The organism is Lysobacter sp. A286 (genome assembly GCF_054052105.1).
The window spans coordinates 1-106,432 of record NZ_JBSVRJ010000004.1 but is presented as its reverse complement, the minus strand read 5'-3'; the positions used below and the strand labels follow the sequence as shown (position 1 = coordinate 106,432).

General features: G+C 65.6%; 85 protein-coding genes and 1 pseudogene. 48 read left to right on the top strand and 38 right to left on the bottom strand.

Translation table 11 applies throughout. The features are described 5' to 3' along the window. Nucleotides 1-88: 88 nt before the first annotated feature. From ACW7G0_RS13310 to ACW7G0_RS13300, 3 genes are all read right to left on the bottom strand, one after another. On the bottom strand, nt 89-487 hold the full coding sequence (locus ACW7G0_RS13310) for an MAPEG family protein (protein WP_456990329.1): 399 nt from the start codon (nt 485-487) through the stop codon (nt 89-91). A 49-nt stretch (nt 488-536) separates the two neighbouring features. Continuing rightward, entirely contained in the window at nt 537-2,276 is a 1,740-nt protein-coding gene (locus tag ACW7G0_RS13305; RefSeq protein WP_456990327.1) for a M28 family metallopeptidase, read from the bottom strand. A gap of 119 nt (nt 2,277-2,395) precedes the next feature. Then, a complete protein-coding gene (locus ACW7G0_RS13300; protein WP_456990341.1) occupies nt 2,396-3,052 on the bottom strand; it encodes a hypothetical protein in 657 nt (218 codons plus the stop codon). Nucleotides 3,053-3,197: 145 nt separating this feature from the next. On the opposite strand from ACW7G0_RS13300, the gene gpmI reads away from it, so the two are divergent. The 3 genes from gpmI to ACW7G0_RS13285 all read left to right on the top strand — a co-directional run bounded on the left by gpmI (nt 3,198) and on the right by ACW7G0_RS13285 (nt 7,488). Next, complete coding sequence (gene gpmI, locus ACW7G0_RS13295) at nt 3,198-4,751, top strand: 2,3-bisphosphoglycerate-independent phosphoglycerate mutase (protein WP_456990325.1); 1,554 nt, start codon at nt 3,198-3,200, stop codon at nt 4,749-4,751. Next, the gene (locus ACW7G0_RS13290) at nt 4,751-5,980 is read left to right on the top strand and encodes a murein hydrolase activator EnvC family protein (RefSeq protein ID WP_456990323.1); all 1,230 of its coding nucleotides are present in this window, start codon (nt 4,751-4,753) and stop codon (nt 5,978-5,980) included. Before gpmI ends, ACW7G0_RS13290 begins: the two co-directional genes overlap by 1 nt. A gap of 89 nt (nt 5,981-6,069) precedes the next feature. Continuing rightward, nucleotides 6,070-7,488 (top strand): S41 family peptidase, encoded by a 1,419-nt coding sequence (locus ACW7G0_RS13285; RefSeq protein ID WP_456990321.1) that lies wholly within the window; start codon nt 6,070-6,072, stop codon nt 7,486-7,488. Between the two features lie 21 nt (nt 7,489-7,509). Here the strand turns inward: ACW7G0_RS13285 and ACW7G0_RS13280 are convergent, their stop codons facing one another. Continuing rightward, entirely contained in the window at nt 7,510-8,202 is a 693-nt protein-coding gene (locus ACW7G0_RS13280) for a rhomboid family intramembrane serine protease (RefSeq protein WP_456963074.1), read from the bottom strand. Between the two features lie 227 nt (nt 8,203-8,429). On the opposite strand from ACW7G0_RS13280, the gene ACW7G0_RS13275 reads away from it, so the two are divergent. Next, nucleotides 8,430-9,779, top strand: coding sequence for an OmpP1/FadL family transporter (locus tag ACW7G0_RS13275; protein ID WP_456990319.1), 1,350 nt, complete (start codon nt 8,430-8,432; stop codon nt 9,777-9,779). A 119-nt stretch (nt 9,780-9,898) separates the two neighbouring features. On the opposite strand, the gene putA is transcribed toward ACW7G0_RS13275, so the two are convergent. Next, the gene (putA, locus tag ACW7G0_RS13270; RefSeq protein WP_456990317.1) at nt 9,899-13,126 is read right to left on the bottom strand and encodes a bifunctional proline dehydrogenase/L-glutamate gamma-semialdehyde dehydrogenase PutA; all 3,228 of its coding nucleotides are present in this window, start codon (nt 13,124-13,126) and stop codon (nt 9,899-9,901) included. A 336-nt stretch (nt 13,127-13,462) separates the two neighbouring features. Here putA and coxB point away from each other — a divergent pair, with 336 nt between their 5' ends. From coxB to ACW7G0_RS13245, 5 genes are read left to right on the top strand one after another with little or no spacing between them, the layout of a single operon-like run. Beyond that, entirely contained in the window at nt 13,463-14,359 is an 897-nt protein-coding gene (gene coxB / locus ACW7G0_RS13265; protein WP_456990315.1) for a cytochrome c oxidase subunit II, read from the top strand. A 43-nt stretch (nt 14,360-14,402) separates the two neighbouring features. Continuing rightward, nucleotides 14,403-16,019, top strand: coding sequence for a cytochrome c oxidase subunit I (gene ctaD / locus ACW7G0_RS13260; protein ID WP_456990313.1), 1,617 nt, complete (start codon nt 14,403-14,405; stop codon nt 16,017-16,019). A gap of 38 nt (nt 16,020-16,057) precedes the next feature. Beyond that, a complete protein-coding gene (locus ACW7G0_RS13255; RefSeq protein ID WP_456980404.1) occupies nt 16,058-16,192 on the top strand; it encodes a hypothetical protein in 135 nt (44 codons plus the stop codon). Beyond that, nucleotides 16,189-16,803 carry a cytochrome c oxidase assembly protein gene (locus ACW7G0_RS13250; protein ID WP_456990310.1) on the top strand — a complete coding sequence of 205 codons (615 nt, stop codon included), beginning with the start codon at nt 16,189-16,191 and terminating at the stop codon, nt 16,801-16,803. The genes ACW7G0_RS13255 and ACW7G0_RS13250 overlap by 4 nt, the downstream gene beginning before the upstream one ends. A 38-nt stretch (nt 16,804-16,841) precedes the next feature. Beyond that, entirely contained in the window at nt 16,842-17,720 is an 879-nt protein-coding gene (locus tag ACW7G0_RS13245; RefSeq protein WP_456990308.1) for a cytochrome c oxidase subunit 3, read from the top strand. 142 nt (nt 17,721-17,862) lie between these two features. On the opposite strand, the gene ACW7G0_RS13240 is transcribed toward ACW7G0_RS13245, so the two are convergent. Beyond that, nucleotides 17,863-18,069 carry a twin transmembrane helix small protein gene (locus tag ACW7G0_RS13240; RefSeq protein WP_456963082.1) on the bottom strand — a complete coding sequence of 69 codons (207 nt, stop codon included), beginning with the start codon at nt 18,067-18,069 and terminating at the stop codon, nt 17,863-17,865. Between the two features lie 81 nt (nt 18,070-18,150). On the opposite strand from ACW7G0_RS13240, the gene ACW7G0_RS13235 reads away from it, so the two are divergent. From ACW7G0_RS13235 to cyoE, 4 genes are read left to right on the top strand one after another with little or no spacing between them, the layout of a single operon-like run. After that, complete coding sequence (locus ACW7G0_RS13235) at nt 18,151-18,888, top strand: SURF1 family protein (protein ID WP_456990306.1); 738 nt, start codon at nt 18,151-18,153, stop codon at nt 18,886-18,888. Then, on the top strand, nt 18,885-19,493 hold the full coding sequence (locus tag ACW7G0_RS13230; protein WP_456990304.1) for a hypothetical protein: 609 nt from the start codon (nt 18,885-18,887) through the stop codon (nt 19,491-19,493). The genes ACW7G0_RS13235 and ACW7G0_RS13230 overlap by 4 nt, the downstream gene beginning before the upstream one ends. 52 nt (nt 19,494-19,545) lie before the next feature. Next, nucleotides 19,546-20,715, top strand: a complete 1,170-nt coding sequence (locus ACW7G0_RS13225) for a COX15/CtaA family protein (protein WP_456990302.1) — start codon at nt 19,546-19,548, stop codon at nt 20,713-20,715. A 1-nt stretch (nt 20,716) separates the two neighbouring features. After that, the gene (cyoE, locus tag ACW7G0_RS13220; protein ID WP_456990301.1) at nt 20,717-21,637 is read left to right on the top strand and encodes a heme o synthase; all 921 of its coding nucleotides are present in this window, start codon (nt 20,717-20,719) and stop codon (nt 21,635-21,637) included. Here the strand turns inward: cyoE and ACW7G0_RS13215 are convergent, their stop codons facing one another. The 6 genes from ACW7G0_RS13215 to rpsU all read right to left on the bottom strand — a co-directional run bounded on the left by ACW7G0_RS13215 (nt 21,638) and on the right by rpsU (nt 26,701). Beyond that, nucleotides 21,638-22,261 (bottom strand): hypothetical protein, encoded by a 624-nt coding sequence (locus tag ACW7G0_RS13215; protein WP_456990299.1) that lies wholly within the window; start codon nt 22,259-22,261, stop codon nt 21,638-21,640. Nucleotides 22,262-22,339: 78 nt separating this feature from the next. Next, a complete protein-coding gene (locus ACW7G0_RS13210) occupies nt 22,340-22,885 on the bottom strand; it encodes a DUF2058 domain-containing protein (RefSeq protein ID WP_456990297.1) in 546 nt (181 codons plus the stop codon). A gap of 78 nt (nt 22,886-22,963) precedes the next feature. Further along, complete coding sequence (gene dnaG, locus ACW7G0_RS13205) at nt 22,964-24,691, bottom strand: DNA primase (protein WP_456990295.1); 1,728 nt, start codon at nt 24,689-24,691, stop codon at nt 22,964-22,966. A 96-nt stretch (nt 24,692-24,787) separates the two neighbouring features. Next, a complete protein-coding gene (locus tag ACW7G0_RS13200) occupies nt 24,788-25,819 on the bottom strand; it encodes a YihY/virulence factor BrkB family protein (protein WP_456990293.1) in 1,032 nt (343 codons plus the stop codon). Between the two features lie 77 nt (nt 25,820-25,896). After that, the gene (locus tag ACW7G0_RS13195; RefSeq protein WP_456990292.1) at nt 25,897-26,343 is read right to left on the bottom strand and encodes a GatB/YqeY domain-containing protein; all 447 of its coding nucleotides are present in this window, start codon (nt 26,341-26,343) and stop codon (nt 25,897-25,899) included. A 142-nt stretch (nt 26,344-26,485) separates the two neighbouring features. Beyond that, complete coding sequence (gene rpsU / locus ACW7G0_RS13190; RefSeq protein ID WP_456963092.1) at nt 26,486-26,701, bottom strand: 30S ribosomal protein S21; 216 nt, start codon at nt 26,699-26,701, stop codon at nt 26,486-26,488. A gap of 172 nt (nt 26,702-26,873) precedes the next feature. Here rpsU and tsaD point away from each other — a divergent pair, with 172 nt between their 5' ends. From tsaD to folK, 4 genes are all read left to right on the top strand, one after another. Then, entirely contained in the window at nt 26,874-27,896 is a 1,023-nt protein-coding gene (gene tsaD / locus ACW7G0_RS13185; RefSeq protein ID WP_456990290.1) for a tRNA (adenosine(37)-N6)-threonylcarbamoyltransferase complex transferase subunit TsaD, read from the top strand. 66 nt (nt 27,897-27,962) lie between these two features. Further along, nucleotides 27,963-28,328, top strand: coding sequence for a dihydroneopterin aldolase (folB, locus tag ACW7G0_RS13180; RefSeq protein WP_456990288.1), 366 nt, complete (start codon nt 27,963-27,965; stop codon nt 28,326-28,328). Further along, entirely contained in the window at nt 28,325-29,683 is a 1,359-nt protein-coding gene (locus tag ACW7G0_RS13175; protein ID WP_456990286.1) for a mechanosensitive ion channel family protein, read from the top strand. The genes folB and ACW7G0_RS13175 overlap by 4 nt, the downstream gene beginning before the upstream one ends. Then, nucleotides 29,680-30,162, top strand: coding sequence for a 2-amino-4-hydroxy-6-hydroxymethyldihydropteridine diphosphokinase (folK, locus tag ACW7G0_RS13170; RefSeq protein ID WP_456990284.1), 483 nt, complete (start codon nt 29,680-29,682; stop codon nt 30,160-30,162). Before ACW7G0_RS13175 ends, folK begins: the two co-directional genes overlap by 4 nt. On the opposite strand, the gene ACW7G0_RS13165 is transcribed toward folK, so the two are convergent. Beyond that, on the bottom strand, nt 30,159-30,935 hold the full coding sequence (locus tag ACW7G0_RS13165) for a pteridine reductase (RefSeq protein ID WP_456990282.1): 777 nt from the start codon (nt 30,933-30,935) through the stop codon (nt 30,159-30,161). The genes folK and ACW7G0_RS13165 overlap by 4 nt on opposite strands. Before the next feature lie 84 nt (nt 30,936-31,019). Between ACW7G0_RS13165 and ACW7G0_RS13160 the strand changes: the two genes are divergently transcribed. After that, on the top strand, nt 31,020-32,204 hold the full coding sequence (locus ACW7G0_RS13160) for a class I SAM-dependent methyltransferase (protein ID WP_456990280.1): 1,185 nt from the start codon (nt 31,020-31,022) through the stop codon (nt 32,202-32,204). Further along, nucleotides 32,201-32,623: a VanZ family protein gene (locus ACW7G0_RS13155; RefSeq protein WP_456990278.1), complete on the top strand. Its 423-nt coding sequence runs from the start codon at nt 32,201-32,203 to the stop codon at nt 32,621-32,623. The genes ACW7G0_RS13160 and ACW7G0_RS13155 overlap by 4 nt, the downstream gene beginning before the upstream one ends. Nucleotides 32,624-32,653: 30 nt before the next feature. On the opposite strand, the gene ACW7G0_RS13150 is transcribed toward ACW7G0_RS13155, so the two are convergent. Together ACW7G0_RS13150 and ACW7G0_RS13145 are read right to left on the bottom strand one after the other, a co-directional pair. Then, nucleotides 32,654-33,880 (bottom strand): multifunctional CCA addition/repair protein, encoded by a 1,227-nt coding sequence (locus tag ACW7G0_RS13150; protein ID WP_456990276.1) that lies wholly within the window; start codon nt 33,878-33,880, stop codon nt 32,654-32,656. Further along, a complete protein-coding gene (locus tag ACW7G0_RS13145) occupies nt 33,880-35,919 on the bottom strand; it encodes a transglycosylase SLT domain-containing protein (RefSeq protein ID WP_456990274.1) in 2,040 nt (679 codons plus the stop codon). Before ACW7G0_RS13145 ends, ACW7G0_RS13150 begins: the two co-directional genes overlap by 1 nt. Before the next feature lie 125 nt (nt 35,920-36,044). Between ACW7G0_RS13145 and ACW7G0_RS13140 the strand changes: the two genes are divergently transcribed. Next, on the top strand, nt 36,045-36,845 hold the full coding sequence (locus ACW7G0_RS13140) for a sulfite exporter TauE/SafE family protein (protein ID WP_456990272.1): 801 nt from the start codon (nt 36,045-36,047) through the stop codon (nt 36,843-36,845). Between the two features lie 69 nt (nt 36,846-36,914). Here the strand turns inward: ACW7G0_RS13140 and ACW7G0_RS13135 are convergent, their stop codons facing one another. Then, a complete protein-coding gene (locus ACW7G0_RS13135) occupies nt 36,915-37,592 on the bottom strand; it encodes a class I SAM-dependent methyltransferase (protein WP_456990270.1) in 678 nt (225 codons plus the stop codon). A 51-nt stretch (nt 37,593-37,643) separates the two neighbouring features. Between ACW7G0_RS13135 and ACW7G0_RS13130 the strand changes: the two genes are divergently transcribed. The 7 genes from ACW7G0_RS13130 to ACW7G0_RS13100 all read left to right on the top strand — a co-directional run bounded on the left by ACW7G0_RS13130 (nt 37,644) and on the right by ACW7G0_RS13100 (nt 43,005). Beyond that, complete coding sequence (locus ACW7G0_RS13130; protein ID WP_456990268.1) at nt 37,644-38,090, top strand: Rrf2 family transcriptional regulator; 447 nt, start codon at nt 37,644-37,646, stop codon at nt 38,088-38,090. Next, nucleotides 38,087-38,980, top strand: a complete 894-nt coding sequence (locus tag ACW7G0_RS13125) for an NAD(P)/FAD-dependent oxidoreductase (RefSeq protein WP_456990266.1) — start codon at nt 38,087-38,089, stop codon at nt 38,978-38,980. The genes ACW7G0_RS13130 and ACW7G0_RS13125 overlap by 4 nt, the downstream gene beginning before the upstream one ends. A 163-nt stretch (nt 38,981-39,143) precedes the next feature. Next, nucleotides 39,144-39,992, top strand: a complete 849-nt coding sequence (locus ACW7G0_RS13120) for a UDP-2,3-diacylglucosamine diphosphatase (RefSeq protein WP_456990265.1) — start codon at nt 39,144-39,146, stop codon at nt 39,990-39,992. After that, complete coding sequence (locus tag ACW7G0_RS13115; protein ID WP_456990263.1) at nt 39,989-41,062, top strand: glycosyltransferase family 4 protein; 1,074 nt, start codon at nt 39,989-39,991, stop codon at nt 41,060-41,062. Before ACW7G0_RS13120 ends, ACW7G0_RS13115 begins: the two co-directional genes overlap by 4 nt. 29 nt (nt 41,063-41,091) lie before the next feature. After that, complete coding sequence (locus ACW7G0_RS13110; protein WP_456990261.1) at nt 41,092-41,514, top strand: diacylglycerol kinase; 423 nt, start codon at nt 41,092-41,094, stop codon at nt 41,512-41,514. 382 nt (nt 41,515-41,896) lie between these two features. Continuing rightward, a complete protein-coding gene (locus ACW7G0_RS13105) occupies nt 41,897-42,166 on the top strand; it encodes a hypothetical protein (RefSeq protein ID WP_456963108.1) in 270 nt (89 codons plus the stop codon). A gap of 158 nt (nt 42,167-42,324) precedes the next feature. Next, complete coding sequence (locus ACW7G0_RS13100) at nt 42,325-43,005, top strand: hypothetical protein (protein WP_456990339.1); 681 nt, start codon at nt 42,325-42,327, stop codon at nt 43,003-43,005. Between the two features lie 377 nt (nt 43,006-43,382). Here ACW7G0_RS13100 and ACW7G0_RS13095 read toward each other — a convergent pair whose 3' ends face one another. Continuing rightward, the gene (locus ACW7G0_RS13095; RefSeq protein WP_456990259.1) at nt 43,383-44,441 is read right to left on the bottom strand and encodes a hypothetical protein; all 1,059 of its coding nucleotides are present in this window, start codon (nt 44,439-44,441) and stop codon (nt 43,383-43,385) included. Between the two features lie 473 nt (nt 44,442-44,914). On the opposite strand from ACW7G0_RS13095, the gene ACW7G0_RS13090 reads away from it, so the two are divergent. Then, complete coding sequence (locus ACW7G0_RS13090; protein ID WP_456990257.1) at nt 44,915-47,830, top strand: TonB-dependent receptor; 2,916 nt, start codon at nt 44,915-44,917, stop codon at nt 47,828-47,830. A gap of 83 nt (nt 47,831-47,913) precedes the next feature. Here ACW7G0_RS13090 and ACW7G0_RS13085 read toward each other — a convergent pair whose 3' ends face one another. The 4 genes and pseudogenes from ACW7G0_RS13085 to ACW7G0_RS13070 form a co-directional block, all read right to left on the bottom strand. Continuing rightward, nucleotides 47,914-48,651 (bottom strand): endonuclease/exonuclease/phosphatase family protein, encoded by a 738-nt coding sequence (locus ACW7G0_RS13085; RefSeq protein ID WP_456990337.1) that lies wholly within the window; start codon nt 48,649-48,651, stop codon nt 47,914-47,916. A gap of 99 nt (nt 48,652-48,750) precedes the next feature. Next, nucleotides 48,751-49,572 (bottom strand): thiol:disulfide interchange protein DsbA/DsbL, encoded by an 822-nt coding sequence (locus ACW7G0_RS13080; RefSeq protein WP_456990255.1) that lies wholly within the window; start codon nt 49,570-49,572, stop codon nt 48,751-48,753. A gap of 168 nt (nt 49,573-49,740) precedes the next feature. Continuing rightward, the gene (locus tag ACW7G0_RS13075; RefSeq protein ID WP_456990253.1) at nt 49,741-50,451 is read right to left on the bottom strand and encodes a thiol:disulfide interchange protein DsbA/DsbL; all 711 of its coding nucleotides are present in this window, start codon (nt 50,449-50,451) and stop codon (nt 49,741-49,743) included. Nucleotides 50,452-50,779: 328 nt separating this feature from the next. After that, nucleotides 50,780-51,583, bottom strand: a pseudogene (locus tag ACW7G0_RS13070) (c-type cytochrome); the annotation flags it as partial. Nucleotides 51,584-51,790: 207 nt separating this feature from the next. Here ACW7G0_RS13070 and yihA point away from each other — a divergent pair. From yihA to fghA, 5 genes are all read left to right on the top strand, one after another. Further along, the gene (gene yihA, locus ACW7G0_RS13065; RefSeq protein ID WP_456963113.1) at nt 51,791-52,396 is read left to right on the top strand and encodes a ribosome biogenesis GTP-binding protein YihA/YsxC; all 606 of its coding nucleotides are present in this window, start codon (nt 51,791-51,793) and stop codon (nt 52,394-52,396) included. Nucleotides 52,397-52,546: 150 nt separating this feature from the next. Beyond that, a complete protein-coding gene (locus ACW7G0_RS13060; protein WP_456990335.1) occupies nt 52,547-53,911 on the top strand; it encodes a glutamate--cysteine ligase in 1,365 nt (454 codons plus the stop codon). A 72-nt stretch (nt 53,912-53,983) separates the two neighbouring features. Then, nucleotides 53,984-56,788, top strand: coding sequence for a phosphoenolpyruvate carboxylase (gene ppc, locus ACW7G0_RS13055; protein WP_456990251.1), 2,805 nt, complete (start codon nt 53,984-53,986; stop codon nt 56,786-56,788). A 48-nt stretch (nt 56,789-56,836) separates the two neighbouring features. Continuing rightward, entirely contained in the window at nt 56,837-57,946 is a 1,110-nt protein-coding gene (locus ACW7G0_RS13050) for an S-(hydroxymethyl)glutathione dehydrogenase/class III alcohol dehydrogenase (protein WP_456990249.1), read from the top strand. A gap of 45 nt (nt 57,947-57,991) precedes the next feature. Beyond that, nucleotides 57,992-58,822 (top strand): S-formylglutathione hydrolase, encoded by an 831-nt coding sequence (gene fghA, locus ACW7G0_RS13045; RefSeq protein ID WP_456990248.1) that lies wholly within the window; start codon nt 57,992-57,994, stop codon nt 58,820-58,822. Between the two features lie 11 nt (nt 58,823-58,833). Here the strand turns inward: fghA and ACW7G0_RS13040 are convergent, their stop codons facing one another. The 4 genes from ACW7G0_RS13040 to ACW7G0_RS13025 form a co-directional block, all read right to left on the bottom strand. Continuing rightward, nucleotides 58,834-59,529: a Dph6-related ATP pyrophosphatase gene (locus ACW7G0_RS13040; RefSeq protein ID WP_456990246.1), complete on the bottom strand. Its 696-nt coding sequence runs from the start codon at nt 59,527-59,529 to the stop codon at nt 58,834-58,836. Nucleotides 59,530-59,557: 28 nt separating this feature from the next. Then, nucleotides 59,558-59,902, bottom strand: coding sequence for a hypothetical protein (locus tag ACW7G0_RS13035; RefSeq protein ID WP_456990244.1), 345 nt, complete (start codon nt 59,900-59,902; stop codon nt 59,558-59,560). Between the two features lie 72 nt (nt 59,903-59,974). Continuing rightward, complete coding sequence (locus tag ACW7G0_RS13030; RefSeq protein WP_456990242.1) at nt 59,975-63,481, bottom strand: amidohydrolase family protein; 3,507 nt, start codon at nt 63,479-63,481, stop codon at nt 59,975-59,977. Nucleotides 63,482-63,615: 134 nt separating this feature from the next. Continuing rightward, the gene (locus ACW7G0_RS13025) at nt 63,616-64,560 is read right to left on the bottom strand and encodes a DegV family protein (protein ID WP_456990240.1); all 945 of its coding nucleotides are present in this window, start codon (nt 64,558-64,560) and stop codon (nt 63,616-63,618) included. A 40-nt stretch (nt 64,561-64,600) separates the two neighbouring features. On the opposite strand from ACW7G0_RS13025, the gene ACW7G0_RS13020 reads away from it, so the two are divergent. The 6 genes from ACW7G0_RS13020 (at nt 64,601) to ACW7G0_RS12995 (ending at nt 75,201) form a co-directional block, all read left to right on the top strand. Continuing rightward, a complete protein-coding gene (locus ACW7G0_RS13020; protein WP_456990238.1) occupies nt 64,601-64,774 on the top strand; it encodes a hypothetical protein in 174 nt (57 codons plus the stop codon). 169 nt (nt 64,775-64,943) lie between these two features. After that, nucleotides 64,944-67,742 (top strand): TonB-dependent receptor, encoded by a 2,799-nt coding sequence (locus ACW7G0_RS13015; protein ID WP_456990236.1) that lies wholly within the window; start codon nt 64,944-64,946, stop codon nt 67,740-67,742. Between the two features lie 28 nt (nt 67,743-67,770). Next, nucleotides 67,771-69,894: a metallophosphoesterase gene (locus ACW7G0_RS13010; protein ID WP_456990234.1), complete on the top strand. Its 2,124-nt coding sequence runs from the start codon at nt 67,771-67,773 to the stop codon at nt 69,892-69,894. A gap of 184 nt (nt 69,895-70,078) precedes the next feature. After that, a complete protein-coding gene (locus ACW7G0_RS13005; protein WP_456990232.1) occupies nt 70,079-71,941 on the top strand; it encodes a DUF885 domain-containing protein in 1,863 nt (620 codons plus the stop codon). Between the two features lie 106 nt (nt 71,942-72,047). Continuing rightward, nucleotides 72,048-74,009, top strand: a complete 1,962-nt coding sequence (locus ACW7G0_RS13000) for a DUF885 domain-containing protein (protein WP_456990230.1) — start codon at nt 72,048-72,050, stop codon at nt 74,007-74,009. A gap of 91 nt (nt 74,010-74,100) precedes the next feature. After that, nucleotides 74,101-75,201, top strand: coding sequence for a helix-turn-helix domain-containing protein (locus tag ACW7G0_RS12995; RefSeq protein ID WP_456990228.1), 1,101 nt, complete (start codon nt 74,101-74,103; stop codon nt 75,199-75,201). Here the strand turns inward: ACW7G0_RS12995 and ACW7G0_RS12990 are convergent. After that, nucleotides 75,146-75,808 (bottom strand): DUF2306 domain-containing protein, encoded by a 663-nt coding sequence (locus ACW7G0_RS12990; RefSeq protein WP_456990226.1) that lies wholly within the window; start codon nt 75,806-75,808, stop codon nt 75,146-75,148. The genes ACW7G0_RS12995 and ACW7G0_RS12990 overlap by 56 nt on opposite strands. Nucleotides 75,809-76,281: 473 nt before the next feature. Between ACW7G0_RS12990 and ACW7G0_RS12985 the strand changes: the two genes are divergently transcribed. Continuing rightward, nucleotides 76,282-79,350 (top strand): TonB-dependent receptor plug domain-containing protein, encoded by a 3,069-nt coding sequence (locus ACW7G0_RS12985; RefSeq protein ID WP_456990224.1) that lies wholly within the window; start codon nt 76,282-76,284, stop codon nt 79,348-79,350. 20 nt (nt 79,351-79,370) lie between these two features. After that, nucleotides 79,371-81,116 carry a gamma-glutamyltransferase gene (gene ggt, locus ACW7G0_RS12980; RefSeq protein ID WP_456990222.1) on the top strand — a complete coding sequence of 582 codons (1,746 nt, stop codon included), beginning with the start codon at nt 79,371-79,373 and terminating at the stop codon, nt 81,114-81,116. 85 nt (nt 81,117-81,201) lie between these two features. Here the strand turns inward: ggt and ACW7G0_RS12975 are convergent, their stop codons facing one another. Both ACW7G0_RS12975 and ACW7G0_RS12970 read right to left on the bottom strand, forming a co-directional pair. Further along, nucleotides 81,202-82,494 (bottom strand): amidohydrolase family protein, encoded by a 1,293-nt coding sequence (locus tag ACW7G0_RS12975; RefSeq protein WP_456990333.1) that lies wholly within the window; start codon nt 82,492-82,494, stop codon nt 81,202-81,204. A 35-nt stretch (nt 82,495-82,529) separates the two neighbouring features. Beyond that, nucleotides 82,530-83,978 carry an amidohydrolase gene (locus ACW7G0_RS12970; protein WP_456990221.1) on the bottom strand — a complete coding sequence of 483 codons (1,449 nt, stop codon included), beginning with the start codon at nt 83,976-83,978 and terminating at the stop codon, nt 82,530-82,532. A 173-nt stretch (nt 83,979-84,151) separates the two neighbouring features. Here ACW7G0_RS12970 and ACW7G0_RS12965 point away from each other — a divergent pair, with 173 nt between their 5' ends. Both ACW7G0_RS12965 and ACW7G0_RS12960 read left to right on the top strand, forming a co-directional pair. Further along, nucleotides 84,152-84,736 (top strand): lysozyme inhibitor LprI family protein, encoded by a 585-nt coding sequence (locus ACW7G0_RS12965; protein ID WP_456990219.1) that lies wholly within the window; start codon nt 84,152-84,154, stop codon nt 84,734-84,736. Nucleotides 84,737-84,829: 93 nt separating this feature from the next. After that, the gene (locus ACW7G0_RS12960) at nt 84,830-85,372 is read left to right on the top strand and encodes a DUF924 family protein (protein WP_456963131.1); all 543 of its coding nucleotides are present in this window, start codon (nt 84,830-84,832) and stop codon (nt 85,370-85,372) included. A 48-nt stretch (nt 85,373-85,420) separates the two neighbouring features. Here ACW7G0_RS12960 and grxD read toward each other — a convergent pair whose 3' ends face one another. Next, nucleotides 85,421-86,350, bottom strand: coding sequence for a Grx4 family monothiol glutaredoxin (grxD, locus tag ACW7G0_RS12955; RefSeq protein ID WP_456990217.1), 930 nt, complete (start codon nt 86,348-86,350; stop codon nt 85,421-85,423). Nucleotides 86,351-86,423: 73 nt separating this feature from the next. Here grxD and ACW7G0_RS12950 point away from each other — a divergent pair, with 73 nt between their 5' ends. Next, nucleotides 86,424-87,281, top strand: a complete 858-nt coding sequence (locus ACW7G0_RS12950; RefSeq protein ID WP_456990215.1) for a polysaccharide deacetylase family protein — start codon at nt 86,424-86,426, stop codon at nt 87,279-87,281. On the opposite strand, the gene ACW7G0_RS12945 is transcribed toward ACW7G0_RS12950, so the two are convergent. The 3 genes from ACW7G0_RS12945 to ACW7G0_RS12935 are packed head-to-tail and all read right to left on the bottom strand — an operon-like array spanning nt 87,244 to nt 89,904. Continuing rightward, on the bottom strand, nt 87,244-87,915 hold the full coding sequence (locus ACW7G0_RS12945) for a methyltransferase domain-containing protein (protein ID WP_456990331.1): 672 nt from the start codon (nt 87,913-87,915) through the stop codon (nt 87,244-87,246). The two genes, ACW7G0_RS12950 and ACW7G0_RS12945, sit on opposite strands and share 38 nt — an antisense overlap. 20 nt (nt 87,916-87,935) lie before the next feature. Next, on the bottom strand, nt 87,936-88,616 hold the full coding sequence (locus ACW7G0_RS12940; protein ID WP_456990213.1) for an SGNH/GDSL hydrolase family protein: 681 nt from the start codon (nt 88,614-88,616) through the stop codon (nt 87,936-87,938). 1 nt (nt 88,617) lies between these two features. Further along, the gene (locus ACW7G0_RS12935) at nt 88,618-89,904 is read right to left on the bottom strand and encodes an aminotransferase class I/II-fold pyridoxal phosphate-dependent enzyme (RefSeq protein WP_456990211.1); all 1,287 of its coding nucleotides are present in this window, start codon (nt 89,902-89,904) and stop codon (nt 88,618-88,620) included. 181 nt (nt 89,905-90,085) lie between these two features. Here ACW7G0_RS12935 and rsgA point away from each other — a divergent pair, with 181 nt between their 5' ends. Both rsgA and ACW7G0_RS12925 read left to right on the top strand, forming a co-directional pair. Beyond that, nucleotides 90,086-91,273 carry a ribosome small subunit-dependent GTPase A gene (gene rsgA / locus ACW7G0_RS12930; RefSeq protein ID WP_456990209.1) on the top strand — a complete coding sequence of 396 codons (1,188 nt, stop codon included), beginning with the start codon at nt 90,086-90,088 and terminating at the stop codon, nt 91,271-91,273. Next, a complete protein-coding gene (locus ACW7G0_RS12925) occupies nt 91,260-92,519 on the top strand; it encodes a flavohemoglobin expression-modulating QEGLA motif protein (RefSeq protein WP_456990207.1) in 1,260 nt (419 codons plus the stop codon). The genes rsgA and ACW7G0_RS12925 overlap by 14 nt, the downstream gene beginning before the upstream one ends. A 31-nt stretch (nt 92,520-92,550) precedes the next feature. Here the strand turns inward: ACW7G0_RS12925 and ACW7G0_RS12920 are convergent, their stop codons facing one another. From ACW7G0_RS12920 to ACW7G0_RS12895, 6 genes are all read right to left on the bottom strand, one after another. Further along, nucleotides 92,551-93,501 (bottom strand): LysR family transcriptional regulator, encoded by a 951-nt coding sequence (locus ACW7G0_RS12920; RefSeq protein ID WP_456990205.1) that lies wholly within the window; start codon nt 93,499-93,501, stop codon nt 92,551-92,553. A 74-nt stretch (nt 93,502-93,575) separates the two neighbouring features. Then, nucleotides 93,576-94,865, bottom strand: coding sequence for an FAD-dependent oxidoreductase (locus tag ACW7G0_RS12915; protein ID WP_456990203.1), 1,290 nt, complete (start codon nt 94,863-94,865; stop codon nt 93,576-93,578). Next, complete coding sequence (locus ACW7G0_RS12910) at nt 94,865-96,643, bottom strand: gamma-glutamyltransferase family protein (RefSeq protein WP_456990201.1); 1,779 nt, start codon at nt 96,641-96,643, stop codon at nt 94,865-94,867. Before ACW7G0_RS12910 ends, ACW7G0_RS12915 begins: the two co-directional genes overlap by 1 nt. Nucleotides 96,644-96,759: 116 nt before the next feature. Next, complete coding sequence (gene gltS, locus ACW7G0_RS12905; RefSeq protein WP_456990199.1) at nt 96,760-97,959, bottom strand: sodium/glutamate symporter; 1,200 nt, start codon at nt 97,957-97,959, stop codon at nt 96,760-96,762. Nucleotides 97,960-98,007: 48 nt separating this feature from the next. Beyond that, complete coding sequence (locus tag ACW7G0_RS12900; RefSeq protein ID WP_456990197.1) at nt 98,008-99,609, bottom strand: N-acyl-D-amino-acid deacylase family protein; 1,602 nt, start codon at nt 99,607-99,609, stop codon at nt 98,008-98,010. 149 nt (nt 99,610-99,758) lie between these two features. Then, nucleotides 99,759-101,102 (bottom strand): hypothetical protein, encoded by a 1,344-nt coding sequence (locus ACW7G0_RS12895; RefSeq protein ID WP_456990195.1) that lies wholly within the window; start codon nt 101,100-101,102, stop codon nt 99,759-99,761. A gap of 98 nt (nt 101,103-101,200) precedes the next feature. Here ACW7G0_RS12895 and ACW7G0_RS12890 point away from each other — a divergent pair, with 98 nt between their 5' ends. Then, complete coding sequence (locus ACW7G0_RS12890; protein ID WP_456963144.1) at nt 101,201-103,483, top strand: NADP-dependent malic enzyme; 2,283 nt, start codon at nt 101,201-101,203, stop codon at nt 103,481-103,483. Between the two features lie 88 nt (nt 103,484-103,571). Next, nucleotides 103,572-106,277 carry a pyruvate dehydrogenase (acetyl-transferring), homodimeric type gene (gene aceE / locus ACW7G0_RS12885; protein WP_456990193.1) on the top strand — a complete coding sequence of 902 codons (2,706 nt, stop codon included), beginning with the start codon at nt 103,572-103,574 and terminating at the stop codon, nt 106,275-106,277. The last annotated feature ends 155 nt before the right edge of the window (nt 106,278-106,432 follow it).

Genomic DNA, 106,432 nt, shown 5'->3' with positions numbered 1-106,432 from the left:
GGCCTAAGCCATGCAAGAGTAGGTCATCGCTGAGCATTTACACCGAAGGCCGGTCCCCACTAGGGGCCGGCCTTCTTCTTTTGGGGATCTAGCGGTCGATGCCCAACGCCGCTTGCGCCAGCAAGGCGATCACGCAAAGAAGCCCCACAGCCCAGACCAGACTGCGCAGCTTGTCCAGGTTGGCTATATAAAATACGCCGTGCAGGACACGTGCGATGACGAAAGCGATCGCGAGCGACGCGATGTTTTCGTGGGACACCGCAGAAAGCTGGGCCAGCACTACAGCGATCGCGAACGGCGGGAAGGCCTCAAATGCATTGAGCTGGGCGGCGTTGGCGCGGATCGATCGTGGGTTGTCTTGCCTGGCCAGCCAGCCCCGCGGATCCCGGTTATCGAATCCATCGCCGCTACCTTTGGCGACCATGGTCCAAACATACGGCAGCACGGCCGCCACCAACACGCACCAATATGCAGTTGTCAGAGTCATCTATGCGCTCCTTTTGGGGAATACTGGAGATTCTTCCAAAGGGCAATAGCTACTCGACCGTTGGCGTCATCATGTTTTCGCGGGCGCTACGGAATGCGTTGCCCTGGTACCACTCAGGCCACTGGTCACTATTGGCCAGCTGCTCACCGACGCCATACAGTGCTTTCAAATCCTGTATCACGCCGTCGAGGTTCCACGAGGGGTCGTATTCATCGGCCGGCTGGTGGTAACGCTGATCACGGTAATCCAGCTCGCTCTTTTGCCCGGCTTCCACGCCGCCGTCGATCAGGTCGGTACCGCCCTTGGCGTACAGCGCAGGAACCCCGGCCTTGGCGAAGTTGAAATGGTCGGAACGGAAGTAGAAGCCGTCCTCTGGAGTGGCCTCGGCATGCAGTACGCGGCCCTGCTTGTCGGTGACGCTGGCAAGTACATCCTCCAGCTCGGAGCTGCCGAAGCCGACAACGGTCATGTCGCGCGAAGGGCCGGAGATCGGCATCGCATCCAGATTGATGACCGCAACCGTCTTGTCCAGCGGAATACTCGGATGAGCGACGTAATACTTGGAGCCGAGCAACCCGGACTCCTCCAATGTCACCGCGAGGAACAACAGCGAGCGATCCGGTGCGGGCTCCTGGGCGGCGAACTTCTCCGCAATGCCCAGGATGCCGGCTACGCCGCTGGCGTTGTCGACCGCACCGTTGTAGATCGTGTCTTTATCTGCGCCGCTGTCGTCGTGGCCTTCGCCGCCGTGGTCACCCAGATGATCCCAATGCGCCATATAAACCACCGCTTCGTCGGGACGGGTCGCACCGGGCAACAGTGCAATCACATTGCGTGAAGATTTTTCGCGGATGGTGCTGTCCAGGTCAAGCGATAGCGAGGCATCCAGCGGGATCGCCTTGAAGCCAGTCTTGTTCGCCGCACGGTACAGATCGTCCAGGCCATGGCCGAGCTCGCCCAGCACTTCGCGGGCGACTTCGCCGGTAATCCAGCCTTGTGCCGGCAAGCGCGGCTCGGGATCGTCTGCGGGAGCAAGATCGAACTGGGCACCGGACCAGGAGTTCTTGACCACGTCCCAGCCATACGAGGCGCCGCGGGTATCGTGAATGATCAATGCGGCCACAGCACCCTGCCGCGCCGCTTCTTCATACTTGTAGGTCCAGCGACCGTAATAGGTCATCCGCTTGCCTTCGAACAAGTCCGGATCATTGGCATGGAAGCCCGGGTCGTTCACGAACATCACCACCGTTTTGCCCTTGACGTCGACTCCGGCGTAATCGTTCCAACCCAGCTCGGGCGCATTCACACCGTAACCGACGAACACCAGCTTGCTGTCCTTGATGTCGACCTCGGTCTGGCCGCTACGGGTCCCGATAACCATGTCGCTGCCGAACTGAAGGTCACGCGACTCACCGTCGATATCCAGATGGATCACGGTTGACTCGTCGGCGGTGGTCTCCACCATCGGTACAGTCTGGAAGTAGCTGTCGCCGTTGCCCGGCTGCAGCCCGAGTCGTTGGAATTCGGTCTCGAGGTAGTTGACGGTCTTCTCGCCACCGGGGCTGCCTGGTGCTCGACCGGCGAATTCATCGGAGGCCAGGATGCGGACCCGTTCGGCAAAATCGGCCGCATTGATGCTGGCGTCGGAAGTGTATGTGCTCGCGTTGCTGGCAGCGGTGGCTGCCGGCTGCGACGGCGAATCTGCCGCATCATTGGACGGATTGCAGGCGGCCAACACGAGGGCCGCGGCTACCAGCGAAGTGGCGGGCAACAAGGGAATGCGGGACATGGGTCATCCAGAAGCGGCAGTATCATCGATACTAGCGCGTGTACCAGAACTGTGCCCCACCCGCCTGCCCCCAGTGGGTATCGACCTCGCCACGCCGTTGCGCGGTATCTATATCCGGGCTAATCCTCGCGCGGTGGTGCACTGGTTCCCGAGTAGCTTGTCGCGGTGGCGCCGGTGACCGGTCCGATGCGGGCGCTGTCGTGGACCAGCAACGTCACTTCACGTTCAAACACCAGCGGACCGTCAACCCGGGCGTTCGGGCCCACCACGATCCTTGGTTTGCGATTGCTGCGGAAGCTGAACCAGCCGACGTTTGGCTTCTGGTAATGGATCCCTCCATGCACGTGCGAGCCCGCGCCGACGGTCAGGTCGCCGCCGACCATATCGATGTCGCCGGAAACATCGGTATCGACCAGGCCCACTGCGCCGTTGACGGTGCCGACGTCCCCCTGCACGCTGCTGCCCCGGCCCAGGAAAATCTCACCGTTGACCGTGTTCACGGATTCGCCGACCTGCACGTTCGTGCCGGTGCGGATATCGCCATTGACCGTCGACAGGCCTCCGACCTGCGCACCATCACCCACATCGATGCTGCCATTGACGGTCCCCGCCTCGCCGGTGCTTGCCTTGGCGCCGATGCTGATCTGCCCGTTGACCGTGTCCAGGTCGCCGGCGCGCTCACCTTGTTGAACCTGCAGCGTGCCGTTGACCTTGCTCATGTCGCCTTGGTCGGCGAATGCCGTGGCCGGGGCGAGCAGGGCGAGTGAGATTGTCATCGACAGCGCGAGGGCGATTGGGTTGCGGGTCATGGCTTGAGTCCCGGTATAAAAGGGGAAATAGAGTGTCGGTTCACTTGCGGCACGAAGCTTGGCACGGCGTTTCGCTACAATCCACCCCATCTGAGTCAGCGAGATAAACGTCATGCCGATCCTCCAAGCGCCAGCCGTCCGGCCCGTCGTGTTGCTGATCCTGGATGGGTGGGGTCATCGTGAGGAGCCCGCCGATAATGCGATTGCGCAAGCAAACCTGCCCAACTGGAAAGCGCTGCTCGCGAGCTGTCCGCATACGTTGATCCATACCGAGGGTCGCCACGTCGGTTTGCCGGACGGGCAGATGGGAAATTCCGAGGTGGGCCACATGAACCTGGGCGCCGGCCGCATCGTGTACCAGAGCCTGACCCGGATCGATGCGGCGATCGAGGACGAAAGCTTCTTCGGCAACCCGCAACTGCGCGCCGCCTGTGCCGCGGCAAAGCGTAACCACTCCACCTTGCACCTGCTCGGGCTGCTGTCGCCGGGTGGCGTGCATAGCCACGAACGGCACATCTTCGCGATGCTTGAACTGGCGCGACGCGAAGGGGTGGGAAAAGTGGCCGTGCATGCGTTCCTGGATGGGCGCGACATGCCGCCGCGTTCGGCCCGACCTAGCCTGGAAGCGTTGCAATCGGCGTGCGAGTCGGCAGGCAACGCTCGTATCGCCAGTGTCACGGGCCGCTACTACGCGATGGATCGGGACCAGCGTTGGGACCGTTTGCACCAGGCATGGGACGCAATGGTCGAAGGGCGGGCTGAACAACGCGCAGGGAATGCAGTGGCCGCGTTGGACGCGGCTTACGGCCGTGGTGAGGACGATGAATTTGTCCGGCCGACCGTGATTGGCGAGTCGCTGCCAATGGTCGATGGCGATGCCGTGGTGTTCATGAATTTCCGTGCCGACCGTGCCCGTCAGCTGGCGGCCGCGTTCGTCTCCCCGGCATTCACCGGCTTCGATACGCGTCGTCCCGCATTGTCGGATTTCGTGTGCCTGACCGAGTACGACGCCAGGTTGCCCGCCGAGGTGGCGTTCCCCCCGGATGACCTGCGCCATACCCTGGGTGAGATCTTGTCCGATAGCGGCTTGCGACAGCTGCGTATCGCCGAGACGGAAAAGTACGCCCACGTGACGTTCTTCTTCAGTGGTGGCCGCGAAGATGCCTACGCCGGCGAGACGCGAATCCTGGTGCCCAGCCCGAAAGTCGCGACGTATGACCTGCAACCAGAGATGAGTTGCCCGCAGGTGACCGAGGGCCTCACCGCCGCGCTGCGCTCCGGCGATATCGATGTCGCGATCTGCAACATCGCCAACCCGGACATGGTCGGACATAGCGGCAATCTGGTCGCGGCGGTGAAAGCCGTCGAAGCGGTGGACGTTGCGATTGGTGAGATCCTGGCCGCGGTACGGCAGGCCGGTGGTGCGATCGTGGTCACCGCCGACCATGGGAACGTGGAGATGATGCGTGATCCGGTGACCGGGCAACCGCACACCGCACATACGGTGGGGCCGGTGCCACTGGTCTACGCCGGCCCACGACCGGCTTCGTTGCGCGACGGCGGCTCGTTGCGCGATGTCGCCCCGACCCTGCTGGACCTGCTGGGATTGCCCAAGCCGGGGGAGATGACGGGCCGCAGCCTGCTGCTGGACGGGCAGTCCGGCTGATGCCAGTCACGCGCGCAAGCGTCTGGGTTGTTTTTGCCGTCGCCTACCTGATGGCTGGGCCGACGTTCGCCCAAAGCAGCAGTGACACCGAGCGCAAGCTGCAGACGATCAAGAAGGAGCTCAAATCGGTCGCGAGCGAGCGCCGCCAGATCGAATCCAAGCGCGGCGCGGCGACCCGTGAGCTGCGCCAGGCCGACGAGCAGGTCTCTGCGTCCAGCCGCCAGTTGCGCCAGACCGAGCGCGACCTGGTTGCGAGCCAGGCCAAGCTGGACGAGGTACAGGCTCAGCGGGATGCCCTGAACGAGAACCTGGACACCCGGCGCGAGGAACTCGCCCGTTTGATACGTGCGGCCTATGCGCAAGGGGATGCGGCACCGTTGAAACTGCTGCTGGCTCAGGACCGGGTGGCTGATGCCAACCGGCTGTTGACCTACCACCGTTACCTGCAGAGCGACCGCGCTGCCCGGATCCAGTCGCTGTCGGGTGAGTTGGCGCAGGTCGATGCACTGGAGCGGGAGATCGTCGCCCGTCGTACCGAGTTGGATACGACCAGGCAACGCCAACGCAGCCAACTGGCACAACTGGAAAAGGACCGCAGCGCGCGCAAGGAACTGGTGGCCGAGCTTGACCAGCGTTTCCAGGACAAGCGCAGTCGCGAGAAAGCACTGGGGCGTGATGCCCAGGGACTGGAGCAGGTACTGAAGAAGCTGCGTGCCGCGGCCGAACGTGCCGAGGCGGCCCGGCGCGCCGCAGTGGCCAAGGCCGAACGCGAAGCGCGCGAAGCGGCGAAGCGCACCGGCCAGCCCGCGCCAAGCACTCCAGCCCCAACCCCCGTCGCCGGAGGCCCCCAGGTGGGCGGCGTTGGCTGGCCTTTGACGGGCAACTTGATCGCTGGCTATGGCGCCAAGTTGCCTGACGGCCGTGAAAGCCAGGGTTTGTTGATTGGTGCCAGCGCGGGCACCGCGGTAAGTGCGGTGGCCGCAGGCACCGTGGTGTACGCCGAATGGATGAGCGGCTTCGGCCTGATCCTGATTATCGACCATGGCAATGGCTACATGAGCCTGTACGCACACAATGACGCCGTACTCCACGATGCCGGCGACACCGTCAGTCGTGGCGATCCGGTCGCGACCGTCGGCACCTCGGGTGGGCACGGCAGGCCGGCGCTGTATTTCGAATTGCGCCGTAACGGGGATCCGGTGAATCCATCTACCTGGCTGAAGCGCTGAGCGAGCCTGCCGACGGCATCGCTTTACCCGAAATTCCGGCGATGGGGCTTATTGTTGCCACCGGAGCCATCGTTCCTGGAGTTCGCCCAATGCATTTGCGTTACCTCCCGAGTGTCCTTGCTGCCGCCCTTGCCGTTGCGTTGGCGCTACCTTCCGCAGCGGTTATCGCGCAGGACCAGACTACCCCCGCCGAACCAACGCCCGCGGCCCAGCCACCTGTGGAGCTGCCACCCGACCCGGTCGACGAGGAAACACCGGCAGCGCCGGCCACTTCGGACGACACGCGTGCCGGCGACGATGCCGCCGCTGAGTCGAAGATTCCGCTGGACGAAATTCGCCGCTATGTCGCGGTGTACAAGGCCGTCAAGGCCGCCTATGTAGAGCCGGTCGATGACCATGACCTGATGCAGTCCGCGATCCAGGGCTTACTGCTCGATCTGGACCCGCACAGCGCCTATCTGAAAGGCGATGCGGCGGACAATTTCGATGAGCAATCACGTGGCAACTACGATGGCATCGGGGTGGAAATATTCCCACAGCCCGATGGCACCTTGCGGGTCATCGCCCCCATCGACGACACGCCGGCGGCGCGGGCGGGGGTCAAGGCCGGGGACCTGATTGTCGCCGTGGATGGCGTGCCGCTCAGGGCCAGCGCGGATGCGGAAGCCAGCTCGTTGCGCGGCAAGCCGGGTACCAAGGTCGAGTTGACGGTGGTGCGCGATGGCGAGGACGAGCCGTTGAAAATCAGCGTTGAGCGCCAGACCATAGTCATCGCCAGCGTCCGCAGCCGGATGCTTGAGCCGGGCTATGGCTACATCCGCGTGAGTGCATTCCAGGCCGATACTGCCGGAGATTTCGAGGGTCAGCTTGAGCAGCTCAACCAGCAGTCAGGCGGCCAACTGAAAGGGCTGGTGCTGGACTTGCGCAGCAATCCGGGTGGCTTGCTGACCGCCGCGGTGCAGATTGCCGACGCGCTGCTGGATGACGGCGAGATCGTCAGCACGCGAGGGCGGATCCCGATCAGCGACGCGGTGTTCAGCGCCACTCCCGGCGACCTCATGCAAGGCGCTCCGGTGGTGATCCTGGTGGATGCCGGCTCGGCCAGCGCATCCGAAGTGCTGGCCGGTGCGCTGGCGGATAATCATCGGGCGCGGGTGGTCGGCAGCCGGACCTTCGGCAAGGGCTCGGTGCAGACGCTGCTGCCGCTGGACAACGGCGATTCGGTCAAGCTCACCACGGCGCGTTACTACACGCCCAGTGGCAAATCGATCCAGGCGCTGGGTATCGTTCCCGATGTCGTCCTGCATGCTGACAAGCAGGACGATGATGCGCGTGCGACCCGCTACACCGAGGCCAGCCTGCCCGGGCACCTGGAGGGCGAGGGCGATCAGCCTGGCGTCCATGCCGGTGAAGTGCTCGATGGCGAGGCCCCGATCTCCGCCGCACTGGTGGAGTTGAAGCGGCTGGCAGCGATGCCGTCCGAGGCGGCGACGGTCAGCGCCCACTGATCTCCCGCACGCTTGCCGGGATCAGAAGCCGCTTCGGCGGCGCAGTCGCCGGGCGATGCCTGCGCGTGCAAGCAGCGCAAACGCCCCGCCGAAGGCGAAACCTGCCAGATGCGCGGACCAGGCCACCGCGCCGAATGCGGGACCAATGAAGGTGAATACCACCTGCAACAACGCCCAGATCCCGATCAACAGCGCGGCGGGCACCTTCACAAACTGCAGGAAAACGCCCAGCGGCACCACCAAGCCGAGCCTGGCACCGGGGAACAAGGCCAGGTAGGCGCCAATCAGCGCCGACACCGCGCCGCTGGCGCCGATGATCAACCGGTCAGGGGTGGCAATCGACAGCACCGCCGCGAGATTGGCGACGGCACCGCCGAGCAGGAACAACAGCATGAATCGCCATGGGCCCATGGCGCGCTCGGCCGGAAGTCCGAAGATCAGCAGGAACACCAGGTTTCCCAGCAGGTGGACCCAGTCGGCATGCAGGAACAACGCGCTGATCAAACGTACCAGACTGCCATCCGGCAGCGATTGCGCCCAGGCGATCGAGGTGGTCAGGCCACCCGACAGTGCTCCCCACTCCGTCAGCAGGCGGTGTTGTTCCGGCGCGGGCAACAATGTCAGCCAGGTAAAGCTGCCCCACAAGGCCGCAAACAGCAACGGGGTGGCCCAGCGCAATGGTGCCTTCTGGCGTGATGGAATCGCAACGAACATGTCAGTGTCCCGATGTGTGCGTTGCAGCGCGATCAGGCTGGTCAGACAAGCGAAACCTCATGTTTAACTGGGGTTGTGGGCGGTCAATGCTCATTTGTTAGCATGGGGTTAATCGGCACGCTATAGTGCAGACGGTGCCGTATGGCGGCGCCCCGGCATCCGTCGGCGACCGGCGAAACCGGCGCTCCAGACGCGCCGAAAAAATAACGTCACTGGAGATTACACGTATGCACCACGTACACCGCATCACACGCCTGTCGGCGCTGGCCTTGGGTATCGCTGGCGTGTTCGCGCTGGGCCAGGCCAACGCGTCGGGCTTCCAGCTCAAGGAAAACAGTGTCAAGGCCATGGGCGCGGCCTACTCGGGCACGGCTTCGAACGAGGGTGACACTTCGGTGGTGGTCAACAACCCGGCATTGATGACGAGCTTTGAAGGCACCACGGTGCAAGCGGATGTCAGCGTCATCGACCTGAGCTACGAGTTCAAGGGCGGTGGTTACGATCTGGCTGGCCAGCCATTGACCGGGGGTAACGGAGGCAACGCCGGTGGCGTGACCCCGATCCCGTCGATGTCGCTGGTCCACAAGTTCGACAATGGCCTGGCGCTGGGCGCGATGGTCAATGCACCGTTCGGCCTGAAGACCGAATATGACGACAACTGGGTAGGCCGCTACTACGCCCACACCTCGGACGTGCAGATCGTCGACCTGACGGTCTCCGCCGCGATCGACCTGATCCCTGATCGCTTGTCGATCGGTGCCGGCCTGATCTATTCCAGCGCGGACGTGACCCTGTCCAAGTCGGTTGATTTCGGCACCATCCTGTATGGCGCCGGCGTGCCGTTGCCGTTCGCACGTCCGCAGGGAGCCGATGGCTTTGCCGACGTGCAAGGTGATGACACCGGTATGGGCTGGGTGCTGGGCTTCAATCTTCGTCCGACCGACAAACTCTCCATCGGGCTTTCACACCGCTCCGAGATCGACTACGAGCTGCGTGGCGACGTGGACTGGACGCTGCCTGCCAACGCCCGCGCCACGTTCGACGCGGTAGGTCGCGCGGCGCTGTTCCAGGACGGTGGTGTAAGCGCCAAGTTGACCACTCCGGGAACCACCACGGTATCGGTAGCCTATGACTTCACCGATCGCGCCAAGGCGATGGTGACCTACGCGGAAACCGGTTGGGAGTCGTTGCACGAAGTCCGTGTCGACTTTGACGGCCCGGATCCGGATTCGGTTGAAGCGTTCGATTGGGACACCACCCGTTTCATGTCGCTTGGCGGCGAGTTCAAGTTGAATCCGGCCTGGACGCTGCGCGCGGGTTATGCGATCGACGAGACCCCAACCACCTATGCGACCCGTACCCCGCGTTTGCCGGACGAAGATCGCAAGTGGTACACCCTGGGTGCGACCTGGCAGATCAGCGATGCGCTTGACATCAACTTCGCCTACGCACGGATCGAGCCCGATACCCCGCAGATTGGCCTGATCACCCCGCCGCAGGCCGGTGGCCAGCGCCTGTTTGGCGAGTTTGACGGCGGTGCCAACCTGTACGGCATCTCGGCCCAGTACCGCTTCTGATCGATCGATATTGAACCAACAAAAAACCCCGCTTCGGCGGGGTTTTTTGTTGCTGCGGAGACGTCAATACAGCGGTTGCAGACGTCGCCCCCGTGCCGGGCCGCGGTGTTTCGCCAGGCTTATTCGCCCAGGGTCAACAGTGACGCATTGCCGCCGGACGCGGTGGTATTGATGGTGATCGTCTTCTCGGTGGTAAAACGCGGCAGGTATTGTGGACCGCCGGCCTTGGGGCCGGTGCCGGACAGGCCATGGCCGCCGAACGGCTGCACCCCGACCACCGCACCGATCTGGTTGCGGTTGACGTAGCAGTTACCGACCTTGATACGGCTGGAAATCCTATCCACCGTGGCATCGATACGCGAGTGAATGCCCAAGGTCAGCCCGTAGCCAGTCGCGTTGATGGCGGCGATGACCGCATCGAGCTGGTCCGCCTTCCAGCGGATCACGTGCAGCACCGGGCCGAAGATCTCCTGCTTCAGCTGGTCCAGCGAATCCAGAGCATAGGCGCGCGGGGCGAAGAAGGTGCCGTGGGCGGTCTCAGGCCCCATGTCGCCGGTTGCGATCGGTGTCGCCTCGCGGTCCATGCGCTCGGCATGGTCTTCCAGCATCTTCAACGCGTCCTTGTCGATTACCGGCCCCACGTCAGTCGACAGCAGGCCGGGATCGCCCACCTTCAACTCGGCCATGGCACCGGCCAGCATGGTAACCACCGTATCGGCGATGTCGTCCTGGACGAACAGCACGCGCGCGGCGGAGCAGCGTTGCCCGGCGGAAGTAAAGGCCGACGACAGTGCGTCCTTGACCAGTTGCTCGGGCAGGGCGGAGGAGTCGGCGATCAACGCGTTCTGGCCGCCGGTCTCGGCGATCAGCACGCCGAGCGCGCCTTCACGTCCCGCCAGGGCGCGGTTGATCGCCGCGGCGGTCTCGTTGGAGCCGGTGAAAGCAACACCCGCCACGCGTGGATCACTGGTCAGCGCGGCGCCGACGGTGATGCCATCGCCGGGAAGGAATTGCAGCACATCTTCGGGCACGCCGGCTTCGTGCATCAGCCGGGTCGCGTAGTAGCCGACCAGGTTGGTCTGCTCGGCCGGCTTGGCCAGCACGCTATTGCCGGTGGCCAGGGCAGCGGCGACCTGGCCGATGTAGATCGCCAGCGGGAAGTTCCACGGGCTGATGCAGACGAACACGCCGCGGCCACCGTGGTGCAGCACGTTGGTCTCCCCGGTGGGGCCGGGCAGCGGCTCCGGGGTGAACATCGTGCGCGCCTGGGCGGCGTAGTAGCGCAGAAAGTCGACCGCCTCGCGGACCTCGCCGACGCCATCGGCAATGGTCTTGCCGGCGTCCTTGGTGCACATCGCGATGAACTGGGCCATGCGCGACTCAAGCAGGTCGGCGGCACGCTCCAGGATCGTGGCGCGATCGGCCGCCGGGGTCGCATCCCATCGGGGGTGCGCAGCGACGGCATTCTGCAGCGCCTGCTCGACCACGGCGGCGTCGGCCGGAAGCCACTGGCCGACGACCTCGCGCAGGTCGGCCGGATTGGTCACCGGCACGCGCTCGCCGGTCAGCGTCGCGCCGGGTACCAACGGTTCTGCGTACCAGTCATTGCGCACCGCGGCGTTGACCTGTTCGGCCAGCGTCCGCAACTGGTCGTCGTTGGCAAGGTTGACACCCATGGAGTTGCTCCTGTTGCAATATTTCATCGAGGCTGCGTGACTCCGGAACAGGTCGACCGGCAGCGGAATGTTGGGGTGCGAAATGGTGTCAAACCCGGCCACCGTATCCAGTGGATCGCGGACGAGTTGGTCGATGGGGACGCTCTCGTCGGTGATGCTGTTGACGAAGCTGGAGTTCGCGCCATTTTCCAGCAAGCGCCGGACCAGGTAGGGCAGCAGGTCTTCGTGGCTGCCGACCGGCGCATACACGCGGCACGGAACATCCAGGCGATCCGCCGGGATCACCTCGGCATACAGGTCATCTCCCATGCCATGGAGCTTCTGGAACTCGAAATCGACCCGGCGCCCGCCCAGGCCCGCCATGGTGTGGACCGCGGCAATGGTCTGCGCGTTGTGGGTGGCGAACATCGGATAGATCGCGTCGGTGGCCTGCAGCATCTGGCGCGCGCAAGCCAGATACGACACGTCGGTGTTTGGCTTGCGGGTGAATACCGGGAATCCGGGGTAGCCATCGACCTGGGCGCGCTTGATCTCGGTGTCCCAGTACGCGCCCTTGACCAGCCGTACCGGGATCCGGCGACCCACCTGGCGGGCGAGATCGACGATGAATTCAATCGCCTCCGGTGCACGCTTCTGATACGCCTGGATCGCCAACCCGCAGCCATCCCATCCGTCAAGGGACGGATCGCGGTAGACGCCGGCGAACACGTCCAGTGACAGCTCCAGTCGATCGGCTTCCTCGGCATCCACCGTCAAGCCGATACCGTGATGCTTGGCAAGCTGGGCCAGTTCCAGTACCCGCGGGGTCAACTCGGCCAGCACCCGGGCACGCTTGGGGTGCTCGTAGCGCGGATGCAGTGCGGAGAGTTTTACCGAGATGCTGGGGGTCGCGAAGATGTCGTCGCTGCGGTAATCGGCGCTGCTGCCGATCGCCTGGATGCCTTGGCGGTAGGCGTCGAGATAGCGCAGTGCATCAACGTCGGTCAACGCGGCCTCGCCGAGCATGTCATAGCTATAGCGATAGCTGCTGTTGACGCCCTTGCGGGCGCGGGCCAGGGCCTCGGCCATGGTCCGGCCCATGACGAACTGGTGGCCCATGATTTCCATCGCCTGGCGCACGGCCAGCCGGATCACCGGCTCGCCAATGCGTCCCACCAGCCGTTTGAAGGCATTGTGAGCGTCGCGCTTGGTGTCATCAGCCAGCTCGACCAGTTTGCCGGTCAGCATCAGGCCCCAGGTCGAGGCGTTGACCAGCATCGAATGGGACTGGCCCATGTGGCGCTTCCAGTCGGCTTCACCCAGCTTGTCGCGGATCAGCTTGTCGGTGGTGAGCTGGTCGGGAATCCGCAACAGTGCCTCGGCGACACACATCAGCAACACCCCTTCCTCGCTGCCCAGGTCGTACTGGCGCATGAAGGCCTCGACCACGCCTTGCTCATGGGCCCGGGCGCGTACCCGCTGCACCAGGTCGGTGGCCAGCGCCTGGGTTGTGGCGCGGGCGGTATCCGGCAAACGGGCCCGCTCAGCCAGCGCATTCACGTGGTCGGTCTCGTCACGCCGCCAACCGGCGGTGATCGCTGCACGCGCACTGCCGGGCATAGCCGGTAATTCGGGACTGATCAAAGTGCGCAACGGCAGCGAAGCGTCCAGGGAGGGGGATCTGTTGGTCATCGGGTCCGCAAGCGGCGGTGGGGGGGAGGGCCCGATAGTCTATGGTTAAACACGCGCGCGCGCTGGATAACTTAAGTCATGGTCGAAGTCACCATGGGCGTGATTCGCTTGCTGCAAATCGTCCTGGCGGATACCCTTTGAAGGCTTTCGGTAACGTAGTCACTGGCGGGATGGGTCCCGGTGGGCCCGTCAATCATTCCGTCGCGGGTCGTTTCGGCATCCCGGTGCCGGATGCAGGCCGGGGCAGCTCGTGGAGCAGGACCTAAGATAATCATGATCAACAAGCGGAATGCGGGGCTCAAATTGATGAAATCCGGTCGTGTCAAACAGTGCGCCATGGGGCTTGTCGCCATGGCTGCGCCGATGTGGGCGTTTGCGCAGAGTGCGGACCCGCACCGCTGGCAGCTCAACATGGGCCGCGGTGTCACCCACCTGTCCAACAACGCGTATGAAGCCCATATGATGGTGCTGTGGATCTGCGCGGGAATCGGCCTGCTGGTGTTCGTCGCCATGGGCGTGGCGATGTTCCGGTTCCGGAAGTCGCGCGGCGCGGTGGCGGACACATCATTCACCCACGATACCAAGCTGGAGACGCTGTGGACGGTGATCCCGGTGATCCTGCTGGTCCTGATGGCGACCCCGGCAACCTTCAAGCTGGTCGACATGTACGACACGCGCGATTCGGAGATGACCGTCAAGGTCACCGGCTACCAGTGGATGTGGGAGTACGAGTACCTTGGCGAGGACGTCAGTTTCACCAGCCGGATGGACCGCGAAAGTGATCGCATCCGCCAAAGTGGCCTGGATCCACGCGATGCCGATACCGTTCATCCGTACTACTTGCTGGATGTCGACAACCCGCTGGTGGTGCCCGTCGATACCAAGATCCGGTTCGTGATTACCGCTGACGACGTGATTCACTCATGGTGGGTGCCGGCATTGGGTTGGAAGCAGGACGCGGTGCCGGGCATCATCAATGAGGCCTGGGCCGACATTTCCACCCCGGGTGTCTACCGCGGCCAATGCGCCGAGTTGTGCGGCAAGGACCACGGCTTCATGCCGATCGTGGTCAAGGCACTGCCCAAAGCCGAGTTCGAGCAGTGGCTTGCCGCCCAGAAGGGCGGCGAGGCGCCGACCGAACCTGCTGCAACCGCTACCGACACCCCGGAAGCACCCCAGGCAACTCCCGAACCCGAAACCGATGCCCCGGCCGCTGTCGCGGTCGCTGGCTGACCGGCCCGCCGGCTTTTACATCACACGAATCCAGAGGTAGGCCATGGCTGCCACGTACCCCGTCACTGATCAGCACGATGACCACGGTCCCCAGCAAGGGTTCGTCCAGCGTTGGCTGCTTTCCACCAACCACAAGGACATCGGGACCCTGTACCTGCTGTTCAGCTTCATCATGTTCCTTATCGGTGCGGCGTTCTCGATCGTCATCCGCAGTGAACTGGCGCAACCCGGGCTGCAGTTCGTCGACCCGCAGTTCTTCAACCAGATGACCGCGTTGCACGGATTGGTGATGATCTTCGGCGGGGTGATGCCGGCGTTCGTCGGCCTGGCCAACTGGATGATCCCGTTGCAGATCGGTGCGCCGGACATGGCGCTGCCGCGCATGAACAACTGGTCGTTCTGGATCCTGCCGTTCGCGTTCGCGATGTTGCTGATGACCCTGTTCCTGCCGGGTGGCGCGATGGGTGGCGGCTGGACGATGTACCCGCCGCTGTCGTTGCAGGGCGGTTCCAACGTGGCTTTCCAGATCTTCGCCATCCACATGATGGGCGTCAGCTCCATCATGGGCGCGATCAACGTCATCGCCACCGTGCTCAACATGCGCGCGCCAGGGATGGACTTGCTGAAGATGCCGATCTTCACCTGGTCCTGGCTGATCACGGCGTTCCTGCTGCTTGCGGTGATGCCGGTGCTGGCCGGTGCGGTCACCATGCTGTTGACCGACAAGTTCTTCGCGACCTCGTTCTTCAACGCTGCCGGTGGCGGTGATCCGGTGATGTACCAGCACATCTTCTGGTTCTTCGGCCACCCCGAGGTCTACATCATGATCATGCCGGCGTTCGGCATCGTCTCGGAGGTCATTCCGACCTTCAGCCGCAAGCCGCTGTTCGGCTACCAGGCCATGGTGTATGCACTGGCGGCGATTGCGTTCCTGTCGTTCATTGTCTGGGCGCACCACATGTTCACCGCCGGCATGCCGTTGGGCGGCGAGCTGTTCTTCATGTACGCCACCATGCTGATCTCGATCCCGACCGGGGTGAAGATCTTCAACTGGGTTACCACCATGTGGCGCGGCTCGATGACCTTCGAGACGCCGATGCTGTTCGCGGTGGCGTTCGTGATCCTGTTCTCCATCGGCGGCTTCTCCGGGCTGATGCTCGCGATCGTGCCAGCCGACTTCCAGTACCACGACACCTACTTCGTGGTTGCCCACTTCCATTACGTGCTGGTGACCGGCTCGGTGGTGGCGCTGATCTCGGCGGTGTACTACTGGTGGCCCAAATGGACGGGCCGGATGTACAACGAGTTTTGGGGCAAGTTCCACTTCTGGTGGACGATGGTGTTCCTCAACCTGCTGTTCTTCCCGCAGCACTTCCTGGGCCTGGCCGGCATGCCGCGCCGCATCCCGGACTACAACGTGGTGTTCGCCGACTGGAACCTGATCAGCTCGATCGGCGCGTTCGGGATGTTCGTGACCCCGTTCATGATGATCTTCATCCTCGGCCACTCGAAGAAGTACGGTGCCAAGGCAACCGCGCGCGTCTGGGAAGGTGCCCGTGGCCTGGAGTGGACCGTGCCCAGCCCCGCGCCGCACCACACCTTCACCGTACCGCCGGTAATCCGTGACGGAGACCTGGCCCACGGTGACGTGACCCACTGAATCGCCCGTATCCGGCGCGATCCCGACCTGGACTGAACATGACTCCGACCCCGCCACCACGTGATGATGTCGCCGCGCGCCGCAAGGCCGCACGGCGTACCGCACTGTGGCTGGCGGTGGCTGCAGCGGTGGTCTACGGCGGTTTCATGCTGATTGCGGCACTCAGGCAATGAACGCCGGACACGAGCCATCGACGCCATCGACGCCGCCGCGCAAGGCGTCGACCGGCCTTGCCAAAATGCTGATCGCGGCTGCGGTGGCGTTCGCCTTCAGCTTCAGTCTGGTGCCGCTGTACCGGATCGCGTGCGAGAAGGTTTTCGGGATCCGGCTGGACAATACTGCCGTCGAGTACACCGCCGACGCCAATGCCGCAGTCGACCGGATGATCACCGTGGAGTTCGACGGCGGGGTGAATTCCAAGTTGCCCTGGAGCTTCAATCCCAACCAGTCGACCATGCAGGTGCGCCCGGGCGTGCAATACGAGACCACTTATTTCGCGCGCAACAATAGTGATCGGGCGATAGTCGGCAGCGCCGTTCCCTCGGTGGCGCCGGCACGCGCTTCGCGCTACTTCAGCAAGACCGAATGCTTCTGCTTCACCGCCCAGACCATGGCCGCCGGCGAAACCCGGGACATGCCGGTACGGTTCATCATCGACCCCAATTTGCCCAAAGACATCAAGACCGTCACCCTGTCGTATACGTTTTTCAAGAACCCTGAGCTCACCGCGCAGTTGGCATCCAGTGCCCACGCGGTTTCGGCCACGCCGGTCTCAGCGCCCTGATTGCTCCATTGAACCCATTGCATAACGGAACCATCTCCATGGCCCAAGTCCAGTCGTCTGACGCCAACGTCTACTTCGTCCCGCACCACAGTCGCTGGCCGATCCTAGGCTCCGTTGCCCTGTTCGTGATGATGACTGGCGCCGGTGGCTGGCTCAACCAGAGTAGCTGGGGGCGCTGGACCTTCATCGTCGGCGTCGCGTTGATGATCGGGGTGCTGTTTGGATGGTTCGGTGACGTCATCCGCGAGTCGGTGCGCGGCAAATACAATCGCCAGGTGGACATGTCATTCCGGATGGGGATGGTCTGGTTCATCTTCTCGGAAGTGATGTTCTTCGCCGCATTCTTTGGTGCGCTGTATTACTCCCGCCAGTTGTCGCTGCAATGGTTGGGCGGTGCCGGCGACGGCGCGATGACCAATGCGTTGCTCTGGGACGGCTTTACCACGGGCTGGCCGAGTAATGGTCCAGGCTTGGTCGGCGGTGCTTACCAGACGGTCCCGGCGTGGGGCTTGCCGCTGGTCAATACATTGATCCTGCTGAGCTCGGGGGTGACCCTCACCGCGGCGCATCACGCGCTCAAGGCCGGCAAGCGCAAGGCGTTGCTGGTCGGCCTGGGCCTGACGGTGCTGCTGGGCTGTCTGTTCCTGTTCTTCCAGGCCGAGGAATACGCTCACGCCTATGCCGAGCTGAATCTGACGATGGGTTCAGGCATATACGGCTCCACGTTCTACCTGCTGACCGGTTTCCACGGCGCGCACGTGACGTTGGGCACGATCATGCTGCTGATCATCTGGTTCCGCTGCCTCAAGGGACACTTCAGCGCGGACGACCATTTTGGTTTCGAGGCGGTGGCGTGGTACTGGCACTTCGTCGACGTGGTCTGGCTGATGCTGTTCCTGTTCGTCTACGTCCTGTAACCACGATCCACACGATCCTTCCGGGACGTCGCGGCAGGTCGGCCACCAGCCCGCTCCTACACACAACAAGCGGGTGATGCCAGCTTCCAGCGGTGGGGGTAAAGCGGCCTGCCCACCACCGGCGATCGGTTGGGCGAGCCCCTCAGCCCCCAACGGAGTGGAACTGGATCCACCCCATCTTTGCGGCGACCGCCACAAACAAGATCATCGCAATGGACAGTGCGACCCGTCGGGTCAATGCGTTGACGGTTCGCTTGCTCTCGCCCTTGTCGACCAGCATGTAGTAAAGCGCGGCACCGAGGTTCCAGACAATCAAAACCAGGAAGCCGATGATCACCAGGGTCTTCATCAATTTGCTCCGGCGTGTTTGCGACCAGCCCGGCGCGGGAGTCGACGTGGGTGGATTATCGCAAGTTGTGATGGATAAGACGTGAGCCGACGCCACACATTGGTCGTTGGTTGGCTGTCGGCGATGGCCGTCATTGTACTGTTCGTCAACCTGGGCAACTGGCAGCTGCATCGAGCGGTCCAGAAGCAGGGAATGCTGGATGCCGCCGCGCAGGTGCTGGCCACGCGTGAACGTCATCCACTTGGCCTGGCAACCGACGAGAGCCGTCTGGAAACTTACGATTGGGCCGCGGGCCGCGGTGAGTTCGCGTCGCGCCCGCCATTGCTGCTCGACAACCAGCAGCGCGAGGGCCACGTCGGCGTAAACGCATATCGGGTGTTCCTGCCCGAACAAGGCGCCCCCCTGCTGGTCGACCTGGGCTGGTTGCCGTTGCCGGCCGACCGCACGTTGCCGGCCATTGCCCGGCCAGAAGGCACGATCAGCCTGCAAGGGTTGCTGGTGCCGCCGCCAGCCACCGGGATCCCGATGGGCCCCGGACTGGTGCGTGACGGCGGCAGTTGGCTGCTGACCCGGGTGGATATCGCGGCTATCGGGTCGGCGATCGACCTGCCTCTCGCGCCGCGGGTATTGCGCCTGGATCCGGCCTCGCCGCTGGGGTATGAGCGCGACTTGGCGCTGCTTGCCAACACGCTCACGCCCGACAAACATCGCGCCTACGCACTGCAGTGGTTCGCATTGGCGCTGGCGGTGCTGGCCACTGCCCTCATCGTTACTTTCCGCAAACCGCGCAAGCACAACCCCAAGGCCGATACGCCATGACCAGCCCACAACCGCCCGCCAAACCACAGGATATCGACATCAAGTCGCGCAACCGCAACCGCATCATGCTGGTCGCGATATTTGTCCTGTTCTTCGGCAGCGCGGCGGTTGCCGGCTTCCTGCGGTTCTCCGGTTGGCAACCCGAAGGCAGCAAGAACCACGGTGAAGTGCTGCAGCCGCCGACGGACCTGCGCGAAGTCATTCCGCAGTTGGTGGACGGCGGCACGTATGAGTGGAATCCGGATGCCCGCACTTGGCGCATTGCCCTGGCGCCGCCAACGGACTGTGGCGCGGAGTGTGCCGAGCTTGCACGCGACCTGGACAAGGTGTGGCGGCTGTTTGGCAAGGACGCGGACCGCCTCCACATCCTGTGGATCTGTGACTCCCCGGGTTGCATGCCGCCCGCCGCGGTGGCGTTGCCTCGCACGCTGCGGCAGCTGCAGCCGGATCCGCGGTTGCGCGCGGGGTTGCCGGGCGTGGATGATCCCGCCGGCGTGCCAGTGTATGTGATCGATCCCAATGGATTCGTGATCATGCGCTTCGAGCCCGGTTTCGATGCCGGCGGCTTGCGCTCCGACCTGGCCACGCTGTTCAAACTGATCTGAATACGGTCGTTACCGTTCCGGGCCCGGAACCGGTATCGACCAAGGGAACCCAATGACCGCATCACACAACCCCGCCAGCCACTCGACTCATCTGCGGCCAGCACGGCACTTCCATCGCCTCGCCTGGCTGGCGGTGGCATTGGCGCTGGGGGTGATCGTGTTCGGGGCATTTGTGCGCTTGTCCGATGCCGGTCTGAGCTGCCCGGACTGGCCGACCTGTTATGGCCATGCCGCATGGCCAACGCAGGACGGACAGGGTGCCGACCACGCCGCCGCCGAGATCCGGCCGGTCAATGTCGACAAGGCGTGGCGCGAGCAGTTGCACCGGATGGTGGCCGGCGCATTGGGCGTATTGACCCTGGGCCTTGCCTTGCTGGCCGCCCGCCGACGCAAGTTCGGCATCACCCGGGTCGTCGCCGCGTCGGTGATGGTGGCGGTCGCAATCCCGCTGTACATGCGTGATCAACACGTTGCCGCGACGGTGTTGGCGATCGTCGCAGAGACCGTGCTGCTGTTCTCGGCGCTGCGCTGGAGCAACCTGGACCTGGCCCGGGCCGCGACCCTCACCCTGGCGGTGATCATATTCCAGGCGCTATTAGGCATGTGGACGGTGACCTGGCTGCTCAAGCCGATCGTGGTCATGGGGCATTTGTTGGGCGGCTTGCTGACGTTTTCGCTGTTGTTGTGGATGGCGTGGCGTGCGACCAACGTGCCGATCCGGCTGGCCGAGGCGCCCCGGCTACGGACGTTGATGATTGCCGGGTTGGTGTTGCTGGGCACGCAGATCGCGTTGGGCGGCTGGACCAGTGCCAATTACGCGGCGCTCGCCTGCGGCACCGATTTTCCGACCTGCGTGGGCCAGTGGTGGCCACCGACTGATTTCCGCGAAGGGTTCGTGTTGTGGCGTGGGATCGGCATGGACTACGAAGGTGGCGTGCTGGACGGCGCATCGCGCATCGCGATCCAGATGGCGCACCGGATGATGGCGCTGGTGGTGGCCATTTACCTGTTGTGGGTGTCGTGGGTGCTGTTGCGCAAGCCAGGCATGCGCGGTTGGGGAAGCCTGCTGGGACTATTGCTGTTGGCCCAGGTCAGCCTTGGCATCGCCAATGTCAAACTGGCCCTGCCGTTGTGGACCGCGGTGTCGCACAACGCCGGCGCCGTGCTGCTGCTGTTCGTGCTGGTATCGCTGTTGGCGCGGCTGCGCGCACCGGAGCCGTGAGATGAGCCACACCTTCCGTCAGATCTGCCGCGAGTACTGGGACCTGACCAAGCCACGCGTGGTGGCGTTGATCATCTTCACCGCGGCGATCGGCATGTTCCTGGCGGTGCCCGGGCTGCCGCCACTGCAGGAGTCCGTGCTCGGCTTCCTGGGCATCTGGCTGGCGGCGGCTTCCGCAGCGACCATCAACCAGCTGCTGGATGCCCGCATTGACGCCAAGATGGTCCGCACCTCGTGGCGGCCGATCGTGGTTGGGCAGGTGACCCCGCGCCAGGCGCTGCTGTTTGCGCTGGCACTGGCGGGTTTGTCGATGCTGATCCTGCTGGTGTGGGTCAACGTGCTGACGGCGGCGCTGACGTTTGCCTCGATGATCGGCTATGCGGTGATCTATACCGTGTACCTCAAGCACGCGACCCCGCAGAACATTGTGATCGGTGGCCTCGCAGGCGCGGCGCCGCCCGCGCTTGGATGGACGGCGGTCACCGGCCAGCTCGATCCGCACGCATTGCTGCTGGTGCTGATCATCTTCATCTGGACGCCGCCCCATTTCTGGGCGTTGGCGATCTTCCGCCGCGATGACTATCGCAAGGCCATGGTGCCGATGCTGCCGGTCACCCACGGCGTGCAGTACACCCGCTGGCAGATCCTGTTCTATACCGTGCTGCTGGTGCTGGTGACGGTGTTGCCGTGGGCCACCGGCATGAGTGGGCTGTTCTACCTGGGCGGCGCGCTGGTGCTCGGTGCGGCGTTCCTCTATTACGCCTGGCGGTTGATGGACCCGCCCGATGAGACCTACGCCATGAAGGTCTTCGGCTTCTCGATCGTGTACCTGATGGCGTTGTTTGGGTTCCTGCTGGTCGACCACTGGCTGCTGGCACTCATGCAGCCCGCCGCACTGATGGAGTTCAAGGCGCTCGGCTGATCACTCGATCACGATGCGTGCCGAAGACGGCGATTGCGTCGCCAGCAATGCCGACAACGATGGATCGGCCGGATAGCCGTCGCCGTTGAACTGGAGCGCGACCGTGCCGACGCGGTCGGGATCGGTACCGACGCCGACGAACAGATCATGCCAGCCCCGATGGCGACGCGAACTGATCGCGATCGGCGGCCGGGTATTCGTGGTCCGGGTGACCAGACGGAAATTTCCCTCGGGCGCCGCATGAAAGATCAGCAACGAGCAGCCTTGGCCGCTGCACCAGCGACTACCCTCCAGCAACATCATCAGGTCATCGGCGCCGTCGCCGTCAAGATCGACAAGTGCCTCACGGTAAGCCGGAACCTGCTCCACTTGCCGGTCCGCCAGGAAGCCTGCCAACGCGTCTTCGGCCGGGTTTATGGCTGCGGTGGTCAGCGCCGGTACGGGCAGTGCGACGGTTTTCGTCGCCGACGCCACCGCATCGGCGTGTCCGGTGTCGTTTTGGCGCTGCGCGTTGGGCAAGTCGAATGCCGGCAGATTACCGCTGCAGCCACTGATCGCGGCAACCGCAAGGGCGCAAGCTACCAGTCGCACAGCCCGACCTGGCCGGGGGTCACGCGCAGGCATGTGATCTCTCCGGTACGTCATCGCCGTCCAGACTAGACGTGCGTGCGTCGTCGTCGAGTCAACGAGCCTGCGGCAGCGTCACCAGACCAGGTCGTCGGGCACCGGGAAGCGCTGGTAGTACTCGTCGTCCGCGTCATCGCCGCCGGTCTGGGCGATGTCCTTGCGGCCATGGTCGAGCACGATCATCGACGGATCGCGCGAATGGACCTTGTCGGCGGCCGCGCGGGGAAGCAATTCATAGCTCTGGCCGTGGCGGACAACGACCAGCGCACCCTTGGCGAGCTGGGCGCGCAGGGTCTCGTTGACCAGCACGTTCCTGATCGCGCCGTCGTCGTTGAAGCGGTAGGCAATCTCGCCTTCGCGCGCGACCTTGTGGCTATCGACGATCTGTCGGACCTGCGCCCGCAGCTCGGCACTGTGGGCCTGTGCATTGCGTTCGGCCGCCAGCGCGCGATCACGCTCGGCGCGCTGTTCCTGCAGCTGGCGGGTGTCTACCGGCGGGGCATCCGGTGTCGCAGTGCTGCGGCCATGGCGCTGCCGCGTCTGTTCGCGAACTGCCTTGGCCACCTTGTCCTTCTTGACCAGGCCAGCCTTCAGCAGCTGCTCCTGCAAGGGGGTGCGCATAATAAAAAGACCGTGGTTCCGTGAAGGGGGGTAATGATTGTAGCGTTATCGTGGAACAAGCCCCGCTGGCATCCCGGGCTAGCTGAGGCGGGCCAGCAGCAATCCGCGCAGTTCGTCCTTGTCGTCATCGCTCAAGCCGCTTTCGTGCCGTTGGGCTTGCAACTCGTCGACGCGTTGCTGCAGGGTCTGGCGGTTGAGCTGGGCGATGGTGTCGAGCAGTTCCTTGCGCAGCGTGCTCTCGTCGCCCGGCAGCGAGACGGCCGCCAGCTTCTGCAATGACTCATGCTCCTGGCGGCCGGCGAAGTGCTCGACCAGCGCGCCGGTACCAATGTCGGGACGCTCATAGACCAGGCCCAGCAGATCGACCAACAGGTCGATGCCGGGTTGCTGTAACGCCGCAAAGCGAAAGGGCGGTTCCAGCTCCAGCGCCAGTGCGGGCTGTTGCAGCAGCAGCAGGATGGCACTGCGCACCAGGCTGCGGCGCGGGGTGGCGCGCCCATGGCCGGCGCGGGCGCGCTGTACCGGCACATGGGTCGTGGTGGTGCTGGTGCGAGCGCCGACGCCGGTCAGCTCGGTCAGCCGTTGCTGCATCAGGTCGGCGAACGCGCCATCGGGGATCTGCGCGAGCAGGGGTTTGGCACGCTCGGCCAGCCGGCCCTTGCCTTCCAGGGTGCCCAGGTTGACGTCGCTGGACAACGAGTCGAACAGATACTGCGACAGCGGCGTGGCGGCCTGGCAACGCTGGTCGAAGCCATTGGCACCCTCGCGGCGAACGATGCTGTCGGGATCCTCGCCATCGGGCAGGAACAGGAAGAATCCCTGGCGCCCGTCCTTCATGCGCGGCAATATCGATTCGACTGCGCGCCAGGCCGCTGCCCGGCCGGCGCGATCGCCGTCGAAACAGAAATACACGTCCGCCGCGTTGCGGAACAACAGCTCGGCGTGGTCGGGCGTGGTCGCGGTGCCCAGGGTGGCCACCGCGGTGTCGACGCCGTGCTGGAACAAGGCGACCACGTCCATGTAGCCTTCGACCACGATCAGCCGGGGGATCTTGTTGTGGGCCTGCCGTACCTGCCACAGGCCATACAGCTCGCGGCCCTTGTGGAACAGCTCGGTCTCTGGCGAGTTCAGGTATTTGGGGTTGGCGTCGGCATCCAGCACACGCCCACCGAAGCCGATGGCGCGGCCGCGACGGTCGTGGATCGGGAACATCACCCGGTCACGGAACTTGTCGTAGATGCGGCCGCTGTCGCTTTTGGAGAACAGGCCGCCGCGCTCGAGCAGGCTGGTCTGGCGCTGATCGGTCCCCAACGCGTCGCGCAGGGCATTGAAGCCATCCGGCGCGTAACCGATGTGGAAGCGCGCGCGGGTCTCGGCATCCACGCTGCGCCCGTCCAGGTAAGTCCGCGCCTTCGCGCTGTCGGCCAGTTGCTGCTGGAAGAAGGTTGCCGCCGCCGCCATTGCGTCAAACAGGGCCTGGCCATCGGGATTGGCGTTGCGTTGCCGGGTATCACGCGGCACTTCCATGCCGGCGTGCTTGGCCAGCTCGTCGACCGCATCGAGGAATTCGAGCCGGTCGTAGTTCATCAGGAAGCTGATCGCGGTGCCATGGGCGCCGCAGCCGAAGCAGTGGTAGAACTGCTTGGTTGGCGAGACGGTGAAGCTGGGCGAGCGCTCGTCGTGGAACGGGCAGCGCGCCGAGTATTCCTTGCCTTGGCGCTTCAATGGCACCCGCGCGCCAACCAGCTCGACAATGTCGGAGCGGGCGAGCAGGTCATCGATGAATGCGTCGGGGATGCGGGCCATGCAGCGTTGTCCTGGCGGACATCCATGATCGAAAGTGAGTGGTAGGACTAGGATGCCACCGCAGCGGTTGTTCCGCTTGCCGGCAAGAGAATGGTGTCAGGTGTTGCTGGCGCCGGCGGGCGGTGGTTCGTCCGTAGCGAAGCCGGTCTCGTCCGGCGCAGAGGCGTTCATGGCCCGGGATTGTTCGTCCATCAAGCGGCCCTTGACCCGCGCATGCTCGTCCAGCATCGCGGTGATCAGCGCGCCGGTCATGAACACCATCGCGCAGTAGTACAACCACACCAGCATCACCACCAGCCCGCCGGCCGGCCCATAGGCGTTGCCCAGGGTGGCTTGGCCCAGGTACAGGCCGATCGCCCAACGGCCCAGCATGAAAAGTCCGGCCGTGAGCGCGCCCCCGAACAGCGCACGTCGTCGACTGACGGGACGGTCCGGCAGCAGCCGGTAGATCAATGAAAACACCAGCATATAGAGCAGGAAGGACACCGCCGCGGCGAATACCGGCAGCAGGTCCGGCAGCCAACGCATCAGTATCGCCATTGCGGCCTGCGCCGCCATCGATACCACCAGCAAGAAACCCACTCCCAGTGCCATCCCGAATGACAGCAACCGCTTGCGGAGCCAGCTCAGCAGGCCGCCCAGGTGTTTGGCGTCGCTGCGGAAAACCCGGTTGAGCGCCGACTGCAATTGGCCAAAGACGATGGAGGCGCCAATCAGCAACGCGCCGACGCTGAGCAGTGCGGAAAATGAACCGGTGTCCGGTTGCTGCTCGGCGTTGGCCACGATCAGCCGCGCCGTGTCCTCGACCTGGGGCCCCACCAGCATGCCGACCTGGTGGAAGAACTCATCCTGCGCCGCCGGGTACAGCGCGGTCGTCAGCCACAACAGCAACACCACCAGCGGAGCGAGCGACAACAAGGTGTAAAACGCCAATGCCGCGGCCAGCGCGAGGATGTCGTAGTCGATGAACCGGCGGACGAACTTGGCAGGCCAACTCTGCTCCAGTCGGGCCTGCAGCCCGTGGATGCGATCGATGAGCTCCGGGTCGGGGGTTTCCCCGTGCGCCTTCAAGGGCCTCGGCAGGACGGGCGCGGCAGATTCGTCGGCGTTGCGGTCGGAGGTCGGCATGCAGCGTTCATCAGCGACGCGGAGAACGTCCCGGACAGTATCGATGAGCGCGGGTTAGCATCGCGTGGGCGAGACCTTCAGGCGCTCAGGCGTTGCTTCACCAGCTTCGACACCAGGCCCATGTCCGCCTGGCCGGCGAGCTTCGGTTTGAGCACGCCCATCAGCTTGCCGATGTCGGCAGGGCCGGCAGCACCGGTTTCCGCCACGGCGGCATCAATTGCGGCGATGACCGCAGACTCGGACAGCTTGGCCGGCAGGTAGCGCTCAATCACCACGATCTCGTCGCGCTCGATGACGGCCAAGTCTTCGCGGCTGGCGGCTTCGAACTGGGTGACCGAGTCGCGGCGCTGCTTGACCATCTTGTCGAGGATGACCAGCGCCTGGGCATCGTTCAGCTCGATGCGCTCGTCGATTTCCTTTTGTTTCAGCGCCGCCAGCATCAGACGGATCACGCCGAGGCCCTGCTTGTCGCCGCTCTTCATTGCGGCTTTCATGTCATCGGTAAGTTGCTGCTTGAGGGTCATGACGGCGCCTTGTGAGTGTGGGGAGGTGGAAACGATGCCAACGCAAAAAGCCGGCTGCGCATGACGGCGCGGCCGGCTTGGTGCAAGTATCCCTGATCAGCCAATCGATCGAAAATTGATCAACGACTCGATCAGCAATCGATCAATACAGGCGCTGGCGCTTGGTCACGTCGCGCGCGGCGCGGCGGGATTGACGCTTCACCGCAGCGGCAGCCTTGCGCTTGCGCTCCTGGGTCGGCTTTTCGTAGTACTCACGCTTGCGGGTCTCGGCGAGTACGCCGGCTTTCTCGCAGGTGCGCTTGAAGCGACGCAGGGCAAACTCGAAGGGCTCGTTTTCGCGGACTTTGACGGCGGGCATACGGAATCTCGGTTCGGGTGAACTGCCTGGCAGATCCAGGCGAGCCGCATATGATAGCGAGGCGCGAGGGACGGACGCAAGTCCGGGCCGGCTGAATGCGGGAGTACGCCGCGTAAAAGGGGCTGCTGGCGTACCCTGATTGTCCTCCTTCTTCGTTCGAGCTGCCATTGCCGTGAGAGTCCTGGGTATCGAAACCAGTTGTGACGAGACCGGCGTGGCCGTGTACGACACGGCTACCGGCTTGCTCGCGCACGCGCTGTACAGCCAGATAGCGCTTCATGCCGAGTACGGCGGGGTGGTTCCCGAGCTGGCCAGCCGGGACCACGTGCGCAAGCTGCTGCCGCTGATCCGGCAGACCCTGGACGAGGCAGGGATGACGGTCGAGGATATCGACGGGGTGGCCTATACCGCCGGTCCGGGCCTGGTCGGCGCGTTGCTGGTTGGCGCCGGGGTCGCGCGCGCGCTGGCCTGGGCCCTGGACAAGCCGGCGGTCGCGGTCCACCACATGGAAGGTCACTTGCTGGCGCCGTTGCTGGAGGATGATCCACGCGGACGCCCGGAGCCGCCGTTTGTGGCGTTGTTGGTCTCGGGCGGCCATACCCAGTTGGTTGCCGTGGACGCCATCGGGAGCTATCGCCTGCTCGGCGAGACCCTGGACGACGCGGCCGGCGAGGCCTTCGACAAGACCGCCAAGCTGATGGGCCTGCCCTACCCGGGTGGGCCACAGCTGGCTGCGCTGGCGGAGCAGGGCACCGCGGGGGCATACAAGTTCGCGCGGCCGATGACCAACCGGCCCGGGCTGGATTTCAGCTTCAGTGGCCTGAAAACCCAGGTGATGCTGGCGTGGCGTGACAGCGACCAGTCCGACCAGGTGCGTGCCGATATCGCGCGCGCGTTCGAGGACGCCGTGGTCGATACGCTGGCGATCAAATGCGAGCGTGCCCTGGAAGTGACGGGTTGCCAAACCCTGGTGGTGGCCGGCGGCGTCGGCGCCAACCGGCGGTTGCGGGCCCGGCTTGACCAGATGACCTCCAGCCGCGGTGGCCGGGTCAGCTTCCCGCGGCCGGAGTTCTGCACCGACAACGGCGCCATGATCGCCTTTGCCGGCGCGCTGCGACTGCAAGCCGGGCAACACGCGGATGCCGCCGTGACGGTCGCACCCCGCTGGGACATGGCGGCCCTGCCGGCAGTTTGACGGCCCACCACACCTCCATCACTCCGGTACGCGCCGCGATGGCGCTGCCCAAGGCACGGGAACGCAATGGACAAGGTATTCATCGAAGGGCTGCAGATCGACGCACTGATTGGCATATATGACTGGGAGCGGCGGATCCGCCAGCCGCTGGTATTTGATATCGAGATGGCGTTCGACAACAAGATCCCGGCGGCAACCGATGCCATCGGCGATACGCTCAATTACAAGGCCGTCAGCAAGCGGGTCGTCGAGTACGTATCGCAATCCGACTTTGGCCTGGTGGAGACCCTGGCCGAACGGGTGGCGTCGATCATCCTGGAGGAGTTCGGTGTGCAGCAGGTCAAACTCAAACTGAGCAAGCCCGGCGCCGTGCGTGGCGCACGTGCGGTGGGGGTGATGATCGAGCGAGCGGCCGGTACCCTGCACGGATGAATCCAATCACCTATCCCGAATTCCTGCAGCCGGTGCTTGCCATCCCGTATGCCCCGACCGTGCTTGGCGTCGTGCTTCTCGTGCTCACGGCATGGATCGCCAATTGGCTCACCCGTCAGGTACTGCTGAAGATCGTGGCCCGGGTGGCCCGGCTTTCGCCGTCGCATTGGGACGACGCGATCATGTCGCGCCGGGTGCTGGCGCGGCTGGCCAACGTGGTCCCGGCACTGGTGCTGCTGGCCGGGGTGGGTGCAGTACCGGGCTTGCCCGAAGTCGTGGATGCGGTGATACGCAATGTCGCCTGGGCCTATGTCGCGCTGACCCTGGCCATGGCGGTCGGCAACCTGCTGGACGCGCTCAACGATATCTACCAGGCCAATAGCCGCTACGCACGCGAACGGCCGATCAAGGGCTACCTGCAACTGGTCAAGTTGGTGGTGTACGTGATTGCCGCAGTGTTGATCATCGCTGCGCTGATCAACAAGAACCCGGGGATCCTGCTGACTGGCCTGGGGGCGATGACTGCGGTGACGATGCTGGTGTTCAAGGACACCATCTTGTCGTTGGTGGCCAGCGTGCAGTTGGCCAGCAACGACATGCTGCGGGTTGACGACTGGATCGAGATGCCCAGCCAGAACGCCGACGGCGACGTGATCGACATCAGCCTGCATACCGTCAAGGTGCAGAACTGGGACAAGACGATCAGCACCATCCCGACCCACAAACTGATCAGCGAGAGCTTCCGCAATTGGCGGGGGATGCAGCAATCGGGCGGGCGACGGATCAAGCGGTCATTGCTGCTGGACCAGTCCTCGGTGCGCTTCCTGAGCCCCGAGGAGCGAACCAGCCTGCGTCGTATCGCGCTCATCGACGATTACCTGGATACCCAGCGTGAGGAGCTGGAGGCGTACAACGCCAAGCTGCAGGCGGCCGGCAAGGACCCTGTCAACAACCGCCGCGCGACCAACCTGGGCACCTTCCGCGCCTACGTCACGGCCTACCTGCGCGCCCACCCGGGGGTGAACCAGGACATGACCCTGATCGTGCGTCAGCAAGACCCCGGCCCGACTGGCTTGCCGATGCAGGTCTACTGTTTCTCCGCCGATGTCGGCTGGGTGGCGTACGAGAACCTGGCGGGCGATATCTTCGATCATCTGCTGGCCGTGCTGCCCGAGTTCGGCCTGCGCCTGTTCCAGCAGCCCAGTGGTGCCGACATGATTGCCGGCCTGGGCGGTCATCCGCGCGGTGTGGTCAATACCGCGGCTGTGGCGGCGGCCGCCGCCGATGCCGATATCGACACCTATGGCCGTCCTGCAGATTCCGACACCCGCCCGGCACAACCGGACCGCGCATGAGCCGGGCGTATCTGAGCCTGGGCAGCAACCTGGACCCGGCGCGGCATCTGCGCGAGGCAATCGCCGCGTTGCACGAGCGCTTCGAGGTGCTCAGGCTGTCACCGACCTACCGCACCCGCGCGGTAGGTTTCGAAGGCAGCGACTTCTACAACGCGGCCGCCGTGATCCAGACCGATCTTGAACCGGACGCGTTGAACGATTGGTTGCACGCACTCGAAGATGCCCACGGCCGCGACCGCAGCGGCCCACGCTACGGAGATCGCAGCCTGGATATCGACGTGGTGTTGTTTGACGACCGGGTCATGGAGGGCGCAGGCAACCTGCGTATTCCCAGGCCGGAACTGAAGCACGCATTCGTGCTGAAGCCGTTGGCCGATATCGCCGCCGACACGGTAGTGCCCGGTGATGGTCACACCCTGGCCGAGTTGTGGGCGATGCACGAGGACCACGACCTGCCGATGGAAGTGATCGAGCTTTAGCCGGCCAGCATCCGGCCACCGTCCAGATACAGCACTTGTCCGGTGCAGTAGCTTGCGTCCTGTAGCAACCAGCGCACGGCTTCAGCGACTTCCGCCGGCGTGCCAGTGCGGGCCAGTGGCGTGCGCGCGAGTTTCGCCTGCTGCGCCGTGGTGAGGGAGGCGGCGTCACCGTTCGTCGACGGTGCGGTAGCCGTGTCGGTCGGGTCCTGCGGCCACAGGATCGCGCCGGGCGAGACCGCGTTGACGCGCACCTGCGGGCCCAGTTCCAGCGCCAGCGACTTGGTGGCCATCAACAGTGCCGCCTTTGCCATGCAGTAGATCGTGTGTTCCGGCAGTGGGCGCTCGGCGTGGATATCGGTCATGTTGACGATGGCACCGCCGGCAGCGGCCAGATGGGGCGCTGCGGCCTGGGCGAGGAAGAATGGCGCGCGGGCGTTGCTGGCAAACAGCTCGTCCCACTGCGCGGGCGTGGCCTGGCCGACCGGCGTGGCCCGGAAGCCGGAAGCATTGTTGACCAGCGCGTCCAGGCGGCCGAAGCGACCAATCGTTCGCGCGATCATCTCCGGAAAACGATCGAAATCGGCCAACTCCGCCTGTAGCACCAGGGTACTGCGCGGACGCGTCGCCTCCAGTTCGGCCACCAGCACGCCCAGCTCCGCCTCGGAACGGCGGTAATGCAGTGCCAGGTCGTAACCGGCCGCGTGCAAGGTGCGGGCAATGGCCGCACCGATGCGGTGGGCGCTTCCAGTGATCAGGGCAACGGGTCGGGACATGGCGGCAGGCAATCAGCCAGCATTGGTGGGTGAACCGCTATCCTGCGCGACTGGGATGTCCAATGCCAAGCGAGCTCCGTCAACGTGAGTGACTTCACCCTTCCGCCGCCCGATGCCGATGCGCTCGCCCATAGCGAGCAGTTGCAGGCATTGATCCACCAGCAGATCGCCGCCAGCGGCGGCGCGATCGCGTTCTCGCGTTTCATGGAGCTGGCTCTGTATGCGCCTGGCCTGGGTTACTACAGTGCCGGGGCAAGCAAGTTTGGCCAGTCGGGGGATTTCATCACCGCCCCCGAATTGGGACCCGTTTTTGCGACCTGCGTCGCCGAGGCGGTGGCGCCGGTGTTGGCGCAGTGCGGTTCGCAAGCCCGGATGCTGGAGTTGGGCGGCGGCACCGGCGCGTTTGCAGAGGTGGCGCTCAAGACCCTGCACGACCTCGGTGCACTGCCCCTCCGTTACGCGATCCTGGAGCCGAGCGCCCAGTTGCGTCAGCGCCAGCAGCAACGGCTGCGCCAGCAGCTGCCGGCGTCGCTGTTCGAGCGGGTCGAATGGCTGGACGCGCCGTTCGCGGATGACTGGGATGGCGTCGTGTTCGCCAACGAGGTGATCGACGCGCTGCCGACCCCGCGTTTCGCGATCGACCAGGGCCAGGTGTACGAGGAGCACGTGGTGGTGGCCGAAGCCGGCCTGGTGCGTGAGTGCCGCCCCGCCGATGCGTTCCTGTGCGGCGCGGTGCGCAACCTCGAGCAACGATTGGAGCAGCCATTGCCGGATGGCTACCGCTCCGAGGTGCTGCCGCAGCTGCCCTACTGGATCCAGGCGGTCGCCGGTGGTTTACAGCGTGGCGCGATGCTGTTCGCCGACTACGGCTATCCGCGCGCGGAGTACTACCTGCCCGAGCGCAGCGATGGCACCTTGCGTGCCTACTACCGCCACCGCATGCATGCCGACCCGCTGCTGTGGCCGGGCTTGCAGGACATCACCGCGTCAGTGGACTTCACCGCGTTGGCCGAAGCCGGCGCGGGGGCGGGGTTCGAGTTGGCGGGGTACTGCAGCCAGGCCAGCTTCGTGCTCGGCAATGGTCTGGCCGGGATACTGTCGCAGGTCGAGACGCTCGCCGATGATGGCCAGCGGCAGCAACGCGTCAACGAGATCAAGCAGCTCACCCTGCCCAGCCACATGGGTGAGCGCTTCCAGGTGATGGGGTTCCAGAAGGGCGTCGACTTCGACGCGGCCTTCCTGGCTGGCGACCTGAGTTTCCGGTTGTGACCAGCGAGGCGGCGGCGACGCAGCGCCGATGGTTACGCGACTTCCATCGGCCGTGGTTGTGGCTGGCCGGATGGGCGGGCTTGCTGGTGTTGGTCGCCGTGGGTTCGCTGCTACCGTCCGACGACCTGCCATCGGTGTCGCTGGAGTATTTCGACAAAGCGCAGCACTTCGTGGGCCATGCGGCACTGTCGGTCTATGCGGTGATGCTGTTTGCGCGCCTGCGTACCCAGGCCGTGGTCGCGTTGGGGTTGATCGGGTTCGGCATCGCCCTGGAGTTCGCCCAGGCCATGCTCACCATGGACCGGATGGGTGACAGTGCCGACGTGGTCGCCAACAGCCTCGGCGTGCTGGCCGGCTTGTTGTTGTCGGCCACGCCGGTGGCGCGCTGGTTGCAGCACCTGGATGCGCGATTGCGCTGAGTGCGCGATGGCACCCGTCGCGAGGCCGCTTCAGGGTTTCTTGCCGGTAGCCGCCGCGACGGCCGCGACGCGTGCCTCCCGCAGTGCCGCGCCGATGGCCGGACCCGAGAGGCCGTCAGGCAGGTCGTTTGCGCGTATCGAGCAGGCGACTGCATGGGCGGCACGCAGTGCGTCTGCCTGCGGATAGGCGTCCTCGGCGTGGCCGGTGCGTCCACGTTTGTCGGCGCTGCAGACGGTGGCCAGTTGGTCGATCCGCCCGGGCTTGCGGAAGCCATCGCAACGCTCGATCAGGGTAATCACTGTGCCAGCGCGCAACTCGTCAAAGCGGTGCACGTTGAGGTGCTCGCGGCAGGCAATCGCGGCCAGCTGGAAATGCTCGTTGGGGACTTTCAGCCGTTCGCACAGGGCGCGCAACGGCGCGACGCCGGCTTGTTCGTGGCCAATGTGGCGTGGCAGCACATGGGCCGGGGTCAACGCCTTGCCCAGGTCGTGGGTGAGCGCGGCGAAACCGATCAGGTCGTCGCCCGGAGCCAGCCGCGCGGCCATGTCGCATACCAGTTCGGCGTGCACGCCGGTGTCGACCTCCGGATGGAACTCGGCGCGCTGGGGGACGCCATACAACGCGTCCACCTCGGGCAACACCACCGCCAGCGCGCCGGCATCGTGCAGGGTCCGCAGGAATGCCGACGGCCGTGCGCTGGCGAGGGCGCGCCGCAACTCCTGCCAGACCCGCTCGGGCACCAGTTCGGCCAACTCGCCGGACGCCACCATCTGTTGCATCAACGCCATGGTCTCGTCGGCGACGGTGAAGCCATGCGCCGCAAACCGGGCCATGAAGCGCGCCGCGCGCAACACCCGCAACGGGTCCTCGACGAAGGCTTCGCCAACGTGGCGCAGCACGCGCGCCTGGATATCGGCCGCGCCGCCGTGGGGATCGATCAGCTTGCCTTGGGCGTCCTGGGCGATCGCGTTGATGGTGAAATCGCGCCGGCCGAGATCTTCTTGCAGCGTCACCGATGGATCGGCGTCGACCACGAAACCGCGGTAGCCGCGACCGGACTTGCGCTCGGTCCTGGCCAGCGCATGTTCCTCACCGGTATCGGGATGCAGGAACACCGGGAAATCACGGCCGACCGGCTTGAAGCCGGCGGCCTCCATCGAGGCCTGGGTCTGGCCGACCACGACCCAGTCGCGGTCACCGGGTTCCAGGCCGAGCAGGCGGTCACGCACCGCGCCGCCGACCAGGTAGATCTCCATCAGGACGCGGTGCCGTCGGCCGGGCAGGCGAACGACTTGCGCGGCGCATCGGTACTGCCCTGCATGCGATCAGTCAGGCGCGCCGCATCGCCATCCAGGCGCCAGTCGTAGATCACGCTGAATGCCAGCACGCGGGCCACGTACTCGCGGGTTTCGCGGTAGCTGATGGTCTCGATCCAGAAGTCCGCATCCATGGTCGGCCGTTGCGCTTGCCAGCGTCCCAGCGGCGCCGGCCCGGCGTTGTAGCCGGCGATGGCGAAGTACGGCTTGCCGCCGTACTGGTCGAGCATCTGGCGCAGGTAGGCGGTGCCCAGGGCGATGTTGGTGTCGGGGTCGTACAGGCTGTCCGAGCCGCCCCATGGCTGGCCGATGCGTCGCGCCACCGCGGCGCCGGTGCTGGGCAGCACCTGCATCAGGCCCAGGGCGTTGGCACCGGAACGCGCCTTCGGGTTGAAGATGCTTTCGGCGCGGATCTCGGCCGCCACCCAGGCCGGGTCGAGGTCGTTGCGCGCCGCCTCACGGCGGATCGTGGCATCGTGGTGAAGCGGGAAACGCAATGCATACAGCTGCATCTCGCCGGGCGCCTTGCCCAGTGAAAACACCGCGCGGTCGAACCAGCCATTGGCCTGCGCCAGCTTGACCGCGACCTGGCGCTGGGTGTCGCTGAAACCGTCGGTGGCGTAATGCCATTCCTTCACCGCCCAGCTCGGGTGACCCAGCAGGTGCAGGCCAAACGCGCGTTGCAGCGCAGGATCGGCCGCCACCTTCGCGATGGCCGAGGCATCGGCGTCGACCTGCGTCGGGCACAGCGCATAGGGCTGGCCGAGGCGATCGGCCGCCAGGAAGCCATGGAACTCCGCCTCGCGCGCGGCGGCTTCGTATTTGGCCTTCGCGGTGGCCTTGTCGCCAGCGAGCTCGGCCAGCCGCGCCTCGAAATACTCGTAGCGCGAATCGCTGCGCTGCTTGTCGCCCATCTTGCGGATCGCGGTCAGGGCGGCCGGCCAATCCGAGCGTGCCAGCGCCTCGCGTACGCGCCACTCATGCAAGCGGGGGTCATAGCTGGCTTCGGGTACCAGGTTGAGCCGGCGCTCGGAGTCGGGAAGATAAGAGGCCACCGTCCACAGCGCGATCATGTACATCGCCCGGCCGCGGTCGGCTTCGGTGAAGCCCAGCGCGTTGGCGTACTGGGGCAACAAGGCCTCGGCGCGGTCGGGGTCACTCTTGCCTAGCTTGGCCAGGCCATGGGACGCGACCAGACGGCTGCGATCGGTCTTTGGCCAGCTCAGCGCGCGCGGGTGTGGGGAATCCATGAAAGCGGCGTATTGCTCCGCCAGTTCGCGCTCGGGCGCGGACAGGCCGCTGGCCGCGCTGCGCATCACCCCCGGCTCCCATTCGGCGGTGGCGGCTTCGATTCGATCCCAGCGCATCGCCGGTGTCAGGCCGCCGCGCTCGCTGAGCGCGGTGAACACCGGATCGCAGTCATTGGGCAGCGACTTGCCGCTGCTGTTCCATAGGGCTTGCGCGTCCTTGAGCCATTGCGCGTCCGTCTTGCCCAAGGTGACCTGTGCATCCAGTTTCGCGCAGCGCAATTTGGTGCTGTCGATGTTGTTGTTCCACGCTGACAGCAACGCGGCGGGGTCGTTGCGCCGCGCGCTGGCGGCCAGCCACGCCGCCCGGAACAGCTCGGCCACCGCCGTGCCCTGGTATTGCTGCAGGAAGGCTTCGGCGCGTGATGGCACGACGTTGTCGATGTTGCGTCGCAGGCTGGCGTACTGGATCCACCGATAAAGCGGGTGGTCCGCCAAGTCGGCGTACTGTCCCGCGTCGAACCGACCGCGCTCGGCCGCCTCGATCGCCGCGCCGACGCGTGGCAGTTGCGGGTCGGCCAGCGGTTTGATCGATGCGGTCGGGGCTGGCTCGGGGGCGGCCGTGGCGGTCGACGATTGCGCGGGCGGTGTCGGGTTGGATTGGGCGCAGGCAGGCGTGGCAACCGACATGGCCAGCGCGGCGAGTACGATGGGCAGGATTGGGGGCAACATGACGCGACTATAGCCCAGCCGGCATGAACGTCCCGACGCGGGAAGGCGACGTTCCCGACGCACGATCCGAATCCCCAAACCCCCGCCGTGCATGGTTTTCCGATCAGGTCGTCCTTGGAGTACCGATGACATCGCTATGGTTGTTGTTTCCCCTGCTCGGCCTGGTGGTGGGCGTGTTGGCCGGCTTGCTCGGCGTGGGCGGCGGGCTGGTCCTGGTCGCGGCGCTGGTATGGCTGTTGCCACTGTTGGGGGTGCCGCCGGACGCCGCGATGCACGCTGCGCTGGCCAGTTCCCTGGCCAGTATCGTGCTGACTGCTGCGGCCTCCGCGCGGGCCCATTCCAGACGCGGCAGCGTGCTGTGGCCAACGGTGGCCTGGATGGTGCCGGGGCTGCTGATCGGCGGCTGGCTGGGCAGTGGCGTGGCGGTGCGCATCGGTGATGATGCGTTGCGCTATATCGTCGCCGGTTACTGCCTGCTGGCGGCGGCGCAGATACAGTTTGGCCGGCAACGGTCGGCGACCGGCACGGGTGCGGTGGTGCCACGGGGCGCGTCCATGGTCGCTGCCGGCGGCGGTATCGGCGCACTGTCGGCGGTGATTGGTATTGGCGGTGGCAGCATGACGGTGCCGTTGCTGGTCTGGCGAGGGGTCATACCGGTACGCGCGGTCGGTACCTCCTCGGCGTGCGGAGTTGCCATCGGCCTGGCCAGCGCGCTGGGCTATGCGGTGCACGCGCCCGCGGGCGCGTTGCCGGAGTACGCGATTGGCTATGTGTACCTGCCGGCCGCGATTGGGGTGGCGATTGCCTCGGTCGTGGCCGCGCCTTGGGGGACTCGTCTGGCGCATCGCCTGCCGGCAGCCAGCCTCAAGCAGATATTCGCGCTGTTCCTGGTGATCGTCGCCGTGAGCCTGTTGGTGGCGGGGTAGTGCCTGCGAAGAGAATCGTCGCGATAAGTCGCGATGACATGTCCGCGATTGGCGGATAGAGGACACAGCCTATGGGGCTCTATAGGCGACCCATCCTCTGAACGTGAACCCCGCGTAGAACAGTTCTATCCGCTCGTATCCGGCATCCTGCAACAGCGCCACCTCCGCATCTGGAGATAGCACCGGAAGCCGGGTCGCAATGGCGTCGATTGCTGATTTCGCACTCGATTCCGGAATGCCCGACGATACGGCGAAGGCGGCGTAGCGCTTGAGCCAGCGTGTCCTGTCCTCGTTGGACTGAGAAAAACTGTGGTGAGCTACCACGAGGGGCGCACCCGGCTTCAAGCGGCGCCGGAGTTCGTGCAGCGTGTGCAGGCGCTCATCTACCGACAGGAAGTGCAGGGTCAGCATGCAGGTAGCGCCGTCGAACGACATCTCCGGCACTGCGTCGATGTACCCCTCGAAGAGTTCTGCGCGCGGTGCAAGCAGGCCCAAGGTGTCTGCCGCGAGCGCGAGCATCTGCGGTGAGGGATCGACCCCAAAGAACCGCCAGCCCGGCTGAGCTTCGGCAAAGGCCTTCAGTTCCATGCCACCGCCTGCACCGAGTACGAGGACTCGGCCATCTTCCGGTACAACCTCTGCCAGCAAAAGTCCGGCCATGCGGTGCAGGGCGTGGAGACCCGGGACTAACCTGACGGGGCCGTTCGCGTAATTGCCGACAGCGTCGGCATCGGAGAAGGAAGGCACGGAGGGTTCCTGTGTTGACGGGGGAAATGCATTTGTAACATCATTAGTTACATGAAAAAAGACAGCCGTCTATCCGCCGTGCTCCATGCACTGCTACACATGGCAGAGCACCGGGGCCCCATGACGTCCGATGCGTTAGCCCGGTGCCTCGGCACCCATCCGGTTGTGGTGAGACGCACCATGGGCCTGCTACGCAACGCGGGGCTGGTCGCTGCGGATCGCGGCCATGCGGGGGGATGGTGGATCAAGGCCGACCTTTCTGCCGTCTCCCTGCGCGATCTGCACGAGGCGCTCGGAGAGCCCGCGCTTTTTTCCGTCGGGAACCGCAGCGAGCACCCGGCCTGCCTGGTCGAGCAGGCGGTCAATGCGGCGCTCAACCATGCCTTCGACGAGGCCGAAGCGCTGCTGATGGAGCGGTTCGCAGCGGTCTCGCTGGCTCAATTGGCCGCGGATTTCGCGCGCAGGCATCAGACCCATCGAAGCGGAGCATCCGTATGAAGTACGACGTGATCGTCATTGGCGGCAGCTATGCGGGGATGGCTGCGGCCCTCCAGCTACTCAGGGCGCGCCGGACAGTCCTGGTCATTGATGCCGGGCAGCGGAGAAATCGTGCGGCTACCGAGTCACACGGTTTCCTCGGCCAGGATGGTGTCGACCCGGGCGAGTTCGCGAGCACCGCCCGTGCACAGCTCGAGCGCTATTCCACGTTGACCTGGCTGGACAGTCTTGTGGTCGCTGCATCCGGCGCCAAGGATGATTTCACGGTGAGCACCCGAGACGGCGACGTTCACCAGGCACGGCGCCTACTGCTGGCCATAGGTGTGTCCGATGAGCTGCCCCGGGTTCCTGGATTGGCTGAGCGTTGGGGAACGAGTGCTTTCCACTGCCCTTATTGCCACGGCTATGAGCTGGCCAACGGCCGCATCGGCGTCATCGCCTCCGGACCCAACTCGGTTCATCAGGCCCGGATCCTGCCGGAGTGGGGCCAGGTGACCTTCTTCCTCAACGGCGTGCTCGATCTGGATCAGCACGCCGGTGGGCGAGAGCTGCTTGAGCGAGGCGTTACCATCGAGTCCACCACGATTGCCGGAATTGAGGGGCATGCGGATGTTGTGCTGGCAGACGGCCGGCGCTTGCCTTTTGAAGGGGTGTTCACCGCTCCGCGCAACGCCCCGTCTACGCCTATCGCCGAGCAGATGGCCTGTGAGTTCATGGATACCCCAATGGGTACTCAGATCAGAACAAATGAGGCCAAGGAAACCAGTGTTTCCGGCGTGTACGCCTGTGGTGATACGGCACGCGTCCCGCATTCGGTTTCACTGGCGGTGGGAGACGGTGCGTGGGCCGGTGCGCAGTTGCACCAATCGTTGGTGTTCCCGTCGGCATAGCCTTGCACGGGAAAATCCAAGGTCCGCTTTCGGTGGCGGTTTCAACAGGTCAACGCAACAGCTCGTGGCCCGCAGCAACCAAGGACGGGCGGGATCCCAGTGTGATCGCTGGCTCGGGATCATTCATGGTTCTGTCATATCGAAGTGATCTGCTGTTCTCAGCATGAACGCATCGCTGAGTCCGCCGTTTGCCGCGCTGGCCGTCCCGCCGCTCCCCTGCGACGGTGCCGAAGAGGCGCCGTCGCAACGGCATCGGACCATCTGGATCTCCGACATCCACCTGGGCACGCCAGGCTGCAAGGCGGAGTTCCTGCTGGACTTCCTCAAGTGGAATGACTCCGACACGCTTTACCTGGTCGGCGACATCATCGACGGGTGGCGACTGCGCAAGGGCTGGCACTGGCAGCAGTCGCACAACGACGTCATTCAGAAGGTGCTGCGCAAGGCCCGCAAGGGCACGCGCGTGGTCTATGTACCGGGCAACCACGACGAGTTCGCGCGCGCCTACGTGGACCATGCCTTTGGCGGCATCGAAGTGGTGCACGAGATCGTGCACCGCACGGCTGACGGCAGGCGCCTGCTGGTAACCCACGGCGACCTGTTCGATGGTGTTGTGCAGCAGGCCAGGTGGCTGGCGTTGCTGGGAGACACGCTGTACACGCTGATCCTGGCCCTGAACCACTGGTTCAACCGCGCCCGCGCGCGCCTGGGCTTCGGCTACTGGTCTCTGTCTCAATATCTCAAGCACAAGGCCAAGGGCGCGGTGGCCTTCATCACCGATTTCGAGCTCGCGTTGGTCCGGGAGGCGCGTCGCCGCGGCTTCGACGGCGTCGTTTGCGGGCATATCCACAAGGCGGAGATTCGCATGGTTGACGGCATGCTCTATTGCAACGACGGGGACTGGGTCGAGAGTCTTACCGCCCTGGTCGAGGACCACGCAGGGCAGCTGCGCATCGTCGAATGGAGGGACATCCGGCGATCGACGCCGGCGCTCGCGGCGGTGGAGCCGTGAGGATCCTGATCGTCACCGACGCCTGGGAGCCGCAGGTCAACGGCGTGGTGCGGACCCTCAAATCCACGCGGCGGGAGCTCGAACGCATCGGCCACCAGGTCGAGCTCATCACGCCATCGGGATTCCGCACGCTGCCGTGCCCGACCTATCCGGACATCCGGCTGTCCCTGCTGCCGGGGCGCCAGGTGCGCCGCCGCATCCGCGAGTTCGCGCCGCAGGCGATCCATATCGCCACGGAAGGGCCGCTCGGCATGGCCGCGCGCGCGTATGCGCTGCGCCATCGGCTGCCGTACACCACCGCGTACCACACGCGCTTCCCGGAGTACGTACGGGCGCGCACCGGGTTGCCGCTGGCGGTCACTTACCGCTTCCTGCGCTGGTTCCACGGTCGGGCCGAGGCGGTGATGGTGCCGACCGAGGTCGTGCGGCGCGATCTGGTGGCGAACGGCTTTGCCCCCTCGAAGGTCGTGCTGTGGTCCCGCGGCGTGGACCTGGACATCTTCAGGCCCGGGCCGGCGATGCCCCACGATCTGACCAAGCCGATCTTCCTGTGCGTCGGCCGCGTCGCAGTGGAGAAGAACATCGAGGCCTTCCTGCGGCTCGACCTGCCCGGTAGTAAATGGGTCGCCGGTGAGGGACCGGCGCTGGCGAAGCTGAAGGCGGAGTTCCCCGACGTCCGGTTCACCGGGGTGCTGGGGCAGGCGGAACTGGCGACGCTCTACAACGCCGCCGATGTGTTCGTGTTCCCGAGCCGCACCGACACGTTCGGGCTGGTGCTGCTCGAGGCGCTGGCCTGCGGCTGCCCGGTCGCGGCCTATCCCGTCACCGGCCCGGTGGACGTGATCGGCGATTCGCCGGCGGGCGCGCTCGACGAGGATCTGCGCGCCGCCGCGCTGCGCGCGCTCACGATCGACCGCGCTGTCGCGCGCAGGCATGCCGAGCGCTTCTCCTGGGAGGCGTGTACGCGGCAGTTCCTCTCGCACCTGCATCCGTTCAATCCCGGCCCCGGAGAAGTTGCGATCGCGCCGGCGTCTGGTCCGCCCGCGAGCCACGGACCGTCGGTACCGTGACGGACGGTGGAGGCACTTCGCCGCCTGAGTTGCCAGAAGAGTCCGCGGCCCTGGAGAGCCCGTACAAGAGTCTGGGCGGCCCGGGCCGCATCTGGAATGCCCTGCGCTACTCGATGCGCGGGCTGGTCCATGCCGTGCGTGTGGAGAGCGCGTTCCGGCAGGAACTGATTGGTGCAGCCATCCTGGTGCCGCTGGCACTCGCGCTCGCCCTGCCGGCGCTGGAAACGGTGGCGCTGATCGGGTCGGTGATGCTGGTGTTGATCGTGGAGCTGGTCAACTCCAGCATCGAGGCAGCGATCGACCGCATCTCCCTCGACCACCACCGCCTGTCCGGCCGCGCCAAGGACCTCGGCAGCGCCGCGGTATTCCTGGCGCTGCTCTGGTGCGCATTGACCTGGCTCCTGGTGGCGGGGCCGTCGCTACTGGTGCGATGGGGTCAGTTCGCGTCTTAGAGCCCGCACGAGTTGGCTTCTGATGTTCGCTATCGACCCGAAGCGGACATTGCGCGCGGTGCAGTAATGATGCCGGGAGAGACTATGTCGACCGCCTAGACGCATTGGAGGGGCCGCTATAGCTTTCCTTGCTGATGAATGGGGAGGAGTCGAAGAAGTCTCTGAAGATCAGTCGGTGCAAAACGGCTCGCGTATTAAGGTCTACTGTTCATCTTGGCTGGGGATCGGTGACTGCGGTTGTGATAGTCGATCAAATGCTGCGAGTTTTCGTGGAGACTGATGGATTCAAGCCGCAACTCTCACGAGTTGCCACATCTTCACAATCTATCTACGTACTCCAACGCCAGACTGGTCCCGATACCCCCGACGAAGGAGCATTGAAATGTTTGTGACCAAACAACATCTGGTGATGGCGCGTACGCTCGGCGTGGCGATCGTCGCCACCGTGGGACTTGCCGGCTGCGCAACCTATGCTGACGAGTTTGCAGGAATCAACTCACGCCTCGATCAACTCGACACGAGGGTTCAGAGCGCGGCCCAGAGCGCCGAATCCGCCAATCAGTCCGCGCAGCAGGCCAATCAACGGCTGGATCAGATCGAAAGCCGCGTCCAGCAGCTCGAAACGGCGCCCGGCCGCCCGCCGCGCGGTTAGTCGCTCTTGCACAATTCGCGACGAACGCCCTGAACCGGGACCCGGTGGCCTTTGCTGGCCAACGGTCTCCTTGATCTTCATCCAGTCTTCGTTTTAAGGAACGCCATATCCGTACGTGCACACACCCTGCGATCCGGGCCGTTTATGGTGCGCTCGCGCTGGCGCTGGCTTTTTCGAGCTTCGGCGCGGCCAGTGCCGAGGATGCCGCCGCGCAACCGGTCGCCGCCGTCGACCAGCTTCCGCGAGGCCAGGATGTGTCCGGCACGGTGATCGAGCTCGCGGGCTGGGTTGTCGCAGCCAACGACAACCAAGGCTATCCGTTTGCGGTCATAGACAAGGCCGCCGCACAGATCCTGGTGTTCGACGGCGACGGCCGACTTCGCGGCGCGGCCCCCGGGCTCTTTGGCTCGGCGATCGGCGACCATTCGGCCCCCGGCATCGCCGGTCTCGCGCTTCGCGAGATTCCGGGCCGGGATCGCACGACGCCTGCTGGCCGCTTTGTGGGCGGTTTCGGTCCGTCAATCGACGCTGGGCGCGTGCTGTGGGTGGACTACGATTCCGCAGTCTCCATCCACCCTACCGCTACTGGCGTCCCGGCCGAGAGACGCGCGGAACGTCTTGCATCGCCTTCGCCGGACGACAACCGCATCAGTCATGGCTGCATCAACGTCTCGCCCGAGTTTTACGAGGGGATCATCAGTCCGACGTTCGAGCGGGGTGGGGTGTTCTACATCTTGCCGGATGAGGCGCCGATAGCGGAGACCTTCCCGGAGTTCGCGGAAAGTCGCGCGACTACGCAACGCGACGATGGGAGACGCGCACAGCCCGCCCGCCAGTAAAGGGCGCGTCGGCGTGTCGCCTTTGTGGTGTGCGAGGCAGCGCAGCCGATGACGCTGCTCGTGGCCCGGCCTCTTTTGCTAGTGTGCAGCACAATGCCGTGCCTTCCATGCAGTGGGGATCCGGTCAGGCGTTACGTCTGATCTTGGCAGTTCCTCGACCCACCAAGGTCCAGGAGTATGCGTCCTTAACTCAGACATCCGTCTCCTCGGCATTGCTCCGTCCAGTTTGCTCAGTGAACAGGTCTGACAAATTATTCAGGCCGAAGCGGCTTCGCGGTTCAGCTGAATTCTGGCGTTGGTCTATGTCCGTTTGTGGCCGGAAGCCGACCTTGGGCGGATCAAGCAGGGCCCCGCGCGTGCAGGGCCCTGCACCTGGCTTACTCCGCCGACGCCTCGTCTGGCGTTTCTTCCTCGGGGTACCACGAGTAACGCCAGCCGAGTGGCGCGTCGGCATCGATGGCGCGTGCGACGTATTGTCCATCTGGCCGCACCTGTACAACACGATCGGTATCGTCGCGCAGTGGCACCACCGTCACACCCGTTTCTACGCGGGCGGGGAGTGAACCTGCAAACAGGCGACTCAGCAGCGTCTCAATGTCGGTCGCACCTTGCGTGAGCGCCGAACGAACCAGGCTGCAGTCGTCGGCCGTCCATGCGCGCGCGCGCGCAGCAGCCGCTTCGCGCGGTGTCCACTCCAGTCCCTTGGCCTCGCGCATGCGCGCTTGGTGGGTCCTGAGCAATCCGCTGGCGGCGCGGCGGGCTGTACGATCGCCCGCGTTGGCGGCTTGGATCAGCTTGTACACGCCACTGTCCGCGTAGCGCGTGGTCTCGCGTGAGATTGCGGCTCGAACGTCTTCCGGGGTCTTCTCGGCCAATGGGACGACGTCTGACACCACGACAAGGTCATCGCTCCACGCTGGCTTCTTCTGCCAGCGCGTCGGCGCCCCTGGCAGTTGCGCCGAGTACGCGGCCAGCGCGACCGAGGTGACCAGCGCAGAATAGTCCGGCGTCATGCTGTAGGTCGCCACCAGCTCGTAACGCGGCTCGTCCTGCGGCACCAGATCGTCCACCGACTGGTCTTGCGCGAGCACATGGCGTTGGACGCTTCGTCCCGCACCCCATGGCGTGCCACCAACGCTGCGCTCGATCGCACCCAACAATGCGTCGGTGTTCGACAGCTTGCACTGGGCACGTTCGAACTCCGCGTTCGCATCCCGGACTTGGTTCTTGGCTGAGGCTTTGGCCTCGGCATTGATGAGCGCGGAGGCGATCAGGCCACCGGCGAGGCCAGCAGCAGCTGCGCTGCCGTAAGACAGTCCGGGTGTGCTCGCGTATAAATTGTTCGTGGCGTTGGCGGCGGTGGCACCCACGTCGATGTACCCGTAGGTGATCTGGCTCTTGAGCCGGTCATGCGCGGCGGCGGCGTGCACCGCCATGCTCGAGAGTAGTTCGTCTTGCGACGGATCGTGGCCCTCCGGCCTGTCCTTCGCCGCGTGAGCGGCACCGCACGCACAGACAAGAACCGCCGCCACGAGCGGCAGCCCAATGCTTCGACTCGTCATATCTTCCCCTTTCCCCTGAATGCGCGAACGCGCCGCGAGAGCTTATCCACGAGCAGCAAGCTCGTAAAGTGGATTGGCTTGGGGGGCAGGGGAGTCCGACCGCGTGGGTTTACGGAACGGCAGCTGGGCGAGGTCGGCTCCAGGCGTGGCCGGAAAAGCACGCAGCTCCCAAGTCCGCTGATGTTGATCAGCCGATGTCCGCTTCCGACCCTAAGCAGACGCGATTGGTTTTTTACGCACGCCACAGCACGCGTTGCCCTTGCGGCGGCTTTACAAATTGTTTACAAGTGGGTTTGTCGCAGGCAGGGGGGCGGCACTTCGAAATATTCTTATGGAGAGAGAAGTCGATGAACGCACCCCGTCGCCACGCGTTGGCCAACGCCGTTTCACTTTGCCTGTTGCTGACCCTGCCGGGATTGGCCGCCGCGCAGGACAGCCCACCCGATAGTCCGTCCGAAGCGACCACGCTCGACAGCGTCCAGGTCACCGGTACGCGAATCAAAAAAGCCGAGATTGCGACCCAGACGCCGGTCCAGACCCTTACTCGCGAGGACATCGAGCGCACCGGCCTGACCTCGATCGGCGACATTCTGCAGGAGTTGACCGGTTCGGGCTCCGCGCTCAACACCAAGTTCAACTCATCGGGCAACTTCGGCTTCTCGCCCAATGGCGACGGTGTCGGCGCCGGTTCGGCCCAAGTCGACCTGCGCAACCTCGGCGCCAAGCGCGTGCTGGTGCTGGTCGATGGCATGCGTTGGGTCAATGAATCGTCTGCGTCCGGTGTCGGTGCGACCACCGATCTCAATACGATCCCGTTGGCGCTGGTCGAGCGCATCGACGTGTTGGAAGATGGCGCCTCGTCTCTGTATGGCTCCGATGCGATCGCCGGGGTGGTCAACATCATCACCCGGCGCAATTTCGAGGGTGGGCAGGTCACGCTCAACTATGGCCAGTACGGCAAGGGTGATGGCGCCTCCAAGGGCATCGACGTTGCCTGGGGCATGAACACCGAGCGCAGCAATCTGTTCATCGGCGCCAGTCGGGTCGAGCAGGATTCGATCTCCGCCAACACGCGCGAACAATCGCGCTTCCCGGTTCCTGGCACCGGGCTGACGTTTGGCAGCTCCGGTACCCCGCGTGGACGCTTCATCATCACCGACCCCAACACTGGCGTCACCCACGACATCACTCCCAACGAGGGCGACAACGACCCGTTCTACGACCCGGGCCAGACCGGTTGCAACCGCACCGATGGCTTCCATTGTTTCGGTACTCCCGATCGCTTCAATTTCTCCGAATACAACCTGCTGCTGACCCCGTCGACCCGCACCGGGGTGTTCGGCCAGTACCGCTTCTATTTCAACGACAAGGTCCACGCGTACGCGAAGGCCCTGGTCAATCGCCGGGAGTCGGTCAACCAGGCCGCGCCGGAGCCGTTGTTCCTGGGCGCCGATGCCGGCACCGGCAACCCGATCTCCGATGGCATGTTCGTGTCGGCCAATAACCCGTACAACCCGTTCGGTTTCGATCTGGTGTCGGTCGACGATCCGGCTACCGCGCAGAACGAAGTCAACTTCGTGTTGCTGGGTCGGCGTCCGGTCGAAGGCGGGCCACGCGTCTACGAGCAGCAAGTCGATACCCGCTACTTTGCCGCAGGCCTGGAGGGAAGTTTCGAGGCCAGTGAGCGGACCTGGTTCTGGGATGTGAACCTGTCCACCAGTGAGAACGAGGCCGAGCAGACCAACTACGGGAGCTATGACATTCGCAAGGTCGCCCTGGCGCTGGGTGATCCGGCTGTATGCGCGGCGAATCCGGGCTGCGTGCCGCTCAACCTGTTTGGCGGCCCCGGCACGCTCACACCCGAGATGCTCGCCTACATCCAGCCGGTGGTGCGTGACCGCAGCCAGCAGACCCTGGACGTGTTCACCGCCAACCTGTCGGGTGACCTGGTCGACTTGTGGGCGGGGCCGTTGTCGTTCGCCGTCGGCGCCGAGCATCGCCGCTATGAAGGGTCCTACCAGCCCGACCCGCTGACGGTGGCCGGGTTCTACAACGGCGTTCCGTCATTGCCGACATCCGGTGAATACGACGTCACCGAGGCGTATGTCGAGCTCAATGTGCCGCTTATCCCCCGAGACTCGTTCGGCAAGAGCCTGGACCTGAGTCTGGCCGGTCGCTATTCGGACTACTCCACTTTTGGCGGCCAGTTCACCCCGAAGTTCGGGCTGCGCTGGCAGGTCGCCGATGAACTGCTGTTCCGGGCCACCTACGCCGAGGGCTTCCGTGCACCGTCGATTGGTGAGCTGTTCGGCTCGGCCAGTCGCGCCGACCTGCAGATCGATGACCCTTGCCTGGTCGGACTGGACGGCAGCGCGCCAACCGGCAGTGCGGCCAACTGCGCCACCTTGGGAGTACCGGTCGGCGCGGAGCAGACCAACAGCCAGATATCGGTCACCACCGGCGGCAACATGGAACTCGATCCCGAGACGGCGCGCAGTTTCACCGCCGGCATGGTGTTCAGTCCCAGCTTCGCAAGCGCCGTGGCGTGGTCGGATCGACTGGATTTCGAGCTGACCTTCTATCGCCACGCGATCGACGGTGCGGTCCAGGCGATCGATGCCCAGACCCAGCTGGACCTATGCGTGGCCTCGCTGGACCCGCTGTACTGCAGCGGCATTACCCGGTCCTCGATCGGCAGCATCAACGGGTTCAGCAATCGCCTGACCAACCTGGGTTCGATCAAGACCAGCGGCTGGGATGCCGATGTGTTCTGGACCTTGCCCGAGAGCGCGGCAGGGGTGTTCAAGCTGGCCTGGCAAAACACCTTCGTGGCCCATTACGAGGCCGTGGGTGCCTCCGGCCAGGCGCAGCCGCGTACGGTCGGGGTGGAAGTGACCGACAGCGCAATCCCAGACTGGACCTCGACCGCCAGTCTGGATTGGCGTCGCGACCAGTGGAATGCCTCGTGGAGCATGCGTCACATCAGTGAGCTGGAGGAGCAATGTGGTGATGCGGTGTCGTTCCCGGTCTGCAGCAACCCGGCCGAAGGCACCAACACGCTCGACGCGATCACTTATCACGACCTGCAGGTGGGTTACGAGTTTGACTGGTTCAAGGGCGTGCAGTTGACCGGCGGCGTCAACAACGTGTTCGACAAGGATCCACCGCTCTGCCTGTCGTGCTCGCTCAATGGCTACGACGCCTCGACCTACGACATCCCCGGTGGCCGTTACTTCTACGTGCGCGCCAACCTGCGCTTCTGATCAGCAGAAAGCTGACCGGTGATAGCTGGCCAGGCAGGGCCATCCGCGATTGTGCTCGCGGATGGCCCTGCGCCGTTGTCGCCCTAGGCCAACGCCGCGTCGGGGACATCCAGCTCCAGCGACATGGCCAGATGGTCGGAGTGAGCGGCCGGCATCGCGCAGGCGCCCGAGCAGCTCAGCCCGTCGCCGATCAGGATGTGGTCGATCGCACGCTGCGGTCGCCAGCTGGGGAAGGTGGCCACCGCGCACTCGGGGGGCTGCAAGCGGGTGTTGCGAAACAGCGTCTGCATTTCCGGGCGGTCGATGGCGCAGTTGAAATCACCCATCAGCACCGCATGGGGATTGTCCTGCAGCAACTCGGCAATGAAGCCCAGCTGCGCGCTGCGCGAGTTCGCACCCAGTGACAGATGGGCAATCGCGATGACCAGGCCGTCCTCGCCATGGCCAAAGCGCGCAAGCAGCACACCACGTCCGGAGATCCGACCCGGCAGCGAATGGTCGGTCACCTCGATCGGCTCCAGCTTGCTGAGCAGCCCATTGGCGCTGGAGGCCACCCCGCCCATGCGGCGGTTGGGTTGATGACTCCAGTAATCGAAGCCGCCACGCTGGGCGAGGTAATGGGTCTGGTTGGTGAAACCCGAACGCAGACTGCCGGGATCGGCCTCGTTGAGGCCGACGATGTCGTACTGGCCGGCCAGCTGGGCAATCAGGTCCAGGCTGCCGCGCTTGTTGCCGGCGGGTAGTACATGCGACCAACTGCGCGCGACATAGTCGTGATAGCCGCGGGTGCTGGAGCCGGCCTGGATATTGGCGCTGAGCACGCGCAGCCGGCGCGAACCCTCCGGCGGCGTCGCCACGGGAGGGATCTCGTCGATGCGTTGAGCGCCAGAAGTCGCCATGGTCGTTATGCCGCTTCCCAATCAGCCGTTGTCGGCTTCGGTCGGGGTGGCGGCTTCGTCACCGGCGGGGGCGGCGTCCGGGCGGGCGGCGCGCTCTTGGGCGATCAGGTGCTCGGCGATACGCAGGTGTTCTTCCCAGCTCTGGCCGGTGACGCGGTACTTGCCATCGACGATCAGGGTCGGGGTGGAATCCACGCCGCTGCGCTGCAGGAACTGCTGGGCACGCCCCATCTTGGCGTTGATCGCAAAACTCGCCATGGTGCTGGCGAACTGCTTGGGGTCCGCGCCGTATGCCGCGTAAAACTGGGCGATCTGCTGGTCGCTGGAGTCCGCACCAAGGCTGCGGTCGATATGGATCGCCTTGAACATCGCGTCGTGGGTCTGTGGCAGCAGGCCGGTGGCCTGCGCGGCGAAGAACGCCTTTGCATACGGCATCCAGAAGCCACCGAACGGTGCCGCTACCGGCGTGAACTGCACATCAGCCGGCAGTTTGGCGGCCCAGGCACTGACCATCGGCTCGAAGTTTGCGCAGGCAGGGCAGGTGTAGCCAAACACCTCCACGACTTCGATCTTGCCGCTGTTGGGCTGGTAGGGCTCGCCACCGGCGATTTCCACGTAATCGGTACCGGCGACTGGTGCCGGGCCAACCGGAGCAACGATCGGTCCCGGTGTACGGGCAGGTGCGGCGGTCGCCGCGGGGGCTGGGGCTGCCGTTGTGTTGGCTGCCGTGGCGGCCGGCGCAGCGGGTGTGGGCGCGGGTGCATCGGCCGAGCAGGCGGCGAGGGCGAGCACGCCCGCCAGGGCCAGTCCGAAACGGGGCAGTAGAGCCGATCGCAAGGTCATGGGTAGATCTCCGGAAGATAAGCAAAGAATGCGAGGTCGTGCAGGCCGGTCAAGGATAACCAGCGCGACGGCGGGGGAGTGTGCACGGTGCACGTTCCGCAAATCCCGGATTCCCGGACGCCGTCGATGATCTTGGTGGTGTCAGTGTCAGTGTCAGTGTTGGTGATCTCAGTGCTGGGGCTGCGCGCGCCGCGAGCGTTCCCGCTCGACCAGCTTGGCGGCGTTGTCCAGCAGGTCGGTGGCGCTGTTGCCCAGCACCCGGTATTTGCCGTTCACGATCAACGTGGGTGTGCCTTCCACGCCGCTGCGCCGCAGGAAGTCGCGCGCTTGCTTCAGCTGGGCCTGGATCGCCGGGCTGGTCATGGTGTTGGCGAACTGCTCCGGATCGGCCCCGTAGCGGGCGTAAAACGCCGCGATCTCCGCAGGTGTTGCACCGCTGATGGGCAGGCTGTGCTCCTGGTGCAATGCGCGGAACATTGGAGCGTGGGTCCGTGCCACCAGCCCCTGGGCCTGAGCGGTGTAGAACGCCTGCGCATAAGGTATCCAGTAGCCACCGAAGGGGGCGGGGACCTCGACGAAATTGACGTCGGCGGGGAGCTTCGCTTTCCACGCGCTCACCAGTGGTTCGAAGTGCGCGCAGTGGGGGCAGGTGTAGCCGAACACTTCGACCACCTCGATCTGGCCGGCTGGCGTGGCGAATGGGGCGCCATCGGGAATCTCGATGTAATCGGTACCGGCAACCAGATCTCCCGTTGGCGCTGCGGCGAACCCGATCATCGGCAACGCCACGAAAATGGCCGCGATAGCCGCCCGGGCCAGGAACGAACCACCAGACCGACGCGAACGGAGCAGGTGGGTTTTTGCGGAATCGTGGTTCATCAGCGGGTATCCCTCAAACAAGAGCGCCGACCGCAAGGATACGGTCGGCGCAATGAACAGTTGCGGGTGCAGGTCCGGCCGGTGTCGGATGACCTGAACGAGAGTGCGGTTCTGCTCAGCCTTCCGATACCGGTTCGGCTTCCGGTTCCACTGGCGTGGCGGGCTCGGTTGCCTCGGCGGCCTCAGCGGCCTCAGCGGCCTCAGCGGAGTTGGTGTCGGTCGCTTCCGCCTCGGTCTCGGTCGCCTCTGCCTCGGCTTCGGTCGCTCCTGCCTCTGCGGCATCCGCTGGTGCGTCGGTGGCCTCGGCGCTCGCATCGACGGCAGGTACGGCTGCAACGGGCGCTGCCGGCGCGGGAGCTGCCATGGCAAGCTGGTCGTTCGCCGCCGGGTGCAGGCCCTGCAGGTAGCTTGCCAGTGCGCCGATCTCCTGATCGGTCAGTGGCTTGGTGATGGTCGCCATCATGTCAAACAGGTGTGAGTCTTCGCGATCACTGACCCCGGCGCGGTACATCTCCAGTCGCTGTTGGGTATAGGCCGCCTGCTGACCTGCCACATGCGGGTAGGCTGGGCCGGGGTTGCCGGCGCCGTCCGGACCGTGACATGCCATGCATGCCGGGATGCCGCGTTCGGCGTCGCCGGCCAGGAACAATTGCTCACCCACCTCGTAGAACTTCAGGCCCTCGTACGGCCCCGAGGTGACCAGGCTGTCATCGGCAACGCCGGCACCGGACTCCTGGGTGGCGAAGTACGCGCCCACGTCGCGCGCGTCCTGGGCGCTGAGCATGTCGGCGAATGGCTTCATCACCGCAGCCATGCCGCCACTGCGCTCACCGCTTTTGAACAACGCCATTTGATTGGCGATGTAACGCTCGCTCTGGCCGGCCAGGCGCGGGTACATCTCGATCACCGGGTTGCCGTCCAGGCCGTGGCACGCCGCGCAGGTGCCGGCCAGGGTCTGGCCATTCTGCGCATCACCCCAGGTGGCGGTTTCCGGTGCCGCGGGAGTCAGCGGCGCCGTCTCCACCGGTGCGACGTCGGGGATTGGGGTGACCGTGGTCTGGGCGTAGGCAACTGCGGCAACCGCCGCGAGGACGGTAATACCAACGATGCCAAGGACGCGGGCGTGGCTCATGGGGCTGGGCTCCGGAAAACGCTGAAGTGACGATCGTGAACGGTCGTCTAACCGCAGAATTATCGTCGGCACGCGCGGCGGGGTCAACGCGAGGTCAACGCGGGCACGGCGCGATGACGTTTCGGGCCGGGCCACGGTCACGCCAGGGGAGGGACCCGGTCGGTATTGCCGGCGCACTGGAGGCTTCCGGCGTGCGATCCTATGCCCATGTCAAAACATCTTGTCCGTGCCCAGTACCTGCTGGCTGCCCATACTCCCCAGCAGCTGCCGCCCGACGGTGGCTTCGAGGTGGCGTTTGCCGGCCGCTCCAACGCGGGCAAGTCCAGCGCGCTCAATGCGATCTGCCAGCAGAACGCCCTGGCACGGGTCTCCAAGACCCCGGGCCGGACCCAGCAGCTGGTGTTTTTTGCCCTGCCGCCGTCAACCGACCGCTTCCTGGTCGATCTGCCCGGTTACGGCTACGCCAAGGTGCCCAAGGACCTGCAAGCACACTGGCAGGCCTTCCTGGACCGGTACTTCCGTACCCGCGAAGCCCTCAAAGGTCTGGTCGTGGTGATGGATATCCGCCATCCGCTGAAGGAATATGACAAGCAGATGCTCGGTTATGCGGTCAGTCGCGGCCTGCCGGCCCATGTGATCCTGACCAAAGCCGACAAGTTGAGCCGTGGTGCCCAGGGCACGGCCTTGCTGGAGGTGCGCAAGGCATTGCAGGCCGAACACGGTGATGCGGTCAGCGTGCAGCTGTTTTCCGGCGAGTCCAAATTGGGCGTCGATGAGGCGCGTCGGGTAATCGGCGGCTGGCTGCAGTTGTAGGAGTACTTCACCCGGCTGGGCTCACTGGCGCGATGCAGTGTTGCGTTGCGTGGAGTCATCGATGCTGGCGGCGATCTACACTGCGGGTCTTGCGTGTGCGGCTGTCATGCCGCATGTCCAGTTCCAATGATCCAGCCCAACGAGGTGCGCGTGTCCGGTCCCAGTCACGTCGAGGAAGTTTCGATCCAATCACGCGATCAACTGGTCGAGTACCTCAGCTCGGGAACTCGCACGCGCGATGATTGGAAGATCGGCACCGAGCACGAGAAGTTCGGTTTCCGGTTTGATGACCTGCGTCCGCCGACCTTTGATGGCGAGGGCGGGATCGAGGCGCTGCTCAAGGGCCTGGTCCAGTTTGGCTGGGCCCCGGTGGAAGAGCACGGCCGGGTGATTGCATTGACCCGCGACGGTGCGTCGGTGTCGCTGGAGCCGGCCGGCCAGCTGGAACTGTCTGGCGCCCCGCTCGATACCCTGCACGACACCTGTCGCGAGGCGGCCTCGCACCTGCGCGAGGTGCGCGCGGTGGCCGAGCCGATGGGCCTGGGTTTCCTGGGCATGGGCTTCCAGCCCAAGTGGCGGCGCGACGAGATGCCGTGGATGCCCAAGGGGCGCTACAAGATCATGCGCGAATACATGCCCAAGGTCGGCAGCCTCGGCCTGGACATGATGACTCGCACCTGCACCGTGCAAGTCAACCTGGATGTCGCCTCGGAAGCCGACATGGTGAAGAAGTTCCGGGTTTCGCTGGCGCTGCAGTCGATCGCGACGGCGCTGTTCGCCGACTCGCCGTTCACCGAGGGCAAACCCAACGGCTTCCTGTCGTACCGCTCGCATATCTGGACCGATACCGATAACGATCGCTCCGGGCTGCTGGACTTCGTGTTCGAGGACGGCTTCGGCTACGAGCGTTACGTCGATTACCTGCTCGACGTGCCGATGTACTTCATCTACCGCGACGGCGAATACATTGATGCGTCGGGGCAGTCATTCCGCGACTACCTCGCCGGCAAGCTGCCGGCGCTTCCGGGTCAGTTGCCGACCCTGCAGGACTGGGCCGACCACACGACCACGGCGTTCCCCGAAGTGCGGCTGAAAAAGTACCTGGAGATGCGCGGTGCGGACGCCGGGCCGTGGAACCGGATCTGCGCGTTGCCGGCATTCTGGACCGGCCTGTTGTATGACGACACCGCGCTGGATGCGGCCTGGGACCTGGTCAAGGATTTCAGTCTTGAGGAGATCCACGCCCTGCGCAACGGCGTGCCGAGGCAGGCATTCAAGATGCCTTTCCGTGGCGGCACCGTGCTCGACCTGGCCCGCCGTACGGTGGAGATCTCCGCCCACGGGCTGGCGCGCCGTGCCCGGCTCAATGACAACGGCAGTGACGAGTCGATCTTCCTCAGTCCGTTGATGGAGCTGGTCGAGGCGGGCGAAACCCCGGCAGAGCGGAAGCTGGCGCTGTTCCATGGTGTCTGGGATGGCAACGTCGACCCGGTGTTTCGCGAGTTCGCCTACTGACCTGCACCGGAGCAGTTCCCTCGTGGGCGCGGCGTCACCGGGAGTCGGCGGCTGTTGCGTTAGCCTTGGGGGATGCAGATCCCAACCGATACGACCGACGACTCCCTGCGCAGCGTCGAGTTCGCACCCACCGACCAGTTTTTGCGCGAGGACGTCAAGCAACTCGGCGCGTTGGTGGGGGAGATCCTTGCCGAGCAACGTGGCCCGGACTTCCTGGCCCGGGTCGAGAGCCTGCGCCGCGCGGCGATTACCCGCCGCGAGAACGACGAGCCGGTAGCCGGATTGGCCGATGCCCTGGCGGGCACGCCGATTGAGCAGGCCAGTGACCTGGTGCGCGCGTTCTCGACCTATTTCCAGGCCATCAACCTGGCCGAGCGGGTCCATCGCATTCGCCGCCGCCGCGAGCATGAGCGTGCCGAACACGGTGCCCAGCCCGCCAGCCTGGACGATGTCATCCGTCGGCTCGCCGCGCAGGGGGTGGGTGCGGACGAACTGGGCACGGTGTTGTCGCGGCTGCGGATCGAGCCGGTATTCACCGCTCATCCGACCGAGGCGGTGCGCCGGGTACAGCTGAAGAAGGAACGCGAGGTCGTGACCTGCCTGGTCAACGACATCGACCGTGGTCGTACGCCCGCCGAGCGGAGTGCCGATCGCGAGCGCATGCGCATGGCGCTGACCGCAAGCTGGCAGACCGTGGAGGCGCCGGCCGCCAAGCCGAGTGTCGCCGATGAGTTCGAGCACGTCGGCTTCTACCTGACCGAAGTATTGTACCGGGTCCTGCCCGTTTTCCACGAGGCTTTCCAGGCGGCATTGACCGAGCACTACGGGGACACGGTGGCGTTGCCCGACGTGCTCGGGTTTGGCAGCTGGGTCGGCGGCGACATGGACGGCAACCCAAACGTCGGTGCCGACACCATCGCCGCGACCCTGGCCCGGCAGCGGGCGCTGGTGCTGGCCGCGTATCGACGCGATATCCACAAGCTCGAGGACCTGCTGAGCCAGTCACTGAGCCGGGTGGCGGTCAGTGAGGCGGTGCTGGACAGGGTCGGCCAGTACCGCGAGCTGTTGCCGGCGGGCGTCGAACAACTGCATCCGCGCCATGCCGACATGCCGTATCGCAACCTGCTGACGTTGATGGCCGAGCGATTGCGGATGACCACCGATGACGAGCCGTCCGCTTATCCGGATGCGGCGAGCTTCGTGGCCGATATCGAGCTGATCCACCAAAGCCTGCTGGCCCACCGTGGTGAGCACGCCGGTGATTTCGCGGTGGTGCGCCTGCTGCGCCGCGCGCGCTGCTTCGGCTTCCACTTGGCCAGTCTGGATTTGCGCCAGGACTCGGCGATGCACGACGTCGCCCTGGCCGGCTTGCTGGGTGACCCGCAATGGGAACAACGTGAGCCCGCCGAGCGCGCGCGCAAGCTGCACGCGATGATGGATGGCAGCCTGGTGCCAAGCGATGCCTATGCTGACGTGGCGCGTAGCACCCTGGACGTATTCCGCACCGTGGCCCGGCTCCGCCCGCGCTACGGCCAACGGGTGTTTGGTCCGTACATCGTCAGCATGAGCCGCAGCGCGGCCGATGCGTTGGCGGTGCTGGCGCTGGCACGTCTGGGCGGCTGCGTGGAAGCGGATGACGCGCAAGCCGTTGACGGCCAGGCCGGCACGACCATCGCACATGGCGCGGTACCGCTGGACGTCGCTCCCCTGTTCGAGACCATCGCCGATCTGGACGCCGCCGCCGACACCATGCGCGCGCTGTTTGCCGACCCGGTCTATCGCGCCCACCTCGCGGCGCGGGGCAACCGCCAAGTGGTGATGCTCGGATACTCCGACAGCGCCAAGGATGGCGGTATCGTCGCCTCGCGCTGGAGCTTGCAACAGACCCAGATTGCACTGACCGCGCTGGCCAACGAGAGCGGCCTGCGAATCGCGTTCTTCCACGGGCGTGGCGGTTCCATCAGTCGCGGCGGGGGCAAGACCGAACGTGCGGTGATCGCTGCCCCGCGCGGATCGGTCGACGGCACCCTGCGACTGACCGAGCAGGGCGAGGTGATCCACCGCAAGTACGGCATTCGCGCGCTGGCACTGCGCAACCTGGAACAGACCACCGGCGCGGTGTTGCGTGCGAGCCTGCGGCCGCGACCTGATGATCCTCGCGAGGCCCAATGGCGCCGCGTTGCCAGCCAGATGGCCGCGGACGCCAGTGCGCATTACCGCGCGCTGATCCACGAACATCCCGATTTCACCGCCTACTTCCGCGCCGCCACCCCGATCGACGTGATCGAACGGCTGCGCATCGGTTCGCGTCCGAGCAAGCGTACCGGCGCCGGCGGAGTGGAGTCGCTGCGTGCGATCCCGTGGGTGTTCTCGTGGGCCCAGAACCGCTCGGGCCTGACCGCGTGGTACGGCGTGGGCACTGCGATGGAGCGTGCATTGGCAAGCCACGGGCAGGAAATGCTGGCCGAGATGGCCCGGGACTGGCCGTTCTTTGCCGCACTGGTGGACGACATCGAAATGGTCCTGGGCTCCTCCGACCTGGGGATCTTCGAGCGCTACTCGCAGTTGGCCGCCGATGTGCCAGCCTCGACCGGGAAGGGCGATTTGCACGCCCTGATGCACCCGGGAATCGTCGCCGAGTTCACCCGCACCCGCGATGCCGTGCTGGCGATCAAGGGCGAGGACGAGCTGTTGGCCCGGGACCTGCGCCTGCGCCAGTCGATCCGCCTGCGCAATCCCTATGTCGATCCCATCAGCCTGTTGCAGGTCGACCTGCTGGCACGCTGGCGGGTCGGCGAGCGCAACGACGATGCGCTGCTGCAAGTATTGATGGCGACCGTCAACGGCATCGCCGCGGGAATCCAGAATACGGGTTGAGGCCCGCACCGCCTATCATTGGGGCCAACCCCGCACTGGAGCCCGATCATGAAATCCCGCGCCGCCGTCGCTTTCGAAGCCGGCAAGCCCCTGCAGATTGTCGAAATCGACGTCGAGCCGCCGCGCGCCGGCGAGGTGTTGGTGAAGATCTCCCACACCGCTTTGTGCCACACCGATGCGTTCACGCTGTCGGGTGATGACCCGGAAGGCGTGTTCCCGGCGGTGCTCGGTCACGAGGGTGGTGGCGTGGTGGTCGAGGTCGGCGAGGGCGTCACCAGTGTCAAGCCGGGCGACCACGTGATTCCGCTGTACACGGCCGAATGCGGCGTGTGCAAATTCTGCACCTCGGGCAAGACCAACCTGTGCTCATCGGTGCGGGCCACCCAGGGCAAGGGACTGATGCCGGACGGCACCACGCGGTTTTCCTACAACGGTGAGCCGATCCATCACTACATGGGCTGCAGCACGTTCAGCGAGTACACGGTCGTGGCCGAGGTGTCGCTGGCCAAGGTCAATCCCGACGCGCCGCTGGAGAAGGTCTGCCTGCTCGGCTGCGGGGTGACCACCGGCATCGGTGCTGTCCACAACACGGCGAAGGTGAAACCGGGCGACACGATTGCCGTGTTCGGCTTGGGGGCGATTGGGCTGGCAGTGATCCAGGGCGCGGTGCAGGCGAAGGCCGGCCGGATCATTGCGATCGACACCAACCCGGACAAGTTCGAACTGGCCAAGTCGATGGGCGCGACGGACTGCGTCAACCCGAAGGATCACGACAAATCGATCCAGGACGTGATCGTCGAGATGACCGACGGCGGCGTGGAGTTCAGCTTCGAGTGCATCGGCAACGTCAACGTCATGCGAGCCGCGTTGGAGTGCTGCCACAAGGGCTGGGGCGAGTCGGTGGTCATCGGTGTCGCCGGCGCGGGCCAGGAAATCAGCACCCGGCCATTCCAACTGGTCACCGGTCGGGTCTGGCGTGGTTCCGCGTTCGGCGGCGTCAAGGGACGCTCCGAGTTGCCGGGCATGGTCGAGCAGGTGATGCGCGGTGAGATCGACCTCGATCCGTTCATTACCCACCAGTTGCCGCTGGAACGCATCAACGAGGCCTTCGACCTGCTGCATGAAGGCAAGTCGATCCGCACGGTGATCCACTACTGAGCCCGCAGCAACACCCTTCAGTAGCGACGCAATCAGGGAGCGCACATGCAACGTATCGAACAACACGCTTGCTTCGGCGGCAGTCAGGAAGTCTGGCAACACGCCTCCAGCACGCTGGGCTGCGACATGAAATTCGCGGTCTACCTGCCGCCACAGGCAAGGCAGGGCCCGTGCCCGGTGCTGTACTGGCTGTCGGGGCTGACCTGCAATGAGCAGAACTTCATCACCAAGGCCGGTGCCCAGGAGTACGCCGCGCAGCATGGCGTGATCCTGGTCGCCCCCGACACCAGTCCGCGTGGCGAGGGTGTCGCCGACGACGAGGCCTACGACCTCGGCCAGGGGGCAGGCTTCTACCTCAACGCCACCCGCGAGCCGTGGGCGGCGCAGTACCGGATGTATGACTACCTGGTGCAGGAACTGCCGGCGCTGGTGGATGCGCATTTCCCGACCACCACCGCGCGGGCGATCAGTGGCCACTCGATGGGTGGCCACGGCGCATTGGTGATCGCGTTGCGCAATCCCGGCATGTACCGCAGCGTATCGGCGTTCGCGCCCATCGGTGCACCCAGCCAGGTGCCGTGGGGCGAGAAGGCCTTTACCCGTTACCTCGGTGACGACCGTGAACAATGGAAGCAGTGGGACGCCAGTGCGCTGATTGCCGGTGTCGACGAGCGTTTGCCGTTGTTGATCGACCAGGGCGACGCCGACGATTTCCTCCAGGCCCAGCTCAAGCCCGAACTGCTGCGTGCCGCCTGTGAGGCCGCCGGCCATCCGTTGACACTGCGTCTGCAGCCCGGTTATGACCACAGCTACTACTTCATCGCCAGCTTCATCGGCGAGCACATCGCCTACCACGCGAAGGCGCTGAAGGGCTAAGTCGCCGGGGTTCAGAGCAGCGGTTGCGCCGGGTTCGCCAGAAGGAAATCGGTAAACGCGAACCGGCCGTCACGCAACACGGTGTCCCCTTGCTCCAGGCGCAGTTCCCTGGCGAACATCGGGCCATCGTGAACCAGGGTGTGGAACTCGCCGTTCTCGCCGCAGGGGTCGCAGTGGTCGGGTAGCTCGGCCAGCAATGACGCGTCGCACGATCGACCGCTGAAGCCGGCATCGAGTTGTTGGGTATCCACGCAACAAAGACGGGTGCGTAGGCCGCCGGCGATCATCTCCCGGGCCAGGGAAGCGGTATCGGCGCCGAACAGTGGGGTCTCGATCCGCCAGCCATGGCGATCGCACAATGCCTCGCGCCAGGCGCGTACATCGGCCAGCAACAGGTCGCCGAAGGCGATGGTGTCGATGCCGGGCCAGCGTTCGCGCGCGGCCGTCAGGGTCGCGGCGAAGGCCGCCTCGTAGGTGTCATTGTCGCCGCCGTGGGGGATCACCGACTCCAGCAACGGCAACCCCACGGCGGCGACCTGCGCGTAAAGCACGTCTCGCCGGATGCCATGCATGGCGACACGGTCGAAGTCGCCGTTGAGTGTGGTCAGCAGGCCAACGACCTGGACATCGCCGCGCTGGCGCAGATGGTGCAGCGCCCAGGCCGCGTCCTTGCCGCCACTCCAGGCGAGCAGGAGGTTCTTTTTCATGCGGTCGGTAGCGGCGTGGCGCGCAGGCTCAAGCGGCGGTCACGTCACGCAGTTCCCAGGCGCTGCCGGCCAGCAGGCGCAGGCGTTGTTTGAGCACGTTGCCGGGGATGGACGTGGTGACCACCAGGTCGATGTGCAAGTCATCCTGGGCACCTTCCACGGTCGCGCTGGCGTCGGTCGCGGCAAGGGAGCGGTCGACCTCGTCGGGCTCGTCCTGCTTGCGGCGCCAACGCTCGAACAGGGCATTGCTGCGCAGTGCGTCCTGCAGCTCCGCGGCGAAGCCGGGGCCGCTGTGTGCGGTGAACGACAGGTCGGGATCGGCACCGCGGGCACGGGCCCCGTCGGGCAAGGTGATGTAGTAGCGAGTGGCCATGCAGCCTCCTTCAGCGGTGGATGACAGCCTAGTCGCGACGGCATTGGGTCTTCGTGAAATCACGCCGTCGGTTCAATCCAGGTGCACGTGCGCCCCGTGGCCCTTGGGGCAATGGCAGACCGCGGTCGGGCCGAATTCGGTGCCGAAGGTCTGGCCGTCGCGGTGACGTTGCCAGTAGAAATTCGGCTCCGGGGTCTGGTCGTTGCCGATCTCGGTCATGTCGGCGTCGACATCGAACAGGCGCCCATCGACCATCACGTAGCGGGTGTCGATGGTGGCGCGGATGTCCTCCAGCGGGTTGCTGTTGAGCACCACCAGGTCGGCCTGCTTGCCGACTTCCAGCGAGCCGATGTCGCTGTCCAGCCCGAGGTAGTCGGCACCATCGATGGTGGCCGCGCGCAAGGCCTCGAAATTGCTGAAGCCGCCGTGGGTCAGCAGCCAGATCTCCCAGTTGGCGCTCAGGCCCTGCAACTGGCCGTGGCCGCCGATCTGGATACGGACGCCGGCATCGCGCAGGACCTTGGCGGCCTTGGCCACATCGACGTGGTGATAATCCCAGTCCGGCGCGGTCTCGCGGCGGATGCTGCGCGCATCCAGCGTCTCGCGCGGGAAGAAGCGGTTGAGCTTGTCGTTCTCCCAGACATTGTCGCGCGCGTACCACCAGTACTCGCCCGACAGGCCGCCGTAGCTGACCACCAGGGTCGGGGTGTTGCGCACGTCGGTCTGCGACCACAGCTCGATCACGTCCTTGTACAGCGGCGCGACCGGGATGTTGTGCTCGATGCCGGTGACGCCGTCGAGGATCATCGTCATGTTGTGGTGGAAGGTCGAACCGCCTTCCTCGACCACCAGCATGCCCAACTCCCTTGCGGCGGTGTTGATCTGCTGGCGCTGCTCGCGGCGCGGCTGGTTGTAGCTCTTGACCGAGAACGCGCCGTTGGCCTTCATCCGGCGCAGGTGGCTTCGGGCGTCATCGAGCGAGTTCACCTCCGCCTTGAAGTCGCCATCGGCGCCGTACAGGATCGTGCCGGTCGAGAAGATCCGCGGGCCGACCATCTTGCCGGCCTTCTGCAACTCGGCCTCGGAGAACACGAACTCGGTGGTTGCCGACGGGTCGTGCATCGAGGTGATGCCGAACGCGAGGTTGGTGTAGTACGCCCAGTTTTCCTGCGGCACGACCCCTTGGCCGAAGTGCGCGGCGTGGGCGTGGACGTCGATGTAGCCGGGCAGGATGGTCTTGCCGGTCGCATCGATGACGTTGGCGCCGGCCGGCACCTGCACCGCATCGCTGGTGCCAACCGCGACGATCTCGTCACCACGCAGCACGATGGTGCCGTTCTCGATGACGTCCTCGGAATCCTCCGCGTCGCGCATGGTGATGATCCGAGCGTTGGTGAACGCGACCAGTTCGTCGGGCGCGTCGACCGGCACGGTCAGCCCGACTGCGATGCCGCCACCGTGGACCGGTGCGGGGATCTCCGCCGGCGCGCCGGGCAGGAATGCGACGCTCTCATCGAGCGTGCGCGAGTGGTACCTGTCGCCGACCATCCAATGCAACGATTCCGAGTCGGCTGCCCAGTGCAGGTAGCTGCCGACATCGGCGCTGATCGGCGTCACCGGGATCGCCTTGGAATCCTTGCCCAGTTCGATCGGCTTGCCGGTCGAGACCATCGGTGCAACATAGGCTTTGAACAACTCGGTAAACGCGACCCACTTGCCGTCCGGGCTGACCTGCACCGCGTCGACATACTTGAGGTTGAACACCTCGCGCGCGTCCTCGCCGTGCAGGCCGACCGACATCAACTTCTTCTCCAGACCGCCGCCGGTCAGGTACAGCACGCGGCTGCCGTCGGCGTTGAACTGCGGCGCGTTGCCCTTCTCGGCAACCCGCACCGGCTCGCCGCCGCCTGCAGGCATCACGTAAACGCCCCGATCAACCGACCACAGGCTGCCGGTCAGGCCGCTGCCGCCGGTCTTGGAGTAGACAATTCGTTTGCCGTCGGGCGAGAACCGCGGGTTGTAATAGAAACCCTTTTCGTCGGTCAGGCGGGTGCCCTTGCCGGAACCGTTGGCGTTGCGCACGTAGATCGCGCCCAAGGCCGCGTCCGACCAGGTCGTGTAGAGCAGCTTGCCGCCGTCGGAGCTGAAACTGGGCTCGTACTCGTAGAGGCCCTCGTTGCCGGTCAGGCGTTTGGGTTCACCGCCCGGCAGCGACTTGCGCCACAGCTTGCCGAGCGCGTGGAACACCAGCGTCTCGCCATCGGCCGAGGTGGCGACGTCGCGGATCATCTTCGGCGCGAAGCTACCTTCGTCGATGTCCTGATCGAAGCGCAGCGGCTCGGTCACAGTCTGTTCGACCTGCGCGGTGAACGGAATTTCGGTCGCCTCGCCGCCTGACATCGCGATCCGCCACAGCTTGCCCTGCGCCCACAGCACCACGGACTTGGAATCGGGCATCCAATCGAAGCCGGTGTACGGGCCGAAGATCGCCCAGGCTTCCTGCTGGTCATGGCTCAGCCCGTCCCACACCGGTCGCACCTCGCCGCTGGCCAGGTCGAGCACGTGCAGTACAGACTTGTCGCGCACGCGCTTGACGAACGCCAGCGACTTGCCGTCCGGCGACGGCTGCGGCCGCACCGCGCCACCGGGGGTCGCGAGCAGGGTGTCGGTCTTGCCGGTCTGGCGATCGAGCCGCTTGATTGCGTAGATCACCCCATGCGGGTCGCGGTTGTAGTTGAACGCGCCACCGTCACTGACATCCTCGGAGTAGTACACGTAGCGGCCGTCGGGTGACACCGCTGGCTCGCCGAGATCCTGCTGGTCGTTCTTGCGCTCGGTCAGCTGCAGGCCTTCCTTGCCGCCGCTGACGTGGTACATCCACAACTCGCCGGCACCGAGCGAACGCTCCGAGGTGAAGTGCTTGCGGCCGATGATGAAACGGCCGTCCGGGGTCCACGCCGGATTGTTGAGCAGACGGAAATCCTCTTCGGTCACCTGCACCGGGTCGCTGCCGTCGGTATCAATGCGCCACAGGTTGTTGCCGCCACCACGGTCGGAGGTGAAGGCGAACTCGGCACCGTCGGGCGAATAGCGTGGCTGCACGTCCCACGCCGGACCGCTGGTGATGCGCTGCGCGGTGCCGCCGCCGATCGGCAGGCGGTACAGGTCGCCGAGCAGCGAGAACACCAGTTCGTTGCCATCGGGCGCGACATCGACATCCATCCAGGTGCCTTCATCGGTGCTGAAGCGCACCGTCCTGGTCGGACCATGCGCGGCGGTGATGTCCCACTTCTCTGTCTTTTCGTCCTCGCCATCGCGCTGGGTCCTGCCCTTGGCGGCGTCGGGCGCGGCCTGCGCGGGGTCGGTGCCGACCGGGTCGAGCGCGTCCTGCTCCAGTTGCACCGGGTCCCCGGTGGCGTCGCTGGTGTCGCGATCCAGCGGCGGAGTCGGCGTCGGTTGCGGGGCGGGCTGCGGTGCCGGTTGCGGCGGCTTCGGCGGCGGGTCCTGCGCCAGCACAGGCAGGGCAAGGGACGCGGACAGCACGCTGGACAGCGCAAGGACAAGCAGGCGAGGGGTCATGGACAGGCACGCATGGCGGACGAATCGTGCAGCCTAGCCTGCATCCGACGCGCGGTCGTAGGCTGATAGTCCCGGATCAAGGCGCGGCCCTGTGACCGGCCACCCATTGCCGTTGCCTTGGGGCTCGACCTGGATTAATTGAAGCGGATGCCGCCCTCGGACGCGAAGCCCACCACCACCGCACCTTTGCCGACGTTGACCATGCCAGTCAGGCTCATCACGCTTTCGAACACTTCGATGTTGTTCGCGGTGCAGGCCGCGCGCAACTCGTCATAACCTGGAAGGTCGCGCATCTCCTCGAGTTCGCCGCCGTAGCTAAGGCACACCGTCGGCGTCATCAAGCCGGTCTGGATGCGCTTGATGGTGCCGGCGAACACCTTTTCCACCGCGGCCTCGAAGCCCTTGATCTTGGCCGCCGGGCCAGTCTCGCCACGGTTGCAATGCAGGACCGGCTTGATGTCGAGCGCGCTGCCGAGCGCGGCGCTGAGCAGGCCGACGCTGCGGTCGCCCTTCTTGCGGGCGCGGGCACGCAGGTAGTACAGGTCGCGCGGCACCAGGTAGCCGTGAGTGTGCAGGGCGAGGTTTTCCAACCGTGCACGGATCTTCGGCGCGCCCTCGCCGGCGTCACGCAGGCGGACGGCCTCCACCGCGGTGATGCCCTGCGCGGCGAACAGGTTCTGAGTGTCGATGACTCGCAGTGCAAACGGCGTGTTGTTGCCGGCGGCCGACCGCGTGGCCCGGTACTCGTTGAGGATCGCGAAGCTGGCCTGCTGGGCGTTGTCGAAGATCGGGCTGCGGCTCTTGGTGATGGTCATGCAGAACACGTAGTCGTAGTCGACCACCATCCGGCCCAGGAACAGCTCCTGGATCTGCTGCACCGTGAACGGCATGGTCTCGGCCTCGGCGCCGCCCTCGGCGACGTGCGCGTGCAGGAACTCCAACGTCGCCTCTTCGTTGCGATGGTCGGCGAGCACCGCCTCGCCTATGCGCACGGTGATCGGCAGCACCGTCACGTCGTGTTGCTGCAGGTACTCCAACGGCAAGTCGCATGCCGAGTCGACAACCAGTCCAATGCGCATGAATCCCCCTGGAGGAAATGACGACGTCGTCACAGAATGCTTGCAGCATAGCGCCGGTGGGGTGGCCGTGCGCGGTGCCGGTGACGAGGCAATCGTCTTGCCATGGTCCGACGGGCTGGGCTTGGTGGAACTTGACCTGCTGCTCCAGGATCGGCGCGGCACGGCATTCATATTCTCGCCGGCGCCTGACCTGGCACAGCGGCTGGACGCCTGACACGGACTTGTCCGTTTCTGGCCGTTGGCGGCCCACGCGTTTTACGAAATCCTAACGTCACATTCCCTTCGTAGCCTGTGCGGGCCCAGCGATGACGAGCTGATCCCCGCCCTCGATGGCTGGATCGGTGCGCCGCTGCAGCGGACCCCCACACAACCACGAGAACAGCATGTCGCATCGCAATCGAGCCACCCGTGTTTTCGCGCCGCAACCCAGGCCGCTGAGCCGGATCATCCACGGCCTGCTGATTGCCGGCATGGCATCGATGCCGCTGCAGGCCCTGGCCCAGAGCGAGTCGGACGCCGCGGCCGAGCCCACGGAACTCGACGCCGTCCAGGTGACCGGCAGCTACAGCCGCAGCCTCGAGCAGGCGGTGGATATCAAGCGCAGCAACATCGGCATCTCGGACTCCATCGTCGCCACCGACGTGGTCGACTTCCCCGAGCAGAACCTGGCCGAGGCGTTGCAGCGCATGCCCGGCGTGACCATCGAGCGCAACAAGGGCCTGGGCACCGCGGTCAACGTCCGCGGCCTGCCGTCCGACTACACCCACGTATCGATCAACGATCTTGCGACGGCCTCGGGCAGCGGCGGGCGCGACGTCGAGTTCGACATCTTCGCCTCGGAGATCATCCAGCAGGTCACGGTGCAGAAGTCGCCCATCGCCTCCGACGAGGAAGGCGGCATCGCCGGTTCGGTCAAGATCTCCACCGCGCGTCCGTTCGACTACAGCGAGCGCAAGCTGGCGTTCTCCGCGGAAGGCGCGCACAACTCCATCTCCGGCGAGACCGATCCCAAGTACTCGTTCCTGGCCAGCGACACCTGGGGCGACTGGGGCGCGCTGGTGTCGTTCTCCAAGGCCGAGCGCACCAACCGCACCGACTCCAACTCGGGCATCAACTTCCGCCCGATGTCGCGCTTCCTGGGTGCCGGCGGCGACCGCAGCGCGCAGGCGGCGGCGGTGCTCGAGCGCGACGCCGGGATCGTCGTCCAGGATCCAACCAACAGCGACGAAACCAACCTCATCATCTTCCAGGACAAGGTCGGCGACCGCATCTACGTCAACGAGCAGGACAAGTGGGGCGCCACCGCGGCGTTGCAGTACCGGCCCAGCAGCGACTTCAGCCTGACCTTCGACGCCATGGTCGGCGGCTACGACACCACCGAGGACGAGTACGACGCCGCAGCCTACTCGGCCTCCAGCCGCAGCACGCTGGACACCATCCACGAGTACGACGCCGCCACCCTGGACCAGTACGGCATGGTGGTACTGCGCGACGTGTCCTACACCGCCACCCAGCACGAGTTCCTGAGCAAGGAGCGCATCAACAAGAGCGATTTCGGTCAGTACAGCATGGCGCTGGATTGGAAGGGCGATAGCTGGACCGTCGATGGCCTGCTCGGCTACTCCGGCGCGGAAAAGACCCTGGACCACGCCAACCTCAAGCACGTGGCCTATGCGCCGTCGCGCACGCGCTGGACCGACACCGGCGGCGAGACGATCCCCAGCGGCGACCCGGCCACCATCGACATGTATGACGCGCCCGAGAGCTACCTGTTCGAGGCGTACGAGACCAGCCTGGAAAAGGTGAGCGACGACAAGTACGCCGCGCAGGTGAACTTCCGCAAGACGCTGGACCTGGCGTTCTTCCCGGCGCTGCACAACGTGCAGTTCGGTGCCCGTTACACCGACAAGTCGAAGGAGCGCAACCGCGGCGAACGCAACATCAAGGGGCCGGGCGAGGGCGATGAGTCATGGGCCGGCGAGCGCACCCTGGCCGACAGCGAGCTGGAGTGGGTGACCGACATCGTTCCGGGCGGGAAGTACGAGGCGCGTGACCTGGCCTGGAAGCAGGTGTCCAACGACTACGCGCGGGACACCTTCCGCTACCCCGGCTTCTCCACGCCGTTCGACGAAGGCGAGTACTACCGCGTCGACGAGGAAGCGACCGCCCTGTACGCGATGGCCGACTTCAACTTCGACCTCGGCCGGTTCCCGATATTCATCAACGCCGGTGCGCGCTACGTCGACACCTCGGTGGTGTCCTTTGGCTACCACCCTATCCAGAACCCCGACGGCACCCCGGGCTTCACCGAGGACCCGGTGTCGCAGAAGGGCGACTACTCGGACGTGCTGCCCAGCCTGAACATGACCGCCGAGCTGTCGGACGGCCTGCTGCTGCGCGCGGCCGCGTCGGAGGCGATGATGCGCCCGGCTCTGAGCGACCTGGCCTACAAGCGCACCGCAAGCTGGAGCTCGTTCCGCTTCACCGACGGCAACCCCAACCTGGCGCCGACCTCGGCCGAGCAGTGGGACGTCGGCCTGGAGAAGTACCTGGACAACGGTGGCCTGCTGGCGGCGTCGTACTTCCAGAAGAAGATCGACGGTGTGGTCATCAACGCGCTGACCGGGGTGGTCCCGGACGTGGCGGTGTACAACGCCAACGGCACGCTCGCCGGCTACTACGACTTCGACGTCTACCAGCCGGTGAACGCCAGTGGCTCCTACGATGTCGACGGCTTCGAGCTGATCGCGCAGTTGCCGTTGAGCATGCTGCACCACTCGCTGGAAGGTTTCGGCATCAACGCCAACTACACCTCGCTGGACAGCTCGCTCGCTGGCGAGTCGGCACTCGGCATCAAGACGCCGATGCCGGGCCTGGCTGAGGAGACCTACAACGTCACCCTGTACTACGACAACGCGCGCTTCGACGCGCGCGTGTCCTACAACTACAAGGACGAGTACGTCGAAAGCCTCGGCTACAACATGTATCCGATCTACCGCGATGCCTACGGCCAGACCGACATCTCGGTCGGCTACTGGGTCACCGACAACGTCAAGCTCAGCCTGAAGGGCATCAACATCACCGACGAGGAGACGACCGGCTACACCATGGACCCGTCGTTCCCGACGATGCACGAGTTGTCCGGCCGCCGCCTCAGCCTGGGCGTCCGGGTCGATTTCTGAGCCGGCAGTCACGCGTGGCGATGAGTCGATGAGGGCGCGGATGTGCTTCGGTCGCGCGCTGGCGGTGGCGGTGCTCGCCGGTTTGCTGGCGAGCTGTGCCGCCAGCCACGACGGTCGGCCGGCGGTACGTGCGGACGCCGTGCCGCCGACGTCCGCGCCCGTTCGCGCGCCCGTCCGGATCGCCTTCATGCCGGACATCCACTTCCACGGTGTCTACGCGCAGTTCCAGGACGGTTCCTTCCCGGGGGTGCGCAACCCCCGCAACGGCCGCAACGCCACCCTCCGCACCATGCAGGCACAGCTGACGTCCACGCGCCTGTTCAACGAGAACTACTTCGCGTTCATCGCCGCGCTGGACAACGCGGTGGCACGCGGCGTGAAGTACATCGCGCTGCCCGGTGACTTTTCCGACGACGGCCAGCCGGTCCACATGCGCGGACTCGCCCGGCTCATGGACGAGTACTCGGCCAGGCACGGCATCGAGTTCTTCGCTGCTCCGGGCAACCACGATCCGGTCCGTCCGTTCGACCAGGCCGGCGGGAAGGACGACTACCTCGGCTACGATTCCGTCACTGGTGCGATCGGTTTCCCGCAACCCATCTACAGTCGCGACGGCAACGCCGATTGCAGCACCCCGTATGCGGGCGAGTGGGCCAAGGTAGGCGTGAGCTACTGCACGCAGGAAGTGCGGCACATGGGCTACGCGGGCATCACGCAGATGATGGAGCAGCACGGCTTCATGCCGAAGCCGCCGTACCTCTACTACGAGACGCCCTACAGCACCTATAACTACGACGATTACGACTACCCCACGGCGCTGGAACAGGCCGACTGGGTGAACCGCCAGTACGAGATCTGCCACACCTTCTGCAAGACGGTCACCGACACCTCGTACTTGGTGGAACCGGTCGAGGGCGTCTGGCTGGTGGGCCTGGACGCCAACGTTTATGTACCAACCGGCCCCGGCCCCAACGACTTCACCGGCTCGGGCAACCAGGGCTACAACGCGATGCTCCGCCACAAGCCGCACGTGGTCGAGTGGTTGCGCAGTGTCGTGGCTCGCGGCGAGGCCCGGGGCAAGCAGGTGATCGCATTCAGCCACTTCCCGATGGCCGAGTTCTACAACGGTGCATCGGACGATATCGAGGCGCTGCTGGGCGCGGACGCGATGCAACTGGTGCGCCGGCCTGCCGAAGACACGACCCGAGCGCTGGCCGAAACCGGCTTGAAGGTGCACGTCGGTGGCCACATGCATTTCAACGATATGGCCGTACGCAACTACGGTGGCGGAACCGCGCTGTTCAACATCCAGGCGCCATCCCTGGCTGCCTATGTGCCGGCCTACAAACTGATGACGCTCGACGGCACCGACCGGATCGAGGTCGAGACCGTGCAGCTGGATGAGGTGCCGCGCTTCGACGAACTGTTCGACCTTTACCGCGCCGAGCATGCCTACACCAAGCCCGCGCAATGGGACCTCGCCATCCTGGACGCGACGAGCTATGGCGACTTCACCCATCGCTACATGACCGAGCTGGTGCGCCTGCGCCTGTTGAGCGACGACTGGCACTGCGACATGCGTGAACTCGTCAAAAGCCCGCTGACCGGCGCCGACCTGCTCGTGCTGTCGCAACTGCAGACCGAGACCACGCTGAAGGAGCTGGCCAATACCGGCGCGCGCGCAGGGCTTTCGACGGTGTTCTTCGATTGCCTGTCCGACGCGGGCGGCAGCGGCGCAAGCAATCCCGCGTTCGCGGCGGACCTCGCCGCCGCAGAAGCCAAGGCGCGTGCGCTGGCGCAGGCCAACGGCATGCAACTGGAGGACCTAGCCCGGTGGCAGGCAATCGAAATGGTCGGTGACTTCGTGCGTGTGGCCAATGCAGGTGATCTCGCATTCGCCGACATCTCCGCCGAGCGCGCAGCCCACTACCAACTGCTCGCCCGGGCCTTGCAGCAAACCGATGCGACACTGGTGATGCACGGCGAGCGCGTCAGCTCCGCCAATACAATCGGCGACGTGGTGCAGACGCGTTTCAAGCCGTTGATGACGATCCTGCTCAAGCTCGCCGCAGGCGCGCCATCCGAGCATGTCCGGCTGGACCTGGGGAGCAACGAGCTGATCGACCTGTCGGACAAGCCCTCGCCGTTCTGAGGGGCTGGACCACGGTCACGGTCACGGCCACGAGTACACGCCGTGCACCGTGCACGGCCGGTTCTTTGCGTTTTGGGGCGCCACGTCGCACTGCCCGGGCCTTTCGGCACACTGCGCCGGCGGCATCGTTTACGGCATGATCAGCCTTCCGGGGGCGCCGCTCCCACTTCAGTCCGGAGCTCCCATGCGCCGCACCCTCGTCGTATCCGCCCTCACCCTGGCCCTGTGCGTCGCCTGCTCGCCCGGCGCGCCTACGGCTGCCACCACTCCCGAAACCACCTCCGCCCAGGCCGGCGCAGCTACCACGGACGCGCGCCTCAACGAATGGTTCGAGCAGAAGTACGAGGAGCAACTGCAGTTCAGTCCGATCCGGATGGCGTTCCTCGGTCGCAAGGACCGCTACTCGGAACTCGACGACATGTCGCGCGAGGGTGCGGTCAAGCAGCTGGCCTGGCAGGTCGCGGCGGCCGAGGAGATGAAGTCCACTTTCGATTACGACGCGCTGGGTGATGACGCCAAGCTGTCGTGGGACCTGTTCGTGTACCAGACGGAGGCCGCCAAGGCCGCCGACCGCTTCAGCGACCACCACTATCCGTTCGAGCAGATGGGCGGGGCGCAGTCGTTCCTGCCGACGTTCCTGATCAACTTCCACAAAGTGGATGAGGAGTCTGACTACACCGCCTACGTCGCACGCCTGCGCGAGGTACCGCGTGCGTTCGGGCAGTTGATGGACCACGTCAAGCGCTCGGCCGGGCTCGACATCCGCCCGCCGCGCTTCGCCCATGAAGGCGTGATCGAGCAGGCCGGCAAGGTCATCACCGGCGCACCGTTCACTGATGGCGAGGACAGCGCGCTGTGGGCCGACGCGCAGGCCAAGGCCGATGCGCTGGTGAAAGCCGGCAAGATCGACGAGGCGCGCGCGCAGGAACTGAAAGACGCCGCCCGCGCGGCGCTGGTGGAGGCGGTGCAGCCGGCCTTTGCCGATGTCATCGCCTGGTACAAGGCCGACCTGCCGAATGCGCTGGTCAACCCGTCGGGCGTCGGCACCACCCACCCGGACGGCGCCGCGTACTACACCGAGCGCCTGGCGGCGTCGACCACCACCGATCTCACCCCGGACCAGGTCCACCAGATCGGACTGGACGAGGTCGCGCGCATCCGCGGCGAGATGGAGGCGCTGAAGGACAAGGTCGGCTTCGAGGGCGACCTGAAGGCGTTCTTCCACTTCGTCCGGACCGACCCGCAGTTCAAGTACCCCGACACCGACGCCGGCCGCCAGGCCTACATCGACGACGCCACCGCGGCGATCGACACCATCAAGAAGCAGTTGCCCAATTACTTCGGCCTGCTGCCGAAGGCGGACCTGGTGGTCAAGCGGGTCGAGTCGTTCCGCGAGGTCGACGGCGCCGCGCAGCACTACTACCCGAGCACGCCGGATGGCAGCCGCCCGGGCGTGTACTACGCACACCTGTCCGACATGAACGCGATGCCGAAGACCGAGCTGGAGGTCATCGCCTACCACGAGGGCCTGCCGGGCCACCACATGCAGATCGCTATCGCGCAGGAGCTGGAAGGCGTGCCGGAGTTCCGCAAGCAGGCCGGCTTCAGCGCGTACTCGGAAGGCTGGGGCCTGTACTCGGAGTGGCTGGCGCGCGAGATGCCCGGCACCTACACCGACCCGTACTCGGAATACGGCCGGCTCACTTCGGAGATGTGGCGCGCGATCCGGCTGGTGGTCGACACCGGCCTGCACGCCAAGGGCTGGACCCAGGAGCAGGCGGTGGCGTTCTTCGCCGAGAACAGTTCGATCCCGCTGGAGGCGGTCCAGGCCGAAGTGCGCCGCTATATAACCTGGCCGGGCCAGGCGACCAGCTACAAGATCGGCATGATCAAGATCCAGGAGCTGCGCGCGAAGGCCGAGGCCGAGTTGGGTGAGGACTTCGATATCCGCGGCTTCCACGACGCTGTGCTCGGCGGCGGTGCGCTGCCGCTGACGTTGCTGGAGCGCAAGATCGACCAGTGGATTGCAGGCGAGAAGAAGGCCTGACGCTAGCCACATCCGGTTGTTGTCGCAGGGCCTGGGTTCAGTCCCCGGGCCCTGCCACCACCGGCGTCCCGGCGCTTTGGCTTCCTCTCTCGGCGACATCCAGGAAATGGGCAGCGCTGATGGGCAGCTCGACCAATCGATGGGGCACCTGATGAAGCAACTGCTACTGACGCTGTGCCTGACGGGCCTCTTTCCGGCGGCCATGGCGTCCGACCGCGTGGAGCCGGCCAAGATTCCCGAGCAGGACGCGACGGCGGACACCCGGCCGGGCGATTTCCACCAACTGCTCGATGAACTGACCGCGCGTAGCATCAACAGCGACCCGGAACTGCGGAGCCTGCTCGGCATCTCCGGTGACGGCGTCGGCGACCTGTCGGACCGGATGACCGATGTGTCCCTGCCGCGCCGCGCGGTACTGCGCGCTGAGCTGGAGGAAGGCCTGGAGGCGGTCGGTGAGTACGACCGCGAGGCGCTGGTGGGCCAGGAGCGCTGGAGCTACGATCTGGCGAGCTGGTTCTACCGGACCCAGATCGACCTGATGGCATTCGACTGGTCGCCGGCGTGGCTGCCGGTCGGCGGATCGGTGTATGCGGTCGACCAGTTGTTCAGCATCCCGGTGTCGATCCCGCAGTTCATGGAAAACCATCATCGGGTGGCCGACGCGGGTGACGCGGAGAACTACATCGCCCGGCTGAAGGGCATCGCGGAGAAGCTCGACCAGGTCATCGCCAACTTCAATCTGCAGGCCGAATACGGCGTCGTGCCGCCGGAAGTCGCGCTGGAAGGCACCGCCGCCCAGATCCGAGCGCTGCTGGCGCCCGAGCCCGCCGCAAGCCTGTTCGTCGACGCATTGCGACGGAAGCTGGAACAGGCGCCGGGCATCGATCCCGACCGACGCCAGGCACTGCTGTCGGAGGCGGAAGAGGCGGTGCGCGCACATACCAACCCGGCCTATGCGCGGCTGCTCGCGCGCCTGGACGAAGCGTTGGCAAAGAACCCCGGCAACCGCGGCGTATGGGCGCTGCCCGATGGCAAAGCGTTCTACGACGCAGCGCTGCGCTGGAACACCAGCACCACGCTCGACGCCGATAACATCCACCAGATCGGCCTCGACGAGGTGGCGCGGATCGAACAGCGCATGGATGCGTTGCTCGACGCGCAAGGCCTGAGCGAAGGATCGGTTGGGGAACGCGTGGTGACGCTGGCAAAGGATCCGCGCTTCGCCTACGAGGATTCCGATGCCGGCCGGGCGGAAGTGATCGCCGACATCGAAGCTGCCCTCGACCGCCTGCAGCCGCACATCCCGCAGTACTTCAGCCGGCTGCCCGAGCAACCGTTGCAGGTCAGCCCGGTGCCGGCGCACGCGCAGGCCACCTCGCCTGGCGGCTACTACTACCCGCCGGCGATGGACGGCTCGCGGCCGGGCACGTTCTTCATCAATCTCGGCGACATGGCATCCAACACCCGCTGGAGCCTGCCGACGCTGGCGTACCACGAAGGCTCGCCGGGCCATCACTTCCAGATATCGCTGGGCCAGACGCTGACCGACCTGCCGCTGTTGCGGCGCAGCCTCAACCCGAGCGCCTTCACCGAAGGCTGGGCGCTGTATGCGGAGCAGTTGGCCGCCGAAATGGGGCTGTATGAGGACGATCCGCTGGGCGACCTCGGCCGTCTGCAGGCGGAGATGTTCCGCTCGGTCCGGCTGGTGGTCGACACCGGCCTGCACCGCAAGCGCTGGACGCCGGAACGGGCGATCGCCTACATGATCGAGAAGACCGGGATGAACCCCGACGACGTGCGCACCGAGATCCACCGTTACCTGGTGCAGCCGGGGCAGGCGTGCTCGTACAAGATCGGCCACATCAAGATGCTGGAGTTGCGCGAGGACGCGAAGGCGCGGCTTGGCGACCGCTTCGACATGCGCGCGTTCCACGATCTGGTGCTGGGCAACGGCGCGCTGCCGCTGATGGTGCTGGAGCAGGTGGTGGATGAGTGGGTGGCGTCGGTGGAGACGACTGCGGCGCCGCTCGACGTAAGCCGGGCTGATGCCGGGTTGACTGCGCCGTAGGCTGCGCGGGAAGGTCGAGGTCGAACTGGCGATGCTCGCCGCTTTCGGCCGTATCGGGCACCATGCCGAACGAGGCATAACCGGAACTGCGATGGACCACTGGATCGTCATCTACGCGATCGGCGCCGCACAAGCGGTGCTGCTCGCGCTTGCGTTGTCGCGGCGGCGGCCCAATCAGGCCGCGAACCGGGTGCTGGCGGCGTGGGTGGCGATCATCGGCGTGGACCTGGCGATCAAGGCGATGTTCCTGGCCGAGCCGACGGTGTGGTTGTTCAAGCCGGCCCGGTTTGTCGCGTTGTTTCCGTTCCTGTACGCCAGCCTGTTTTATTTGTACGTGCGGGTGTTGACGACCGGGCGCGCGCCACGTTGGCGCGACGTGGGGCATTTCGCCGTCTTCGCCTTCGTACTGGTTTGGGCGGGTGGGTTGTTCCTGCTGGGTGCCGAGGAAACGGCGGCGGTGTTCGATCGCTTCCAGAACGGCAACGGGTCGTGGTTGCCCGCGTGGTTCGATCCACTGCTTTTCGCATACGCGTTCGCCTACATCGTCGCCGCGTTGGTGCGGGCGCAGCGCTACCACCGGCAGCTCCGCGAGCATCGTTCCGATGCCGACCGTCAGCCGCTGCGCTGGATCACGATAATGGCGCTGTGCCAGTTGGTGATCTGGGGCATTGCAGCGGTCCAGTCAGCGGTGCGCATCCCCGTGGTCGATTACTACCTGATCTACGGTGCGGTCGCGGCGTGGGTGTGCGTGGTCGGCTACTTCAGTCTCGGACAACCGCCCGTGGTGGAGCTGTCAGCTGCATTGTCGGCCACGCCCATCGGTGATGGCCCGGCCAAGGAGGACGACCCGCGCTTCGACGAGGTCGAGTCACGGCTGTCGCGACTGATGCGCGAGGAGCGGCTGTACCGGGAACCGGCGCTGACCATCGGCCAGCTCGCCAAGCGCAGTGGCTATCCGGAGTACCTGGTCTCGGCGGTCATCAACCGGCGCCTCGGCGGCAACTTCTGGGAGTACATCAACCGCCAGCGCATCGACGCGGCCAGCACCTGTCTGGCCGATCCCGAGGACGCACGCACCATCCTCGATATCGCCTACGCGTGCGGGTTCACGTCCAAGTCCACCTTCAACGCGGCGTTCAAGCGTCAACGGGGTGAGACGCCAAGCGGCTATAGGCGCGGACATGCCGGGTGATCGCCGGCCACCGCAGGATCAGCTCGCATATCGCCAGATTGATGAGCCACGACAACCACGCGGCGGCGATGTAGACGGGAATGAATGGCCATTGCAGGATCACGCCGGTCGCCAGCATCAAGCGCAGGGTGATGGCCGCAGTCGTCAGCGCCGCGCTGCGGAACATCCAGCGCCGGTGCGCGGCGGTGTTGCCGGCGATCGCGTGACGGATCCCGATGGCAGTGACCACCGGCCATAGCAGCGACAGCGAAGTGAACGCCAAGGTACTGGCGAGGCCACCTTGTGCGTGCTGCGCCAACAGGAACCCCGAGACGGTACCGATCCCCACCACCGCGACGTAGAGCCAGCCGCCCAGTCGGTGCAGCCGCGGCAGGCGACGACGAACCCACGTGCTGAGTTGCAGCGGTACCAGCAGCAACGCCAACCCGGCCGCGAAGAAATGCGCCGGCACGTCCCAGCCGGAGATCGCGAACTGGGCCGCAAATGGATTGTCCGGGCTGAACTCGCCATACAGGAACGCAAACGCGTAGCCCGCCACCCCCACGCAAGCCAGGGTGAACACCCCGCGGATCGACCATCCGGCCAATTTCCCCAGCCAATCAAACATCTCTTGCTCCCGGATCGATGAACCGGGGAAAGAGTGACTGGCTTGGCGTGGAAGGTCGTCTCAGACGGCGTAACCGGACCCGGCCGGGGTGCGAAACCGGGGAGTCGTACGGCTTGGTCCCCGGTGTGACTACTGGTCCGCGGCCGGATACGCCCGTGGCAGGCCGCCGTTCTCGCGCGGCACCCGTGGGTCGTAGGTAGCGGTCGCGCAGTTCGGTCTGGCGGCTGCTGGATGCCGAGTTGGATCGATCGCGAATGGCCTTGCTCCGCGATTGTTTCCATAGCCGCGGGTTATACCGCTGGGCCGCATTGCTGCACGACAAAGCGAAACGCCACTGCCACCCTGCGGTCATCGACAGGTGCTTTGCTGGCAGGTTTTGCATGCCGACTGGCCACCGACATTCATTTCGAGGGAGGGCTCGCATGGTCCGCAATTTCAGGAAAACGATACTGTTCTGCGCTGTCATCGGTTGCTTGCACGCCACCGCATCCGCGCAGGAAATCGCCACGCAGCCCGCGCCGGAGCAGCCCGTAACGGAGCAGCCTGTACCGGCACAGCCCGCAACGACGGCAGAACAGGCTCCCGCCACCGCTACAGCCACGGATCTCGACAAGGTCGTGGTGGTGGGCAGCCGCCTGGCCGGAAACAGCGAGACCGGCATGGCCCCGGTGATCATCCTGGGTGAAGACGACATCGCCGACACCGGGGCGGTGTCCGGCGAAGAACTCCTGCAGACCCTGCCGCAGGTCGGCGACCTGATGTTCGACAACACCGACACCGCGGCCAACATCAACGCTGCACGCGGCGACGTCGGCTCGATCAACCTGCGCAACATCGGCACCGGCAACACGCTGCTGCTGGTCAACGGGCGTCGCGTCGTGCCGCATCCAGGTACGCAGACCGAGAACTTCGTCCCGCGCCAGACCGGGAACATCAACGCCATTCCGCTGTATGGCGTCCGTCGCCTGGAAACCCTGCTCGGCGGCGCCTCGGCCATCTACGGCTCCGACGCGGTGGCCGGCGTGATGAACGTGGTGATGGACACGACCTACCAGGGATTCAAGGTGCAGAGCCAGTTCGGCGGCTCCGAAGGCACCGATTTCCGCGAGGGCAACATCAACTTCAAGGCCGGCAAATGGCTCAACGACGGCCGCACCCGGGTGACCTTGCTTGGTGGTTACACGGACAGATCCAACCTGGCTTCGTCCGAGCGCTGGTACAGCGCCGACATGGACAAGCGCTCGCGGCTGGAAGGCACGCCGTTCGAAGGCTATACCGCGTTCGATGACCGCCTTTCCGCCACGTCTTGGGGCGCGTTCCAGACACGCGACAAGGATGCGGTCAGGCAGAACGGGGAACTGGTCACCAGCGCCTCCGGCTACTTCCATATCGAGCCGGTATCGGACGAGTGCGTGGGGTCCATCGATGCGAACGCGTGCATCGAGACCGGTTCGACGGTGCCGCGCGACCTGCGTTTCAACGCCGCCTCGCAGCGCAACCTGATCGGAGGCGTCGAGCGCAAGAACGTGTTCGGTACCATCGAGCAGGACATCAACGACAACTTCGTCGCCTTCGGCGAATTGAGCTACTACAACTCTCGCTACGAGGGCATGCGCGAGCAGGCCTCGTCGGTGGGTTCGGCGCCGATCGTGGTGTCCAAAAACAACTACTACAACCCGTTCGGCGCGATGTACCTGCCCGACGGCTCACTCAATCCGAACCGTCTGGCGGGCATCGACGCGCCGGAAGAGGGGCTGGACGTGAGGATGGTCAGTTATCGCGCGACCGATACCGAGCGTCCCTACACGGTGGATGACAATGCGTACCGGGCCGTGGCCGGTATCCGCGGCATGGTGGGCGCGTTCGAGTGGGAAAGCGCGGTGCTGTACTCGGCCGCCAAGACCCGCGACGAGCAGCACGGCTCGATCAGCAATACGTTGTTCACCGAAGCGCTGGGACGCAGCGATCCAGGCGCCTACAACCCGTTCAATGGCGGCGATCCGCTGGACTGGTCAGGGCGGGACGGCACGCCGAACGACCCGGCCACGATCGCCTCGTTCACGGTCCCGGTCATCCGCAAGAGCCGCAGCACGTTGTTCCAGGTGGATTCGCGTCTCCTGCGCGACGATCTGTTCTCCCTTCCGGGCGGCAACGTTGGCTTGGCGACGGGCGTCGAATGGCGCCGCGAAACGCTCACCGACGACCGCGACGCGCACCACGACGGCACGATCACCTATACCGACCCCATGACCGGCGCGATCACCAGCGACATCCTGGGTGCGAGCCCTTCACCGGACAACGAAGGCGAACGTTCGGTCAGCTCGCTCTACGCCGAGCTGGCGGTGCCGCTGGTCTCGCCGCAGATGGAGGTGCCGCTGGTGCGCTACCTGGACCTGCAGCTGGCCGGTCGCTATGAGCATTACTCGGACTTCGGCAGCGTCGCCAAGCCGAAGGTCGCCCTGGCCTGGGGACTGTCCGATGACCTGATGATGCGTGCCAGCTGGTCGCAGAGCTTCCTGGCGCCGAACATCATGCTGACCAACTCGAACGACCTGACGCTCAGCAACTCACGGACCGACTACTACGTTTGCGAAGCCAACATCCGCAACGGCGACATCGACAGCATCAACCAATGTGGCGAAAGCTACAGCACGGTCGAGCAGCGCAGCGGCAACAAGGACCTGGAGCCGGAAACCGCCGATACCTGGTCGGTCGGTTTCGTGTTCCAGCCGAAATTCCTGCCCGAGAGTGCCGGCAAGCTGACCCTTACCGCGGACTACTGGTCGATCGAGCAGGAGGACGTGATCGGCATCCTCGGCGGACGGACCCAGTTGGCGTTGGATTACCTGATGCGCATGCAGGACTCCTACAACCCGGCGGTGATCCGCAACGACCCGGATGACGACCGCCTGGAGCAGTTCGAAGGCACCGGTCTGGAAGCGGTGGGCACGGTCGCACGGATCGACGACGTCTACATCAACCGCCTGCCGCGTACCACGCGTGGCCTCGACTTCTCGGCCAACTGGCGCCTGAAGACCGACAACGCCGGCACCTTCAATGTCCAGCTCAACGCGGCCCGGTTGATCGAGCTGACCCAGGAGCTGACCGCGGACGAGCGGCTGATTCTGGCGGCGCAGGAGCAGGGCATCATCGACGATGGTTTCAACATCAGCGAAGCCGGCAACATGGTGGGCCTGAATGGCACTCCGGAATGGCGCGCGTCGCTGAGCACGTCGTGGCGGTATGGCGACTGGAAGCTGGGCACGTTCACCCGCTACGTGGGCAAGTTCGAATCCACCAGCGCGTCGCTCGACGACGGGAGCCTGTTCCAGGTCCCGAGCTGGAGCCGGACCAACCTCTTCGTGGAACGCAGTTTTGGCGAGGTCGACAACTTCCTCAACAATTCGTCGATCCGTTTCACCGTGCGTGACGTCAGCAACAACGAGCCGCCGCTGTCACCCACGACATCCGGCTTCTACACCCAGGCGCACAGCGCTCGTGGCCGCGGCTACTACATGACCCTGACCAAGGAATTCGAATAGAACCGGAATAGGAGAGACCAGTGACTGCTTGCACGATGATGCACCGGGCGCGCATCGGATGCGCGCTCTTTCTGGCCCTGCTGGTTGCGCCCGGCGGCCTGCCGTCGGCAACCGCGCAAGCGCGGCAACTGCTTAATTACGAGGCGATCCACAAGCCGGTGCATGCCGATCGCGGCATGGTGGCCAGCCAGAACGAAGTCGCCAGCGCGATCGGCGCCCAGGTCCTGCGCGATGGTGGCAACGCAGTGGATGCCGCGGTGGCCACCGCGTTCGCGATGGCGGTGGTGTTGCCGCGCGCCGGCAATATCGGCGGCGACGGTTTTATGCTGGTGTATCTGGCCAAAGAGAAGCGCACGGTCGCGATCGATTACCGCTCGATGGCACCAGCCGCGGCGACGCTGGAGCGCTATCTCGATGACGACGGAAAGGTCGCCGGCGACAGCGCCGGCTACCGGGCCGCCGGCGTACCCGGCACCGTCGCCGGTTTGGAACTCGCGCATCGGAAATATGGCCATCTGCCGTGGTCGTCGCTGCTGCAACCCGCGATACACCTAGCCGCCGAAGGACTCGTGCTGACGCGCGACGAAGCTTTCGCACTGGACTGGGGCAAGGAACGGCTGGCGCGCAGCGCGGCGGGTGCCAAGATATTCCTGCATGGCGACGGCAGCGCAATGGGTGCCGGCGAGCGGCTGGTGCAGCGGGATCTGGCATGGTCGCTGCGGCAGATCGCCGAGCACGGCGCGGACGCGTTCTATCGCGGCGAGATCGCCGAACGTCTGGCCGCCGGCATGGAAGAACACGGCGGCCTGATCACCCGCGCCGACCTCGCCGCCTATCGCGCCATCGAACGCGATGCGCTGCTGGGCAGCTATCGCGGCCATGGCATCGCCACCATGCCGCCGGTCAGCGGTGGCGGCGCCAGCGTCATCGAGATGCTCAACATCCTCGAAACGAAGGATCTGGCCGCCTTCGGCGCTGGATCCGCCGACGCGCTGCACTACATGGCCGAGGCGATCAAGCTGGCCTGGAGCGACCGCAGCCGGTTCGCCGGGGATCCGGGGTTCTCGGACATCCCGGCACGCGGCCTGACATCAAAGGCGTACGCCGCCACGCGCGCGGAACTGATCTCACCGACGAAAACGCTGCCGGCGCCGGAACTCGCTGCCGGCGACCCGTGGCAATACGAGAGCACTGAAACCACGCAGATCTCGGTGATCGACGCCGACGGCAACGCGGTCAGCAACACCTACACGCTGGGTTCGGACTTCGGCGCCGGGGTGATGATCGAAGGCACCGGCTTTCTGCTCGGCAACCTGATCGGCAACTTCCCGATCACGGCGCAGGCGAGGGCGGGCAAGGACGCGAAGAAGATCATGTCCAACCTGCTGGGCCCGGGCCGGCGTCCGGTGTCGAGCATGTCGCCGACGATGCTGTTCCGCGACGGGAAACTGTGGATGGTGACCGGCAGCCCGGGCGGCAACACGATCCCCGGCACGGTGATGCAGACCATCGTCGACGTGGTCGACTTCGACATGAATATCGCCGAAGCCACCAGCATGCCGCGCATCCATCAGGAAATGCGCAGCGGCGACCTGCGGGTCGAGCGCGGCTTCAGCCCGGACACTCTGCGGCTGCTGGAGGCGCGTGGCCACGAGGTAACGCAGGACGAAACCATCGGCAGTACCCAGACCCTGCTCAAGAACGAGGACGGCGTTGAAGGCGCCGCCGATCCGCGCCGCCCGGGAGCCGCCGCCGTCGCGCAGTGACGGGGTACACGTCCGGGGCGCTGATAGACGTCACCTGACCGGCCCCGGTGCGAAACCGGGGGCGTGCGACTTGGTCTCCGGTGGACTACTGGTCCGCCGCCGGATACGCCCGCGGCAGGCCGCCGTTCTCGCGCGGCACCTGGGGCCGCAGGTAACGGTCACGCAGCTCGGTCTGGCGGCTACGCATCTCGATCGGCTTGCCATCCAGCCACACCTGCAGTGCGACCGCGCTGACCTCCAACGGGTCACCGCTCCACAGCACCAGGTCGGCGCGCTTGCCGACGGCGATGCTGCCGAGCTTGTCGGCGACGCCGAACGCCTTCGCCGGCACCGAGGTCAGCCCGGCCAGGCCGTCTTCCCATGGCAGCCCATTGGCGACTGCGTTGCCGGCGAGCTGGCGGATCTTGCGCGCGTTGTGGCTGGCATCGCCGCCCTGGCTGAAGCCGACTGCGACGCCGGCGGCATCCAGCCGCGCCGCGTTTTCCATGCTGGCGCCGAGCTGGTCGAAGCTGGCCGGCAGGTTGGTCAGTGGGTCGACGAATACCGGCACCTTGGCCGCTGCCAGTTGCGGGGCGAGCTTCCAGGCCTCGGCGCCGCCAGCGATTGCGATGTTGACGCCGTGGCGGTCGGACCAGCGCAGCAGCTGGCGGATGTCGGCGGCGCGGTCGACATCGGCCACGACGCGGCCACCGCCATCAAGGTATTTCTTCAGCGTCGCGCGTCCGGCTGGGGTCAGCAGGGAGGTGTTGGCGTCGGGGGCGATCTGGCCGCGCGCCTCGCTGATCAACTGGTCCAGGATCATCCATTGAGCGGCGCGCGAGCGGCCGCTGAGGCCGGCGGCGTCGCTGCCGAGGTCGACGAACAACACGTTCGGGCCGGCCGGGTCGACGCTGCCGTCGAGCCGCATCACTGCGCCCTGGCCACCGATGATCGAGCCGCCTTCATCACTGCCGGCGCTGATCAGGGTCCAGCCGATGCCCTCGATCCGGCTGACCGGGATCAGTATCGAGGCCGGGTTGAAGGCCAGGGTCACGTCGAACTCGGGGCGCACCGTCATCTGGTGGGTGTCGGCGCCGAGCGCGAGGGTGTTGTCGACGGTTGAACGCTCGCCGGAGACTTCCTCGATGCCGATGCCGGTGATGCCGCCGAACAGGGTCGGGGTCAGGCGCCGTTCCTGGGCGTCGACGACCTGGGCGCCGGCCGGGGCGGCCAGTGCGGCGCCGATCGCACGGATGGTGCCATCGCTGACCAGCACATCGGTATTGGTCAGCGTCGCGGGGGTGCCGCCGGTATGCACGGTGGCATTGCGGATCAGCAGATCCTGCGCGCTGGCGCCCAGCGCGACGAACGACAGCGTCGCCAATGCAAGCAATGACAGGGAGGCGCGAACAACCTGCCCCTTGCCGTCGCGGCTCACAGCACACCTCCGGCGCGGATCCGGTCGCCGGTCGACTGGCCCAGCATGAAGTCGGAGGTCGGTTGCCGTGACGGGTCATCGCGGTCGTACACGCGCGCGCCGTCGACATAGACCTGCTCGGCCTGCGCGTAGACGCTGAACGGGGTGCCGTTCCAGATCACCACGTCGGCCATCTTGCCGGTCTCCAGGGTGCCGGTCTGGTCGGCGATGCCCATCGACTTGGCCGGGTTGGCGGTCAGCCACTGGATCGCGTGCTCGGGAGTGATCTCCATGCCGGCCAGCTTCGCGTGTGCCATGACCTTGGCTGCCTCCTGGTTGAGCCGCTGGATGCCTTCCTCAGAATCGCTGTGCACGATCGCGCAGCTGCCGGCCGGGCGATCGACGATGGCGATGTTCTCCTGGATACCGTCGAAGGCTTCCATCTTGAAGCCCCACCAGTCGGCCCACAGCGCGGCACAGGTGCCTTCTTCGGCCAGCCGGTCGGCCAGCTTGTAGGCCTCCACGCCATGGTGGAACGCGGCGATCTTGAAGTCGAACTCGTCGGCCAGGTCCAGCATCGTCGCCATCTCGTCGGCGCGGTAGCAGTGGATGTGGACCAGGATGTCGCCGTTGATCGCGCCGGCCAGCGTCTCCAGCTTCAGGTCGCGCTTTCCGCCGTTGCCGTTCTCTTTGCTGTTGTCGGTGTCGGACTGCCACCAGCTGCGCTTCTTCGTTGATTCATCGGACTTGCCGTTCTTCTTGAGGTACTCGGCCGCCTCGATGAACGCCGCGCGGTAGCCGGCGACGTTGCCCATCCGGGTTGACGGGCCGCCCTTGTCGCCATACACGCGCTTGGGGTTCTCGCCGCAGGCCATCTTCAGGCCCCAGGGCGCGCCGGGGAACTTCATTGCCTGGTAGCTCACCGCCGGCACGTTCTTCAGGGTCACGCCACGGCCGCCGACCAGATTGGCCGAGCCGGGCAGAATCTGCAGCGAGGTGACGCCGCCGGCGCGGGCCGCGTTGAAGCCCGGGTCTTGCGGCCACACCGAATGCTCGGCCCAGACGGCGGCGGTCACCGGCGCGGTGGCCTCGTTGCCGTCGCTGTGGGCGCGCGCGCCGGGACTGGGATAGACGCCCAGGTGCGAGTGCACGTCGATGATGCCCGGAGTCACCCACTTGCCGTTGCCATCCACCACGGTGGCGCCGGCCGGCGCGGCCAGGCCGGTGCCGACTTCGACGATGCGGCCATCGGCCATCAGTACATCGGCGTTGTCCAGGCGCGCACCGGTACCGGTGAGCACGGTCGCGCCGCGGACCAGCACCGGTGGCGCGGCAATTCGTTCATAAGTACTGGGGTAGGGGTCATTGGCGAACGACGATGAGCGGTCGCCGCTGTCGGCGTGGGCACCGCCGGCGAGCGCAAGCCCGAGGGCGACCGCTAGCGCGGCAACAGGTAAACGAAGCATTTTGAACTCCCCGGGGTTGAGTGCCTGCGCTGGCGATGACGTTGCGACAGTCTGCCTGCACCCTAGCGGTGGTCCGTGGCGGTGCCAACCCTGACGATGGTCATGGATACCGCGACCATCGCAACGTCTGCGACGTGTGCGCGGCACACTGTCGGCTACGGGAGGACTGCGTCATGGAACAAGCGATCTATCTGCTGCTGGGTGCCGTGTTGACCTGGGCGTTTTATTTCGTCCGGCGCAAGGTCGAGCGGCGCACCACGGTTGACGCGATCGAACGCAACCAGAAGCTGTTGACCCTCAAGCAGGGCCTGGAGGGAGCCAACACCAGCCTGGAGGAACTGCGACGGTTCGAGGGCCAGCTGATCGGCAAGGCCGAGGCCGCGGTTCGCATGGCCGACCGCTACGTCAGCCAGGTCGAGCTGGTCGTGCGGGAATGTGATGAGCAGTCGTTGGACGAAGTGGCGATGAACCTGCGGGCGATCCGCTCGTTCCAGCAGGTCGACGGCCACCTCGACCGGTTGGTCGTGCGCCTGCGTGCCGAGCTGGAGGGCGACGGCCTGGCCGCCTTCGAGGCGGTACATCTGGGCTGGCTGGGGTATCGCGAGCGCTATGCGCGTTTTATTGCCGAGACCTATTCAGGCGGCTCGATCCAGCCCCTGATCCATGCCGTCACCCTGGAGAGCATCACCGTCGCATGGATCACCGAGCTGGAGACCCAACTGGGCGACGGAGATCTCGACGAGGACGTGTCGGACTGACGCCGCGCCCGGGCGTTGCAGCGACAAACACTGCAGCGACAATAACGGGCTCCCTGATAATGTCGGTTTCCGATCAGGTGATGAGGGCAGGCAATGGATACCACGGCGCAAGAAATCGTCGAGTTCTGGCGTGATGCGGGACCGGAACTGTGGTTCAGGGGCGGTGCCAGGTTCGATGCCAGCTGCCGCGAACGCCTGCTGGATGCGCACATGGCAGCGTCGCGGGGCGAACTGGAAAGCTGGGGCGAGTCGGCCGACAGCGCCCTGGCTCTGGTACTGCTGCTGGACCAGATCCCCCGCAACGTTTTCCGCGGCAGCGCGCACGTTTATGCGACCGACCCGATGGCGCGCGCGGTCGCCGAGCGTGCCATCGGCCGCGGCTTCGATGCGCAAGTGGATGCATCGCTACGGACGTTCTTCTACCTGCCGTTCGTGCATTCCGAGGCGATGCTCGACCAGCAGCGGGCGCTTGAGCTGTACCAGTCGATCGACCAGCCCGATGCCGACAAGTGGGCCGTGCACCACCATGGCGTCGTCGAGCGCTTTGGCCACTTCCCGCATCGCAACCATCTGCTGGGCCGGGCAACCACGCCGACCGAGCAAGCATGGCTGGATGAGGGCGGGTTCAGTGGCTGACCAGCCGCGCCCCGGGCATGACGCGCATGTCCGGGGTTGGTGAGCCGATCAGTACGTCGGCACGCTGGAGTCGACTTGCTCGCTCCACGCGGCGATGCCACCTTCGACGTTGGACAGGCGGGTAAAGCCCAAGCTGCGGAAGCGTTCGGCGGCTTGTGCACTGCGACCGCCGGAGTGGCACAGGAACGCGATCGCTGTGTCCTTGGGTAATGCTTCCAATTCAGTCCTGGCGTCCCCGTCAAGGGTCTTGAACGGTACCTTGATGGACGCTTTCCCGCGCTCATCGGCAGGGCGCACGTCGACCACCATCAGCTCACCGGCTGCCACCTTGGCCGCCGCGTCGCTGGCACTGATCGAGTTGACCTTCGGCGGTGCGTTCGGGTTTTCGATCACCAGCCCGCGGCCGCGCACGTCATCGGCCCAGTCAATCGTCAACCCGTGCGCGCGCTGGGCGCTGGCCAGGTCGAACTGCACCCGCAGGCCTTCGGTTTCGCTGGTGATCGCGGCGGCGTCCACCGGTGCCAGCTGGAGCTTGGCGTTGAAGCGGGTATCGATCTCGACCTGCAGCGCATAGCCGTCACCGGCGTTCGCCACGGCCTCGCCCAGCATTTTTGCCGCCGCCGGGGTGATGGTGATCGGTGGCGGGGTGCGGTCGGGCGCTGGCACGCCCAGCGCGGTGTACAGCTCCCCGGAGTTGGCAATCTGCTCGATGATGTCGCTACCGCCAATCAACTCGCCGCCGATGTACAGCTGCGGGATCGTCGGCCACTCGCCGTACTGCTTGATGCCTTCGCGGATATCCGGGTCCGACAGCACATCGACATGCTGGTAAGCAACGCCGGTGGCCCCCAATGCGCCGACCGCCTTGGCCGAGAAGCCGCACTGTGGCGCGTTCGGCTCACCTTTCATGAACAGGACGACGTTATTGGTGGAGAGCAATTGTTCGATGCGCGAACGCAGGGCGGGGTCGAGGGACATGGCAGGCTTCCGTAATGCGGGTGTGAGGTGTCAGGCAATCGTGCAAGTGTACCGAGGCGCGCCTGACGCTGGCATGATCCAGATCAGTTCCGTCCAGATCATGTCCGTCCAGATCATGTCAATTGCCCGCCTGCACCGCGTTCCGCGCCACCCCTATGCCTGCTGGATCGCCCTGCTGCTGTCGCAGTTGCTGGTCGCCGCAGCCTGGTGGCAGTGGGGTTGGAAGGCCGGGTTGCCGTTGATGCTGGCCAGTCACCTGCCATTCCTGTGGGGCACGTTGAAGGCCGACTCGGCGCTGTTCAGCCCGGTGCTGTCGCGATTGCCGACCCGGCAGAACCTGGTATGGCTGACGATTGACGACGGCCCATCCGACGATACCGCTGCGCTGCTGGAACTGCTCGACCGGCACGGCGCGAAGGCAACATTCTTTGTCGTCGGTGAGCGCGCGCAGGCGCTACCGGAGCTGGTGCGTGAGATCGTGCGGCGCGGCCATGGGCTGGGCAACCACAGCCACGGCCATCCGCAGGCGGTTTTCTGGGCACTCGGTCCGGCGCGGATGCGCGCCCAGGTGGCGCAGGCGCAAGCGGCGCTGACCCGGATCAGTGGTGTCACGCCGCGCTGGTTCCGTGCCGTGGTCGGGATGGCCAACCCGTTTGCCGCCGCCGCGCTGCGCGATCAGGGTCTGGCCCGGGTGGCCTGGAGCGCACGTGGCTACGACGCCGTCATGGTAGACCCGGGGAAGGTCGTGGCACGGATCGAGCGTGACCTCGCTCCTGGCGCGATCGTGTTGATGCACGAAGGCGCGCCGCACGGCCGCAACGTGGAAGCCGTAGGGCTCTTGCTGCGTCGGCTGGACGCGTTGGGTTACCGCACCGTGTTGCCGGAAACGCTGCTCAACCCGGCTTCACCGCCACCACCAGCCAGTTGTTGAACGGCGTGTTGCCATACAGCGGCGTAAACCGCGCACGCAGGCCCGCCGCATCGAAACGCTCACGCAACGTGGCTTCGTCGGGGTAACGGCGTGGAGCGGTATTCATCCAGCCCACCAACCGCGAGAACACGTCGACCGCATGGGTGACGCGGGCACGCATGCTGCCGTCGTCCAGGCCGGTCCGGATCACCAGCCGGGCGCCGGGAGTCAGCATCGCGATGGTCGTGTCGAGGGTGCGGTGTTGTGCGTCGGGCGCGAGGAACTGCAGCACATCAAGGATCGCGACACTGCCGCGATGGTCGGGCAACCCGCGTGCAAGATCGATGCAATCGAAGGCGACGTCCACCAGGCCCTGTCGTTGCGCCGCGCCGCTGGCGCGCGCGATCTTGCCCGCGTCGTTGTCGACCCCGCGATAGCCCAGCGCCAGGCCGTCCTCGCGCAGCGCATGTGCCAGCAAGCCCAGGCCGCAACCCAGGTCCAGCAGCGGCTGGGTACTGCCGCGCAACGCCGCACAGACGCCGGGATACAGCGGGTCGCTGCCCAGCTTGCCGCGGCTGTAGTAATAGTCCCAATGGTTGCCGTTGCCACCCGGCCCGAATGAACTGGCGATGCGTCGGGCGCGCTCGCGTGACAGCGGACCCACGGTCGGCCCCATCAGCGGCGGTCGGGATGATCGCCGGACCGTGAACCCGGCCCGGCGTTGAGGTCCGTGGTGTGGGCACCATCGGCCAGCAGTTCACGCGCGATCGGATACGCCTGCGCGGCCCACCGCTGGTACATCGGCGCCGATGGATGCAGACCGTCGTCGACCAGCATCGAGGCCTCTCCGCCATGCGTACGGCTGACCGGGGTAATGTCGACAAAAGCGACACCATGGCGTGCGCACAGTTCAGCGGCAACGGCGTTGTAGGCATCCAGTTGTTCGGCAATCAGGGTGCCGACGCGGCCTTGTGCGATCGCGAACGGCGTCACCCCCCAATCCGGGATCGACAACACAAGCACCCGGTCGGCGCGTCCGTCCACCAGCGCGATCGCACGCCGCAGCAAGTCGTGGAACTCGCCGCGGTACTCGGCCACGCTGCGGTCGCGGTATTGGTTGTTGACCCCGATCAGCAGGCTGACGAAGTCCCAGCATCCCAGTGGCTCCTCCAGATCCATGGCGCTCGACAGCTCGTCGGTGGTCCAGCCGGTGGTGGCGATCACGCGTGGCGCGGCGACATCAATGCCGGCATGGCGCAGCTGTGCGGCCAGCACCACCGGCCAGCGGTCGACCTCGGACACGCCCTCGCCGATTGTGTAGCTGTCACCGAGGGCGAGATAGCGTAGCGGGCCCATGTCAGGCCACCGCGACCCGCGTTGGCAGGGTTGTGATAGCTGGCGCCGGGCGGTCGGCTGCGGACGGGTTCGTCCGCGCCGCGATCCGCTCCAGGACCCGCTCGATGCGGCGGAACACCTCGGCCAGCTGCTCGGGCTGCGGCAGCAGGGTGACCCGGAAATGGTTGCGGTAAGGCACGTTGAAGCTGGAACCCGGGACGACCAGCACGTCTTCGGTCTCCAGCAATTCCAGCGCGAAGGCGTGGTCGTCGAAGCCGGCGATGCCGGTCACTGCAGGGAACGCGTACAGCGCGGCGGCAGGGGTGACCAGCTCCAGGTAATGGCTGGCGGCGACCGCCTCGATCACCATCCGGCGCGCCTCGTGCAGCCGGCCACCGGGAGCGCACAGTTCGCTGATGGTGTCCTCGCCGTGCAGAGCCGCCTCGATGGCGAACTGCCCGGGTACGTTCGAGCACAAGCGCAACGCGCCCAGCAGGTCCATCGCGTGGTGGAAGTCCGCGCTCAACGCCGGATCGCCCGACAGCACGGCCCAGCCCACCCGCCAGCCGCAGGCGCGATGCACCTTGGACAGCCCGCCGAACGACAGGCACGGCAGGTTGCCGGCCAGCGGCGCGATTGGCTCGAACGTGGCGTCGTCGTAGAGAATCGAGTCGTAGATCTCGTCGCACATCAGCAACAGGCCATGACGCGCGGCGATATCGACCAGTTGCAGCAGCAACTCGCGCGGGTAGCTCGCCCCGGTCGGGTTGTTCGGGTTGATCAGCACGATCGCGCGGGTGCGCTCCGATACCAGTGATTCGATTTCCACCGGGTCGGGCAGGAAGGCATTCTCCGGCGCGCAGCGGTAGTACACCGGACGACCGTCGTTGAGGATGGTCGCGGCCGACCACAACGGGTAATCGGGCGATGGCAGCAGCACCTCGTCGCCCGGATTGAGCAGGGCGCGCAGCGACAGGTCGATCAGCTCGCTGACGCCATTGCCGATGAACACCCGCTCCGCCGCCACGCTGGGCGTGCCACGTTGCCGGTGGAATTCCGCAATCGCCTCGCGGGCCGCCGGCAGGCCTTGCTGATGGGTGTAGGGGTCGGTATCGGCAATACGTCCGGCAATCGCCCGTTGCAGGTGCGGCGGGGCGCGGAAGCCGAACGCACCGGGATTGCCGATATTGAGCTTGATCAGGGTGCGGCCCTGCGACTCCAGTTCACGTGCCCGGCGGGCGAGCTCGCCGCGGATCTCATATCGGACTTCAGACAGGCGGGCACGGGTTTTCAGCTGGGACGGTGGCATCGCGGTCAGGCTGCGGGAGGATGTCCGGCCAGACTATCCGATTCCCGCGCGGTTTCGCAGTTACAGGGTTTGCCCCGGCTATCGCAGCTGCGTCATCGCCGCGTCTGCCGGGCGGTCCTGTCGCGCAGACGGGCAGGACATATAGGTAAAATCGCCGCATGCGCCGATTCCACCACTTTCCGTGACCCCCGAGCTCGCCCTGCAGGCGATCGGCTGGCCGCTTGACGACGATGGCCTGCCCGCAGTCGCCGAATGGCGCGAGCTGATGGCGCAGTTTCCGCAAGCCCGCCCGGCGCGCGTGGTCGAGCAGCATCGCAGCGGCTATGTCGTTGCCGACGGGCCAGACCACAGTTTCCCGGTGGAGTCTTTGCCCGAGTGGCAGCGCACGCCGAGCTACAAGCAGGGCATGACCCCGACCGAGCAGCGCGCCGGCGTGGGTGACTGGGTGCTGGTGCTCGACGCCATCGAGAAAGACCAGATCGTCGCCCTGCTGCCGCGGCGCACCGCGATCAAGCGCGGCGCCGCCGGTGAGCATTACAAACAGCAGTTGATCGCGGCCAACATCGACACCGTGTTCGTGGTCTGCGGGCTGGACGCGGACTTCAACCCGCGCCGGATCGAGCGCTACCTGCTGCTGGTCAGCGGTAGCGGCGCGGAGCCGGTCGTGGTGCTGACCAAGGCCGACGAAGCGGACGATATCCCCGGCTCACTGGCCGCATTGATTGAACTGGCCGCGCAGGATGTCGCGGTGCGCGCCGTCAACGCCCGCGACCCCGACAGCGTCGCATCCCTCAACCCATGGTTGCGGCCGGGCACCACCGCGGTGCTGGTCGGCAGCTCCGGTGCGGGCAAGTCGACCCTGACCAACACCCTGGTGGGCAGCGAGCGCATGAAGACCGGTGCGGTGCGTGAAAGCGACGAGCGCGGCCGCCACACCACCACCCACCGCGCGTTGATTCCGTTGTCGACCGGCGCCTGCCTGATCGATACCCCCGGCATGCGCGAATTGAAGCCGACCGGGGAAGAGGTTGTCGCCGAGAACTTCGGCGATATCGAAGCGCTGGCGGAGCACTGCAAGTTCCGCGATTGCAAACACGCCCAGGAGCCGGGCTGTGCGATCCGCGCGGCCATCGAGGCCGGCAAGCTGGATCCGCGCCGTTTCACCAACTACCTCAAGCTGGAGGAGGAAGTTGCCGGCGCCGCGGAAAAGCTGGCCGCACGTCGCGCGCAGAATGTCGCGGCCACCCCGGCTGCCACGGCAACGGGAAAGAATGCGGCCGCCAAGCCTGCGGGAAAGTCGCCCGGGAGACCCCCCGGAAAGCCCCCGCGGCAACGGCCCCAGGTCGACGACGACTATGGCGAAGACTGACCCCGACATCGTCCACCACACCGCGCTGGACGAGCGCATGGTGCAAACGGCGCGCGGGATCAAGGTGCTGACCCTTGCCAGTTGGCCGGCCGCAACCGCGAGCACGTTTCTGGCCGACCACGCCCGCGGCGTCACCCGGTTGCCGCAGGTCGCCTACCCACGCCACGACTTCAGCGAAGCCCGCACCGAGCTGGCCGCGATCGCGCGCGAAGCCGATGCCAGCCACCCGCTGGGCCAGTACCTGATCGACGCCACTTCCAGCTGGGAAACCGCCGCCCGGTTGTGCGAGGCGCTTGGCACCCCGGCAGTCACCGAGCTGTCGCAACAGCTCTACGGCAGCGTCGATGCACCACTGCCAGGTAACGGACCAAACGCGCGCGTGGCGGCGCGGCATTTCATCGAGATCGCGGACCAGTTCGACCGCGAACTCGTCTCGCCTGCCGAGCAGGTCGAGATTTCGGCCACCGCCCTGCAACTGCAATTGCAGGGCGACCTGGACGACTACTTCAACGACCGCATGATCGAGGTCGTGCTGGATCCTGACCTGATCGCCAAGGCTGCCGCCGGCGCGACCCGGATCCGCCTGCGCACCGGCGCGGCTTTCACCGATTACGACCGCCACCAGCTGTTGCAGCACGAGGCCTTCGTCCACTCGCTCAGCGCGCTCAACGGCCGCGAGCAGCCAGTGCTGGGCAGCCTGGCGTTGTCCTCGCCACGCGCAACCGCGACCCAGGAAGGGCTGGCGACCTTTGCCGAGCAGATCACCGGCGCCATCGATATCAGCCGGATGAAGCGCCTGAGCCTGCGTATCGAGGCGATCGCGCAAGCGCTGGAAGGTGCGGATTTCATCGAGGTATTCCGCTTCTTCCTCGACAGCGGTCAAACCCCGCAGGAAAGCTTCGCATCAGCCCAGCGCGTGTTCCGTGGCGTGCCGACCAGCGGCGGTCACGCCTTCACCAAGGACACCGTCTACCTGCGCGGCCTGATCGGCGTCCACACGTTCTTCCGCTGGGCTTTGCGGCGACGCCAGCTGCGCCTGTGCCGCTGGCTGTTCGCCGGCAAGATGACATTGGGCGACGTACAACGGCTGGCGCCACTGTTCGAATCCGGCGTGCTGCTGCCACCGCGCTGGCTGCCGACCTGGGTCGCCCGCGCCAACGGTCTGGCCGGCATGCTCGCGTTCTCGCTGTTCGCCAACCAGATCCGGCTGGACACGATCGACGACACGGACTTTGCGGATATCTGAGGATGAAGCTGTGACAGCCGGCTGGCAGTGCTTATTGCCCGCCGCCAGCCACCAGGGCAGGTGATTCGGTCTCGGCAGAGTCGCTTCCCGGTCCGTCCTGGATCTCGCCGATAATCGACTTGAACAGGCTGATGAACTCCTCCGCCGCTTTCGACGGGCGCCGGTCCTCAAGAAAGACGCAATCGACGTTGAACCGGATCGGCGGCGCAAACGGGCGGAAAGAAACATCGTCCTGCACCGTGGCGCGGGCGGTGAACTCGTCGACCACCGTCATCCCCGCGCCATGGCGGGTCAGTGCAGCGGCGGTATAGAAGGTCTGGTTCGACACGACTTCGCGGATGGCAACGTTGCTGCGTCGCAACGCGCTGGCGAGTGCATCACCGACCGGCCCGCTGGCGGTCAGCCCGACCACTTCGCGTCCATGCATCAGCGACAGGGGAACCGATTCACCCACGTCGGGGACATCGTCGTTCTGGAAAAGCAGCACCATCTGCGCGGTTTTCAGCACGCGTCGCTTCATGCGCGGGTGCAGTGGTGGCGCGTAGGCGATCGCGATGTCGCAGGTACGCTCATAGAGCGCCTGGAACAGTTCGTCATGGTGCAGGGTCTGCACGTCGAACGTGATTTCCGGATGCATACGGCGGAAACGGGCGACCGCCAATGGCGCGACATGCAAGCCCAGGGACGGCACCACGCCAAGGCGGATGTGGCCACCGCCGATATTCTTGATATTGCTGATGGTCTTCTGCAGCGACCCCAGGCGCTCGAATATCTCGTTGACTTCCACAAACAGCGCATGCGCTTCGTCAGTGGCAACCAGACGGCCGCGCACCAGCGTGAACAGCTCCAGCCCGAGCTTGGACTGCGTGTGGTGCAGCACCTTGCTCACCGAAGGCTGGGACACATGCAGCGCACGCGCAGCAGCACTGATCGAGCCGGTCGTATAGACGGCGTGGAACACTTCAATTTGACGAAGGCGCATGCCCTGATCTTAGGGCAGCCAGATCAAACATGCCCAAAGTGACCACGCGGCACAGACGCCGGTGGCGCGCGCGGCTACTTTTCCAGCAGCGCTTGCAATGCCCGCTCGCCGGCCCCCATCGCCAGCGTCCAGCCCAGCATGCCGTGACCGACGTTGACCACGACGTTGGGTTGAATACGCTGGATGATCGGCACCGAGCTGGGCGTCATCGGACGCAGCCCCGCCCACGTACTGTCGATCGCGTCGTACGCGGCGGCGGCAGGGAGGGAGTCACGGGCCATCGCCACCAGATGCTCCGCCCTGCGCGGGTCGACGGCCGCGTTGCGATTGCCGACCTCGGCCAGGCCCGCCACGCGCAATTTGTCACCCAGGCGACAGAACACCAGCTTGCGATCGATGTCGGTGATGCTGACCCGTGGCGCCAAGTTTCCCGGCGCGGCCGTGAACGAGTAGCCCTTGACCGGCAGCAGCGGCAGGCGCGTGCCCATGTCCCGCGCAAGCGCCACAGCGTCCACGCCAGCGCAGGACACCAGCTTGCGCGACCGCAGTCGCCGGCCGTCGCGCGCTTCCAGGCAGACACCCTCCGGCGTGGTCGCGAGCTTCGCCACGTCGAAGTCGAAGCACGCCGTCACTCCGTAATCGGCCACCAGCAACGCCAGCAAGCCAACGCAGAATCGCTGCGGATCACCTGCCTCCTCAGCCGGCGAATGCACCACGCCGACCAGGCCGGAAGCGCCCGCCAATGCAGGTTCGATGTCGATCGCCTGCTGCGGGCTGAGGATACTTTGCTCTACGCCGTGCTTCTGCTTGATCGCCACCATGGCTGCGGCAGCGTCCAGCGCGGCCGCGTCACGGAAAAGGTGCATCTTGCCAGGAGTGGTGTGCTCGAAGTCGATGCGATGGCGCTGCAGCAGGTCGTCCATTGCCGCGCGCGACTGCGCCGCCAGATCGAGTACGGCAAGCGTGTTCGCGCGGAATTTTTCCGGCGTGGCATTGGCGAGGAAGGCGATGCCCCAGCGCAGGAAGTCCGGATCCAGCGACCAGCGCATCGACAACGCCTGGTCCATGCCCAACGCAATCGATGGCAGCTTGGTCCAAAGCGATGGGCTGGCCATCGACTCGGTATAGGCGTAACTGAGTTGGGCGCCGTTGGCGAAGGACGCGCCCATCGCCGGGCCGGACGCGCGATCGACGATGCGCACCGAGAGACCACGGCGGGCCGCAGCATATGCGGTCGCGATGCCGACCACGCCTGCGCCCACGATGGTGAGGTCGACGACGGCATCGTCGTCGTCGCTGCGTGCGCTTTTCGGAAGATCAAGCCCATCCGGGGCCGGGTGGGACGGTTCGACGGTGCTGGCCATCAGTGCGTTACCAGTTTGCCCACGCCTTCACGCCGAGGGTCGGCGGCCCATTCGAGTACGCCATCGCGGTAGAACACCCCATGCAGGCCGGAATCCTCGCCGGAACCCGAGCGTATCGTCATTCCACGCTGCGAAAGCGTGTCCAGCACGGCCTCCGGAAAACGGGACGCCTCGCCGTTGAAGCGGCTGCCGCGAGCCACCAGGTTCGGCAGGGCCACCGCGTCCTGCAGTGGCATGTCCCAATAGACCAGGCCGACCAGCGCCTTGCCAATGTAGGCCGGGATGGCGGACCCGCCGGGCGAGCCCAGGGCGCCGACAAAGCGTCCATCGCGGTCGAGAATGATGATCGGTGTCATCGAGGACCGCGGGCGCTTGCCGCCAGCGATCGCATTGGCGGCACCGTCGTCGCCAGCGCCGCTGGACCAGGAGAAATCCGTCAGCTCGTTGTTCAGGAAAAACCCGTCAACCATGCGGCCGGACCCGAAAAACGACTCAATCGTGGTGGTGACCGAGACCGCGTTGCCCCATTGGTCGATCACGACAAAGTGGCTGGTGCCGCCGGGCTCGTCGGTACGGTCGGGTCCGCGCGCATCCGCGCCGGGCGGCTGCCCATGTTGAGGGGCCGGGCCTGCCGTGTCCCCGATCAACCCGCGGCGCTGGTCGACGTAGGCCGGGTCGAGCAGGCCATCGACGGGGACGTCGTCAAAGGCCGGATCGCCGACATAGTGGTCACGATCGGCGTACATGATGCGGCTGGCTTCGGCGAACAGGAACCATGACTGGGGGTCTTCGGGACCGCGCTGGTCGATATCGGTCTTGTCGAGCAGGGCCATCAACTGCAGCAGCCCCACACCACTGGTCGGCGGACGCGGCACGCAGATGACATAGGCCCGCAGGGGACGGCACAGCGGCTCGGCCTTTTCAGGCGCGTAATCCGCCATGTCCTGCATGCTGAGCTGCCCGGGGCGCGGCAGTTGCTGGGTGCGCGCAACGATGGCGCTGGCAAGGTCACCGCGATAGAACGCCTGCTCGTTGCCCTGCGCGATCTTGCGCAGCGTCTCGGCATAGTCGGCGTTGCGCAGCAGGTCGCCGGTCCGCTTCAACTGGCCATCGGGGCGGGAGAAAAATTGGCGCACGTCCGGCGCGGACGCCTGCGGGAACGTCCCGTGGATGTGCTCCTCAAGCCGGGGGGTGATCACGAAACCCTGCTCGGCCTGCTGGATGGTTTCCGCGAACAACTCGTCCCACGCCAGCTTCCCGTGCTCACGCTGGGCCTGCGAGAAAACCGCAACGGTACCGGGAACGCCCGTGGAGCCACCCGAAAGCATCGCGTCACCGCGCGGCAGTGGCTGCTCGTTTTCGTCCTCGAACAAGCTGCCATCGGCCAGTGCAGGCGCGGCTTCGCGGCCGATGTAGCTGGTCACTGCCTGGCTGCGCGCATCGTAGGCCATGATGATGGCACCGCCGCCAATGCCGGAACTCTGCGGCTCCACCAGGCCGAGCATCATCTGGACGGCAACGGCGGCGTCCATGGCCGTCCCGCCGCGGCGCAGCACTGCCGTTCCAGCATCCACGGCAAGCGGGTGGGCGGCGACCACCACGCCTGCGGTCTTGCCCTCGCCAGCGTCGGTCCCGGGGTCGCGGGGCAATGCGAGGCAACCGACCAGCAGCGTCGTGCCGACCAGTGCAAGCAGTGCGCGGGCAGGCCGGTTGAAGCGGGCGGCGAAATTGGGATGGCGGGCAGCTACGCCGTTGGCGGCAGAACGGGATTTGCTCATGGCCAAATCGTAGCCGCACAGCTGAATGGGCGCCCCTCACATTCAATGGCACGCAGATAGCTGTCAGTTATGGGTTCTTTGGGCGGAACCATAGCGCCGCCCTATTCAAGGCGGCCCTATTCAAGGAAGTTCATGAAGCCGGTGATGATCAGGGCGTTGGTGAAGTCGATGAAGAACGCGCCCACCAGCGGCGCCACCAGGAAGGCGCGCGGCGCCACCCCGTAGCGCTCCACCAGCGTTTTCATCACCGCCATCGCGTTGGCGGTGGTGCCGAGCATGAAGCCGATGAAGCCGCCGCTCATCACCGCGGCGTCGTAGTCCTTGCCCATGGCGCGGAACACGACCACGCAGAACGCAACCACGATGGCGATCTGGATGACCAGGTTGAGGGCCAGCGGCATGGCCATTCCGGCCAGCTCCCACAGCTTCAGGTTCATCAGTGCCACGGCCAGGAACAGGGCGAGGCAGATGTTGCCGATCAAGTCGGTGGTGCGCACCGACAGGCCAATCCAGCCCGTCGCATCGTCGATGTTGCGCACCGCCGCGCCCACCAGCATCGCGCCAATGTAGGCCGGCAGGGTCAAGCCCAGCGCCTCGAAACCCCTGCCAATCCAGACCCCCAGCCACATCGCCACGAGGATGAAAACGATGCTCTTGAGTGCGCTGAACTCGCGTTGTGCGTCGCTCAGCTCCGAATCCACGCTCAGCTCGGTCACATCCGGCACTTCCGTCGGGTGGCCGCCGGGAGTCTTCAAACGCCAGCGCCGGATCATCACGGTCGCCACCGGACCACCGACCAGGCCACCGCAGACAATGCCGGCCATCGCCGAGGTGATCGCAATCGACTCCGCGCCGACCAGTCCGGCCTCCTCGAACAGTGGCGCGAACGCCAGCCCGGTTGCGGGCCCGCCAGCCAACGTGGCCGATCCCACCAACACCCCGAACAGCGGATGCAGGTCGAACATCGACGCCACGCCCAGGCCCACCAGGTTCTGCACGACGACAAACCCCGTCGCCAGCCCGAGGAAAATCGCCACTTGGCGCCCGCTGATACGCAGCAGGGCGAAGCTCGCGTTGATGCCCAGCGTGGTGAAGAACGCCACCATCAGCGGTGTCTGCAGCGACGTGTCCAGCTCAAACAGCGTGGTGCCTTGCCCGTGGAAGAACATCACGATCAACGCAACCACCAGGCCACCCACCACCGGCTCTGGAAGGTTGTAGCGCCGGAGTATCGGAATGGCACGGCACAGCGCGTATCCACCCATGAGTGTTAAGCCGCCCAGGGCGACGGTTTCCACCGCGTCAAGTCGAAGCAATTGATTTCTTCCCGTGTTCTCGAAAGGTGATCAGGCGTTTATCCAGTGTCACGGACAAGTGCCAATGGTTGGCACGTGATGAAGCATCCGCCCGGCAAGCGCATCGGTCTGCTCGCCATCGCTGATGGCAAGCGTGCCGTTGACGACAAGGTGGCTTACGCCCACGGAGAGCTCTCGCGGCTCCACGTAGGTCGCCCGCGCCGCGAGTGTTTCCGGGTCAAACACCACGACGTCCGCGAAGTACCCGGGCTTCAGATAGCCGCGCTGTTGGAGACCCAGGATATCGGCGGTCAAGCCGGTGGAGCGATGGATAAATGTACCAATGTCGAGGACTTCCTTCTCCCGTACATAGCGCGCGAACTTCTCCGGAAAGCTGCCGTATTGGCGTGGATGACCGTTGGAACCATCCGAACTGGTGACCACCCAAGGCTGCTGCATCAGCAGCTCCACATCGTCCTGACGCATGTTGAATGAGGCAATCGAGGCACTGCTGCGCACGCCGGGCGGGCGCTCGTCCTGGCCGATGATGCGCAGGGCCGCGTCTTCCGCGGAAAGACCCCAGTCGGCGGCGACCTCTTCCAGTGTCAGGCCGGTCCAGTCCTCTCCGAGCGAGGTCAGCAGGATGGCCTCCGCGCCACCGCGTCGCCGCAGGTTGTCAGTCATTTCGAGTTGTATGTCCGCCAGTTGCGCGGGGTCGGCAAGGCGCTCCAGCAAGCGCTTGCGCCCGCCCTCGCGTGACCACGCCGGAAGCAAGGCCGCCGCCAGGCCGGTGCCGGAGGCCAGCCACGGGTATTGGTCGGCCGTCACCCGCAACCCATCCGCCCGCGCTTTTTCTATCAGCTCGATCAGTTCGGCAGCCTTGCCATGCACGTCCACGCCAAGCGCCTTGATATGGGCGATGTGGACCGGCATGCCGGCGCGCCGGCCAATTTCAATGGCCTCGCTGGTGGACGCGATCAGCCCGATGCCATAGGACGATTCGTCGCGCTGGTGGCTGTCATACAGTCCGCCACGGCGCGCGGCTTCAGTGGCCACCGCTACTACCTCATCGGTCTCGGCATAACTCTGGGGCACATAGAAAAGGCCCGTGGACAGGCCGAAGGCACCCCCACACATCGCCGATGCCACCAGCTCACGCATCCGGGACAGCTCCGCAGCGTCCGGCTTGCGCGCGCTCTGTCCAAGCACGCGCGAGCGCACCGCACCGAATCCGACATACGGCACCAGGTTGGTACCGACCCCGTGGCGCAGGAACCACTCACGTTGTTCGGCGATATCCGGACTGCCACCCCCGTCCACGCCAATGCCCAGTGTGGTTACACCCTGATACAGCCACGGGGCATTGCGGCGCTGGACTGGATCGTCGGCGCGGATATAGGTGTTGGGGTGGCCATGGGGATCGATGAAGCCCGGCGCGACCACCTTGCCAGTGGCATCAATGGTGCGCTGCGCCCGGTAGTGCGACGACGCGTCCGGGCCGACCCAGACGATGCGGTCACCGGTGATGGCGATGTCTGCCTGCCGCAGTTCACCGGTGCCGCCGTCGTGCAGGGACCCTCCGACAATGACCAGGTCAGCCGCAGGGAGGTCGTCAGTGGAATCCGGAGCGCAGGCACCCAACGCCATGGCCACGATGGCGACGGAAAGCAACTTCCTTACGGGATGTCCGGCGAGCGTGACCAAGGCCACCTCCCTCAAAACGGAGCAATGAGGGTCGACCATAGGTCAATGGGGGGGTTGGCGTAATTGATAAAACACGGCCCTTCCATAGCCCTGCGTTATGGGTTGTCTGTATGTGATCAGGGCGCGGGCGTCAGCCGGCCGTCGGTCTGGATCACCTGGTCGGCGTCGCCCGACTGGACGAGTTGCACGCGCGACCGGATCGGGACGCCGTCGTAGCTTGGGATGTCGTGGGTCAGGCGCTGGAAGATCCATGGCGGCACATCTTCGGCGACCCGCAGCCTCACGACGGCCGCGTCCTCGTCCCGCAGCAGTTCGGCCAACGCCGGCGAGAACACCGCCTGCAACTCGCCGACGTGGCGGACCTGCCGCATCACGTTGATCCCGTGCCAGAGCAACAGCACGGCCAGTACCACCACCAACCCACGGCCCCAGCGTGCCAGTCGCGGCCAGGCGCAGGCGACCAGCCCGGCGGCGAACGCGGCGAAGCCATAGCCGTACTGGTTGCTGGCCCCAGCGAGCACCAGCACCGGGCCCAGCGCGGCGGCGCCACCGGCGAGCAGGGCGACGGCCCAGCGCCAGCCGACCCGCCACAACGCGGCCAACAGCGCCAGCATCAGCACGCAGGAGACGATGAAACGCGTGTCGCCGAACCCCCGTGCGAGCGTCGTCTGGGCTTCGAACACGCTGACCTGCGGCAGGAAAGCGTAGTACTCGAGCCAGCGCTGCGGGATGTTCGTCAGCGACCAGGCATAGGCGTCGTCCGGCCCGTCGACACCGGCCAACACGGACGATCGCAGCAGCAGGTAGGCCAGCGCCGGCACCACCGACCCCGCGAATGCCCAGCGCCAGCCCCCTCTCGTGCGGTCCAGCAACCACGCCACGGCCAGCAGCGCGGGGATCGAGAGCGCGGCCTCCTTCGCCAGCAGCGCGACCGCGGTCAGCACGGCGGCGGCGATCGCGATGCGCCATCCCGGCCAGCGCGAGGTCGCGACCAACGCCACCAGCAACCCGCAGCCCACCCAGAGCAGGTCGCCGATCGTGCCCACCCAGCCGTGCACGTACATCGCGTAGGGCCCCAGCGCGAACATCAGCGCGGCCAACGCGGCCCGTCGCGGCAAAACCTCCAGCCGGACCAACAGGCCGGTCAGCAATGCGGCATTGAGTGCCCCGGCAGCCACGATCACGGCATGGAATGCCTGCGGCTGGTCGAACAGGTGGTGCGACAGCCACAGCCACAGGTTGAAGGTCAGCGGTCGGTACTGGAACAGCACCAGGTCGAACCAGTCGACCCACGGCAGCGTCGCGCCGGGCGCAACGTTCGCCGCCGCCGCCCATTGCAGCTCGTCATGGCTGAAGTAGCCGGGGTTGGAAACCAACGGCCACTGCACCAGCACCGTCAGCGCGGCCACCAGCAGCATCCACCCGCCGGCCTTCAGCCGGTCCCGCGCCCATTCCTGCATGCCTGTCCCCGCTGCAACGTGCCTCGATTCTGGGTCAATCGCGCTGCCGTTGCCACGAACGGTAGAATCGAGCGTCCTTCCAGCCGTGCCCTCCCGCAATGTCCAATACCGACGATTTCAAGCAAGCCGCCCTCGACTACCACAGCCAGCACCCGCCCGGGAAGATCAAGGTCACCCCGACCAAGGCGATGGTGACCCAGCGTGACCTGGCGCTGGCGTACTCGCCCGGGGTGGCCTATGCCTGCGAGGCGATCGTCGACGACCCCAATACCGCCCGCGACTACACCGCGCGCGGCAACCTGGTGGCGGTGATCACCAACGGCACCGCAGTGCTGGGCCTGGGCGACATCGGCCCGCTGGCTGGTAAACCGGTAATGGAAGGCAAGGGCATCCTGTTCCAGAAGTTCGCCGGCATCGACGTGTTCGACATTGAGCTGGACGAGCGCGACCCCGACAAGCTGGTCGACATCATCGCGGCGATGGAACCGACCTTCGGCGGCATCAACCTGGAGGACATCAAGGCACCGGAGTGCTTCATCGTCGAGCGCAAGCTGCGCGAGCGGATGAAGATCCCGGTGTTCCATGACGACCAGCACGGCACTGCGATCATCGTCGGCGCGGCGGTGTTCAACGCGCTGGAAGTGGTCGGCAAGAAAATCGAGGACGTCCGCATCGCCACCACCGGCGTCGGCGCGGCGGGCATCGCCTGCCTGGACATGCTGGTCGCGATGGGCGCACGGCACGAGAACATCTTCGCCTTCGACCGTGATGGCGTGCTCTACCGCGACCGCCCCGGCCTGGACCCGGAGAAGGCGCGTTACGCCCGCGATACCGACAAGCGCGAGCTGGCGGAGATCGTGGCTGGCGCGGACGTGTTCCTGGGGCTGTCCGCCGGCGGCATCCTGAAGCCGGAAATGGTCGTGACCATGGCCGAGCAGCCGATCATCCTGGCGCTGGCCAACCCGTACCCCGAGATCCTGCCCGACGCCGCCAAGGCGGTGCGCCCCGACGCAATCCTCGCCACTGGCCGTTCCGACTACCCCAACCAGGTCAACAACGCGGTCTGCTTCCCGTACATCTTCCGCGGTGCGCTGGATGTCGGCGCAACCGTGATCAATGAGGAAATGAAGCTCGCCTGCGTGCATGCGATCGCCCAGCTGGCGCGGATGGAAGCCGGCGACCTGGCCTCGGCCTACGGCGGCGACGTGCCGACCTTCGGTCCGGAATACCTGATCCCGCGCCCGTTCGACCCGCGCCTGATGGTGATGGTGTCGTCCGCCGTGGCGCGTGCGGCCATGGCGTCCGGCGTGGCCACCCGCCCGATCGAGGACATAGCGGCCTACGAGGAGAAGCTCGGCCAGTTTGTCCACCGCACCGGCCTGCTGATGAAGCCGGTCTACGACCGTGCCCGCAGCGACCGCAAGCGCGTGGTCTATGCCGAGGGTGAGGAAGAAGTCGTGCTGCGCGCAGTGCAGACGGTGATCGACGAAGGCCTGGCCACGCCGATCCTGGTCGGCCGCCCGGAAGTGATCCAGACCCGCATCGACCGGCTCGGGCTGCGCATGCGCCAGGGCGTGGATTTCGAGCTGACCAACATCCACGACGACCCGCGCTTCCACGATTATTGGCAGCAGTACCACGCCCTGACCGAGCGCCGCGGCGTCACCATCGAGGCGGCCAAGAGCCTGATCCGCTCGCGTCCGAGCCTGATCGCGGCCTTGATGGTTGAGCGGGGCGAGGCCGACGCGATGATCTGCGGCATCGTCGGGCGGTTCCACAAGAAGCTTGGCTACCTGCGCAGCATCTTCGACTTCGATCGCGGCATCGCCGGCACCGCCGCGATGACCGGGGTGATCAACGACGCCGGCGCGTGGTTCTTCCTGGACACCCACGTCCAGCTTGACCCCAGCGCCGAGCAGATCGCCGAGGCGACCCTGCAGGCGACCTACCGGCTGAAGCTGTTCGGGGTGGAGCCGAAGGTCGCGCTGCTGTCGCACTCCAACTACGGCAGCCACGACAACCCGTCGGCGGCGAAGATGCGCAAGGTGCGCGAGCTCCTCAAGGCACGCCAGCCCAAGCTGGAGGTCGACGGCGAGATGATGGGCGACACCGCATGGAACGAGGCGTTGCGCAAACGCATCTTCCCCAACACCACCCTGAGCGGACGCGCGAACCTGTTCGTGCTGCCCAACCTGGACGCGGCCAACATCACCTACAACATGTTCCGTGTTGCCACCGACGGCGTGGCGATTGGCCCGATCCTGATGGGGTTGGACAAACCGGCCCACATCCTGACCTCGGATGCGACGTCACGCCGGGTGGTCAACATGACCGCGATCGCGGCGGTCGACGCCCAGATCCGCGCCAGCCGTGGCGGATAGGTAGGCGCGCCGCCATCGCGGCGGCGCGGTAGAATGACGGCATAGATCCCACTTGATTATGAGGCGCGGCCAAGGGGTCGCGAGGCGCATGACCCAGACCTACGAGAGCCCGCTCAACGAGCTGCTGCAGAACGATCCGGACCCTACCGAGACCAAGGAGTGGGTCGAATCGGTCGAAGCGGTGATCCAGCGCGACGGTACCGACCGCGCGCACCAACTGCTGGAGCGCATGGTCGAAGTCTCGCGCCGCGCCGGTGCGCACCTGCCGTTTGACCCGACCACCGAGTACATCAACACCATCCCGACCCAACTGGAGGCCAAGAGCCCCGGTGATGCGGCGATGGAGTGGAAAATCCGCTCGATCATCCGCTGGAACGCAATGGCGATGGTGGTGCGGGCCAACCGCAAGCCCGGCGACCTGGGCGGCCACATCGCCACCTTCGGCTCCTCGGCGACGCTGTATGACGTCGGCTTCAACCACTTCTGGCGCGCGCCGAGCGAAGACCATCCGGGCGACCTGCTGTTCATCCAGGGCCACGGCTCGCCGGGCATCTACGCGCGCTCGTTCCTGGAAGGCCGCTTCAGTGAAGACCAGCTCGACAACTTCCGCATGGAGGTCGACGGTCGCGGCATCAGCTCCTACCCGCACCCGTGGTTGATGCCGGACTACTGGCAGACCCCGACTGTGTCGATGGGCCTGGGCCCGATCAGCGCGATCTACCAGGCGCGCAACTTCAAGTACCTGGAAGGCCGCGGCCTGATGCCGAAGACCGACCGCAAGGTCTGGTGCTTCCTCGGCGACGGCGAGACCGACGAGCCCGAGTCGCTCGGCGCGATCTCGGTCGCTGGCCGCGAGGGCCTGGACAACCTGATCTTCGTCGTCAACTGCAACCTGCAGCGCCTGGACGGCCCGGTGCGCGGCAACGGCAAGATCATCCAGGAGCTGGAAGGCAACTTCCGCGGCGCCGGCTGGAACGTCATCAAGAACATCTGGGGCAGCTACTGGGATCCGTTGCTGGCCCGCGACACCAGCGGCAAGTTGCGCCAGCTGATGATGGAAACCGTCGACGGCGAGTACCAAAACTGCAAGGCCTTCGGCGGCGCGTATACCCGCGAGCATTTCTTCGGCAAGTACCCGGAGACCGCGCAGCTGGTCGCCAACCTCAGCGACGAGGACGTCTGGCGCCTCAACCGCGGCGGCCACGACCCGCACAAGGTCTACGCCTCCTACCACCAGGCGGTGAACACCAAGGGCATGCCGACCGTGATCCTGGCCAAGACGGTCAAGGGCTACGGCATGGGAGTGGCCGGCGAGTCGCTCAACCCGGCCCACGGCACCAAGAAGATGGATGACGATGACGTGCGCGCGTTCCGCGACCGCTTCGCCATCCCGGTGACCGACGACCAGCTCAAGGACGGCGCGGTGCCGTTCTACCACCCCGGCAAGGACTCGCCGGAGATCGAATACCTGCTCGAGCGCCGCAAGGCCCTCGGCGGCTTCCTGCCGCAGCGCCGTCGCAAGGCCACCCAGCAATTTGAAGTGCCGCCGCTGGCGACCTACGAGCGCCTGCTCAAGTCCACCGGCGAGCGTGAGATCAGCACCACGATGGCGTTCGTGCAGATGCTCAATATCTCCCTGCGCGACAAGCAGGTCGGCCCGCGGCTGGTGCCGATCGTCGCCGACGAAGCGCGCACCTTCGGCATGGAAGGCCTGTTCCGCCAGATCGGCATCTACGCCCCGTTCGGCCAGAAGTACAAGCCGGTCGACCGTGACCAGCTGATGTACTACCGCGAAGACACTGCCGGGCAGGTGCTGCAGGAAGGCATCACCGAGGCCGGCGCGTTCGCCTCCTGGCTTGCCTGCGCCACCAGCTACAGCAGCAACGACCTCGCCCTGCTGCCGTTCTACATCTACTACTCGATGTTCGGTTTCCAGCGCGTCGGCGACGCCGCCTGGCAAGCCGGCGACATGCGTGCGCGCGGCTTCCTGCTCGGCGCCACCGCCGGGCGCACCACCCTCAACGGCGAAGGCCTGCAGCACGAAGACGGCCACAGCATGGTGCAGGCCGGGCTGATCCCGAACTGCCGCAGCTACGACCCGACCTTCAGTTATGAAGTGGTGACCATCATCCAGCACGGCATGCAACGCATGCTCGCCGACCAGCATGACGAGTACTTCTACGTCACCCTGATGAACGAGAACTACGTCCACCCGACCATGCCCGAAGGCAGCGCCGAAGGGATCATCAAGGGCATGTACCTGTTCCACGACGCCGGCAAGCCGAAGAAAGACCAGCTGCGCGTGCAACTGCTGGGCAGCGGCACCATCCTGCGCGAAGTCATCGCCGCGGCCGAACTGCTGGAGAAGGACTTCGGCGTGATCGCCGACATCTGGTCCTGCCCCAGCTTCAACGAGCTCGCCCGTGACGGTGCCGACGTCGAACGCCAAAACCGCTTCCACCCCGAAGCCAAGACCCCACGCAAGGCGCACATCACCGCCCTGCTGGATGGCCGCCAGGGCCCGGCGATTGCCGCCACCGACTACATCCGCACCTACGCCGAACAGGTCCGCGCCTACGTCCCGATGCACTACACGGTACTGGGCACCGACGGCTACGGCCGTAGCGACACCCGCGCCAACCTGCGCCGCCACTTCGAAGTCGACCGCTACTACGTCGCCCACGCAGCGATCGCCGCGTTGGCAGCGGAAGGCAAGATGACCGCGAAGGATGTCGCAAGGGCGATCAAGACGTACAAGATCGATGCGGAGAAGCCGAACCCGATTGGGGTTTGAGTCGGGTTATGAGGAATGAGAAAGGCGGCCGATGGCCGCCTTTTTCTTTAGTGCTTTGAATGGCTGCTATCGACGGTGGATTCAACCGGTCAACGCAACACATTGACTGAACATCTCAGCCGGCGTTTGAAAGCCAAGAGTCTTCCTCGGTCGCT

Excerpts from the sequence above, each read along its gene's own strand:
- ACW7G0_RS13310 (WP_456990329.1), bottom strand. The coding sequence starts at position 487 with ATGACTCTGACAACTGCATATTGGTGCGTGTTGGTGGCGGCCGTGCTG.
- grxD (WP_456990217.1), bottom strand. The coding sequence starts at position 86,350 with ATGTCCCTCGACCCCGCCCTGCGTTCGCGCATCGAACAATTGCTCTCC.
- ACW7G0_RS13040 (WP_456990246.1), bottom strand. The coding sequence starts at position 59,529 with ATGAAAAAGAACCTCCTGCTCGCCTGGAGTGGCGGCAAGGACGCGGCC.
- ctaD (WP_456990313.1), top strand. The coding sequence starts at position 14,403 with ATGGCTGCCACGTACCCCGTCACTGATCAGCACGATGACCACGGTCCC.
- ACW7G0_RS12935 (WP_456990211.1), bottom strand. The coding sequence starts at position 89,904 with ATGCCACCGTCCCAGCTGAAAACCCGTGCCCGCCTGTCTGAAGTCCGA.
- fghA (WP_456990248.1), top strand. The coding sequence starts at position 57,992 with ATGCAACGTATCGAACAACACGCTTGCTTCGGCGGCAGTCAGGAAGTC.
- ACW7G0_RS13305 (WP_456990327.1), bottom strand. The coding sequence starts at position 2,276 with ATGTCCCGCATTCCCTTGTTGCCCGCCACTTCGCTGGTAGCCGCGGCC.
- ACW7G0_RS13010 (WP_456990234.1), top strand. The coding sequence starts at position 67,771 with ATGAGGGCGCGGATGTGCTTCGGTCGCGCGCTGGCGGTGGCGGTGCTC.
- ACW7G0_RS13000 (WP_456990230.1), top strand. The coding sequence starts at position 72,048 with ATGGGCAGCGCTGATGGGCAGCTCGACCAATCGATGGGGCACCTGATG.
- ACW7G0_RS12925 (WP_456990207.1), top strand. The coding sequence starts at position 91,260 with ATGGCGAAGACTGACCCCGACATCGTCCACCACACCGCGCTGGACGAG.
- ACW7G0_RS13225 (WP_456990302.1), top strand. The coding sequence starts at position 19,546 with ATGACCGCATCACACAACCCCGCCAGCCACTCGACTCATCTGCGGCCA.
- ACW7G0_RS12895 (WP_456990195.1), bottom strand. The coding sequence starts at position 101,102 with ATGCAGGAATGGGCGCGGGACCGGCTGAAGGCCGGCGGGTGGATGCTG.
- ACW7G0_RS12920 (WP_456990205.1), bottom strand. The coding sequence starts at position 93,501 with ATGCGCCTTCGTCAAATTGAAGTGTTCCACGCCGTCTATACGACCGGC.
- coxB (WP_456990315.1), top strand. The coding sequence starts at position 13,463 with ATGGGGCTTGTCGCCATGGCTGCGCCGATGTGGGCGTTTGCGCAGAGT.
- ACW7G0_RS13195 (WP_456990292.1), bottom strand. The coding sequence starts at position 26,343 with ATGACCCTCAAGCAGCAACTTACCGATGACATGAAAGCCGCAATGAAG.
- ACW7G0_RS13080 (WP_456990255.1), bottom strand. The coding sequence starts at position 49,572 with ATGACCTTGCGATCGGCTCTACTGCCCCGTTTCGGACTGGCCCTGGCG.
- ACW7G0_RS13030 (WP_456990242.1), bottom strand. The coding sequence starts at position 63,481 with ATGACCCCTCGCCTGCTTGTCCTTGCGCTGTCCAGCGTGCTGTCCGCG.
- ACW7G0_RS12965 (WP_456990219.1), top strand. The coding sequence starts at position 84,152 with ATGGAACAAGCGATCTATCTGCTGCTGGGTGCCGTGTTGACCTGGGCG.
- ACW7G0_RS13150 (WP_456990276.1), bottom strand. The coding sequence starts at position 33,880 with ATGGAGATCTACCTGGTCGGCGGCGCGGTGCGTGACCGCCTGCTCGGC.
- ACW7G0_RS13215 (WP_456990299.1), bottom strand. The coding sequence starts at position 22,261 with ATGCCTGCGCGTGACCCCCGGCCAGGTCGGGCTGTGCGACTGGTAGCT.
- ACW7G0_RS13105 (WP_456963108.1), top strand. The coding sequence starts at position 41,897 with ATGTTTGTGACCAAACAACATCTGGTGATGGCGCGTACGCTCGGCGTG.
- ACW7G0_RS12890 (WP_456963144.1), top strand. The coding sequence starts at position 101,201 with ATGTCCAATACCGACGATTTCAAGCAAGCCGCCCTCGACTACCACAGC.
- ACW7G0_RS12970 (WP_456990221.1), bottom strand. The coding sequence starts at position 83,978 with ATGCTTCGTTTACCTGTTGCCGCGCTAGCGGTCGCCCTCGGGCTTGCG.
- ACW7G0_RS13145 (WP_456990274.1), bottom strand. The coding sequence starts at position 35,919 with ATGTTGCCCCCAATCCTGCCCATCGTACTCGCCGCGCTGGCCATGTCG.
- ACW7G0_RS12960 (WP_456963131.1), top strand. The coding sequence starts at position 84,830 with ATGGATACCACGGCGCAAGAAATCGTCGAGTTCTGGCGTGATGCGGGA.
- ACW7G0_RS13285 (WP_456990321.1), top strand. The coding sequence starts at position 6,070 with ATGCATTTGCGTTACCTCCCGAGTGTCCTTGCTGCCGCCCTTGCCGTT.
- ACW7G0_RS13230 (WP_456990304.1), top strand. The coding sequence starts at position 18,885 with ATGACCAGCCCACAACCGCCCGCCAAACCACAGGATATCGACATCAAG.
- ACW7G0_RS13280 (WP_456963074.1), bottom strand. The coding sequence starts at position 8,202 with ATGTTCGTTGCGATTCCATCACGCCAGAAGGCACCATTGCGCTGGGCC.
- ACW7G0_RS13175 (WP_456990286.1), top strand. The coding sequence starts at position 28,325 with ATGAATCCAATCACCTATCCCGAATTCCTGCAGCCGGTGCTTGCCATC.
- ACW7G0_RS12915 (WP_456990203.1), bottom strand. The coding sequence starts at position 94,865 with ATGGCCAGCACCGTCGAACCGTCCCACCCGGCCCCGGATGGGCTTGAT.
- ACW7G0_RS13245 (WP_456990308.1), top strand. The coding sequence starts at position 16,842 with ATGGCCCAAGTCCAGTCGTCTGACGCCAACGTCTACTTCGTCCCGCAC.
- ACW7G0_RS12950 (WP_456990215.1), top strand. The coding sequence starts at position 86,424 with ATGATCCAGATCAGTTCCGTCCAGATCATGTCCGTCCAGATCATGTCA.
- ACW7G0_RS13025 (WP_456990240.1), bottom strand. The coding sequence starts at position 64,560 with ATGCGCATTGGACTGGTTGTCGACTCGGCATGCGACTTGCCGTTGGAG.
- ACW7G0_RS13050 (WP_456990249.1), top strand. The coding sequence starts at position 56,837 with ATGAAATCCCGCGCCGCCGTCGCTTTCGAAGCCGGCAAGCCCCTGCAG.
- ppc (WP_456990251.1), top strand. The coding sequence starts at position 53,984 with ATGCAGATCCCAACCGATACGACCGACGACTCCCTGCGCAGCGTCGAG.
- ACW7G0_RS13300 (WP_456990341.1), bottom strand. The coding sequence starts at position 3,052 with ATGACAATCTCACTCGCCCTGCTCGCCCCGGCCACGGCATTCGCCGAC.
- putA (WP_456990317.1), bottom strand. The coding sequence starts at position 13,126 with ATGACCAACAGATCCCCCTCCCTGGACGCTTCGCTGCCGTTGCGCACT.
- ACW7G0_RS12995 (WP_456990228.1), top strand. The coding sequence starts at position 74,101 with ATGGACCACTGGATCGTCATCTACGCGATCGGCGCCGCACAAGCGGTG.
- ACW7G0_RS13095 (WP_456990259.1), bottom strand. The coding sequence starts at position 44,441 with ATGGCGGTGCACGCCGCCGCCGCGCATGACCGGCTCAAGAGCCAGATC.
- ACW7G0_RS13240 (WP_456963082.1), bottom strand. The coding sequence starts at position 18,069 with ATGAAGACCCTGGTGATCATCGGCTTCCTGGTTTTGATTGTCTGGAAC.
- ACW7G0_RS13120 (WP_456990265.1), top strand. The coding sequence starts at position 39,144 with ATGAACGCATCGCTGAGTCCGCCGTTTGCCGCGCTGGCCGTCCCGCCG.
- ACW7G0_RS13075 (WP_456990253.1), bottom strand. The coding sequence starts at position 50,451 with ATGAACCACGATTCCGCAAAAACCCACCTGCTCCGTTCGCGTCGGTCT.
- dnaG (WP_456990295.1), bottom strand. The coding sequence starts at position 24,691 with ATGGCCCGCATCCCCGACGCATTCATCGATGACCTGCTCGCCCGCTCC.
- ACW7G0_RS13210 (WP_456990297.1), bottom strand. The coding sequence starts at position 22,885 with ATGCGCACCCCCTTGCAGGAGCAGCTGCTGAAGGCTGGCCTGGTCAAG.
- ACW7G0_RS12940 (WP_456990213.1), bottom strand. The coding sequence starts at position 88,616 with ATGGGCCCGCTACGCTATCTCGCCCTCGGTGACAGCTACACAATCGGC.
- ACW7G0_RS13250 (WP_456990310.1), top strand. The coding sequence starts at position 16,189 with ATGAACGCCGGACACGAGCCATCGACGCCATCGACGCCGCCGCGCAAG.
- ACW7G0_RS13035 (WP_456990244.1), bottom strand. The coding sequence starts at position 59,902 with ATGGCCACTCGCTACTACATCACCTTGCCCGACGGGGCCCGTGCCCGC.
- ACW7G0_RS13125 (WP_456990266.1), top strand. The coding sequence starts at position 38,087 with ATGAAGTACGACGTGATCGTCATTGGCGGCAGCTATGCGGGGATGGCT.
- cyoE (WP_456990301.1), top strand. The coding sequence starts at position 20,717 with ATGAGCCACACCTTCCGTCAGATCTGCCGCGAGTACTGGGACCTGACC.
- ACW7G0_RS13290 (WP_456990323.1), top strand. The coding sequence starts at position 4,751 with ATGCCAGTCACGCGCGCAAGCGTCTGGGTTGTTTTTGCCGTCGCCTAC.
- ACW7G0_RS13090 (WP_456990257.1), top strand. The coding sequence starts at position 44,915 with ATGAACGCACCCCGTCGCCACGCGTTGGCCAACGCCGTTTCACTTTGC.
- ACW7G0_RS13015 (WP_456990236.1), top strand. The coding sequence starts at position 64,944 with ATGTCGCATCGCAATCGAGCCACCCGTGTTTTCGCGCCGCAACCCAGG.
- rpsU (WP_456963092.1), bottom strand. The coding sequence starts at position 26,701 with ATGCCCGCCGTCAAAGTCCGCGAAAACGAGCCCTTCGAGTTTGCCCTG.
- ACW7G0_RS13200 (WP_456990293.1), bottom strand. The coding sequence starts at position 25,819 with ATGCCGACCTCCGACCGCAACGCCGACGAATCTGCCGCGCCCGTCCTG.
- folK (WP_456990284.1), top strand. The coding sequence starts at position 29,680 with ATGAGCCGGGCGTATCTGAGCCTGGGCAGCAACCTGGACCCGGCGCGG.
- gpmI (WP_456990325.1), top strand. The coding sequence starts at position 3,198 with ATGCCGATCCTCCAAGCGCCAGCCGTCCGGCCCGTCGTGTTGCTGATC.
- yihA (WP_456963113.1), top strand. The coding sequence starts at position 51,791 with ATGTCAAAACATCTTGTCCGTGCCCAGTACCTGCTGGCTGCCCATACT.
- ACW7G0_RS13275 (WP_456990319.1), top strand. The coding sequence starts at position 8,430 with ATGCACCACGTACACCGCATCACACGCCTGTCGGCGCTGGCCTTGGGT.
- ACW7G0_RS12910 (WP_456990201.1), bottom strand. The coding sequence starts at position 96,643 with ATGAGCAAATCCCGTTCTGCCGCCAACGGCGTAGCTGCCCGCCATCCC.
- ACW7G0_RS13140 (WP_456990272.1), top strand. The coding sequence starts at position 36,045 with ATGACATCGCTATGGTTGTTGTTTCCCCTGCTCGGCCTGGTGGTGGGC.
- folB (WP_456990288.1), top strand. The coding sequence starts at position 27,963 with ATGGACAAGGTATTCATCGAAGGGCTGCAGATCGACGCACTGATTGGC.
- ACW7G0_RS13005 (WP_456990232.1), top strand. The coding sequence starts at position 70,079 with ATGCGCCGCACCCTCGTCGTATCCGCCCTCACCCTGGCCCTGTGCGTC.
- ACW7G0_RS13165 (WP_456990282.1), bottom strand. The coding sequence starts at position 30,935 with ATGTCCCGACCCGTTGCCCTGATCACTGGAAGCGCCCACCGCATCGGT.
- ACW7G0_RS13255 (WP_456980404.1), top strand. The coding sequence starts at position 16,058 with ATGACTCCGACCCCGCCACCACGTGATGATGTCGCCGCGCGCCGCAAG.
- ACW7G0_RS12990 (WP_456990226.1), bottom strand. The coding sequence starts at position 75,808 with ATGTTTGATTGGCTGGGGAAATTGGCCGGATGGTCGATCCGCGGGGTG.
- aceE (WP_456990193.1), top strand. The coding sequence starts at position 103,572 with ATGACCCAGACCTACGAGAGCCCGCTCAACGAGCTGCTGCAGAACGAT.
- ACW7G0_RS13130 (WP_456990268.1), top strand. The coding sequence starts at position 37,644 with ATGAAAAAAGACAGCCGTCTATCCGCCGTGCTCCATGCACTGCTACAC.